This is a genomic window from Bradyrhizobium sp. CSA207, assembly GCF_029051685.1.
Taxonomy (GTDB): Bacteria; Pseudomonadota; Alphaproteobacteria; order Rhizobiales; family Xanthobacteraceae; genus Bradyrhizobium.
Genome location: NZ_JAACFT010000025.1, coordinates 1 through 115,343, shown reverse-complemented (window position 1 = coordinate 115,343; position 115,343 = coordinate 1). Strand labels below are relative to the sequence as shown.

Annotated in this window: 97 protein-coding genes, 3 tRNA genes and 1 pseudogene (1 of these 101 running past the window's edge); 61 read left to right on the top strand and 40 right to left on the bottom strand. The window is 64.4% G+C overall.

Annotated elements, in window-relative coordinates:
• From GWG65_RS26815 to GWG65_RS26790, 6 genes are all read left to right on the top strand, one after another.
• Positions 1–2,702: the 3' portion of an alpha-2-macroglobulin gene (locus GWG65_RS26815; protein WP_275198563.1), read on the top strand. It extends 2,503 nt beyond the left edge of the window; the window shows 2,702 of its 5,205 coding nt (coding positions 2,504–5,205); the start codon falls outside the window, past its left edge; its stop codon occupies positions 2,700–2,702.
• A gap of 111 nt (positions 2,703–2,813) precedes the next feature.
• Positions 2,814–4,922, top strand: coding sequence for a penicillin-binding protein 1C (pbpC, locus tag GWG65_RS26810; RefSeq protein ID WP_275198562.1), 2,109 nt, complete (start codon positions 2,814–2,816; stop codon positions 4,920–4,922).
• Positions 4,923–4,972: 50 nt separating this feature from the next.
• On the top strand, positions 4,973–6,715 hold the full coding sequence (locus GWG65_RS26805; protein WP_275198561.1) for a glycosyltransferase family 39 protein: 1,743 nt from the start codon (positions 4,973–4,975) through the stop codon (positions 6,713–6,715).
• Between the two features lies 1 nt (position 6,716).
• Positions 6,717–7,562: a phosphatase PAP2 family protein gene (locus tag GWG65_RS26800; protein WP_275198560.1), complete on the top strand. Its 846-nt coding sequence runs from the start codon at positions 6,717–6,719 to the stop codon at positions 7,560–7,562.
• Between the two features lie 64 nt (positions 7,563–7,626).
• Positions 7,627–8,364: a glycosyltransferase family 2 protein gene (locus GWG65_RS26795; RefSeq protein ID WP_275198559.1), complete on the top strand. Its 738-nt coding sequence runs from the start codon at positions 7,627–7,629 to the stop codon at positions 8,362–8,364.
• Complete coding sequence (locus tag GWG65_RS26790; protein WP_148738423.1) at positions 8,361–8,699, top strand: lipid-A-disaccharide synthase N-terminal domain-containing protein; 339 nt, start codon at positions 8,361–8,363, stop codon at positions 8,697–8,699. The genes GWG65_RS26795 and GWG65_RS26790 overlap by 4 nt, the downstream gene beginning before the upstream one ends.
• Positions 8,700–8,710: 11 nt before the next feature.
• Here GWG65_RS26790 and GWG65_RS26785 read toward each other — a convergent pair whose 3' ends face one another.
• Entirely contained in the window at positions 8,711–10,402 is a 1,692-nt protein-coding gene (locus tag GWG65_RS26785) for a Na/Pi cotransporter family protein (RefSeq protein ID WP_275198558.1), read from the bottom strand.
• Between the two features lie 156 nt (positions 10,403–10,558).
• Positions 10,559–11,743: a cystathionine beta-lyase gene (gene metC / locus GWG65_RS26780; protein WP_275198557.1), complete on the bottom strand. Its 1,185-nt coding sequence runs from the start codon at positions 11,741–11,743 to the stop codon at positions 10,559–10,561.
• 395 nt (positions 11,744–12,138) lie between these two features.
• Here metC and GWG65_RS26775 point away from each other — a divergent pair, with 395 nt between their 5' ends.
• The 5 genes from GWG65_RS26775 to GWG65_RS26755 all read left to right on the top strand — a co-directional run bounded on the left by GWG65_RS26775 (position 12,139) and on the right by GWG65_RS26755 (position 17,438).
• Positions 12,139–13,155 carry an amino acid ABC transporter substrate-binding protein gene (locus GWG65_RS26775; protein WP_275198556.1) on the top strand — a complete coding sequence of 339 codons (1,017 nt, stop codon included), beginning with the start codon at positions 12,139–12,141 and terminating at the stop codon, positions 13,153–13,155.
• A gap of 22 nt (positions 13,156–13,177) precedes the next feature.
• Entirely contained in the window at positions 13,178–14,383 is a 1,206-nt protein-coding gene (locus GWG65_RS26770) for an ABC transporter permease subunit (RefSeq protein ID WP_275198555.1), read from the top strand.
• Complete coding sequence (locus GWG65_RS26765; RefSeq protein WP_275198554.1) at positions 14,380–15,900, top strand: amino acid ABC transporter permease; 1,521 nt, start codon at positions 14,380–14,382, stop codon at positions 15,898–15,900. Before GWG65_RS26770 ends, GWG65_RS26765 begins: the two co-directional genes overlap by 4 nt.
• A gap of 11 nt (positions 15,901–15,911) precedes the next feature.
• On the top strand, positions 15,912–16,652 hold the full coding sequence (locus GWG65_RS26760; protein WP_275198553.1) for an amino acid ABC transporter ATP-binding protein: 741 nt from the start codon (positions 15,912–15,914) through the stop codon (positions 16,650–16,652).
• 240 nt (positions 16,653–16,892) lie between these two features.
• Entirely contained in the window at positions 16,893–17,438 is a 546-nt protein-coding gene (locus GWG65_RS26755; RefSeq protein WP_275198552.1) for a hypothetical protein, read from the top strand.
• 12 nt (positions 17,439–17,450) lie between these two features.
• Here GWG65_RS26755 and GWG65_RS26750 read toward each other — a convergent pair whose 3' ends face one another.
• Positions 17,451–18,485 (bottom strand): cysteine synthase A, encoded by a 1,035-nt coding sequence (locus tag GWG65_RS26750; RefSeq protein WP_275198551.1) that lies wholly within the window; start codon positions 18,483–18,485, stop codon positions 17,451–17,453.
• Between the two features lie 84 nt (positions 18,486–18,569).
• Positions 18,570–19,799 carry a cyclopropane-fatty-acyl-phospholipid synthase family protein gene (locus GWG65_RS26745; protein ID WP_275198550.1) on the bottom strand — a complete coding sequence of 410 codons (1,230 nt, stop codon included), beginning with the start codon at positions 19,797–19,799 and terminating at the stop codon, positions 18,570–18,572.
• Between the two features lie 654 nt (positions 19,800–20,453).
• Here GWG65_RS26745 and GWG65_RS26740 point away from each other — a divergent pair.
• From GWG65_RS26740 to GWG65_RS26705, 8 genes are all read left to right on the top strand, one after another.
• Positions 20,454–21,905 carry an efflux transporter outer membrane subunit gene (locus GWG65_RS26740; RefSeq protein WP_275198549.1) on the top strand — a complete coding sequence of 484 codons (1,452 nt, stop codon included), beginning with the start codon at positions 20,454–20,456 and terminating at the stop codon, positions 21,903–21,905.
• On the top strand, positions 21,895–23,322 hold the full coding sequence (locus tag GWG65_RS26735) for an efflux RND transporter periplasmic adaptor subunit (protein WP_275198548.1): 1,428 nt from the start codon (positions 21,895–21,897) through the stop codon (positions 23,320–23,322). The genes GWG65_RS26740 and GWG65_RS26735 overlap by 11 nt, the downstream gene beginning before the upstream one ends.
• 36 nt (positions 23,323–23,358) lie before the next feature.
• Positions 23,359–26,508, top strand: coding sequence for an efflux RND transporter permease subunit (locus GWG65_RS26730; RefSeq protein WP_275198547.1), 3,150 nt, complete (start codon positions 23,359–23,361; stop codon positions 26,506–26,508).
• Entirely contained in the window at positions 26,508–29,612 is a 3,105-nt protein-coding gene (locus GWG65_RS26725; RefSeq protein WP_275198546.1) for an efflux RND transporter permease subunit, read from the top strand. Before GWG65_RS26730 ends, GWG65_RS26725 begins: the two co-directional genes overlap by 1 nt.
• 41 nt (positions 29,613–29,653) lie before the next feature.
• Positions 29,654–30,394 (top strand): tRNA-uridine aminocarboxypropyltransferase, encoded by a 741-nt coding sequence (locus tag GWG65_RS26720; protein ID WP_275198545.1) that lies wholly within the window; start codon positions 29,654–29,656, stop codon positions 30,392–30,394.
• A 31-nt stretch (positions 30,395–30,425) separates the two neighbouring features.
• Positions 30,426–30,635: a hypothetical protein gene (locus tag GWG65_RS26715; protein WP_275198544.1), complete on the top strand. Its 210-nt coding sequence runs from the start codon at positions 30,426–30,428 to the stop codon at positions 30,633–30,635.
• 53 nt (positions 30,636–30,688) lie between these two features.
• A tRNA-Cys gene (locus tag GWG65_RS26710) sits at positions 30,689–30,762 on the top strand.
• 190 nt (positions 30,763–30,952) lie between these two features.
• Positions 30,953–31,099 (top strand): hypothetical protein, encoded by a 147-nt coding sequence (locus tag GWG65_RS26705; RefSeq protein ID WP_187435715.1) that lies wholly within the window; start codon positions 30,953–30,955, stop codon positions 31,097–31,099.
• Positions 31,100–31,171: 72 nt separating this feature from the next.
• Here the strand turns inward: GWG65_RS26705 and GWG65_RS26700 are convergent, their stop codons facing one another.
• The gene (locus GWG65_RS26700) at positions 31,172–31,366 is read right to left on the bottom strand and encodes a hypothetical protein (protein ID WP_275198543.1); all 195 of its coding nucleotides are present in this window, start codon (positions 31,364–31,366) and stop codon (positions 31,172–31,174) included.
• A gap of 253 nt (positions 31,367–31,619) precedes the next feature.
• Between GWG65_RS26700 and GWG65_RS26695 the strand changes: the two genes are divergently transcribed.
• The 13 genes from GWG65_RS26695 to GWG65_RS26635 all read left to right on the top strand — a co-directional run bounded on the left by GWG65_RS26695 (position 31,620) and on the right by GWG65_RS26635 (position 47,116).
• Positions 31,620–31,880: a hypothetical protein gene (locus GWG65_RS26695; protein ID WP_275198542.1), complete on the top strand. Its 261-nt coding sequence runs from the start codon at positions 31,620–31,622 to the stop codon at positions 31,878–31,880.
• Positions 31,881–32,292: 412 nt separating this feature from the next.
• The gene (locus GWG65_RS26690; protein WP_275198541.1) at positions 32,293–33,210 is read left to right on the top strand and encodes an ABC transporter substrate-binding protein; all 918 of its coding nucleotides are present in this window, start codon (positions 32,293–32,295) and stop codon (positions 33,208–33,210) included.
• Positions 33,210–34,832, top strand: coding sequence for an amino acid ABC transporter permease/ATP-binding protein (locus GWG65_RS26685; RefSeq protein ID WP_275198540.1), 1,623 nt, complete (start codon positions 33,210–33,212; stop codon positions 34,830–34,832). The genes GWG65_RS26690 and GWG65_RS26685 overlap by 1 nt, the downstream gene beginning before the upstream one ends.
• Positions 34,833–34,902: 70 nt before the next feature.
• Complete coding sequence (locus tag GWG65_RS26680; RefSeq protein WP_275198539.1) at positions 34,903–36,144, top strand: acetamidase/formamidase family protein; 1,242 nt, start codon at positions 34,903–34,905, stop codon at positions 36,142–36,144.
• Positions 36,145–36,450: 306 nt separating this feature from the next.
• A complete protein-coding gene (locus GWG65_RS26675; protein WP_275198581.1) occupies positions 36,451–38,784 on the top strand; it encodes an acetamidase/formamidase family protein in 2,334 nt (777 codons plus the stop codon).
• A 32-nt stretch (positions 38,785–38,816) separates the two neighbouring features.
• Positions 38,817–39,200, top strand: coding sequence for a RidA family protein (locus tag GWG65_RS26670; RefSeq protein ID WP_275198538.1), 384 nt, complete (start codon positions 38,817–38,819; stop codon positions 39,198–39,200).
• 553 nt (positions 39,201–39,753) lie between these two features.
• Positions 39,754–40,122 carry a hypothetical protein gene (locus GWG65_RS26665; RefSeq protein ID WP_275198537.1) on the top strand — a complete coding sequence of 123 codons (369 nt, stop codon included), beginning with the start codon at positions 39,754–39,756 and terminating at the stop codon, positions 40,120–40,122.
• Positions 40,123–40,255: 133 nt separating this feature from the next.
• Positions 40,256–40,330 (top strand) — tRNA-Asn (locus tag GWG65_RS26660).
• A 216-nt stretch (positions 40,331–40,546) separates the two neighbouring features.
• A complete protein-coding gene (locus tag GWG65_RS26655) occupies positions 40,547–40,726 on the top strand; it encodes a hypothetical protein (RefSeq protein WP_275198536.1) in 180 nt (59 codons plus the stop codon).
• Between the two features lie 138 nt (positions 40,727–40,864).
• The gene (locus GWG65_RS26650; RefSeq protein ID WP_275198535.1) at positions 40,865–41,527 is read left to right on the top strand and encodes a protein-L-isoaspartate O-methyltransferase; all 663 of its coding nucleotides are present in this window, start codon (positions 40,865–40,867) and stop codon (positions 41,525–41,527) included.
• A gap of 204 nt (positions 41,528–41,731) precedes the next feature.
• Positions 41,732–43,117, top strand: a complete 1,386-nt coding sequence (locus GWG65_RS26645) for a TolC family outer membrane protein (RefSeq protein WP_275198534.1) — start codon at positions 41,732–41,734, stop codon at positions 43,115–43,117.
• A 299-nt stretch (positions 43,118–43,416) separates the two neighbouring features.
• The gene (locus GWG65_RS26640; RefSeq protein ID WP_275198533.1) at positions 43,417–44,193 is read left to right on the top strand and encodes a DUF2497 domain-containing protein; all 777 of its coding nucleotides are present in this window, start codon (positions 43,417–43,419) and stop codon (positions 44,191–44,193) included.
• A gap of 46 nt (positions 44,194–44,239) precedes the next feature.
• Positions 44,240–47,116 carry a valine--tRNA ligase gene (locus tag GWG65_RS26635; protein ID WP_275198532.1) on the top strand — a complete coding sequence of 959 codons (2,877 nt, stop codon included), beginning with the start codon at positions 44,240–44,242 and terminating at the stop codon, positions 47,114–47,116.
• A 6-nt stretch (positions 47,117–47,122) separates the two neighbouring features.
• Here GWG65_RS26635 and GWG65_RS26630 read toward each other — a convergent pair whose 3' ends face one another.
• Positions 47,123–47,737, bottom strand: a complete 615-nt coding sequence (locus GWG65_RS26630; RefSeq protein ID WP_275198531.1) for a DNA-3-methyladenine glycosylase — start codon at positions 47,735–47,737, stop codon at positions 47,123–47,125.
• A 129-nt stretch (positions 47,738–47,866) separates the two neighbouring features.
• Between GWG65_RS26630 and lipA the strand changes: the two genes are divergently transcribed.
• Positions 47,867–48,823: a lipoyl synthase gene (lipA, locus tag GWG65_RS26625; RefSeq protein WP_275198530.1), complete on the top strand. Its 957-nt coding sequence runs from the start codon at positions 47,867–47,869 to the stop codon at positions 48,821–48,823.
• A gap of 6 nt (positions 48,824–48,829) precedes the next feature.
• Positions 48,830–49,300, top strand: a complete 471-nt coding sequence (locus tag GWG65_RS26620) for an SRPBCC family protein (protein WP_275198529.1) — start codon at positions 48,830–48,832, stop codon at positions 49,298–49,300.
• Positions 49,301–49,314: 14 nt separating this feature from the next.
• Here GWG65_RS26620 and GWG65_RS26615 read toward each other — a convergent pair whose 3' ends face one another.
• Positions 49,315–49,923 carry a CinA family protein gene (locus GWG65_RS26615; protein ID WP_275198528.1) on the bottom strand — a complete coding sequence of 203 codons (609 nt, stop codon included), beginning with the start codon at positions 49,921–49,923 and terminating at the stop codon, positions 49,315–49,317.
• A 4-nt stretch (positions 49,924–49,927) separates the two neighbouring features.
• Positions 49,928–51,106: a bifunctional 2-C-methyl-D-erythritol 4-phosphate cytidylyltransferase/2-C-methyl-D-erythritol 2,4-cyclodiphosphate synthase gene (locus tag GWG65_RS26610; protein WP_275198527.1), complete on the bottom strand. Its 1,179-nt coding sequence runs from the start codon at positions 51,104–51,106 to the stop codon at positions 49,928–49,930.
• Between the two features lie 278 nt (positions 51,107–51,384).
• On the opposite strand from GWG65_RS26610, the gene dusB reads away from it, so the two are divergent.
• The 7 genes from dusB to hflX all read left to right on the top strand — a co-directional run bounded on the left by dusB (position 51,385) and on the right by hflX (position 61,173).
• Positions 51,385–52,386: a tRNA dihydrouridine synthase DusB gene (dusB, locus tag GWG65_RS26605; RefSeq protein ID WP_275198526.1), complete on the top strand. Its 1,002-nt coding sequence runs from the start codon at positions 51,385–51,387 to the stop codon at positions 52,384–52,386.
• Positions 52,383–53,558, top strand: a complete 1,176-nt coding sequence (locus GWG65_RS26600; RefSeq protein WP_247382265.1) for a nitrogen regulation protein NR(II) — start codon at positions 52,383–52,385, stop codon at positions 53,556–53,558. The genes dusB and GWG65_RS26600 overlap by 4 nt, the downstream gene beginning before the upstream one ends.
• Positions 53,559–53,567: 9 nt before the next feature.
• A complete protein-coding gene (gene ntrC, locus GWG65_RS26595) occupies positions 53,568–55,010 on the top strand; it encodes a nitrogen regulation protein NR(I) (protein WP_148738455.1) in 1,443 nt (480 codons plus the stop codon).
• A 477-nt stretch (positions 55,011–55,487) separates the two neighbouring features.
• Positions 55,488–57,896, top strand: coding sequence for a PAS domain-containing sensor histidine kinase (locus GWG65_RS26590; protein WP_275198525.1), 2,409 nt, complete (start codon positions 55,488–55,490; stop codon positions 57,894–57,896).
• A 17-nt stretch (positions 57,897–57,913) separates the two neighbouring features.
• Entirely contained in the window at positions 57,914–59,284 is a 1,371-nt protein-coding gene (locus tag GWG65_RS26585) for a sigma-54 dependent transcriptional regulator (protein ID WP_275198524.1), read from the top strand.
• A gap of 249 nt (positions 59,285–59,533) precedes the next feature.
• Complete coding sequence (gene hfq / locus GWG65_RS26580) at positions 59,534–59,782, top strand: RNA chaperone Hfq (protein WP_007591126.1); 249 nt, start codon at positions 59,534–59,536, stop codon at positions 59,780–59,782.
• Positions 59,783–59,793: 11 nt separating this feature from the next.
• A complete protein-coding gene (hflX, locus tag GWG65_RS26575) occupies positions 59,794–61,173 on the top strand; it encodes a GTPase HflX (RefSeq protein WP_275198523.1) in 1,380 nt (459 codons plus the stop codon).
• 153 nt (positions 61,174–61,326) lie between these two features.
• On the opposite strand, the gene mazG is transcribed toward hflX, so the two are convergent.
• Entirely contained in the window at positions 61,327–62,178 is an 852-nt protein-coding gene (gene mazG / locus GWG65_RS26570) for a nucleoside triphosphate pyrophosphohydrolase (RefSeq protein ID WP_275198522.1), read from the bottom strand.
• 142 nt (positions 62,179–62,320) lie between these two features.
• Between mazG and queC the strand changes: the two genes are divergently transcribed.
• The gene (queC, locus tag GWG65_RS26565; RefSeq protein ID WP_275198521.1) at positions 62,321–63,034 is read left to right on the top strand and encodes a 7-cyano-7-deazaguanine synthase QueC; all 714 of its coding nucleotides are present in this window, start codon (positions 62,321–62,323) and stop codon (positions 63,032–63,034) included.
• 177 nt (positions 63,035–63,211) lie between these two features.
• On the opposite strand, the gene GWG65_RS26560 is transcribed toward queC, so the two are convergent.
• Genes GWG65_RS26560 through nthA form a run of 3 tightly spaced genes read right to left on the bottom strand, consistent with a single transcriptional unit; the run spans position 63,212 to position 64,871 of the window.
• The gene (locus GWG65_RS26560) at positions 63,212–63,592 is read right to left on the bottom strand and encodes a nitrile hydratase accessory protein (RefSeq protein ID WP_275198520.1); all 381 of its coding nucleotides are present in this window, start codon (positions 63,590–63,592) and stop codon (positions 63,212–63,214) included.
• Entirely contained in the window at positions 63,592–64,251 is a 660-nt protein-coding gene (gene nthB, locus GWG65_RS26555) for a nitrile hydratase subunit beta (RefSeq protein ID WP_275198519.1), read from the bottom strand. Before nthB ends, GWG65_RS26560 begins: the two co-directional genes overlap by 1 nt.
• Positions 64,248–64,871: a nitrile hydratase subunit alpha gene (gene nthA, locus GWG65_RS26550; RefSeq protein ID WP_275198518.1), complete on the bottom strand. Its 624-nt coding sequence runs from the start codon at positions 64,869–64,871 to the stop codon at positions 64,248–64,250. The genes nthB and nthA overlap by 4 nt, the downstream gene beginning before the upstream one ends.
• 62 nt (positions 64,872–64,933) lie before the next feature.
• On the opposite strand from nthA, the gene GWG65_RS26545 reads away from it, so the two are divergent.
• The 6 genes and pseudogenes from GWG65_RS26545 to GWG65_RS26520 all read left to right on the top strand — a co-directional run bounded on the left by GWG65_RS26545 (position 64,934) and on the right by GWG65_RS26520 (position 72,542).
• A complete protein-coding gene (locus tag GWG65_RS26545; protein ID WP_342760669.1) occupies positions 64,934–65,695 on the top strand; it encodes a hypothetical protein in 762 nt (253 codons plus the stop codon).
• Positions 65,696–65,861: 166 nt separating this feature from the next.
• On the top strand, positions 65,862–67,337 hold the full coding sequence (locus GWG65_RS26540) for a DASS family sodium-coupled anion symporter (RefSeq protein ID WP_275198516.1): 1,476 nt from the start codon (positions 65,862–65,864) through the stop codon (positions 67,335–67,337).
• A 14-nt stretch (positions 67,338–67,351) separates the two neighbouring features.
• Positions 67,352–67,537 (top strand): annotated as a pseudogene (locus GWG65_RS26535) (DL-methionine transporter permease subunit); the annotation flags it as partial.
• 592 nt (positions 67,538–68,129) lie between these two features.
• The gene (locus GWG65_RS26530; RefSeq protein WP_275198580.1) at positions 68,130–70,118 is read left to right on the top strand and encodes a TonB-dependent siderophore receptor; all 1,989 of its coding nucleotides are present in this window, start codon (positions 68,130–68,132) and stop codon (positions 70,116–70,118) included.
• Between the two features lie 216 nt (positions 70,119–70,334).
• Positions 70,335–71,624, top strand: a complete 1,290-nt coding sequence (fsrB, locus tag GWG65_RS26525; RefSeq protein ID WP_275198515.1) for a siderophore utilization protein FsrB — start codon at positions 70,335–70,337, stop codon at positions 71,622–71,624.
• A gap of 90 nt (positions 71,625–71,714) precedes the next feature.
• Positions 71,715–72,542, top strand: coding sequence for a hypothetical protein (locus GWG65_RS26520; protein WP_275198514.1), 828 nt, complete (start codon positions 71,715–71,717; stop codon positions 72,540–72,542).
• On the opposite strand, the gene GWG65_RS26515 is transcribed toward GWG65_RS26520, so the two are convergent.
• The gene (locus tag GWG65_RS26515) at positions 72,539–73,735 is read right to left on the bottom strand and encodes a Xaa-Pro peptidase family protein (RefSeq protein WP_275198513.1); all 1,197 of its coding nucleotides are present in this window, start codon (positions 73,733–73,735) and stop codon (positions 72,539–72,541) included. The genes GWG65_RS26520 and GWG65_RS26515 overlap by 4 nt on opposite strands.
• A gap of 314 nt (positions 73,736–74,049) precedes the next feature.
• Between GWG65_RS26515 and GWG65_RS26510 the strand changes: the two genes are divergently transcribed.
• The 5 genes from GWG65_RS26510 to GWG65_RS26490 all read left to right on the top strand — a co-directional run bounded on the left by GWG65_RS26510 (position 74,050) and on the right by GWG65_RS26490 (position 82,651).
• On the top strand, positions 74,050–75,522 hold the full coding sequence (locus tag GWG65_RS26510; protein WP_275198579.1) for a glucan biosynthesis protein G: 1,473 nt from the start codon (positions 74,050–74,052) through the stop codon (positions 75,520–75,522).
• Positions 75,510–77,630: a glucans biosynthesis glucosyltransferase MdoH gene (mdoH, locus tag GWG65_RS26505; RefSeq protein ID WP_275198512.1), complete on the top strand. Its 2,121-nt coding sequence runs from the start codon at positions 75,510–75,512 to the stop codon at positions 77,628–77,630. Before GWG65_RS26510 ends, mdoH begins: the two co-directional genes overlap by 13 nt.
• 424 nt (positions 77,631–78,054) lie before the next feature.
• A complete protein-coding gene (locus GWG65_RS26500) occupies positions 78,055–79,074 on the top strand; it encodes a TRAP transporter substrate-binding protein (RefSeq protein ID WP_275198511.1) in 1,020 nt (339 codons plus the stop codon).
• A 16-nt stretch (positions 79,075–79,090) separates the two neighbouring features.
• Positions 79,091–80,980, top strand: coding sequence for a TRAP transporter large permease subunit (locus tag GWG65_RS26495; RefSeq protein WP_275198510.1), 1,890 nt, complete (start codon positions 79,091–79,093; stop codon positions 80,978–80,980).
• Positions 80,981–81,001: 21 nt separating this feature from the next.
• Complete coding sequence (locus GWG65_RS26490) at positions 81,002–82,651, top strand: acyl-CoA synthetase (RefSeq protein ID WP_275198509.1); 1,650 nt, start codon at positions 81,002–81,004, stop codon at positions 82,649–82,651.
• A 72-nt stretch (positions 82,652–82,723) separates the two neighbouring features.
• On the opposite strand, the gene GWG65_RS26485 is transcribed toward GWG65_RS26490, so the two are convergent.
• From GWG65_RS26485 to GWG65_RS26445, 9 genes are all read right to left on the bottom strand, one after another.
• Positions 82,724–83,701 (bottom strand): TRAP transporter substrate-binding protein, encoded by a 978-nt coding sequence (locus GWG65_RS26485; RefSeq protein WP_275198508.1) that lies wholly within the window; start codon positions 83,699–83,701, stop codon positions 82,724–82,726.
• Between the two features lie 39 nt (positions 83,702–83,740).
• Positions 83,741–85,054: a TRAP transporter large permease subunit gene (locus GWG65_RS26480; RefSeq protein ID WP_275198507.1), complete on the bottom strand. Its 1,314-nt coding sequence runs from the start codon at positions 85,052–85,054 to the stop codon at positions 83,741–83,743.
• 2 nt (positions 85,055–85,056) lie between these two features.
• Positions 85,057–85,656: a TRAP transporter small permease gene (locus GWG65_RS26475; RefSeq protein WP_275198506.1), complete on the bottom strand. Its 600-nt coding sequence runs from the start codon at positions 85,654–85,656 to the stop codon at positions 85,057–85,059.
• Between the two features lie 153 nt (positions 85,657–85,809).
• Positions 85,810–86,607 carry an MBL fold metallo-hydrolase gene (locus GWG65_RS26470; protein WP_275198505.1) on the bottom strand — a complete coding sequence of 266 codons (798 nt, stop codon included), beginning with the start codon at positions 86,605–86,607 and terminating at the stop codon, positions 85,810–85,812.
• Between the two features lie 16 nt (positions 86,608–86,623).
• Positions 86,624–87,397, bottom strand: a complete 774-nt coding sequence (locus GWG65_RS26465) for a TatD family hydrolase (protein ID WP_275198503.1) — start codon at positions 87,395–87,397, stop codon at positions 86,624–86,626.
• Positions 87,398–87,407: 10 nt separating this feature from the next.
• The gene (gene metG, locus GWG65_RS26460) at positions 87,408–89,354 is read right to left on the bottom strand and encodes a methionine--tRNA ligase (protein WP_275198502.1); all 1,947 of its coding nucleotides are present in this window, start codon (positions 89,352–89,354) and stop codon (positions 87,408–87,410) included.
• A 47-nt stretch (positions 89,355–89,401) separates the two neighbouring features.
• Positions 89,402–90,448, bottom strand: a complete 1,047-nt coding sequence (locus GWG65_RS26455) for a DNA polymerase III subunit delta' (RefSeq protein WP_275198501.1) — start codon at positions 90,446–90,448, stop codon at positions 89,402–89,404.
• Positions 90,445–91,131: a dTMP kinase gene (tmk, locus tag GWG65_RS26450; protein WP_275198500.1), complete on the bottom strand. Its 687-nt coding sequence runs from the start codon at positions 91,129–91,131 to the stop codon at positions 90,445–90,447. Before tmk ends, GWG65_RS26455 begins: the two co-directional genes overlap by 4 nt.
• A 2-nt stretch (positions 91,132–91,133) precedes the next feature.
• Positions 91,134–92,396 carry a D-alanyl-D-alanine carboxypeptidase family protein gene (locus GWG65_RS26445; protein ID WP_275198499.1) on the bottom strand — a complete coding sequence of 421 codons (1,263 nt, stop codon included), beginning with the start codon at positions 92,394–92,396 and terminating at the stop codon, positions 91,134–91,136.
• Positions 92,397–92,549: 153 nt separating this feature from the next.
• Between GWG65_RS26445 and GWG65_RS26440 the strand changes: the two genes are divergently transcribed.
• Positions 92,550–93,506, top strand: coding sequence for an alpha/beta hydrolase (locus tag GWG65_RS26440; RefSeq protein WP_275198497.1), 957 nt, complete (start codon positions 92,550–92,552; stop codon positions 93,504–93,506).
• Here the strand turns inward: GWG65_RS26440 and GWG65_RS26435 are convergent.
• Positions 93,503–94,441, bottom strand: a complete 939-nt coding sequence (locus GWG65_RS26435; protein ID WP_275198496.1) for a septal ring lytic transglycosylase RlpA family protein — start codon at positions 94,439–94,441, stop codon at positions 93,503–93,505. The two genes, GWG65_RS26440 and GWG65_RS26435, sit on opposite strands and share 4 nt — an antisense overlap.
• Positions 94,442–95,255: 814 nt before the next feature.
• Between GWG65_RS26435 and GWG65_RS26430 the strand changes: the two genes are divergently transcribed.
• Complete coding sequence (locus tag GWG65_RS26430) at positions 95,256–95,384, top strand: hypothetical protein (protein ID WP_275198494.1); 129 nt, start codon at positions 95,256–95,258, stop codon at positions 95,382–95,384.
• A 40-nt stretch (positions 95,385–95,424) separates the two neighbouring features.
• Here GWG65_RS26430 and GWG65_RS26425 read toward each other — a convergent pair whose 3' ends face one another.
• Complete coding sequence (locus GWG65_RS26425) at positions 95,425–95,661, bottom strand: hypothetical protein (protein ID WP_275198578.1); 237 nt, start codon at positions 95,659–95,661, stop codon at positions 95,425–95,427.
• Positions 95,662–95,914: 253 nt separating this feature from the next.
• The gene (locus GWG65_RS26420; RefSeq protein WP_275198493.1) at positions 95,915–96,232 is read right to left on the bottom strand and encodes a DUF1476 domain-containing protein; all 318 of its coding nucleotides are present in this window, start codon (positions 96,230–96,232) and stop codon (positions 95,915–95,917) included.
• Positions 96,233–96,505: 273 nt separating this feature from the next.
• On the opposite strand from GWG65_RS26420, the gene GWG65_RS40485 reads away from it, so the two are divergent.
• Positions 96,506–96,733, top strand: a complete 228-nt coding sequence (locus GWG65_RS40485) for a hypothetical protein (protein WP_342760668.1) — start codon at positions 96,506–96,508, stop codon at positions 96,731–96,733.
• A gap of 9 nt (positions 96,734–96,742) precedes the next feature.
• On the opposite strand, the gene GWG65_RS26415 is transcribed toward GWG65_RS40485, so the two are convergent.
• Entirely contained in the window at positions 96,743–96,931 is a 189-nt protein-coding gene (locus tag GWG65_RS26415; protein ID WP_275198577.1) for a hypothetical protein, read from the bottom strand.
• Between the two features lie 394 nt (positions 96,932–97,325).
• Entirely contained in the window at positions 97,326–98,345 is a 1,020-nt protein-coding gene (locus GWG65_RS26410; RefSeq protein WP_275198492.1) for a formylglycine-generating enzyme family protein, read from the bottom strand.
• Positions 98,346–98,835: 490 nt separating this feature from the next.
• On the opposite strand from GWG65_RS26410, the gene GWG65_RS26405 reads away from it, so the two are divergent.
• The 3 genes from GWG65_RS26405 to GWG65_RS26395 all read left to right on the top strand — a co-directional run bounded on the left by GWG65_RS26405 (position 98,836) and on the right by GWG65_RS26395 (position 100,412).
• Positions 98,836–99,816, top strand: a complete 981-nt coding sequence (locus tag GWG65_RS26405; RefSeq protein ID WP_275198490.1) for a helix-turn-helix domain-containing protein — start codon at positions 98,836–98,838, stop codon at positions 99,814–99,816.
• Between the two features lie 237 nt (positions 99,817–100,053).
• Positions 100,054–100,200 carry a hypothetical protein gene (locus GWG65_RS26400; RefSeq protein ID WP_275198489.1) on the top strand — a complete coding sequence of 49 codons (147 nt, stop codon included), beginning with the start codon at positions 100,054–100,056 and terminating at the stop codon, positions 100,198–100,200.
• Between the two features lie 14 nt (positions 100,201–100,214).
• Positions 100,215–100,412 carry a hypothetical protein gene (locus tag GWG65_RS26395; RefSeq protein WP_275198487.1) on the top strand — a complete coding sequence of 66 codons (198 nt, stop codon included), beginning with the start codon at positions 100,215–100,217 and terminating at the stop codon, positions 100,410–100,412.
• Positions 100,413–100,800: 388 nt separating this feature from the next.
• Here GWG65_RS26395 and GWG65_RS26390 read toward each other — a convergent pair whose 3' ends face one another.
• On the bottom strand, positions 100,801–101,148 hold the full coding sequence (locus GWG65_RS26390) for a hypothetical protein (protein WP_275198486.1): 348 nt from the start codon (positions 101,146–101,148) through the stop codon (positions 100,801–100,803).
• Positions 101,149–101,576: 428 nt separating this feature from the next.
• Here GWG65_RS26390 and GWG65_RS26385 point away from each other — a divergent pair, with 428 nt between their 5' ends.
• The gene (locus tag GWG65_RS26385; RefSeq protein WP_275198485.1) at positions 101,577–102,263 is read left to right on the top strand and encodes a DUF2939 domain-containing protein; all 687 of its coding nucleotides are present in this window, start codon (positions 101,577–101,579) and stop codon (positions 102,261–102,263) included.
• 103 nt (positions 102,264–102,366) lie between these two features.
• Here the strand turns inward: GWG65_RS26385 and GWG65_RS26380 are convergent, their stop codons facing one another.
• The 4 genes from GWG65_RS26380 to GWG65_RS26365 form a co-directional block, all read right to left on the bottom strand.
• Positions 102,367–102,870 (bottom strand): hypothetical protein, encoded by a 504-nt coding sequence (locus GWG65_RS26380; protein ID WP_275198484.1) that lies wholly within the window; start codon positions 102,868–102,870, stop codon positions 102,367–102,369.
• 120 nt (positions 102,871–102,990) lie between these two features.
• The gene (locus GWG65_RS26375) at positions 102,991–103,116 is read right to left on the bottom strand and encodes a hypothetical protein (protein WP_275198483.1); all 126 of its coding nucleotides are present in this window, start codon (positions 103,114–103,116) and stop codon (positions 102,991–102,993) included.
• A gap of 164 nt (positions 103,117–103,280) precedes the next feature.
• A tRNA-Ser gene (locus GWG65_RS26370) sits at positions 103,281–103,370 on the bottom strand.
• Positions 103,371–103,703: 333 nt separating this feature from the next.
• Positions 103,704–105,086 (bottom strand): hypothetical protein, encoded by a 1,383-nt coding sequence (locus GWG65_RS26365; RefSeq protein ID WP_275198482.1) that lies wholly within the window; start codon positions 105,084–105,086, stop codon positions 103,704–103,706.
• Between the two features lie 708 nt (positions 105,087–105,794).
• On the opposite strand from GWG65_RS26365, the gene GWG65_RS26360 reads away from it, so the two are divergent.
• Complete coding sequence (locus GWG65_RS26360; RefSeq protein ID WP_275198481.1) at positions 105,795–105,926, top strand: hypothetical protein; 132 nt, start codon at positions 105,795–105,797, stop codon at positions 105,924–105,926.
• 124 nt (positions 105,927–106,050) lie between these two features.
• Here GWG65_RS26360 and GWG65_RS26355 read toward each other — a convergent pair whose 3' ends face one another.
• The 8 genes from GWG65_RS26355 to GWG65_RS26320 all read right to left on the bottom strand — a co-directional run bounded on the left by GWG65_RS26355 (position 106,051) and on the right by GWG65_RS26320 (position 115,047).
• On the bottom strand, positions 106,051–106,374 hold the full coding sequence (locus tag GWG65_RS26355; RefSeq protein WP_275198576.1) for a hypothetical protein: 324 nt from the start codon (positions 106,372–106,374) through the stop codon (positions 106,051–106,053).
• A gap of 351 nt (positions 106,375–106,725) precedes the next feature.
• Positions 106,726–108,576: a dihydroxy-acid dehydratase gene (gene ilvD / locus GWG65_RS26350; protein ID WP_275198480.1), complete on the bottom strand. Its 1,851-nt coding sequence runs from the start codon at positions 108,574–108,576 to the stop codon at positions 106,726–106,728.
• Between the two features lie 213 nt (positions 108,577–108,789).
• Complete coding sequence (locus tag GWG65_RS26345) at positions 108,790–109,650, bottom strand: ABC transporter permease (protein WP_275198479.1); 861 nt, start codon at positions 109,648–109,650, stop codon at positions 108,790–108,792.
• Complete coding sequence (locus tag GWG65_RS26340) at positions 109,647–110,576, bottom strand: ABC transporter permease (RefSeq protein WP_275198478.1); 930 nt, start codon at positions 110,574–110,576, stop codon at positions 109,647–109,649. Before GWG65_RS26340 ends, GWG65_RS26345 begins: the two co-directional genes overlap by 4 nt.
• The gene (locus tag GWG65_RS26335) at positions 110,576–111,580 is read right to left on the bottom strand and encodes an ABC transporter ATP-binding protein (protein WP_275198477.1); all 1,005 of its coding nucleotides are present in this window, start codon (positions 111,578–111,580) and stop codon (positions 110,576–110,578) included. Before GWG65_RS26335 ends, GWG65_RS26340 begins: the two co-directional genes overlap by 1 nt.
• Positions 111,577–112,560, bottom strand: coding sequence for an ABC transporter ATP-binding protein (locus GWG65_RS26330; RefSeq protein WP_275198476.1), 984 nt, complete (start codon positions 112,558–112,560; stop codon positions 111,577–111,579). The genes GWG65_RS26335 and GWG65_RS26330 overlap by 4 nt, the downstream gene beginning before the upstream one ends.
• 3 nt (positions 112,561–112,563) lie before the next feature.
• A complete protein-coding gene (locus GWG65_RS26325; protein ID WP_275198475.1) occupies positions 112,564–114,201 on the bottom strand; it encodes an ABC transporter substrate-binding protein in 1,638 nt (545 codons plus the stop codon).
• Between the two features lie 30 nt (positions 114,202–114,231).
• Complete coding sequence (locus GWG65_RS26320) at positions 114,232–115,047, bottom strand: sugar phosphate isomerase/epimerase family protein (RefSeq protein WP_275198474.1); 816 nt, start codon at positions 115,045–115,047, stop codon at positions 114,232–114,234.
• Between the last annotated feature and the right edge of the window lie 296 nt (positions 115,048–115,343).

The following is a 115,343-nucleotide window of genomic DNA, read 5'->3' as shown; positions in this document are numbered from 1 at the left end:
GGCTCGACGTCAAGTCGAACGATGCGGACGGCCCGGTGACTTCGGTGCAGTTCGACGTCGGCTGGTATTCCGACGGCAGCGCCGACACGCCGGATCTCCTGGAGACCTCGATCGACAGGCCGCAATACGCCTCCGGCGACACCATGACGGTGTCGGTCAATGTCCGTAGCCCCGGCAAGCTCACCATCAACGTGCTCGGCGATCGTCTGCTGACGACGCAGACCATCGACGTCAAGGAAGGCACCGCGCAGGTCAAGATCCCCGTCGGCAAGGACTGGGGCACCGGCGCCTATGTAGTGGCAACACTGCGCCGGCCGCTCGATGCCGCCGCCCAGCGCATGCCGGGCCGCGCCATCGGCCTCAAATGGTTCGGTATCGACAAGCAGACCCGCACGCTGGCCGTGAAGCTGACGCCGCCGGCACTGATCCGGCCGAACGCGATGCTGAAGATCCCGGTCAAGGTCGACGGGCTCAATCCGGGCGAAGACGCCAAGATCGTCATCGCCGCAGTCGATGTCGGCATTCTCAATCTCACCAACTACAAGCCGCCGGCGCCGGATGATTACTATGTCGGCCAGCGCCGGCTGAGCGCCGAGATCCGCGATCTCTATGGGCAACTCATCGACGGCATGTCCGGCACGCGCGGCCAGATCAAATCCGGCGGCGATGCGGGTGCTGGCGAATTGCAGGGCTCGCCGCCCGCGCAAAAGCCGCTCGCGCTCTATTCGGGCATCGTCACGGTCGGCGCTGACGGCGCCGCAGAGGTGAGCTTCGATATTCCGGAGTTTGCCGGCACCGCGCGCGTGATGGCGGTGGCGTGGACCGCGACCAAGCTCGGCCGCGCCAACACCGATGTCGTGATCCGCGATCCCGTGGTGCTGACCACGACCTTGCCGCGCTTCCTGCTCAACGGCGACCGCGGCACGGTCAATCTCGAGATCGACAATGTCGAGGGCCAGGCCGGCGACTACGTCATCAACGTGAGCACGGGCGGCCCGGTGAAGATGACTGGCAATCCCGCGACCACCGTCAAGCTCGCCGCCAAGCAGCGCAACTCGTTCTCGCTCGCAATCGATGCGACCGCGGCGGGGCAGGCGACGCTCGATGTCGACATCAAAGGACCGAACGGCCTTACGCTCGCCCGCCACTATGCGTTCGACGTCAAGGCGGCGACGCAGGTGCTGGCCCGGCGCTCGATCCGGACGCTGGCGAAGGGCGAGAGCCTGACGCTGACCTCGGACATGTTCTCTGACCTCGTGCCGGGAACCGGCAGCGTCTCGGTCTCGGCGAGTCTGTCGACCGCGCTCGATGCCGCGACGATCCTGAAAGCGCTCGACCGCTATCCCTATGGCTGCTCGGAACAGATCACCAGCCGCGCCATGCCGCTGCTCTATGTCAACGAGCTTGCGGCCGGCGCGCATCTGGCGATGGACACCGAGGTCGATAGCCGCATCCGCGATGCGATCGAGCGGCTTCTGGCGCGCCAGGGCTCGAACGGCTCGTTCGGCCTGTGGTCGGCCGGCGGCGATGATGCCTGGCTGGATGCCTACGTCACGGACTTCCTGACCCGCGCCCGTGAAAAGGGCTTTGTGGTGCCGGACGTGCTGTTCAAGAACGCGCTCGACCGCATCCGCAACTCGGTCGTTAACGGCAACGAGCCGGAAAAGGACGGCGGCCGCGATCTCGCCTACGGCCTCTACGTGCTCGCCCGCAATGGCGCAGCGCCGATCGGCGACCTCCGCTATCTCGCGGACACCAAGCTGAGCAACTTGGCAACACCGATCGCGAAATCGCAGCTCGCGGCGGCGCTCGCACTGGTCGGCGACCGCAACCGCGCCGAACGCGTCTATGGCGCAGCCCTCGACTCGCTCGCGCCAAAACCGGTGTTGGAGTTCGGCCGCACCGATTACGGCTCGCAGCTCCGCGACGCCGCAGCACTGGTTTCGCTCGCCAGCGAAGGCAACGCGCCGAGGGCGACACTGACGCAGGCCGTGTCGCGGGTGGAAACCGCGCGCGGGCTGACGCCCTACACCTCCACGCAGGAGAATGCGTGGCTGGTGCTGGCCGCACGCGCGCTCGCGAAGGAGAACCTGTCCATGGAGATCGATGGGCAGCCGGTCAAGACTGCACTGTACCGCAGCTACAAGGCCGCGACGCTGGACGGCAAGCCGCTGAAGATCACCAACACCGGTGACGCGCCGGTGCAGGCGGTGGTCTCGGTCTCGGGCTCGCCGGTGACGCCGGAGCCGGCGGCTTCGAATGGCTTCAAGATCGAGCGCAGCTACTTCACGCTCGGCGGCAAGCCAGCCGACATCAGCAAGGTCAAGCAGAATGATCGTTTTGCGGTGGTGCTGAAGATCACCGAGGCCAAGCCGGAGTACGGGCACATCATGGTGTCCGATTATCTGCCGGCCGGCCTCGAGATCGACAATCCAAAGCTGGTCTCGTCCGGGGACAGCGGCACGCTGGACTGGATCGAGGATGGCGAGGAGCCGGAGGATACCGAGTTCCGTGACGACCGCTTCACCGCGGCGGTCGATCGTGCCTCGGACTCCAAATCGGTGTTCACCGTCGCCTATGTCGTGCGTGCGGTCTCGCCCGGCAAATATGTGCTGCCGCAGGCCTATGTCGAGGACATGTACAACCCTTCGCGCTACGGGCGCACTGGGACGGGCACCGTCGAGGTGCGGGCGACGAAGTGAGCTGGGCGCAAATTTGAGCTGAGTGGTATGAACGAAGCGGAGCCACACACACAGTCGTCATGCCCGGGCTTGTCCCGGGCATCCACGGACGCGCACTCAACTGGCAAAGACGTGGATGGCCGGGTCAAGCCCGGCCATGACGGAGCAAGGGGCGGGGGGCGTCCTGTCCTCTCTGCCGCCGCGCTCACATTCATTCTCGCTATCGTCGCCTTCGTCGCCTGGGTTTACTCGCTCGGCCCGCTGCCGCTCGACGAAGCCCGCGCCGTTTCCACCACCATCATCGACCGCAACGGAAAACTGCTGCGCGCCTATGCCATGGCGGACGGCCGCTGGCGGTTGCAGGTCGATGCCAAGGCGAATGTCGATCCGAGCTATCTGAAGCTGCTGCTCGCCTATGAAGACCAGCGCTTCTACGCCCATGATGGTATCGACCCGCTGGCGCTCGGGCGGGCCGCGTTGCAACTCACAACAAGCGGCCATATCGTCTCTGGCGGCTCGACCATCACCATGCAGCTCGCGCGGCTGATGGAGCCGCGGCGGCAGCGCTCGCTCTATGCAAAGCTGCGGCAGATCGTGCGTGCGATCGAAATCGAGCGCAGCTTGAGCAAGGAGCAGATTCTCGATCTCTATCTCGCGCTGGCGCCTTACGGCGGCAATCTCGAAGGCATCCGCGCCGCCTCGATCGCCTATCTCGGCAAGGAGCCGAAACGGCTGTCGCTCGCCGAAGCCGCACTGCTGGTCGCGCTGCCGCAATCGCCGGAGACGCGCAGGCTCGATCGTTATCCCGACGCCGCGCGCAAGGCGCGTGACCGCGTGCTCGACCGCATGGTCGAGGAGCATCAGGTCAGTCTTGAAGACGCGAGGCAGGCCAAGGCCGTTCCGGTGCCGAAGTTGCGCAAGCCGATGCCGATCCTGGCGCCGCATGCTTCCGACAGCGCACTTTCGACCGTCAAGGATACGCCGGTCATCAAGCTGACGCTTGACGCCAATCTCCAGAAGGTGCTCGAGCCGCTGGCGCGCGACCGCGCCATTGCGCTGGGTCCGAACATCTCGGTCGGCATCATCGTCGTCGACAATGAGAGCGGCGACGTGCTCGCCCGCGTCGGCTCGGCCGATTATTTCGACGAGCGCCGGGCAGGACAGGTCGACATGACCCGCGCCATCCGCTCGCCGGGTTCGACCCTGAAGCCCTTTATCTACGGGCTGGCCTTCGAGGACGGCTTTGTCCACCCCGAAAGCCTGATCGACGACCGTCCGGTCCGCTTCGGCTCCTACGCGCCGGAAAATTTCGACATGACATTCCAGGGCACGGTGCCGGTGAAGAAGGCGCTGCAGATGTCGCTGAACGTGCCTGCCATTGTGCTGCTCGACCGCGTCGGCGCGAGCCGGCTGGCGTCGCGGTTGCGGCAGGCGGGCGGCAATCTGGTCTTGCCGAAGGACGAGGCGCCGGGGCTTGCCATGGGCCTCGGCGGCGTCGGCGTGAGCCTCCAGGACCTGGTTCAGCTCTATACCGGTTTCGCCCGGCTCGGCAGCACGAGGCCGCTGCGCGAGGTCATGGCGGACAAAGACGCGCGCGACCCGCTGCGGCTGCTCGACCAGGTTCCGGCCTGGCAGGTCGGCAACGTGCTGCTCGGCACACCGCCGCCGGAAAACGCTGCGCATAACCGCATCGCCTTCAAGACCGGTACCTCCTACGGCTACCGCGACGCCTGGTCGGTCGGGTTCGACGGCCGCATAACCGTCGGCGTCTGGGTTGGCCGGCCCGACGGTGCGCCGGTTCCGGGCTTGATCGGCCGCGTGGCCGCCGCACCCATTCTGTTCGATGCCTTTGCCCGGACCGGCAAAACGCTCGTGCCGCTGCCGAAGCCGCCGAAGGGCACTCTGGTCGCCAGCAATGCGAAGCTGCCGTTGCCGCTGAAGCGGTTCCGTCCGGTGGGCGAACTGGTCAGGACCGGGGGCGAGCAGGCCCTGCACATCCAGTTCCCGCTCAACGGTTCCCGGATAGACGTCGATCGCTCGAGCGGATTCGAGGCGGCCGCCATGCCCGTCAAGGTCGCCGGCGGGGTTTTGCCGATGACCATTTTGGTTAACGGCACGTCGCTCGGCGAGATCGACGGACGCCGCCAGCGCTTGATCGATCCGCCCGGTCCCGGCTTTGCCCGCCTGACCGTGATCGACGCCACGGGCGCCGCGGACACAGTTGTCATTCGAATTCAATGACCCTGCCTCAAGCGGTTGTCGCGATGGCGGTTTCAGCGTAAGCGGAACCGATGGCCGAGACCTACCCACGCCCCCGTTTTGGCGCACCGCGAGAGCCGAAATCGCCCGTGAATCCGGGCAGTCGGCTCGTGCTCATGCTCGACTTCGTCACGGCCAGCCATGCCCGCGCCGTCGGCTTTCTGATGCTCTGCGCGCTGCTGCTGTTCCTGCCGGGCTTCTTCACCATCCCGCCGATCGACCGCGACGAGGCGCGCTTTGCGCAGGCCACCAAGCAGATGGTCGAGAGCGGCGATTATGTCGACATCCGCTTCCAGGAGGACGTCCGCTACAAGAAGCCGGTCGGCATCTACTGGCTGCAATCGGCTGCCGTCGAAACCGCTTCGGCGCTGGGGCTGCCTCGGGCCGAATTGCGGATCTGGGTCTATCGGCTGCCGTCGCTGATTGGTGCGACCGGCGCCGTGCTCATGACCTATTGGGCCGCGCTCGGCTTCGTCACGCGCCGCGCCGCGGTGCTGGCGGCGCTGATGATGTCCGCCTCGGTGCTGCTCGGCGTCGAGGCACGGCTCGCCAAGACCGATGCGATGCTGCTGTTCTGCGTGGTCGCGGCGATGGGGGCGATGGCGCGGGCCTATCTGTCCTGGCAGCGTGCCGAGGACGAGACACATCCGCCCTGGAGCTGGCCCGCGATCTTCTGGACCGCGCTGGCCGTCGGCATCCTGATCAAGGGGCCGCTGATCCTGATGTTCGCAGGCCTGACCATCGTCGCGCTCGCAATCCAGGACCGCGATGCGTCCTGGCTGTGGAAGCTGCGCCCGGTCTGGGGCCTGATGTGGATGCTGGTGCTGGTGCTGCCCTGGTTCGTCGCGATCTTCTGGCGCGCGGGCGATGCCTTCTTCGCCGATTCCGTCGGCGGCGACATGCTGAGCAAGATCGGCGCCCAGGAATCCCACGGCGCGCCGCCCGGACTTTACCTGGCGCTGTTCTGGATCACGTTCTGGCCGGGCGCGCCGCTCGCGGCGATGGCGGCGCCGGCGGTGTGGCGCGCGCGGCGCGAGCCCGGTGCGCAATTCCTGCTGGCGTGGCTGGTCCCGTCCTGGATCGTGTTCGAAGCGGTGCTGACCAAGTTGCCGCATTACGTGCTGCCGCTCTATCCGGCGATCGCGATCCTCACCGCCGGCGCGCTGGAGCGGCGCGTGCTGTCGTGGTCCTGGCTGATGCGCGGCTCGGCCTGGTGGTTCGCGATCCCGGCAGGCGGTTCGATCATCGCGGTGGTGGGCGCGGTCATGCTGACGCGGCAGCCTGCCTTCGTGGCCTGGCCGTTCATCGCGGCGTCGCTGATCTTCGGACTGTTCGCCTGGTGGCTGCACGACAACAACCGCGCCGAGCGCTCGCTGCTCAACGCGCTGGTCGCTGCCCTGATGCTGGCGGTGGCGATCTACGGAATCGTGCTGCCCTCGTTGATCCCGCTGTTTCCGAGCATCGAGATCGCGCGCGCCCTGCGCAGCGTCACCTGCGTCGGGCCGAAGGCGGCATCGGCCGGTTATCACGAGCCGAGCCTGGTGTTCCTGACCGGCACCTCGACGCTGCTCACCGATGGGTCGGGCGCAGCGGACTTCCTGCGGCAAGGAAGCTGCCGCTTCGCGCTGATCGAGCAGCGCTCGGAGCGCAGCTTCGTGCAGCGCGCCGAGGCGACCGGGCTGCGCTACAAGGTCGGCGCGCGCATCGATGGCTATAATTTCTCGCAAGGGCGCGCGATCTCGATCTCGATCTTCCGCTCGGAAGGTACCGAGTAGGATGTCGGCATCCAGCGACATCTCGCCGCGCGCGAGCTATCCCGCGCAATTGCTCGCGGTATCCCGGAGTGCGCTCGCGCAGCTGGTGCGCACGCCATCGCATTCGCGCCGTGCCGAGGCCGCGCGGAAGCTGGCGCGGCATTCGCTGTGGCTCAGCATGGCGGGCGCGGCGCTGGTCATCGCGCTCATGGTCGCGTTCGACCGCACCGAGATCCAGTTGATGCCGGCGCGTGGCACGCCTGGGCTGTGGCCGATCCGCATCCTCACCGATTTCGGCAGGGACGAGTACGTGCTCTCGGTGCTGGGCCTGATGCTCGTGGCCGTGGCCCTTGTTGCGGCCAGCTTGCACGGCATCCACCGTACGCTCCTGCTCGGCCTCGGCACCCGGCTGCAATTCATGTTTCTGTCCGTTGCCGTCCCCGTGTTCGTCGCCGAGATCCTGAAATATCTCGTCGGCCGCGGGCGTCCGTTCGTCGGCGGGCAGGCCAATCCGTTCAACTTCATACCGTTCGAGGGAACGGGAGCTTATGCCAGTCTGCCATCCGGGCACGCGGTGACGGCCTTCGCACTGGCGGTTGCGGTGTCCGCACTGTGGCCGCGGCTGCGCGTGTTCATGTTCACCTACGCAATCGTGATCCTGCTGACGCGGCTGGTGCTGCTTGCGCACCATCCGAGCGACGTGGTGGCCGGCGCCCTGGTCGGCATGGTCGGCGCCATGGCGGTCCGGTACTGGTTTGCGGCCCGAAGGCTCGGCTTTACCATCCGCGCCGACGGCACCATCGTGGCGCTTCCGGGGCCGCTCGCGGGCCGCCTCAAAAGGGTTGCCCACGGGGCATCGGCCCCATAAAAGCGGCTGCCTGCCGGGGCCCCGGTTCCCCGGGGCAGGCCAATTCCAACCACGAGATTTCGATTTGTCGTCGTCCCAGCCTTCGGTTTCCATCGTCGTTCCCGTGCGCAACGAAGCCGATAACATCGCGCCTCTGATCGCGGAGATCGGTGCGGCGCTCGACGGCCGCTGGGCCTACGAGATCATCTACGTCAACGACGGCTCGACCGATGCGACCGGCGAACGTCTCGCCGGGATCATGCAGCAGCGGGACAATCTGCGTCAGCTTCGCCACGCCAGATCGACCGGCCAGTCCGCCGCGGTCCGCAGTGGCGTGCGCGCAGCGCGCGGCGCGATCGTGGCCACGCTCGACGGCGACGGCCAGAACAATCCGGCCTTCCTGCCGGACCTGATCGCCGCGGTCGAGCAGGGAGCGGGGCGCGTCGGTCTCGCCGCCGGGCAACGCGTCGGGCGCAAGGATACCGGCTTCAAGAAATTCCAGTCGCGGGTGGCGAATGGCGTCCGCAACGCGATCCTGAAGGACGGCACGCGCGACACCGGCTGCGGGCTGAAGGCGTTCCCGCGCGAGGTCTTCCTGACAATGCCCTATTTCGACGGGTTACATCGCTTCCTTCCGGCACTGGTTCGCCGTGAAGGTTACGAGATCGCTTATGTCGACGTGATCGACCGGCCGCGCCATTCCGGCGTCTCAAATTACGGCTTCTTCGACCGGCTGTGGATCGGGATCATGGATCTCGCCGGCGTGTGGTGGCTGATCCGCCGCAAGAAGCCGACACCGGATGTGACTGAGGTGAGGCCATGATCATCCAATACGGCCAGGCGCTGAGCAACTATTTTTATGACGTTTTCATCGCCAAGTTCGACTTCTGGCTCGCGTTCGGCCTGATCGCGCAGCTGTTCTTCACCGCGCGGTTCCTGGTGCAATGGATCGCGAGCGAGCGCGCCGGAAACAGCGTGGTGCCGATGGCGTTCTGGTTCTGCTCCATGGGCGGCGGTCTAATGACGCTGATCTACGGCATCGTGAAGCGTGAGCCCGTCATCATCCTCGGACAGGTCTTCGCCACCATCATCTATGTTCGCAACATCATGCTGATCTGGAAGAACCACGGCACGGCTTCGAAGACGCTGGATCGCTAATGCGGCCGGGACTAGCGCGGCAACGCCGACGCCGCGCCTGACGCGGGCAGGGCGGCCGCATCCGCCTCGCTCTTGCGGTAAGGCTCGCCCGCTGTGTCCAGCACGGGATAGGCCACCGAGCAGATATGCGAATGGATGCGGCGCAAATCGCGCAGCACGTCGAGATGCAGCGACGTGGTCTCGATGGTCTCGGGGCGGCCTTCGCGCAGACGCTCGAGATGGCGCTCGACCGCTGCAATCTCGGTGTTGCGCAACGCCGTCTTCTCGACCAGCAGCTTGCGGGCCTCGTTGGCGTCGCCCGCCATGAACACGCCGAAGGCAATCCGCAGCGAATCCATCGTGCGCTTGTGGAAGGCGGCGAGCTCCTCAGCGCCTTCGGCCGAGAATTGGAAGCGCCGCTTGATCTTCTTGGTCGCGAGTTCGCTGAGACTCTTGTCGATGATGTCGCCGATATGTTCGAGGTTGATGGCGAAGGAGATGATCTCCATCGCGCGCCGGCCCTCGCTCTCGTCGAGGCTGCCCCGCATCAGCTTCGTCACATAGAGCTTGATGGCTTCGTCAAGGCCGTCGACGAAATTGTCCATTTTCGAGACCTGGTCGACCAGCGCGCGGTCGCCCGTCATCATGGCGGCCATCACCTTGCGCAGCATGATTTCGACGAGGTCGCCCATGCGCAGGGTCTCGCGGGCGGCATCGGCGAGTGCCAGTGACGGGGTCTCCAGCGCGGTCTCGTCGAGATAGCGCGGCCGGGCCGGATCGGCCTCCTGGACGCGATCGGGCAGGATCCGGGTCAACAGGCGCGACATGGCGTCGAGCAGGCCGATGAAGATGACGGCGGTGCCGACGTTGAACGCGATGTGGAACGCCGCCGTCATCCTGGCAAGATCGGGCTGCCAGGCGTGCATGTGCTCGGCGATCGCGCCCAGGAACGGCAGAACGAGGACAATCCCGATCACGCGGTTGATGAGATTGCCCACCGGGAGGCGATAGCTCGCAGGATCGTCACGCTTGGCGCCTTCGAACGCGGGATTGATGGCGCTGCCGAGATTGGCCCCGAGCACCAGCGCAAGCGCGGCATAAGGCGAGATGAACTGCGAATAGGCCAGCGACATGATCAGCAGCACGCTGGCGACGCTCGAATGCACCGCCCAGGTGACGAGCGCGGCAATGACGATGCACAGCACGGGATCGCCGGTGATCGCCGACATCGCGACACGGACGCCCGGCGCATTTTCGGCCGGCGCCAGCGTGTCAAGCAGGATGTGCAGCGACAGCAGCATCAGGCCAAGGCCGATCAGGACGCGGCCGATGTCCTTGATGCGCGAGCGCGGGCCCGAGCGGAAGGCGACGAGCCCGAGCACAAACAGGACCGGCGCGACGGCTGCGATGTTGAACGACAGCACCTGCACGATCAGCGTCGTGCCGACATTGGCCCCTAACATGATGGCGAGCGCGGCGACGAGGTTGAGCAGGCCCTCGGCGGCGAAGGAGCTCGTGAGCAGCGCGGTCGCGGTGCTGCTCTGAAGCAGCGCCGTCAGCCCGAGGCCGGCGGCAAAGGCGCTGAAGCGGTTGCTCAGCGCCTTGCCGAGCAGCCGCCGCAGGTCGGGACCGAAAGCGCGCAGAATCCCGCTGTGGACCATGTGCAGGCCCCACAGCAACAGTGCCACGCCGCCCATCAGATCGAGCAGAACCAATGTTCCCATGCTCCGTGTCCGGATTGGAGTCGAGTGGTGAGGCTAATGCCAAACCACAACGGATCAAATATCATTTGTTGGCGCGTCGGCGTTAACGTCTGCGGCAGTCGCGCGTTCCCAAGAGCGCGGTGCCGCGTCCTCAGGCGCGATGCCTTGTGAGCAGGCTTACATTGCCGCCTTGAGGGCAGCGAAGCCGCGGTCGAGATCGGCCTTGAGATTGTCGACGCTCTCGAGCCCGATATGCAGACGCAGCGTCGGGCCGCCCGGCGCCCACTTGGTCGCGGTGCGATAGCTGTCGCAATCGAAGGGAATCACGAGGCTCTCGAAGCCGCCCCAGGAGAAGCCCATGCCGAACAGCTTGAGCGTGTCGAGCATGACGTCGACGGCTTTCTGCGGCGCCGGCTTCAGCACGATGCTGAACAGGCCCGACGCGCCGGTGAAGTCGCGCTTCCAGATCGCGTGGCCCGGATCGGTTTCGAGCGCCGGATGCAGCACGCGCGCGACCTCGGGCCGTGTCGCGAGCCAGCGCGCCATATCGAGGCCGGAACGATGATGTTGCGCGAGCCGAACCGACAATGTGCGCAGGCCGCGCAGCGCGAGGAAGACGTCGTCGGGGCCGGCGCAGACGCCGAGCAGGCGGACGCCTTCGGCAATCTGCGGCCAGGCCTTGGCATTGGCGGAGATGGTGCCGAACATGATGTCGGAATGGCCGCCGATATATTTGGTGGCCGCCTGCATGCTGATGTCGACGCCCTGTTCGAGCGAGCGGTGATAGAGCGGGGTCGCCCAGGTGTTGTCGTCGATGACGAGCGCGCCGCGCGCATGCGCGACATCGGCAATGGCGCGGATGTCGGGCATCTCGAAGGATTGCGAGCCTGGTGCCTCGACCAGTACCGCGCTTGTGTTGGGCTTGAACAGCTTTTCGATGCCCGCGCCGATCAGCGGGTCGAAATAGCTGGTCTCGATGCCGTAACGGGCGAGCAGGCCGTTGCAGAAATTGCGCGTAGGGCGGTAGACGTTGTCGCAGACCAGCAGATGGTCGCCGGCTTTCAGCACGGAAAGCAGGGTGGTGGAGATCGCCGCCAGCCCGGACGGCGCAATGCCGACACCGGCGCATTGGGGTCCCTCCAGCGCCATCAGCGTCTCCTGGAACGCCCTGGTGGTTGGGGTGCCATGGCGGCCATACTGGAACTCGCCGCGATGGGCGTGCAGGTCCTCGGCGGTCGGATAGAGCACGGTCGAGCCGTGAAAGACCGGCGGATTGACGAACCCCTTCTGCGCCTTGGTGTCGCGGCCGGAGGTGACCAGCCGGGTCTCGGCGTGCTGCTGGAGGGGGTCTGAGGAATCCATGCGTCTGCTTTCAAAATCGCGTTTCCGCCGGGCACGCGTCGCACCCACGGGCCGGCCGGAGGCCGCTGTCGTTAATAACAGAACACAGAAGAGTCCCGTCAACCCCTTGACCCGGCTCGCCAGTCGCTCTCAGATGCGCAGGTGCTATTCAGTCGCCGCATGTTGAGGGGCCTGCCGCGACCTTCGATCCATCGTCTGACTGGACCATGCGCCCATAATCATCGTGGCGGGCGCGTGCGGCAGGGATGAAGGTATGGCCTCCCGGGATGGGCGAGTGTTCGGCGAGTTTTTCAGCATGACTCTTGCAAGGCCAGTCTTGATACGGCTGGCCCGGGCGGAGACGATCCTGAGACAACGTTCCAGATATTGAGACGACTTTGAAAGGCCATAAGCCCATGAAACGCGTAACCCTGGCTCTCACCCTTGCTTTCGCCGCCGGCCTGACCGCCCAGGCCGCAGATGCGCAAACCCTCAAGACCGTCAAGGACAAGGGCATGCTGTCCTGCGGCGTCAGCCAGGGCCTGCCGGGCTTCTCCTCGCCCGACGACAAGGGCAACTGGACCGGGCTTGACGTCGACGTCTGCCGCGCGATCGCTGGGGCGATCTTCAACGATCCGACCAAGGTCAAGTTCGTGCCGCTGTCCGCCAAGGATCGCTTCACGGCGCTGCAATCCGGCGAAATCGACGTGCTCTCGCGCAATACCACCTGGACCATCTCGCGCGACACCTCGCTCGGCGCCAACTTCACCGGCGTGACCTATTATGACGGGCAGGGCTTCATGGTGAAGAAGTCGCTCAAGGTGAATTCGGCGCTCGAACTCAACAGCGCCTCGGTCTGCGTGCAGACCGGCACCACCACCGAGCAGAATCTCGCCGACTACTTCAAGGCCAACAACATGAAGTACGAGGTGATCGCGTTCGGCACCAACGACGAAACCGTGAAAGCCTATGAAGCCGGCCGTTGCGACGTCTTCACCACCGACCAGTCGGGACTGTACGCCAATCGCCTGAAGCTTGCCAATCCCGGTGAGCACATGGTGCTTCCGGAAATCATCTCGAAGGAGCCCCTCGGGCCGATGGTGCGCCACGGCGATGACCAGTGGTTCGACCTCGTCAAATGGACGCTGTTTGCCATGATCACCGCCGAAGAGCTCGGTGTGACCTCGAAGAATGTCGACGAGAAAGCCAAACTCGAGAATCCGGAGCTGAAACGTGTCCTCGGTAGCGACGGTAATTTCGGTGAACAGCTCGGCGTGACCAAGGACTGGGTGGTACGGATCGTGAAGACCGTCGGCAATTACGGCGAGGTGTTCGATCGTAACGTCGGTGCGGGCTCGCCGCTCGCCATCAATCGCGGTCTGAACAATCTCTGGAACAAGGGCGGTCTCCAGTACGCGCCGCCGATCCGCTGATCCGCGCGCTCCGCCCGCGGCGATGAGCACCGAGGCCCGCAAACCGCCAGCCCAGATCGCGCTGAAGATCAGGCGCGTGCTGGGCGGCAAGACCGGTTGGAACGGCATCGCCGTTCAGTTTGCGTTCGCGGCGATCCTGGGCTGGATTGCCTATGAAATCGTCTCCAACGCCCGCGCCAACCTCGAGAACCAGCACATCGCCGCTGGCTTCGGCTTCCTCAGGAACAATGCAGGCTTCGACGTCAATCAGACCCTGATCTCGTACACGGGGTCCGACACGTTCTTGCGCGTGTTCGTGGTCGGGCTCCTGAACACGCTCATCGTCTCGGTGGTGGGCATCGTCTTCGCCACGGCGATCGGCTTCATCGTCGCGCTATGCAGGTTGTCGCCCAATTGGCTCTTGTCGCGCATCGGCGAGCTCTATGTCGAGATCATTCGCAACCTGCCGCTTCTGTTTCAGATCCTATTCTGGTACCTGGCGGTGCTCGCGGCATTGCCCAATCCGCGGCAGAGCATATCTCTTTTGGGCATCTCCTTCGTCAGCAACCGCGGACTGGTCGTTCCTCGTCCGATCGGCGAATCCGGGTTCGAGGCATTTCTGGCGGTATTCGTCTTCGGCATCGTCGCCTCGCTGGCGCTGCGCTTTTATGCGCGGCGTGCGCTGTTTGAGCGGGGCCAGATGATCCGCATCTGGCCCTATGTATTGGGGCTCCTGTTCGGGCTTCCGCTGCTCACGATGCTGGTGTTCGGTCCGCCCTTCAGCTTCGAGCTGCCGCAGCTCAAGGGTTTCAATTTCGCCGGCGGATCGCGGATCATCCCCGAGTTCGTAGCGCTGGCGCTGGCCTTGTCGACATACACGGCCGCCTTCATCGCTGAGATCGTGCGCGCCGGCATTCTCTCCGTGCACAGCGGACAGATGGAGGCGGGAGCGTCACTGGGGCTGAGCCGCGGCACCACGCTCCGGCTCATCGTCGTGCCGCAGGCCATGCGCGTCATCGTGCCGCCGCTGACTAACCAGTATCTTAACCTCACCAAGAATTCTTCGCTGGCGGTCGCGATCGGCTATCCCGACTTGGTGTCGGTATTCGCCGGCACGTCGCTGAGCCAGACCGGTCAGGCGATCGAGATCATCGCCATGACAATGGGCGTCTACCTCCTGATCTCGCTCATCACCAGCGCCGTCATGAGCATCTACGGTTGGCGCATCAGCCGGAGCCTCGGCGCATGAGCGATATCACCTCGTCCGCCTTCATCCGTGAAGACCTGGTCGCCGAACGTCCGGCGCCGGTGAAGACCACGGGCTTCATCGGCCTGGTGCGCACGCGCCTGTTCAATTCGCCGACCAATATCCTGCTCACGATCGTCGGCGCCTTGCTGCTCTGGTTCACGATCATTCCCTCCGTCAGATTCCTGGTGGTCGATGCGGTCTGGTCCGGCAAGGATCGGACGGCCTGCCTTGCGGAGAATACGGGCTCTGCGGTCGGCGCCTGCTGGCCCTACATCCAGGCCAAGCTACCGCAACTGATCTACGGCTTTTATCCCGAGGCCGAACGCTGGCGGGTCGACCTGACGCTCGTCCTGGCGGTGGTTCTGCTGTTGCCGCTGCTGATTCCGCGCCTGCCGGCGAAGGGGTTCAACGCCGGCCTGTTCTTCTTCGCTTTTCCGGTGGTCGCGTTCTTCCTGCTGCACGGTGGCGGTCTCGGCGGCTTCGGCCTGAGCTGGACGGCCGGCCTGCTGCAATTGTTCGACGACAGCATCATCGGCGCCGGACAGGCCGTGCTCAGCCTCAGCAAGAGCTCGCCAATCGGACCGCTACTGTGGGTCGTCGGCAACCTCATCCTGCTGGTGGGCACCGCGATCTACTGGCTGATCTATCCGCTGACCTGGCTGCGCGACCAGCTCCAGGGGACGGGCCAGTCGGTGTGGACTGATTTCGCCATCACGGCTGTCGTCGTCACCCTGATAGCCTTCTTCCTCGGCGGTGGCGTACGCGCCGGCTGGCGCGCTCTCGCATCGAGCATCGCCGCCTTCGTCGCCGTTGCGATCATCATCAAACTGATGGGGCTCGATCATGGCGGGCTGCCCATCGTACAGACGAATCTGTGGGGCGGGTTGCTGGTGACGCTGGTGGTCTCCGTGACCGGCATCGTCACCTCGCTGCCGATCGGCATTGCGCTGGCGCTCGGCCGCCGCTCCACCATTCCCCTGATCCGCATCTTCTCGATCGCATTCATCGAGTTCTGGCGCGGCGTGCCGCTGATCACTGTGCTGTTCTTCGCCACCTACATGCTACCCTTGTTCCTGCCCGGCAATTTTACGGTCGACGGTCTCGTGCGCGCGCTGATTGGAATTTCGCTGTTTACGGGCGCTTATCAGGCCGAGAACGTCCGCGGCGGGTTGGCTGCGATCCCGCGCGGGCAGGGCGAGGCGGCGGCCGCCCTGGGGCTGTCCTGGTGGAAAATGACCTCGCTGATCGTGCTGCCACAGGCGCTGCGCCACGTCATCCCCAACCTCGTCAACAGCTTCATCTCGCTGTTCAAGGACACCTCGCTGGTCTCGATCGTGGCGCTGTTCGACCTCCTTGGCTCGCTCAGGGCGTCATTCTCGGACCCGAAATGGTCGACGCCATCGACCGCGTTCACCGGCTTTGCCTTCGCCGGCATCATCTACTTCATGTTCTGCTTTGGAATGTCGCGCTATTCGTTGTTCGTCGAGCACCGCCTCAACGCCCACCGCCGCAACTGATCGAGCTCACCATGTCCGATAGCCCCATCGTCAAGATTTCCAGCCTCAACAAATGGTACGGCGAATTCCACGTGCTGCGCGACATCGATCTTTCGGTCGAGAAGGGCGAACGCATCGTGATCTGCGGCCCGTCCGGCTCGGGCAAGTCGACGCTGATCCGCTGCATCAATGCGCTCGAGGAGTTCCAGGAGGGTGAGATCGTCGTCGACGGCATCGAGCTCGGACCGAACCTCAAGCACGTCGATGCCGTGCGCCGCGAGGTCGGCATGGTGTTCCAGAGCTTCAACCTGTTCCCGCATCTGACCGTGCTGGAGAACTGCACGCTGGCGCCGATCTGGGTGCGCAACATCCCGAAGAAGGACGCCGAAATCAACGCGATGAAATTCCTGGAGCGGGTCAAGATCCCGCATCAGGCCAACAAGTTTCCGGGGCAGATGTCCGGCGGCCAGCAGCAGCGCGTCGCGATCGCCCGTGCGCTGACCATGAACCCGAAGGTGATGCTGTTCGACGAGCCGACCTCGGCGCTCGATCCCGAAATGGTCAAGGAGGTGCTCGACACCATGGTCGACCTCGCCCGGGAAGGCATGACTATGCTGGTGGTCACCCACGAGATGGGCTTTGCCAGGGAAGTCGCCAACCGCGTCGTGTTCATGGATGCCGGCCAGATCATCGAGGCCAACACGCCCAACGAATTCTTCGCCAACCCGCAGCATGCGCGCTCGAAGCTGTTCTTGAGCCAGATCCTGCGGTGATCCCTGCGACGACCCAGTAGGGTGGGAAGGCGCTCTTCCACCGTGCCCACCATCGGTCCGCGACTGCGGGAAAGATGGTGAGCACGCGCTACGCCCTACGGAAGCATCATCGAAGAGCGGTTGAAGCTAAAATTTAAGATATCTGCGCCGCCAACTCGAAACCATAGCCGCAGTTGCATCCGGTCGGCTTCAAGCGTCCGAAAGCTCTTTCTGCGCACAAGCCGCAAGAAGGGGACGCCAATGCTGGGTTTCGTGTTCGGCCTCAATGCCCGCCTGGGCCGCTTGCATTTCTTTCTGGCCTCGGTCGCGCTTGCGATCGTGATGACCGCGATTTGCTTTGCCATTGCGATGGCCGTGCTGCGCGATACCTCGCCCGGCATGATCCGGACGGAGGACCTCACGAAGAGCTGGGCGACCATAGCCGCCATCGCCTTCTTTGGACTTGCGACCTTCACGCTGCAATCGATGCGCATCCGCGACATCGGCTGGGATCCGGTCTGCGTGATCCCGGCATGGCTCGCGCTCACGATCGTCGATCTCCTGGTCGCGAGCCGGTTTCCGGCATGGGCCATCGGCCAAGAGCATCAGGGCACCATTGTCGGAGCGCTGGTCAACCTTGCGCTGGTGCTCGCGCTCACGTTCTGGCCGAGCGGCGGCAACCAAGGCTCCTACGGCCAAGGCTCCTGCGGCACTCCGGAGCCTCCGCGCTCCAGCGCCAGGTCCTCCCTCTCGAACGATCGTCTGGCACGCATCTCCCAGGGGACGCCGCGTCCGAACTGGAGCTAGGCGCACCAGGCGCTAGACGAATGGCGGCTTGATGTTGCTGCGCTTCTCCAGCCACTCCGGCACGGGGAGATTCTTGGCGCGCATGAAGTCCGCATTGAACAGCTTCGACTGGTAGCGGCTGCCGGAATCGCACAGCACGGTCACGATCGTCTTGCCCGGCCCGAGCTGTTTTGCGAGGCGCACGGCACCGGCGATGTTGATGCCGGTCGAGCCGCCGAGGCAGAGGCCTTCGTGCTGGAGCAGCTCGTAGATCACGCTGACGGCGTCAGTGTCGGGAATGAGATAGGCGTCGTCGACCTTTGCGGTCTCGACGATCGCGGTCGCCCGGTTGAGGCCGATGCCCTCGGTGATCGAGCCGCCGGGCGTGGCCTTGGGGTCGCCGGTTCTGAAATACTCGTACATGCCCGCGCCATGCGGGTCGGCGCAGGCGATCCTGATGTTGTTGTTCTTCTCTTTCAGGAAGCGGCTGACGCCGGCGAGCGTGCCGCCGCTGCCGACCGAGCAGACGAAGCCGTCGACCTTGCCGCCGGTCTGCTCCCAGATCTCGGGGCCGGTGGATTCGTAATGCGCCTTCGCGTTGTCCAGATTATTCCATTGGTCGGCGAACAGCACGCCATTCGGCTCGGTCTTGCGCAACTCATCGGCGAGGCGGCGGCCGACATGCTGGTAGTTATTGGGATTGGCATAGGGCAGCGCCGGCACCTCGATCAGCTCGGCGCCGCACAGCTTGAGAAATTCCTTCTTCTCCTGGCTCTGCGTTTCCGGGATCACGATCAGCGTGCGGTAGCCGCGCGCGCTTGCCACGACCGCAAGGCCAATGCCGGTATTGCCGGCGGTCGCCTCCACCACGAGCCCGCCAAGCCTGAGCTCACCGCGCTTCTCGGCCTCCAGGATCATCCATTTGCCGGCGCGATCCTTCACGGACTGGCCGGGATTCATGAACTCGGCCTTGCCGAGAATGGTGCAGCCGGTCAATTCCGAGGCGCGCTTCAGCTTGATGAGCGGAGTGTTGCCGATGGCTTCGACAACGTCATTTTTGATGGTCATGTCAGGCAATTACCGGCTGGTTTATGACGTGGGCGCTGACCCTAAAGTAGGGCCACCGGCCATACAAGCCGGCGCTGCAAACTCTTATTGCTGCTTTGCGAAGATGACGTGCCGGACATCGATATTCCCGGACAGGAATCCGGCCTCGCAATAGGACAGATAATACTCCCACAGCCGCCGGAAGCGGTCATCAAAGCCCAGCGGGATGAGGCCAGGCCAGGCGGCACGGAAGTTATTTCGCCAACTGGCAAGCGTCTTGGCATAATCTTGTCCGAAGATGCGCTCCCGGATAACGGGAATGCCGAACCGGTCCCCGAGCGACTTGAGCACAGCCGGCGAGGGCAGCATGCCGCCGGGAAAGACGTAGTGCTGGATGAAGTCGACCTCGCGCCGGTAGCTCTGGAATAGTCTGTCCTGGATGGTGATGGCCTGGATGCCGGCAAGCCCGCCGGGCAGCAGCCGGTCACGCAACTGTGCGAAATATTTCGGCCAAAACTGCTCGCCGACCGCCTCGATCATCTCGATCGAGGCGATCCGGTCGTAGCGGTCGCGTTCGTCGCGATAATCCTGGAGGCGGATCTCGACCTTCTCGGCAAGGCCCGCCTCGTGGATGCGCTTTTGCGCGAAATCGCGCTGCTCGGTCGATATCGTCAGGCCGACTACGCTTGTGCCGTACGTCTTCGCGGCAAATTCGGCAAAGCCGCCCCAGCCGCAGCCGATCTCCAGCAGCTTCTGGCCGGGCTTCAAGTCGAGCGCCTCGGCCAGCCTGCGGTATTTGTTGGCCTGCGCTGCCGTGAGGTCCGATGTGCTCTCCTCGAACAGGGCCGAGGAGTAGGTCATGGTGGGGTCGAGCCAAGCCGAATAGAACGCATTGCCGATGTCGTAATGGGCGTGGATGTTGCGCCGCGCCTGGCGGCGGGTGTTGCGCCTGAACCAGTGCCGCACCAGCTGGACAAACCGCATCAGCGGCTTGTCGCGCAGCATGGCCTCGATCAGGTCATGGTTGACGCAGAACAGATAGAGGAACTGCGTGAGGTCCGGCGTATCCCAGTCGCCGGCGAGATAGGCTTCCGCAATCCCGATATCGCCGCCGTTGATCAGGCGCGAGGCAAAGCCGTAATTGTGCAGCCGCATCGCCGCATTCGGGCCCGGCTCCTGGCCGCCAAGGCGGATCACCCGACCGTCGGGCAGGGCGATGTCCAGCGTCCCGCGCCGCAGCCTCGAGCCGAAGTAGAGCGCCATGCGAACGATGCGTGGCAAGTCCGCGAGTACTGTTTCCACATTTTCGGGCGTCACCGGGACGACATTCGGCATTGGCGGATCCATCACCTGAACGGGTACGATCCGACCGGGAGCCAGGCGCGCCCAACTCTTCATTTCGCCAGACCTAAGCGCGCCCGCATCCGGTCAACACCACGAATATAGGCGCGCATTTTGTCAGCTGCCATGATTTTGCCATCTGCCATCGATCGCCGACGGCGACCGGCGCACGCCCCGAAGCTCAAGATTGGCCGTCTGGCGGTCGCGTTTCGATGATGACGATGTGCATGCGCAGGCGTCCCTGATTTGCAAGCAAGGGCATGCCTCGGCCGGGACTTGGCGGTGCCCGGCCGACTTCGTTGACCCGCGGTGCGGGTGTGGCGCCAATATCACATGAAATCTTGGTAAGCTTGAATGCGCTTCGAAATGCGGCATGAGTGTGAGAAGTCATTGCGAGACAGGGCTATTTAGCATTTCTGCGCACCGGATATCGACGCGTTCACGTGATCGTTTCGCAAGTGCGGGACTGTCCCGTAGTTCCGCACCCGGCTAGTATGGATTTCAGGTTCCGCAGAAAGCATCACCTGTGAGCGAGTTGCCCAAAGGCCCCCACCTGTTGCGCCGCGAATCGGTTAACCCGTTTGCGCGGTGGCGGCTGGACCTGCCCGGCAGGGGGTGGATGTGACACGGCAAGTTCCGGCGGTCGCCATGCGGCGATCTCTTGGGTCTGCTTTCCGGACGCTGCGTGCGGCGCGCTGGTTGACCGTGGTTTGCCTCGCCGCAAGTTCGGGAGCCTGCGTCCTGACCCAGGATCTCCCGGATCCCGCACTCGACGTTCCCACGCAGTACAAATATGCAGGCAAGCCGGACGCCCCGCCGACGCTGGATTGGTGGCGCGGATTCCGCTCCGCGGAGCTGACGCAACTGATGGAAGAGGCGCAGACCGTCAACCTCGACATTGCCGCCGCGGTCTCGCGCATCGTCGAGGCCGACGCCCAGGCGCGGCAGGCGGGCGCAGCGTTGCTGCCGAGCCTGTCGGGCGGCGGGTCGGAAACCTATTCGCGCACCTCAGGCGCAAGCGCGTCCGGTCTTTCCATTGGTGGCCGGGAGGTGGTCAACTACTCGGCCTCGCTGAGCGCGAGTTACCAACTCGATTTCTGGGGCCAGAACCGCGATGCGCTGCAAACGGCGGAAGAGACCGCCAATGCCAATCGTTTCGACCGCGATGTCGTCGCATTGACGACCCTTGCAGGCGTTGCCAATGCCTATTTCCAGGTTCTGGCCTCACAGGATCGCCTGAAGACAGCACAGCGCAACATCGCCAGCGCGCAGCGCATTCTCGACGCCATCCGCGAGCGCCGCAAGGCCGGCACCGGTACCGATCTCGATGTCGCGCAGCAGGAGAGCGTGCTGGCCAACCAGAAGGCGCTGGTGCCGCCGCTGCGCCAGACGCTCGACCAGAACGCCAACGCGCTCGCCGTGCTGGTATCGCGCCCACCCGAGAGCGTGCGCGTGCTCGGCGGCTCGCTGGACCGGATCGCGATCCCGCGCGTGACGCCGGGCCTGCCGTCGGAGCTTTTGACACAGCGGCCAGATATCCGCAGGCAGGAGGCGCAGCTCGCGTCCGCCACAGCGAACATCGGCAATGCCCGTGCGCAGTTCTTTCCGAGCATCCAGTTGACCGGCAATGGCGGCTATCAGAGCTCGGCGCTGGTCTCGCTGTTTCAGCCGCACGCGGCGTTCTTCCAGCTCGTCGGCAGCGCAACCCAGCCGATCTTCGACGGCGGCAAGATCCTCGGCAATTTCGAATACGCCAAGGCGCGGCAGGACGAACTGCTCCAAACCTACCGCAAGACCATCGTCCAGTCCTTTGCCGATGTCGACAATGCGCTGTTCTCGATCAAGCAGACCACGATCAAGCTGCAATTGCAGCGCGATGTCCTCACCGCCTCGCGGCGCGCCTTCGAGCTCGCCGAACAGCAATTGCGTGCCGGCACGGCCGACATCGTCTCGGTGCTCAACACGCAGCTGACCCTGTTCCAGGCCGAAGACGCGCTATCCCAAGCACAACTCGCACGGCTTCTGGCCATCGTCAGCCTGTATCAGGCGCTCGGCGGCGGCTGGGAGCCGCGAATGGAGAAACCGGTCAATGCTCTTTAAGCCGGACGCCAAGGACGATGCGAAGCAGGCAGGCGCGAAAAGATCGCGCGGCCGCGGCTTCGTCATGACGCTGATCACGCTCGCGATCCTCGGCGGTCTCGGCTATCTCGGCTGGACCGCCATGCATCAACAGCCGGCAAACAACCACAACCAGCGCCCGGACCTGCCGGTGCCGGTGCTGGCGGCGACCCCACGTGTCCAGGACGTGCCGGTCTATCTCGACGGCGTCGGCGCGATCCGCGCGCTCAACACCGTGACCGTGCGCTCGCAGGTCGACGGCAAGCTGATCGCGGTCAATTTCACCGAAGGCCAGGACGTCAAGAAGGGCGACGTGGTCGGCGAAATCGATCCTGCGATCTACCAGGCGGCGTATGATCAGGCTGTTGCCAAGAAGGCGCAGGATCAGGCGCAGCTCGCTAATCAGCGCATCGACTTGACCCGCTACGAGCAGCTCGCCGCGTCGAACGCCGGCTCCAAGCAGCAGGCCGATACGCAGCGCGCGCTGGTCGCGCAGACCGAGGCGCTGGTCAAGGCAGATCAGGCCGCGATCGACAATGCGGCGGCGACGTTGAGCTACACCAAGATCGTTGCGCCGATCTCGGGGCGCGCCGGCCTGCGCCAGGTCGACCAGGGCAACATCATCCACGCCTCCGACACCACCGGCCTCGTGGTGATCACGCAGTTGCAGCCGATCGCGGTGTGGTTCAGCCTGCCGCAACAGCAGATCATGCGAGTCAATGCGGCCGCCGCCAAGGGCGCGCTCGCCGTCGACGTGTTCGGCAATGACGGCGTCACCGTGATCGACACCGGCAAGCTGACCGGCATCGACAACCAGGTCGACCAGACCACCGGCACGCTCAGGCTCAAGGCGGAATTCCCCAACGCCAATTACCAGCTCTGGCCCGGCCAGTTCGTCAATGTCCGCCTCAAGGTCGAGACGCTGACGCAGGCGCTGGTGGTGCCGACCTCGGCGGTGCAACGCGGCCCGATCGGGACATTCAGCTACGTCATCGGCGAGGGCGACATCGTCTCGGCCAAACCCGTGACGGTGACGCAGCAGAACGAGCATGACGCCGTCATTGCCAGCGGCCTGTCGGCGAACGACAGGGTGGTGACGACGGGCTTTGCCAATCTGTCCGACGGTTCCAAGGTGATCGTGGGTCGCAGCGATCAAATGCCATCGGCCGATCTGGCGCCACGCAAGCGCTCGCGTGGGCCCGACGCTCAGAAGAAGGATGGCCCCAAGGAGGGCGTCAAAGAAGGCCAGGGCGAGGGGCAAAAGGACGGACAAGGCAAGGGCGGCGAACTCCGCGCCAAGCGAAACAGCAGCGAAGGCGACCAGAAGGGACAGACCGGTCCGGCGCCGGGACCTCCGCCAAGTCCGGGGGCAGCGAGCAGCGGAGCAAAGCAGCCATGATTCCGACCACAGCCGCCTGAGCGCAAGGCGCAGCTCATGGGCGTCTCCGAACCCTTCATCCGCCGGCCAATCGCGACTTCGCTGCTCGGCATCGCTTTGCTGATCGGGGGACTGCTGGGCTATTTCGCGTTGCCGGTCTCGGCGCTGCCGCAGGTCGACTTCCCGACCGTGCAGGTGACGACGCAACTGCCCGGTGCAAGCCCCGACGTGATTGCCTCGCTGATCACCGCGCCGCTGGAGCGGCAGCTCGGGCAGATTCCGTCGCTGACGGCGATGAACTCGACCAGCTCGTTCGGCGTCAGTCAGATCTCGCTTCAGTTCGACCTCAACCGCGACATCGACGGCGCGACCCAGGACGTGCAGGCCGCCATCAATGCCGCCGCCGGCGTCCTGCCCAAGACGCTGCCTTATCCGCCGACCTACGCCAAGGTGAACCCGGCCGATGCGCCCGTGATGACGCTGGCGCTGCGCTCGGAGACCATCTCGCTGCGGGCGATGAGCGACATCGCCGACACGATTCTGGCGCAGCGGCTGAGCCAGATTTCCGGGGTGGGGCGCGTCTCCGTGCTCGGCGGGTTGAAGCCGGCAGTGCGCATCCAGGCGGATCTGGCGCGGCTCGCGGCCTACGGTATCGCCATGGAGGATCTGCGAAACGCGATCGCCAGCGCCAACGTCTCCGGACCGAAGGGCTCGCTCGACGGCGCGCAGCAATCCTACATCATCGCGGCCAACGACCAGATCGCCGCCGCCGAGGCCTACAAGCCGATCATCATCGCCTACCGCAACGGCTCGCCGGTCACGATCGCCGACGTCGCGCAGATTGTGGACGGCCTGGAAAACGACCGCACCGGCGGCTGGTATCAGGGCACGCCGGCGGTCATCATCGACATCCAGCGCCAGCCCGGCGCCAATGTGATCGACGTCGTCAGCCAGATCCGCGCCGAAATCCCGAAAGTTCAACGCGCGATTCCAGCTGGCGTGAACCTCACCATCGTCTCTGATCGAACCGTCACCATTCGCGCCTCCGTCCACGACGTTCAGTTCACGCTGATCCTGAGCGTCGTGCTGGTGACGCTGGTGGTACTGCTATTCCTGCGCTCGCTGCGCGCCACGCTGATCGCGGGCGTGGCGCTGCCGCTGTCGCTGATCACCAGCTTCGGCATCATGTATTTCGCCGGCTTCAGCCTCGACAATCTGTCGCTGATGGCGCTCACGATCGGCACCGGCTTCGTCGTCGACGACGCCATCGTCATGATCGAGAACATCGTCCGCCACATGGAGAACGGCGAGAGCGCGATGGAGGCCTCGCTGAAGGGCGCCAGCGAAATCGGCTTCACCGTGATCTCGCTGACGGTGTCGCTGATCGCCGTGTTCATCCCGCTGCTGTTCATGTCCGGCCTGGTCGGACGGATGTTCCGCGAATTCGCGCTGACGCTGACGATCGCGGTCGTGACCTCGGCGGTGGTCTCGCTGACATTGACGCCGATGATGTGCTCGCGCCTGCTCAGGCACGCCCACGAGGAGCTGGCGGTGCCGGGGCTCGCGGCCGTCAGCCGTTTCATCGACCGCACCGTCGAGTTCTATCACCGGACACTGCTCTGGGTGCTGGAGCGTCAGCGCGCCACGCTGGTCGTGACCTTCGCCACGCTGGCTGCGACCCTCGTCCTCTACGTCGTCGCGCCAAAAGGCTTCCTGCCGCTCCAGGACACGGCCTCGATCACGGCGGTGACGGAGGCGGGGGCGGACGTGTCATTCGTGGAAATGCAAAAGCGGCAGGCCGAGGCCGCCGACGCCATCAAGGCCGATCCCGACGTGACCGGCGTGGTCTCGGTGATCGGCGCGGGCTCGGTCAACCCGACCACCAATGTCGGTCGCCTCGTCATGACGCTCAAACCGCGCGGCGAGCGGCGCGACGATGTCAGCGTGGTCATCGCCCGGCTGAAGCAGAGGGTGGCCGGCATTCCCGGCATGACCGTCTATTTCCAGCCGGTGCAGGACGTGCAGATCTCGACCCAGTCCAGCCGCTCGCAATACCAGTACACGCTGACCGGCACCGACGCGACACTGGTGTCGGAATGGGCCCACAAGCTGGTTGATGAGATGCGGCGCGATCCGCTGTTCCGCGACGTCTCCTCGGAGGCGCAGGAGGGTGGCCTGCGGGCGCAGCTCGACGTCGACCGCACCCGCGCCGGCCAGCTCGGCGTCAGCCTCCAGGGCATCACCGATACGCTCAACGACGCGTTTGCGCAGCGCCAGATCTCGACCATCTACGGCCAGGCCAACCAGTACCGCGTGGTGCTGGAGGCGTTGCCGATGTATCAGCGCGATCCCTCGATCCTGTCCAAGCTCTATCTGCCGGGCGGCGCGAGCACGACCGTCGGCGCGCCGAACGCGCAGGTGCCGCTGTCGGCGGTCGCGACGCTGAAGCGCACGACGGCCCCGCTCGCGATCTCGCATCAGGCACAATTCCCCGCGATCTCGCTCAGCTTCAATCTCGCGCCCGGCGCGGCGCTCGGTGAAGCGGTCGAGGCGGTGAAGACGATCGAGAGCCGCATCGGCATGCCCAACAGCATCGTCGGTGTCTATGCCGGCGACGCCGCTGAATTCGCCAAGGCGCTCGCGGGCCAGCCCTGGCTGCTGCTCGCCGCGGTGATCACGATCTACATCGTGCTCGGCGTGCTCTATGAGAGCTACATCCACCCGATCACGATCCTGTCGACGCTGCCCTCGGCCGGCGTCGGCGCGATCCTGGCGCTGATGCTGTGCGGGCAGGACCTCTCGGTGATCGGATTGATCGGCATCATCCTCTTGATGGGCATCGTCAAGAAGAACGCGATCATGATGATCGACTTCGCGCTTGAGGCCGAGCGCGGGCAAGGCATGCCGGCGACCGAAGCGATCGTGCAGGCCTGCCTGTTGCGCTTCCGCCCGATCATGATGACGACGCTGGCCGCGCTGTTCGGCGCGCTGCCGCTCGCGATCGAAAGCGGCACCGGCGCCGAGCTGCGCTTTCCGCTCGGAATCTCCATCATCGGCGGCCTGCTGCTGAGCCAGCTGCTGACGCTCTACACCACGCCGGTGATCTACCTGGCGCTCGACCGCATCAACCGCCGCCTCGAGCGCGCGCTGCCGCCGGTCGAGCCGGGTGGACCGCCGGTGGCGGGGGCTACCGAGGGGATGCAGTGATGCCATCGATCTCGGAGCCCTTCATCCGCCGGCCGGTCGCGACCACGCTGCTGTCGATCGGGCTGTTCCTGCTGGGTGTCGTGGCCTACGAGTTCCTGCCCGTCGCCTCGGTGCCGAACGTCGACTTCCCCGCCATCTTCGTCTCGGCGAGCCGGCCCGGCGCCGACCCCTCCGTAATGGCGGCGACGGTGGCTTCGCCGCTGGAGCGGCGGCTCGGGGAAATCGCCGGCATCAACCAGATCACCTCGACCAGTTCGCTGGGCACGACCAGCATTCAGCTGCAGTTCGACATCGGCCGCAACATCGATAAGGCCGCCCGCGACGTCCAGGCGGCCATCAACGCGTCGCTGGTCGACCTGCCGAGCGACCTGCCGACGCTGCCGCGCTTCCGCAAGGCCAATACAGCTGGCGCTCCCGTCTTCGTGCTGGCGCTGACCTCCAAGACGCTTGCCGCGAGCGCAATTTACGACGTCGCCGATACAGTCCTGGCGCAACGCATCTCGCAGGTCCCGGGCGTGGGCAATGTGACGATCAGCGGCGCGGACCAGCCGGCGGTGCGCGTCCAGCTCAATCCGGTTGCGCTGTCGAATGCTGGCATCGCGACCGACGACGTCCGTACTGCGATCGTCAACGCGAACCCGCTCGGTCCCGCCGGCATCTTCAACGGCGAGCGCCAGAGCGAGACCCTTTCGCTCAACCGGCAGATGCGTACGGCCAAAGAGTTCCGCGACATCGTTATCAAGAGCACGAAGGGCAATTTCGTGCGGCTGTCCGACGTCGCGGACATCGATGATTCCGTCCGCAACTCTCGCTCGATTGCCTGGTTCAACAAGCAGCCGGCGGTGCTGATTCAGATCACCAAGCAGGGCGATGCCAACGTCATCGACACCGTCGACAGGGTCAAGGCGCTGCTCCCGGAGCTGAAGCAGTGGATTCCGGCCGGGGTCGAGATCTCCACGTTGGTCGACCGCACCAGCACGATCCGCGCCAGCGTGCTCGACATGCAATGGACGCTGCTGGCGACCGCGATCCTGGTCATGGTCGTGGTGTTCGTGTTCCTGCGGCGGCTGACGCCGACCATCGCGGCCGGCATCTCGGTGCCGCTGGCGCTGGCCGGGACCTGCGCCGGCATGTGGGTCGCGGGCTTTTCCATCGACAATCTGTCGCTGATGGCGCTGGCGATCTCGGTCGGCTTCGTGGTCGACGACGCCATCGTCATGATCGAGAACATGTTCCGCAATCTCGAATATGGCATGCGCCCGTTCCAGGCGGCGCTGGAGGGCGCCCGACAGATCGGCTTCACGGTGGTCTCGATCAGCCTGTCGCTGATCGCGGCGTTCACGCCGCTGATCTTCATGGACGGCATCCGCGGCCGCCTGCTGCGCGAATTCTCGCTGACGCTCACCTTCGCGATCGTGGTTTCGACCTTGGTCTCGCTCACGGTGACGCCGATGATCTGCGCCCAGTACATCAGGCAGACGACGTCCGGCACCGCCACGCTGTTCGACCGCATCGTCGAAGGCTCGCTGTCGCGCATCGTTGCCTTCTACGCCCGCACCTTGAGCGCGGCGCTGGAGTTTCCGCTGCTGACGCTGCTGGTCTTCTTTGCCACCATCGGTCTCACCGTGACACTCTACATCAAGGTTCCCAAATCCGATTTCCCGGTCGACGATTCCGGCTTCGTCATCGGGGCGACGCGGGCTTCGGCCGATACTTCGTTCCAGTCGATGCTGGGCCTGCAGCAACGGCTTGCCGACATCGTGATGCAGGATCCGGCCGTGGCTGGGATCGGCTCGACCGTCGGCAGCGGCGGGGGTCCGGGGCCGGCGACCTCCAATCGCGGCACCATGTTTATCAGCCTGAAGCCGCCGCAGGAGCGCGACCACGTCTCGACTCAAGTGGTGATCGACCGTCTCAGGCGCGCGTTGTACCCGGTGCCGGGCATCCGCCTGTTCATGTTCGCCGCCCAGGACGTGCGCGCCGGAGGGCGCCAGAGCGATTCCGACTACCAGTACACGCTCTCCAGCACCGATCTCGGCCTGTTGCAGCAATGGGCGCCGATCGTGGCCAAGCGCATGGAGAGCGTCGAGGGCATCACCGACATCTCCAGCGACCGCGACCCCGGCGGGCTGCAGCTGACGCTGAGCATCGACCGACAAAAGGCGTCGGCGCTTGGCGTCCGCGTCCAGGACATCAACAACGCGCTGAACAACGCCTTCTCGCAGCGGCAGATCTCGATCATCTACACCCAGCGCAACCAGTACATGATCGTGCTGGAGATCGACCCGAAATTCCAGGTCGATCCCTCCAACCTCGAGCGCATCTATGTCGCCGGCGCGGGCGACGCACAGGTGCCTCTGTCAGCCGTGGTGCATGCGACGCGCGGGCTCGCCGCGCTCGCGGTCTATCATTCGCAGTCGTTTCCCTCGACCACGGTGTCGTTCAACCTGTTGCCGGACGTGCCGCTTCAGACCGCGACGCAAAGCATTCAGCGTGCGGTCGAGGAATTGCACATGCCGGAAGGCATCCGCGGCAGCTTTGACGGCAACGCCGGCGATTTCGCCAGAACCAGCGGCCGCCAGCCACTGCTGATCCTCGGCGCGCTGGTGGCGATGTATATCGTGCTCGGGGTGCTCTATGAGAGCCTCGCCCATCCCCTGACCATCATCTCGACGCTGCCTTCGGCGGGGCTCGGCGCGCTGCTCGCGCTCCAGCTCACCAACACGCCGCTGACGGTGATCGCCTTCGTCGGCATCATCCTGTTGATCGGCATCGTCAAGAAGAACGGCATCATGATGGTCGACTTCGCGCTCGACGCCGAGCGCCAGCGCGGCCTGTCCTCGGCGGAGGCGATCTTCGAGGCCTGCCAGGTGCGCTTCCGTCCCATCCTGATGACGACGATGGCGGCGCTGTTCGCCGGGATTCCGCTGGTCATTGCCACCGGCCCCGGCACGGAGCTGCGGCGCCCGCTCGGGATCACCATCATCGGCGGCCTGTTCGTCTCACAGATCCTGACGCTCTACACCACGCCGGTAATCTACCTCCTGATCGACCGCCTGCGGCGGCGCTCCGAGCCGCGCGTCGTCGGCGCGCCGGCGGAATAGGCGGGTTGTTGAAGCGCCGCGCGGAGCGTATAGCGGCGGTCATGTCGAACCCAGCAGAAACGGCGGCCGCAGCCGTTGAGCCGATTCCCGAGTGCCCGCACTGCCAGAAGCCGATGCCGCTGTGCATCTGCGACAGCGTCACGCCGATTGAGAATCGTCTGGGACTCCTGATCCTCCAGCATCCGCAGGAGCAGGACAGGGCGCTCGGCACCGCGCGGCTGACGGCAAAACACTTCCCCAAGGCGATAGTTCGGGTCGGCCTGTCCTGGCCGAGCCTGTCCAAGGCGCTGGGACGGCCGGTCGAGAATGCCGCGCGCTGGGCCGTGCTCTATCTGGGCTCGGCGCGCGCGGCCGATCTCGAGGCCGAAGGCGAAATCCTGGCACTCACCCGCAAGGGCGAGGTCGCGGAGAACCAGCGCGCCATCCTGGGCAAGCTCGAAGGCGTGGTGCTGCTCGACGGAACCTGGAGCCAGGCCAAGGCGCTGTGGTGGCGCAATCCCTGGATGCTGAAATGCCAGCGTGTGATCCTCAACCCGGCGCACCCATCGCGCTACGGCCGCCTGCGCCGCGAGCCGCGCAAAGACGGGCTCTCGACCATCGAAGCCGCCGCGACGGTTCTGGCCGGCCTGGAGCGGCGCCCTGATATCGCCGACACGCTGCACGCCAGTTTTGAACGGCTGTTGACACGCTACCGCGAGGTCCAGGCCGAGATGCCGGAACTGGCGCCAAAACCTGCAGCCAAGGACCGCCGTCGCGGTGTCCGGCGCGGCAAACGGGCCTGACTCCAGGGCCACTCATCCCGCGGATTGATCGTTGGGGCGCACTCGCTCTGATGGATATTTCGCTGCGCTACCGGCGCACCGTGATCGGCCCGCTCTGGTGCTGGCCTCGCACGATATCGACCTCATCAAGAGCACCTGCCACCGCGCGATCCTGCTGGAAGAGGGCCGGATCGCCGCCGCCGGCACGGCCGAGGAGATTCTAGGCCGGTACCTCGCCGGTACGGCAGAGGTAAAGCGCTAGCCGCTCGGGGTTGCCTAAACCATTGATCCCCTATATTGCTCCGCCCTCGTTGGGGCCACGTGGCGGAGTGGTTACGCGCCGGTCTGCAAAACCGTTTACTCGGGTTCGAGTCCCGACGTGGCCTCCATCACAAGCTCATGATCTTCCAGCATAGATTCGATTTTCGTGCGGTCTGCGCCGAACCCGCAGGCGGCCACCGGCGTGGCGCGCTCACCGGGTTCGCCCGGGGGCGGCCGGAATCCTCGATTCAGCTGCTTGGCATAGAGTTCGCATCGGCTGGGTGATGCATTCCCGACCAATCGAGAGCAGGAGAGCACGTGAGCGACGTCGTCCGATTTGTTCCGAAATCTGAGCTGGAGCGGGCTCGTCTCATTCGCGAGGCCCGTGCGATCTACGACAGCATCTTTCCCCCGGCCGATGCCAACCGGGCGCCGCAGGGCGGCGAGGAGAGCGCCAAGACTTGAGAGTATCAAGATCTGATCAGGCCGCGCGCCCGGTCTCGGTGTGTGGCTAGCGGTTAGAGGTTCGCGGCGGGCTCAGCAGGCCGCGTACCAGCCTTCGGGAAAGGGCAGGAGGGGCCAGGCGCCTTCGTTGTCGTTGGCGGCCTTGGGCGTTGCGAAAAAGCTCCACGAGCGCGGCACGAATTCCTCCTCCCGCGCAGACGCCAATTCGTCATGGACCATGGCGTCTCGGACGGTATCCAGCAGCAAGTTGAATTCGGCTTCGCTCATCGCACCCTCCGGAACGCGGATGGCACAATGTCGCAAAGCCGGCTTGTTTCGCGATTGATCCGATCGTTCGCATTTTAACGATCCGGCGATCGGGCCTCGTTTGGTTAACGATCTCTGAAAAGTCCCGGGGAGCCCTAGGTTCCCGCCAGCCTCCGCAAGCGTGAAAGAGATCACATTCTCCGCGGCTTATTTCTCCTACCTCTGGCAGGCGCCGGCCAACGCGGGCCGAAGGCGGCAGCAAGGAGACTTGGTCATGAAGGCAAGGTTCTTGCGGTGTGCGGGTGTCAGGAGCCGGGCGCGGCGCGCCTCGACGGTGGGGCTGTTTCTGACGCTGTTTGCGTCCGCCGCCCACGCACAGGGAACGCAGGAGCAGCGCCGGGCCTGTACGCCGGACGTCTACCGGCTCTGCGCCGGCGAAATTCCCAATGTCCGCGCCATCACGGCGTGCCTGCGGCGTAATCGGGCCAGCTTGAGCGAGGCGTGCCGCTCCGTGTTCGATCAGGCCGGCGGATAGTCCCTGTGGATTCGTGCGCAGCAAGTAGCTCCTGCGGCCTTGAGAATTCGCCGCAGCCGGTCTGTGGATATGCTGCGGACAGGCTGTGGATGACCGGGGCCGGCCCGGAGGCGGTCGTCAGGATCCGTCTTCCAGACGTCATATATCTGTCAAATCGGCAGATCGAATGATTCTCGAATCGGCCATATCATAGCGCATATCGAAACCAACTGATTTCGCCCAATTCGGAATCCTGGATCGCAGTGCTCCCCGCTTGCGAACGGTTTTTGTGCAGCGGCCTGCCCAATCCGCAGGCCGAACCCATCCAATTTTTTGTACGCCCGCGGACAAGCTTTCTCGTCCGCCTTGCTCCTAGGCTGGCTCCCGAGTTTTGGAACATGGCAATCGCCATGACAATTCGAAGGAGCTGGACATGGAGAGACGGGTTTTGCCCCAGGCGCGGGGGACGGCGCGCGCATCGTTGCCATGGCGCAAGCTCGCGCTCGGCGCGGCCATCGCTCTCGGCGTCGTCGCCGCAGCACCGCTGAGCGCGCAAGCCGCGGCGCCCGCGGCCTGCGCCGCGCTCCAGGACAAATATCCGGACTGGAAGGGCAAGACACTGGTCAACGCCATCAATCCGCATACCCCGGGCTATGAGACGATCGACCCGAAAGATCCCAGCAAATATATCGGCTTCGACATCGACCTCGGCGAGGCCATCGGCGACTGCCTCGGCTTCAAGCTGACCTACAAGCCGGTGACGTTCGCGGCACTCCTGACCACGCTCGCCGCGGGACAAGCCGACATCGTCATCTCCGACATCTACGCCACCAAGGAACGCGCCAAGGCCGCCGACTTCATCACCTATTCGAAGGTGTTCGACGGCGTGCTGGTCGCCAAGGGCAATCCGAAGGGCATCAACGGCATCAACATGTCAATGTGCGGCGCGGCTGCCGCCGAAAACACCGGCTATGTCGAGGTGCCCCTGATCCAGGCCCTGATGCCGGAGTGCAAGAAGGCCGGCAAGCCCGAGCCGACCGTGCAGCTCTACGACAACAACGCCAACTGCATCCAGGCGATCCTCGCCGGCCGCGCCGACACCTATGTCAACGACGTCAACACCGTCGACAGCGCGGTGAAGGCGTATCCGGACAAGCTGGAGAAGGCGATCGCGGTGACGATCCCGTATTCGGTCGGCATCGCCGTCCCCAAGGACAAGCCGAAATTCCGTGACGCCGTGCTCGCCGCGCTGATCGAGGTGCAGAAGGCCGGCACGCACATGGAGCTTCTGAAGAAGTGGGGACTCGACGTGAACAACTTCAAGGAGCCGGATGTCCTGACGGCTGATTGATGTCCCTGTTCCTGCACTATCTCAGTCTGCCGTACCTGCTCGAGGGTATCGAGCTCACCCTTGAGGTGACCGCCCTCGGGCTCGGCGGCGGACTGATCCTCGGGTTGATCCTCGCCGGCATGCAGCTGTCCCGCTTCTGGCTGCTGGCGGCGATCGCCCGGGCCTACACGGTAATCTTCCGCGGCACGCCGCTGATCCTGCAAATGGTGTTCGCATACGACGCGCTGCCGCATATCGGCATCAAGCTGCCGGCAGTGCTGGCCGCGGGTCTCGCGCTCGCCTGCAACGAGGCGCCGTTCATCGCCGAGATGCTGCGCGCCGGCGTGCTCGGGGTCGATCGCGGGCAGGTGACGGCGGGGCAGGCGCTCGGCATGACGCCGCGGGTCCTGATGTGGCGGGTAATCGCGCCGCAGGCGATCCGCACCATGATCCCGGCCTTCGGCAACGAGGCGGTCAGCGCGCTGAAGAACTCCTCGCTCGCCTCCGTCGTCGCGGTCCAGGAATTGACGTTACGTTCGACCCAGCTTGCGTCCTCGACCTTCGACTTCTTCTCGATCTTCTTCGCCTCGGGCCTGCTGTACCTCGTGCTGACCTTTGCCATCAGCGTCATCCAGCTGTTCGTCGAATGGCTGCTTGATCTCGACCGCACCAAGGGCCGCGAGCGCAAGCTTGCCGATTATCTGCCATGGCGCCGCGTCGATCTCGCCACCAAGCTTGAGCTCGCCGAAGCCATGGCGCGCGATCCCACCCCTGTGCAGGCGGAGCCTGCTGATGTGCCGCCGCTAGCGTTGACGCGCGAGGAACGTACCCGTCGCGCCGTGACGATCGCGCGCAACAACATCGCCGTCGAGGCCAAGGACCTCACCAAGAGCTACGGCGCGCAAAAGGTGCTCGGCGGCCTCGATCTGACAGTTCGTTTCGGCGAAGTCGTCGCGCTGCTCGGTCCCAGCGGCTCCGGCAAGAGTACGCTGCTCCGCTGCATCAATCATCTCGAAAGCTGGGACTCCGGCACCGTGCGCGTCGGCGGCCGCCGCCTCGGTTTCGATGATGATGGCAAGCTGCTGTCGCCGCGGGCGATCGCCAACGAACGGGCGACCGTCGGCGTCGGCATGGTGTTCCAGCAGTTCAACCTGTTCGCCCATCTCTCGGCCAGGGAGAACGTCGCCGGCCCCCTGCGCTGGGTCCACGGCATGACCCGGATCGATGCCGAGCGCCGCGCCACCGAGCTGCTCGACCGCGTCGGGCTGGCGCACCGCGCGGACGCGCTGCCGCGGCATCTCTCCGGCGGCCAGCAGCAGCGCGTTGCCATCGCGCGGGCGCTTGCGCCGAACCCGAGCGTGCTGCTGCTGGACGAGCCGACCTCGGCGCTCGATCCCGAGCTCGTCAACGAGGTGCTGGAGGTGATCCGCCGCCTCGCCATCGACGACGGTCTCACCATGATCATCTCGACGCACCAGATCCGCTTTGCCGATGAAGTCGCCGACCGCGTCGCGTTCCTGAGCGGCGGCGCGATCATCGAGGAGGGGCCGGCGCACGAGGTGCTCACCAACCCCCGGAATCCGCTAACAGCCCGTTTCCTCAGTGTGATGGAAGCCGACAAGATTCCGGAGGCGGTGCGATGAGCCTGCCGTCCGGCCTCGCAAGACTGACGAGCGCATTCCCCGAAGAGGCCAATTCAAAAGAGACCATGTCATGAAGCATGTCACGTTGCCGGTGTCGCCGAAAACCGTCCACTGGGGCTATTTCTCGAAGAAGGTCACCCCGGCGCTGACGCTGCGCTCCGGCGATCGCGCCACCATCGAGACGCTGACTCATCACGCCAATGACGATTACGAGCGCATGATCGCCGGCGATGCCGGCGCCGAGAGCGTTTTCCAGTGGACGCGCGAGCACAAGGCGGTGGCACGCCGCGGCTCGGGCCCGGCCGAAGGGCCCTTCGTCCGCGGCGCAGGCGAGGGGATCGGCGTGCATCTTCTGACCGGACCGGTCGCGATCGAAGGCGCCGAGCCCGGCGACATCCTGGAAGTCCGCATCCTCGACGTCCGGCCGCGGCCGAGCTGCAGCGCCTGCCATGCCGGCCGCTGCTTCGGCTCCAACGTCGCGGCGAATTGGGGCTTTCACTATCGCGATCTGATCGAGGAGCCGAAGCCGCGCGAAGTCGTCACCATCTTCGAGCTCGACAGTTCCGGCGAGCCCTACGCGAAGGCGGTCTACAACTACGTCTGGACGCCGCAGACCGATCCCGACGGCATCGTGCACCCGACCATCGATTATCCCGGCGTTCGCGTCGATCACGCCAGCATCAAGAAGCGCGAGAACATCCTCGCCAGCGTGAAAGTGCCGGCGCGGCTGCATTTCGGCACCATGGGGTTGGCGCCATCGGAAGCCGACTTCGTCAGCTCGATCCCGCCGAGCTACACCGGGGGCAACATCGACGACTGGCGCATAGGCAAGGGCGCGCGGATGTTCTATCCGGTCGCAGTCGCCGGCGCCTATTTCTCGGTTGGCGATCCCCATGCCGCACAAGGCGACAGCGAGCTTGGAGGTACCGCGATCGAGACCTCGCTTACCGGTGACTTCGAATTCATCCTGCACAAGAAAGCCGACCTTGCCGGCACCAGCCTCGAGGGCCTCGACCATCCGATGCTGGAGACGGATCAGGCCTGGTCGTTCTACGGCTTCACCTATCCGAACTATCTCGCCGCGCTCGGCGCCGACGCACAAACCGAGATTGCCAACCACTCCAGCCTCGACCGTGCGATGCGCGATGCGTTCCGCAAGCTCCGGCGTTTTCTGATGACGGTGCATCGCCTGAGCGAGGACGAAGCGATCTCGCTGCTGTCGGTCGGCGCCGATTTCGGCGTGACCCAGGTGGTCGATGCCAATTGGGGCGTCCATGGCACGATTCGCAAGAACATCTTCCGGTGCGATTGATGAAGCTTGAAATGAGGGAGTTTCGTTGCGGTTCATCCTTCGAGACGCCCGCTTTTGGCGTGCTCCTCAGGATGAGGTCTCGTTTCGCGGTGAGATATTAGACCCTCATGGTGAGGAGCGCCGCCTTACGGCGCGTCTCGAACCATGAAGGCCGAGCACTTTCACAGCATAATGCGTTGAAGCGCAGACTGTTTTCGAGATGAGCACGTGAGCAGCGATCGTCATTTGCGGCCCGTCGCAGCGACGGACGACCGCGTGCGTCTGGCACAGAGGTTGCTTCGATCGACTGCAATCTGGGTCGATCCAATGAGCTTCCGGCCGTTCACGAGCGAGTCCTACGCGCAAGACGACCGCCCCGAAGCCTGGCGGGACGTGCTGGCCGCCGTCGGCCTGCAACCCGCGACCGGCCATTCCTTCTTTGACGGGCACGCCACGGCGTCGCATCGCCAAGCCGCGGGCGTCGCGCTGACGCGAATGGCTGCGGGCGCGCAGAGTATCGGTCCACTGGCGCAATCGCACGAAGACCTTCCGATCGCCCTGATGCCGGTCGAGGACGGCATGGTGCTGAAAAGCGCCGGCGGTCATCGCATCGTCCCTGTCGGCCATCTCGTGCTGCTGCCGCGGAGCGGGGACTGGAGCATCGTGTTCCAGCGCGACATGCGCGCGATCGTGCTGTCGGTCACGTCGGAGGCGCTGCACGGGCGGCTCTCGGGCAAGCCGCGGCTGGGCGAGCCGCGGGTGGTTCCGCCCAGTGGTTTCGCCGATGTGTTCGCGCGCCTGCTCGATGCCACCGCGCGCACGCTTGACACCCTGAGCGATGCCGAATGGAATGCGGTCGCGCAAAGCCTGGTCGATCTGCTTTTGACGCTGGCGCATCAACTGGCGGCCTCGACGTCCGATGCTGGATCGAGCGCGACACAGGCCGCGCTGCTGCACCGGATCTGCCAGACCATCGAACGCAGGCTCGACGATCCCGAACTGGTACCGGCGCGCGTCGCCCAAGCCGAGGGGATCTCCGAGCGCTATTTGCAAAAACTGTTCGAGACGGTCGGCGACAATTTCACCCACTATGTCCGCGAACGCCGGCTGCAGCGCGCCTGGGCCGATTTGTCCAATCCGTCCGAGGCGCATCGCTCGATCTCGGAGATCGCCTACGCTTATGGCTTTGGTGATTCCGCGCATTTTAGCCGCGCCTTCCGCCACCGCTTCGGCCTGCCGCCGCGGGAGTTCCGCCAGCAGGAGGCGGAGCGGGCGACCCTGCAGCACGGGATCACCGGTCAGCGCGGCTGGCCGCAGGAGGCGCTGGCGCAGCTCCGCGCGCATCAGGCGGGTGCGGAGGCACGCAGCAACGTCTGCCGCGCTCACTCCGATCAGCCGAGAACGGCTGGACGCCAGCACCATCATCTTCCGATCGAGGCCAGCCGTATTCATTGGGGCTATTTCAGCCGCTCGCTGTCGCCGCAGCTCGAGATCGCCTCGGGCGACACCATCACCATCGAGACGCTGACCCAGCATGCCTCCGACGATCCCGAACTGATGATTGCGGGCGATGCCGCGGCGGAAAGCGTGTTCGGCTGGACAGCCGACAGGAAAAACGTGGATCGCCGCGGCGCCGGTCCGATGGATGCCAGCGTGTTCGGTCGCGGCGCTGGCGAGGGGTTCGGCGTGCACATCTGCACCGGACCGGTGGCAGTGAAGGACGCCCAGCCCGGCGACGTGCTGGAGGTGCGCATCCTTGATATCGTCCCGCGCGCAAGCCGCCACCCGAAACATTCAGGCCGCGTGTTCGGCTCCTCGGTCGCCGCCTGGTGGGGCTATCACTACGACGAGTTCCTTTCAGGGCCGAGGCCGCGCGAGGCGGTGACGATCTACGAGATCTTCGACGATGCCGACGCGCCGCATGCCCGCGCGCTCTATTCCTACCTCTGGGAGCCGCAGACCGATCCCTTCGGCGTCGTGCACGCCACTTACGACTATCCCGGCGTTCCCGTCGTATCAGGCACGGTGAAGCGCCGCCATGACGTGCTCGACGGCATCCGCATTCCGCTGCGTCCGCATTTCGGCGTGATCGCGGTGGCGCCGCGCGAGGTCGATTTCATCGACTCGGTGCCGCCGTCCTATTTCGGTGGCAATCTCGACAATTGGCGGCTGGGAAAGGGGGCAGCCGTCTACCTTCCGGTCTCCGTGCCCGGCGCGTTGCTGTCGGTCGGCGATCCCCATGCCGCGCAGGGCGACGGCGAGCTCAGCGGCACCGCGATCGAATGCTCGATGACCGGCACCTTCGAGGTGATCCTGCACAAGAAGGCCGACCTCGCCGGCCGGCCCTTCGCCGATCTCTCCTATCCCCTGATCGAGACCGCGACCGACTGGGTGCTGACCGGATTCAGCCATCCGAACTATCTCGCCGAGTTCGGTGCGCAAGGCCAAAGCGAGGTCTACGCCAAATCTTCGCTGGATCTCGCCATGAAGGACGCGTTCCGGAAAATGCGACGCTTCCTGATGAACGTGAAAGGGCTGAGCGAGGATGAAGCGATTGCGTTGATGTCGGCGGCGGTCGATTTCGGCGTAACCCAGGTGGTGGACGGCAATTGGGGCGTGCACGCGATCATCAGCAAGCGCATCTTCCAAAACTCCCCTTGAAGAGCGCGCCTTAGAACCAAGGAATAACCAACGTGAAATTCCACATGATCAGCGGCGGACCGAAGCCGGTCGCGCCCTTCAGCCACGCCGTCGAGACCGACGGCTTTGTCTTCGTCACCGGCCAGATGCCGGATACGCCGCAAACGCCGGGCGTGCTGCCCGACGGCATCGTCGCCCAGACCCGTGCGGTGATGGAGAATTTGAAGGTGGTGCTCGCCGGCCTCGATCTCGGCCTCGAGCACGTCGTGATGTCGCGCATCTATCTGACGCGCTTCAAGGAGGACTACGCCGCGATGAACGAGACCTACCGCACGTTCTTCGCGCCCGGCCGGCTCCCGGCCCGCACCTGCGTCGGCGTCACCGGGCTTGCCTATGACGCACTGATCGAGATCGACCTGGTGTGCCGACGGCCGTAGGCGATGCGCGGTTTCGTAGGGTGGGGTTAGCTCTGCGGCTGCGCGAAGCGCAGTCCGCTGGCGTAAGCCACCAACTTCGCTCCGCATTCGCTGAAGTATGGTGGGTTGCGCTTCGCTAACCCACCATACGGCCTACGAGCCTTGGTGCTGCCGGCAAGCAAAACACACAAACAACGGGTCAATCAGCTCACGCAGAAAGATTCCGCTTTACCGCCTGCGCCAGAGCGGCTTTGCGCCGGGCGAGGATCCGGTGAAGGCGCTGGTTGGCGCTGTGACGGGCAAGAGCAACGGCGCCGCGGTGCCGGCGCCCGCACCGGAAAAACCAAACGCCGCCGATCTATGAATGCCCGTTCATTGCTGCGGAGAATTCGAATCGATAAGAAATGTCCGTGCGCGTCTCGCGTCGCGCACGACTCCGGAGTGCAAGTCGGTCGCGTGTCGAACCCTTCGACTCGCGCTCCGGACGAATCTCTGAGGCAACGGCATTAGTTGTCGCGGTAGCCGCGCGGATCGGCGTCAGCGCCGAAAGCTTTTTCGATCGGAGGATTTTCACATGAAGTATTTTCTGTCTGGACTGATCGCCATCGGGCTTTCGATTGCCGCCGCGCCTTCCTTCGCTGCCGATGCCCGCAATGTCTCCGTCATCAACGAGACCGGCTATGCCATCAAATTCCTCGGCTTCAACGCGCCGGACGATGGCATGGACGAATGGGACAACGAGCTCGACAAGGTGCTCCAGAACCAGGCGACCACCTATGTCGAGTTCGACGAGGACGACGAGGGCTGCGTCTGGAACGTCCGCGTCGACTGGCAGAACTACGACGAGTCGGTGCTGTGGAAGAACGTCAACCTCTGCAAGTTCAACGTGCTGAGGCTGCGTTACGACTCCGGCACCAAGACCACGTCTTTCATCGCCGAATAGTTGCCCTCGATGGCCGGGAGGAGGGGCCGCACAGGCGCTTCCTCGACGCGTTGCGGGAGATGACGAATTCGTCCTTTGCAAGCGCAAGCGGCTTTGTTATACGCAGCCGCGCGCGAACGTCGGTTCGCCCTTTTCCTCGGTAGCTCAGCGGTAGAGCATCCGACTGTTAATCGGATGGTCGCTGGTTCGAATCCAGCCCGGGGAGCCAAATTCTACCGTTATTTCAATGGATTGCCGCCGCATTCTGATGCGATGCGCGATGCTGCTGCAGCACTGTCTGAATGGTGCATCGTACCGAATTGGCTATGGAATCGCGCATCAAACAGATGTGTGTGGTGGCGCCGTCGCGCCATGAGGCCGGCGCCAAATCGACTCAATTCAGATCGAACGTTGCGGTGTCGGACCCAAACGGAGCTGATTCCGCATGCGAGACATCCAGGTCGACCGCTTCCAGTTGGCCCCCTCGATCCTGCCTTCAGGCGTTCCCGAGCTCAGCGACGATGAATGCGTCGCGCGCCTTGCGCGTGCCGTCGAGGCACCCGATTCAGCGCGGCTGGACGAGGTCGCCGCCCTGATCGGCCGCCTCGCGGTCGCGATCGAATAAGCGTTCCGCCCCTTCATGCCGTAAGCCGCGCAGACCTCGTCCTCCGGGGCAAACGGACGTGTTGCGTTTTCGTGGAGCCTGTTCCAAAGATGCCGCAAAATTTCGTCCGCGGCATCGTCCGCATTGCAGGGTCCGCAAATGTCCGGTTTCTCGACCGCGCGCCTAAAAATGGTCGATGGCCAGGTGCGCACCAGTGACGTCACTGATCGCCGCATTCTTGATGCCATGATCGCAGTTCCCCGCGAGGCCTTCGTGCCGGCCGGCCGACAAGCCCTGGCCTATCTCGATCTCGACCTCGACGTGAGCGAAGGCGCCGCCAAGCGGTTCCTGATCAAGCCGGCGCTGACCGGCAAACTGCTCCAGGCCGCCGAGATCGGCGAGGGCGACAACGTGCTGGTCGTCGGCTGCGCCACTGGCTACCTCGCCGCGCTGACCGCCAAGCTCGCGCGCCAAGTCACTGCCACCGAATGCGATTCGGCCCTTGCCGCGAAGGCCAAGGATGCCTTTGCCGCCCTCGGGCTTGCCAACGTGACCTGCAAGGCTGCGGCCTGCGCCGACGGGGATGCGGCTGCCGCTCCCTATGACGTGATCGTCCTCAATGGCGCCACCGAAGTGACGCCGGAAGGGCTGTTCGGTCAGCTCAGGGAGGGAGGGCGTCTGGTGGGGGTCTCTGCCGAATCCAAGCCGCCACGGGCCGTAATTGTCACCCGTTCCCACGGCGAATTCGGCTATCGGGCGCTGTTCGATGCCGCAGCCCCGGTCCTTCCCGGGCTGGATCGGGCTGCTTCCTTCGTCTTCTGACAGCCAAAGCCTGCTAAAATCCCGTTCTGAATCAGAAGTGTGGCCGGGATGCTGCACGTGAAGAGTTTCCGCTGAGAACCACCCTCAGGTAGTTCCGTCGCGCTTGACCGCGTCCTATGTTGCTGCGGGGCAACGACTCCACTCGGATACGGTAACCAGGCTCGTGGGCACGAGCTTGGCGTTAGAATGAACGGAATTTTACGGATGCATGGGGTGAAGCTCTTCACCGGAGCTGCGGTTTCGGTCCTGCTGATGGCGTTGGCCGCGTCGACGCCTGCCTTGGCGGACACGATCGAGGGCGCGTTGGTGCGCGCCTATCAGAACAATCCGCAGCTCAACGCACAGCGCGCCCAGGTGCGCTCGACCGACGAAAACGTGCCGCAGGCCTTGTCGGGCTACCGGCCCAAAGTTTCGCTGACGGCGAGTGGCGGCTATCAATACCAGGATCAGCAGAGCTCGGTGGGGAGTGCCCCGTTCCACGGGCCCACGGCGCCCCGCAGCGTCGGCGTGACCGCCTCGCAGACGCTCTATAATGGCAACATCACCGGCAACCGGACGCGCGCCGCGGAGAGCCAGGTTTCCGGTGCCCGCGAAGCGCTGCGCAGCCTCGATCAGAGCGTGCTGCTCCAGGCTGCCACGACCTACATGGACTATCTTCGCGATGCTGCGACGCTCGAAGTCCAGCGCAGCAACGTGCGCGTGCTCGAGCAGACGCTGAAGCAGACGCGCGATCGCTTCAACGTCGGCGAAGTGACGCGGACCGACGTCGCGCAATCGGAAGCGCAGCTGGCTGCCGGCAGGACGCAGGCACTCACCGCCGAAGCGAATCTCAACACGACGCGCGCGAACTTCCGCCGCGTCATCGGCAACGAGCCGGTGAACCTCGCGCCGGGCTCGCCGGTCGACCGGTACCTGCCTCCGACGCTCGCCGCGGCCGTCGAGCTCGGCCTGATCGAGAATCCCAACGTCACGGCCGCAATGTTTGGCATCGACGTCAATTATTTGCAGGTCAAGGTCGCCGAAGGTGCGCTGCTGCCGACGGTTACGCTGCAGCTTAACGCCACGCGTGCGGACGAGCAGTCCCTGATTCAATTCAGGTCAAACAGCGCATCCGCTATCGCGCAGGCCAATTGGCAGCTCTATGACGGCGGCAATCAATATTCGCTGATCCGCCAGTCCAAGGAAAACCTGGCGCAGCAGCGTCTCAATCTCGAAACGACTCGCGATCAGGCTCGTGCGACCGTCGTGCAGTGGTGGGGCTCGTTGCAGGCCGGCAAGGCGCAGGTGCAATCCGCGCAGGCGCAGGTGACGGCGTCCGAGATCGCGCTGAACGGCGTGCGCGAAGAAGCCAAGGCCGGTCAGCGCACCACCCTCGACGTGCTCAACGCGCAGCAGGCGCTGGTCAATGCGCGAGTCGCATTGGTTACCGCGCAGCATGACCGGGTCGTTGCATCTTATAACGTTCTGTCCGCCGTCGGCCGTCTGTCGCCGCAGGTGCTCGGCCTTGGGACCTCGGTTTACGATCCCAGCGTGCACTACCACCAGGTCCGCGACAGCTGGGCCGGCGTGCGTACGCCCGACGGACGCTGATTGCCGCAATCAGGTCGGCCTCGCGAATAGCCGAGGCCGACCGGCGGTTTGCTTGCAATCGTCAAATTCCCTGACATAGCCTTGCCAAGAAGTTGCGGGTCGATTCGCCCGTACCCGACGTCGTTTGCGCAAAGGTCGGGTGCCGGGGATAGGGCGCACGGCCGTACGTTGCGCCGTGATCTGGGGACAAGTCTGGCTGTCACGATGAAAATGTCGGGCCGCCGGTCCGGAACCGGCCAATCCTGGCGCGCTTGGTGTAAAATAACGCATGCGAGGGCGTTGAGGATGTGGAGTCGGAGATGACGCAGCCTGCAAAGGTCACAGAACCCTCGATGGAGGAGATTCTGGCCTCGATCCGGCGCATCATTGCCGACGACGAGGCCAAGCCGCCGCCGGCCGAGGCCGCGAAGCCCGCGCCTGCGCCCGCAGCGCCTGCGCCAAAGCCCCAGGCGATGAACGACATTCCGCCATCGAAGGTCGCGCCGCCTGCGAAGCCGGCTGCCGAGAAACCTGCGCCGCCGCCCGCCGCCAAGCCGGCGCCGCCTCCACCGCCTGCGGCGGCCGAATCCAACAACCAGGACGATATCGACGCGCTGCTGGCCGGGCTCGATAGTGCGACCGCCGCACCCGAGATGCGCGCGCCCGAACCGGAGCCTGAGCCCGAATCTGACGTTCTCGAACTGACCGACGAGATGGCGGTCGAGGTTCCCGAGCCGACACCGGCTCCGCCGCCGCCGAGCTTTCGCAGGGTCGAGCCGCGCGATGATCTCGAATTCGCCGAATCGGCGCCGCCACCCCGTCCTGCGCCGCCGCCGTCATATGCGCCGGTGGACTTCGATGCCCCGCCGCTGCCGCCGCAGCAGCCGATCCTGGCGCAAACGACGGTCTCGGCGGTCGAATCCGCTTTCAACTCCCTGGCCCACACGGTGCTCAGCAGCAACGCGCGGACGCTGGAGGACCTGGTCAAGGAGATGCTGCGCCCGATGCTGAAGTCCTGGCTCGACGATAACCTGCCGGGGCTCGTTGAACGCATTGTGAAGGCCGAAATCGAGCGAGTCTCGCGCGGCGGCCGTTGACCTTTTCGTTTGACTTGGCCCCCGCGCGCGGCTTTCTAGCAGCCCCATGATCGAGAAAAATTACCAGCCCGCCGATATCGAATCACGCATGTCCGTCGTCTGGGAGGACAGCCTTGCGTTCAAGGCCGGTCGCCCCGACCGCCGCGACGCGGTGCCTTTCACCATCGTGATCCCGCCGCCGAACGTGACGGGCTCGTTGCATATGGGCCACGCGCTCAACAACACGCTCCAGGACATCCTGTGCCGCTTCGAGCGGATGCGCGGCCGCGACGTGCTGTGGCAGCCCGGCACCGACCACGCCGGCATCGCCACCCAGATGGTGGTCGAGCGGCAGCTGATGGAGCGCCAGCAGCCCGGCCGCCGCGAGATGGGCCGCGAGAAGTTTCTCGAGCGGGTCTGGCAGTGGAAGGCCGAGAGCGGCGACACCATCATCAACCAGCTCAAGCGGCTCGGCGCCTCCTGCGACTGGTCGCGCGAGCGCTTCACCATGGACGAGGGCCTGTCGAAGGCCGTCGTCAAGGTGTTCGTCGAACTTCATCGCGACGGCCTGATCTACAAGGACAAGCGGCTGGTGAACTGGGACACCAAGCTGCTCACCGCGATCTCCGATCTCGAAGTGCAGCAGACCGAGGTCAAGGGCCACCTCTGGTATCTGCGCTATCCGATCGAGGGCAAGACGTTCAGCCCGGACGATCCGGCGAGCTTCATCGTCGTCGCCACCACGCGGCCCGAGACCATGCTCGGCGATACCGGCGTCGCCGTGCATCCCGATGACGAGCGCTATCAGAAGCTCGTCGGCAAGCACATCATCCTGCCGCTGGTCGGCCGCAAGGTGCAGATTGTCGCCGACGACTATTCCGATCCGGAAAAGGGGTCGGGCGCGGTCAAGGTGACACCGGCGCACGACTTCAACGATTTCGAGGTCGGCAAGCGCCACGGCCTGCGCCAGATCAGCGTGCTCGACAAGGAAGGCTGCCTCGATCTCCTCGACAACGAGGATTACCTGCGCGACCTGCCAGAGGGCGCCGCGCAATTTGCCGAGGAGTTTCATAAGGTCGACCGCTTCGCAGCGCGCAAGCGCATCGTCGAGCGGCTGGAAGCATTCGGCTTCGTCGAGCGCATCGAGCCGCACACCCATACGGTGCCGCACGGCGATCGCTCCGGTACCGTGATCGAGCCGTATCTCACCGATCAGTGGTATGTCGACGCCAAGACGCTGGCAAAGCCGGCGACGGCGGCGGTGCGTTCGGGCGAAACCAGCTTCGTACCGAAGAACTGGGAAAAGACCTATTTCGAGTGGATGGAGAACATCCAGCCCTGGTGCATTTCGCGCCAGCTCTGGTGGGGCCACCAGATCCCGGCCTGGTACGGTCCGGACGGCAAGGTCTTCGTCGCCGAGACCGAGGAAGAGGCCGTCAGCCACGCGCTCGGCTATTACGTCGAACAGGAGGTCATCACGGCCGAGCAGGGGCGCGAGATGGCGCTCGACCGCAACAAGCGCGAAGGCTTCATCACCCGCGACGAGGACGTGCTCGACACCTGGTTCTCCTCGGCGCTGTGGCCGTTCTCGACGCTGGGCTGGCCCGACGCTACGCCGGAGGTGCAGCGTTACTATCCGACCAATGTGCTCGTCACCGGTTTCGACATCATCTTCTTCTGGGTCGCCCGCATGATGATGATGGGACTGCACTTCATGAAGGAGGTGCCGTTCTCGACCATCTACATCCACGCCCTCGTCCGTGACGAGAAGGGCGCCAAGATGTCGAAGTCGAAGGGCAACGTGATCGATCCGCTGCACCTGATCGATGAATACGGCGCCGACGCGCTGCGCTTCACGCTGGCCGCGATGGCGGCACAGGGGCGCGATATCAAGCTCGCGACCAGCCGCGTCGAGGGCTATCGCAATTTCGCAACCAAGCTCTGGAACGCCTGCCGGTTCGCGGAGATGAACCACTGCGCGGTGCCCGATGGTTTCGAGCCGGCGAAGGCGAAGCAGACGCTGAACCGCTGGATCGCGCATGAGAGCGCGCACACCACGCGCGAGGTGACTGAGGCGATCGAAGCCTACCGCTTCAACGATGCCGCCGGTGCGATCTACCGCTTCGTCTGGAACGTCTATTGCGACTGGTATGTCGAGCTCGCAAAGCCCGTGTTGCTCGGCCCTGACGGTCCGGCCAAGGCCGAGACCCGCGCCATGGTCGCCTGGGCCCGCGACGAGATCTTGAAGCTCCTGCACCCCTTCATGCCCTTCATCACCGAAGAGCTGTGGGAGGTGACGGCCAAGCGTGAAGAGCTGCTCGCGCTGGCACAGTGGCCGCTGAAGCCGTCCGGGCCGACGCCGGAGCAGCTTGCGATGCTCGCAGCGGCGACGGGGCCGACCGAGTCTCTCGTCTCGCCAATGTTGGTCATGCCGATCTTCGACCACGCCGACTTCACGGATCCGAAGGCGGAAGCCGAGATCGGCTGGGTGATCGACCTGATCACGCAAATCCGTTCGGTGCGCGCCGAGATGAACATTGCGCCGGCAACGCTGACGGCGCTGGTGCTGGTCGGCGCTTCCGCCGAAACCAAGGAGCGCGCGCCGCGCTGGATTGACGTCATCAAGCGCATGGCGCGGCTGTCCGACATCTCCTTCGGCGATCGCGCGCCTGACGGCGCGGTTCAGCTGCTGGTGCGCGGCGAGGTCGCCGCGCTACCGCTGAAGGGCGTGATCGACGTCGCCGCCGAGAGCGCGCGCCTCGACAAGGAGGTCGCCAAGGCCGACGCCGACATCAAGCGCGCCGAATCCAAGCTGGCGAACGAGAAGTTCGTGGCCAACGCAGCCGAAGAGGTCGTCGAGGAAGAGCGCGAAAAGCGCGAGGCGGCGCTGGCGCGCAAGGCGAAGTTGCTGGAGGCGCTGGAGCGGCTGAAGCAGGCGTCTTAATGACGCTCACTTCGGAAACGGCTTGCTGAGGAATTTCGAGCCCTTGACGCCGTAGCGCCAGGGCAGTTCGGCCGCCTTGGTGATGCCGATCCGGATGCCGATAGCCGCCTCGACCTCCACCGTCCGCGCATGCAGCGCGATCGGCGGCCGGTCCAAGGGCAGGCCATTGTGGGCGATGGTGATACCGAGCGCTTCGGTCAGTTTGCCCGGGCCCGAGCACAGCGCGTGCACATTGTCCGCATGGCGGCGACGACGCATCGCGGCGATACCATGGGTCGGCTCCAGTGCGCGGATCAGCACCGCACTGGCCGAGCCTGCCTCCTCGCAGACGAAATTCACGCACCAATGGATGCCATAGGATCGGTAGACATAGGCAAAGCCGGGCGGGCCGAACATCACCTGGTTCCGCGGCGTCGGGCCGCGATAAGAGTGCGCCGCCGGGTCGGTATGATGATAGGCCTCGACCTCGACGATAATCCCACCGACGCCGTCGATCAGCAGGGTCGCGCCGATCAGGTCGGGCGCGACCTCGTGGACGCTGCGCGCGAAAAAGGCACGCTTCAGCGGCTTGCCGAGCCGTGATGTGGAAGCGTTCGAGCTTGATGGTTTTCTTGGAGCCATTCGAGGTAAGAATCGCCAGAGAACAGAGCAGGATATTGCCCATATCTGCCATGTTCCCTGAAGCTGGGCGAGCGGGTTGCGATGGCGTGCGAGACCGACTAGGTAGGACCTGAACAGACCGGACACCCCATGGTCGTTATTGTCGACACCATCTCGAACCCGTTGCGCCCGCGCCACCCTGAAAAGGTGAACCGGCCCGATTCCGCTTCGCCGCCGAAACCGGACTGGATCCGCGTGCGCGCGCCGAACACCCGCGGCTATGCCGACACCCGCAACATCGTGCGGGCCAACGGCCTGCATACGGTGTGCGAGGAGGCGGGCTGCCCGAACATCGGCGAGTGCTGGGACAAGAAGCACGCGACCTTCATGATCATGGGTGACACCTGCACCCGCGCCTGCGCCTTCTGCAACGTCAAGACCGGCATGCCTAATGCCCTCGATGCCGCCGAGCCGCACAATGTTGCCGAGGCCGTGGCCAAGCTGGGGCTCGCCCACGTCGTCATCACCTCGGTCGACCGCGACGATCTCGCTGATGGTGGCGCCGAGCATTTCGCCCAGACCATCCGCGCGATCCGCGCCGCGTGCCCCTCGACCACGATCGAGATTTTGACGCCCGACTTCCTGCGCAAGGAGGGCGCGCTCGAAATCGTCGTCACGGCGAGGCCGGACGTCTTCAACCACAATCTCGAGACCGTACCGTCGCGCTATCTCACGGTGCGGCCCGGCGCGCGCTATTTCCATTCGATCCGGCTGCTGCAGCGGGTCAAGGAGCTCGACCCCACGACCTTCACCAAGTCCGGCATCATGGTTGGCCTCGGCGAGGAGCGCCACGAAGTGCAGCAGGTGATGGACGATCTGCGTTCGGCCGACGTCGACTTCCTGACCATCGGCCAGTATCTCCAGCCGACCCGCAAGCATCACGCCGTGATGCGCTACGTGCCACCGGACGAGTTTTCGTCCTACGAAAAGGTCGCCTACACCAAGGGCTTCCTGATGGTGTCGGCGAGCCCGCTCACCCGCTCGTCGCATCATGCCGGCGAGGACTTTGCGAGACTAAAGGCAGCGCGGGCCGCGGTCGCGCGCTGAACTCACATGCACCGAGTTTCGAGCAAGCACCGCGTCAACCACAGCGCGTCCGAGATGTTCGATCTGGTCGCCGACGTCGAGCGCTACCCGGAATTCGTGCCGCTGTGCAGCGCGCTGAAAGTCCGCCAGCGGATGGCGAAGCCCGACGGCACCGAAGTGCTGATCGCCGACATGACGGTGTCGTTCAAGCTGGTCAAGGAATCCTTCACCAGCCGGGTGACGCTCGACCGCGCCAATCTCAAGATCCTGGTCGAATATCTGCAAGGCCCGTTTAGCAATCTCGAAAACCGCTGGACGTTCGAGCCGAAAGGCGATGACGTCTGCGACGTCGGCTTTTTCCTGGCCTACGAGTTCCGGAGCCGCATGCTGGCGCTGCTGATGGGCTCGATGTTCGACGCCGCGTTCGCGCGCTTTTCCGCGGCCTTCGAGAAGCGGGCAGATGCGATCTACGGGCGACGGAAGCTGGCATCGTCGTAGCGGGCGACGGGACTTCAGCCCCGCGGCAGCCGCGGCGGCCTCCGCTTTACGGCATGCCGGCGCGGCGAGCGCGTCACGCGCGGCCGCAAACGGCTGGCGGCTTCGCGGCGCGGCTTGACCGAGGCTTGCGGGCCGCGGGCGAGGTCCATCAGCATGCGCAGCGCCTCGGCCACGGAACGGGCGCGCACGGCGCTGCGGCCGATCGCGCCGAAACGATGTTCGCGGTGAACAATGCGGCCGTCGCGGGCGGCAACGGCGAAATGAACGAGGCCGACCGGCTTGCCGGGCGTGGCGCCGCCGGGACCGGCAATGCCGGTGATGGCAACCGCAAGGTCGACGCCGGCGCGCTCGAGCGCACCGACCGCCATCGCGATCGCGGTCTCCTTGCTGACCGCGCCGAAATTCGTCAGCGTGCTCGCCTCGACCCCTAACATCGCGCGCTTGGCATCATTGGAATAGGTGACGAAGCCGCGGTCGATCACGTCGGAAGAGCCGGGGATGTCGGTCAGCGCGCCGGCAACGAGGCCGCCGGTGCAGGACTCGGCCGTCGCGATCGTCAGCTTACGCATCCGGCACAGGTCGAGCAGCGAGCGGGAGAGGGCGCGTGCGTCGCTGCCGCCCATAGCTTTACACCTCCCAGGGCAGGCGAATGGTGGCGCTCGCGGTGGCCGCGATGCCTTCCTCGCGGCCGGTGAAGCCGAGCCGTTCGCTGGTGGTTGCCTTCACCGCGACGCGGGAGATGTCGACGCCGGAGATCTCGGCGATGCGCGCGCGCATGGTGTCGCGGAGCGGGCCGATCTTCGGCCGCTCGCAGATCAGTGTCACCTCGAGATTGGCGACGCGGCCGCCGCGCTGCGCGACACGATCGATGGCGTATTTCAGGAACTGGTCGGAGGAGGCGCCCTTCCACTTCACGTCGCTCGGCGGGAAGTGCGAGCCGATATCGCCGTCGGCGAGCGCGCCGAGAATCGCGTCGACCAACGCATGCAGGCCGACATCGCCGTCGGAATGGGCCAGAAAACTCTTGGTGTGCGGCACGCGCACGCCGCAGATCATGACGTGGTCGCCTTCGCCCAAGGCGTGCACATCGTAGCCGGTGCCGGTTCTGATATCGCCGAGCAGGCTGGCCAGACGCGCTTCCTCGCGCACGAAATCCTCGGGGGTGGTGAGTTTCATATTGGCAACATCGCCTTCAAAGGTTGCAACCGTCAATCCCGCCCATTCGGCGATCGCCGCGTCATCGGTGAAATCGCTGCGTCTGTCCTTCGCCGCGCGACGATGCGCCTCGAGGATGACGTTGAAACGAAAGGATTGCGGCGTCTGCGCGATTCGCAGCCGCGCCCGGTCCGGTGTGTCCTCCACATTGCCGCCCTCGCCCGTGAGCTTGATGGTGTCGGTGACGGCAATGGTGGGGATCGCGGCGCCGGTGCGGCTGGCCGCCTCGATCGCGCGCGAAATCAAGCCTTCCGAGACGAAGGGCCGCGCGGCGTCGTGGATCAGGACGATGTCGGGCTTGTGGCTGGCCAGCGCTTCGAGACCGGCGAGTACTGACGCCTGACGGGTCGCGCCGCCACTGGTCGGCGGTTCGTGCTTCAATCCTGCGACCGCTACCGTGAACATGGCACTATCGTCGGGGTTCACCACCGGCTGCACCACTGACACGTCGGGATGGCGGCTGAAGGCTTCCATGGCGCGATAGATCACAGGCCGGCCGCCGATCGAGCGATATTGCTTCGGTCCGGCACCTGCGCGCAGGCCGCGTCCGGCTGCGACGAGAACAACTGCGGTGCGTTGTGATTTCGCCATAGGACTCAAATACTCAGTTCGTGATGAAGAGTCGGGAGTGGGTGATTGCCGGCAAGCCTCTAGCACGGCACGCCCGCAATAAAAGGGGTTTCCCCGGATTGTGGGAAACAGCATTTTGTTGCACTGCACTTGAAAGATTTTACAGAATTGTCTAAACTGTAGGCATGGCGCTTGACTGCACAAGAATTGTGCGCAAGATAGGTCATGGCAGACGCGATGAGGCCCTGCCCATTAACGAGATCATTGTGACCGGCTCGGCAAGATCAGGCTCTAAGCCGTTGAAAATAGGCGATATTGATGTCGCCACCCCGGTCTTCCTGGCGCCGATGTCGGGGGTGACTGACTCGCCCGTCCGGCGGCTGAACGCCGAGCTGGGGGCCGGTCTGGTCGTCTCCGAAATGACCGCCAGTGACGAACTCGTCAATGGCCATGCGATGTCGCGTTTGCGCTGCGAAGCGACCGGCGTCGGTCCGCATGTGGTTCAGCTGGCCGGCTGTGAGGCGCACTGGATGGCAGAGGGCGCCCGGATCGCGGAAGCCGAAGGCGCCGACATCATCGACATCAACATGGGTTGTCCGGCCCGTCATGTCACCGGCGGCCAGTCTGGCTCGGCGCTGATGCGCGATCTCGACCATGCCGTCAGCCTGATCGACGCGACCATCGCAGCGGTGAAAGTGCCGGTGACGCTGAAGATGCGGCTCGGCTGGGACGACCGCAGCCGCAATGCGCCGGAACTGGCGCGACGCGCGGAAGCCGCCGGCGTCAAGCTCGTCACCGTGCACGGCCGCACCCGCTGCCAGTTCTACAAGGGTGAGGCCGATTGGGATGCGATCCGCGCGGTGCGCGAGGCGATCTCCGTGCCGCTCGTCGTCAACGGCGACATCACCTCATACGAGAAGGCGCTCGCGGCACTCGATGCCTCCGGCGCCGACGCCGTGATGATCGGCCGCGGCGCGCAAGGCCAGCCGTGGTTGCCCGGCCAGATCGGCCGGCGCCTGAACGGCGGGGCGGCCGAAGCCGCGCCGTCGCTCGAGGCGCAGCTTGGCTATGTCCGCACGCTCTATGAGGGCGTTTGCGCGCTTTACGGCCTGCGCATCGGGCTGCGGCATGCGCGAAAGCATCTCGGCTGGGCGCTCGACGTTGCGGCCGACGCGAGCCGTGCCCCGGCGGAGAAGCTGAAAGCCTGGCGCCAGAAGATTCTCACCTCGGAGGATCCGCGCCTCGTTCACCGGTCACTGCAAGATGCCTTCGACGACTTCGCATGGAGCGCTGCTGCATGAGCTCGGCTGCTGAACATCGTCGGCCGCTTCCGTCCGACAGCGAGGCGATTTTGGACGCTCTTCCCAATCCCGTGCTCCTGATCGGGCCGGACGGCAAGATCGTCGCCGCCAACATCGCGACCGAAGCCTTTTTCGAGATATCGACGCAATTCCTGAAGCGGCAGTCGCTGAAGGAATTGGTGCCATTCGGCAGTCCCTTGTTGGCGCTGATCGATCAGGTGCGTTCGTCGAATTCTCCGGTCAACGAATACAAGGTCGATCTCGGCACACCGCGCATGGGCGGCGACCGCCAGGTCGATCTGCATGTGGCGCCGCTGACGGAGCGGCCTGGCCACATCGTGGTGATGCTCCAGGAGCGCACCATCGCCGACAAGATGGACCGCCAGCTCACCCATCGCAGCGCCGCGCGCTCGGTGATCGCGCTCGCCGCGATGCTGGCGCATGAGATCAAGAATCCGCTGTCCGGTATCCGCGGCGCGGCCCAGCTGCTTGAACAGCAGGCTTCGTCCGAAGACCGCATGCTGACCCGGCTGATCTGCGACGAAGCCGACCGCATCGTGACGCTGGTCGACCGCATGGAGGTGTTCGGCGACGAACGTCCCGTGGTGCGCGGTCCCGTCAACATCCATTCGGTGCTCGATCACGTCAAGCGGCTGGCGCAATCCGGCTTTGCCCGCAATATCCGTTTCGTCGAGGACTACGATCCCTCGCTGCCGCCGGTGCTGGCGAACCAGGACCAACTGATCCAGGTGTTCCTCAATCTCGTCAAGAACGCCGCCGAAGCCCTGATCGACGTTCCCGACGGCGAGATCCAGCTCACCACTGCGTTTCGCCCTGGCGTGCGCCTGTCAGTCCCCGGTCAAAAATCCCGGGTATCCCTGCCGCTTGAATTCTGCGTCAAGGACAACGGACCAGGCGTGCCCGACGATCTTCTGTCCAACCTGTTCGATCCCTTCGTAACCACCAAGCAGACCGGCAGCGGTCTAGGCCTGGCGCTGGTCGCAAAAATCGTCGGCGATCACGGGGGCATCATCGAATGCGAATCTCAGCCGCGCAAGACCACCTTTCGCGTGCTGATGCCGATGTACTCGACATCGGTCAAACATGCCGATCACAGCAGTCGCGACGGCTCTGCCGGGAAGTCGTCGTCTGCATCACAGGGGGCAAAATGAGGATTAACAATGCCCGCAGGTAGCATTCTCGTTGCAGATGACGATACCGCCATCCGCACGGTTCTCAATCAGGCGCTTTCCCGCGCCGGCTATGAAGTCAGGCTCACCGGCAATGCCGCAACACTTTGGCGCTGGGTCAGCCAGGGGGAGGGCGATCTGGTCATCACCGACGTGGTGATGCCGGATGAAAACGCCTTCGATCTGCTGCCGCGGATCAAGAAGATGCGGCCGAACTTGCCGGTCATCGTCATGAGCGCGCAAAACACCTTCATGACGGCGATCCGTGCTTCGGAGCGCGGCGCGTACGAATACCTGCCAAAGCCCTTCGACCTGAAGGAGCTGATCGCCATCGTCGGTCGCGCGCTCGCCGAGCCGAAGGAGCGGACCTCGACGCCGGACGAAGACGCCGAGATGGAGGCGATCCCGCTGGTCGGCCGTTCGCCGGCGATGCAGGAAATCTACCGCGTGCTGGCGCGTCTGATGCAGACCGACCTCACCGTGATGATCACGGGCGAGTCCGGCACTGGCAAGGAACTGGTGGCGCGCGCGCTGCACGATTACGGCAAGCGCCGTAACGGTCCGTTCGTCGCGGTCAACATGGCGGCGATCCCGCGCGACCTGATCGAGTCCGAGCTGTTCGGCCATGAGCGCGGCGCGTTCACCGGCGCCAACACCCGCGCCTCCGGTCGGTTCGAGCAGGCCGAGGGCGGCACGTTGTTCCTCGACGAAATCGGCGACATGCCGATGGAGGCGCAAACCCGCCTGCTGCGCGTGCTCCAGCAGGGCGAATACACCACCGTTGGCGGCCGCACACCGATCAAGACCGACGTGCGCATCGTCGCGGCTTCCAACAAGGATCTGCGCGTTCTGATCCAGCAGGGTCTGTTCCGCGAGGATTTGTTCTTCCGCCTCAACGTCGTGCCGCTGCGGCTGCCGCCGCTGCGCGAACGCATCGAGGACCTGCCGGATCTCATCCGTCACTTCTTCGCACTGGCCGAGAAGGACGGTCTGCCGCCGAAGAAGCTCGACTCGCTGGCGCTGGAGCGACTGAAGCAGCATCGCTGGCCGGGCAATGTGCGCGAGCTCGAAAACCTGGCGCGGCGCCTCGCGGCACTCTACCCGCAGGACGTGATCACCGCCTCGGTGATCGACGGCGAACTGGCACCGCCCTCGGTCAGCCCGGGGGCTGCGGTCCAGCAGGGCGTCGACAATCTCGGCGGCGCTGTGGAGGCGTACCTGTCCTCGCACTTCCAGGGCTTTCCGAACGGTGTGCCGCCGCCCGGGCTCTATCACCGCATCCTCAAGGAGATCGAGGTGCCGCTGCTCACGGCAGCTCTCGCGGCCACCCGCGGCAACCAGATCCGCGCCGCCGACCTGCTCGGCCTCAACCGCAACACGCTTCGGAAGAAGATCCGGGATCTCGATATCCAGGTGTACCGGAGCGGGGGCTAGCTGTCCCGGAACGGTGGCTCAGCTCCCCCTACCAAAGCGGAGCTGAGCCTGTCCGGATGCGCTGGCCGTTGTGGCTGACGCGGTGAACCCAAGTCTGGACAGCGCTGAAATGTTCCGTACGAATGGCTTGATCGGCCGCCGATCGGCCTCGAACTCATCTGCTAGGCCGGCCCGACGGTGGCAGGACGTAGGCCACGTCCATCGACGGTTGGTGTAGAGCGGGCCCGTTGACCAAGAGGTCCGCAGCCACGATCAGCAGCAGAACGGCGGAAACCATCACCGCAAGGAAGAACCTCTGCATAGGGGACAAGCCGCAACGGTGGAAAACCGTTCCAGCTGGCCGCTGAAACGCCTGTGGACGCGGCGGCCCGCCGCGACGGAGGCGCCGCGGAATTGTCGCAATTCGGCAACATTGTGGTAGGAATACATCAGTACCCGCCGCTTGCGGATCCCCGTTTTCAGCACCTCATTGCCGGAATGACCAGCGCAGATCCCTCGGCCGCATCCTTTGACACGGCCCCAGCCGAAGAGCACCGGCGCTGGTCGCTGCGGCGCTGGCTGGCGCCTTTTGCCGTGGCGCTGGCGCTGCTGTCGGCCTTCCTGACCTTCTTGGTCCTGACCGGGCTGACGAATATCGACCCCACGCCGGAGGTTGTCCGGACCCTCTATCTGATCAATGCGGCCACGATCCTGCTTCTGGTCGGGATCATCGTTCGCGAACTCTGGCAGCTGATCCTGGCGCGACGGCGGGGCCGGGCGGCGGCACGCCTGCATGTCCAGATCGTCAGCCTTTTCTCGATCGTGGCTGTGTTGCCGGCGGTGATGGTCGCGGTCGTTGCCAACGTCACCCTCGAGCGCGGCCTCGACCGGCTGTTCTCCGGGCCGACCAAGGAGGTGATCCAGAATTCGCTGACGATCGCGCGGGCCTACATGCAGGATCATGCGCAGCTGATCCGCGGCGACATTCTCGGCATGGCCAACGACATCGCCCACGCCCGGCCGCTCTACGACCAGGATCGCCAGTCGTTTCGCGAACTGCTGGCGGCCAGCGCCAGCTCCCGCAACCTGCCGGGGGCGATGATCATCGACAAGAACACCAACATCCTGGAATCCGCCGACACCGGCATGCGGCTCGCCTATTCGCCGCCTGCACCGGACTTCCTCAGCAACGTCAACGAGTCCGAGCCCGAGATCGCCGTGCTGCCGGACGCCAGCTTCGTCGCCGCGGTGATCCGGCTGCGGGCGTTCAGCGACACTTTCCTCTATGTGGCGCGGCCGCTTGATCCGAACGTCGTCAATCAGCTCAAGCAGACCGAGGTCAGCGTCGCCGAATATGCCCAGATCGAGTCGCGCCGGCTCGGCATCCAGGTCGCCTTCGCGCTGATGTTCGCGGTGATCGCGCTGACCATCCTGATGGCATCCGTGCTGATCGGCCTGAACTTCGCCAACTCGCTGGTGGCGCCGATCCGGCGGCTGATGAACGCGGCCCACACGGTCTCGACCGGCGACCTCAACGTCAAGGTGCCGGTGCACCAGTCGGAAGGCGATCTTGCGCAATTGGGTGAGACCTTCAACAAGATGACGCAGGAGTTGCGCAGCCAGCGCGACGAGCTCGTCAATGCCAGCGATCTCATCGACAGCCGACGCCGATTCATCGAGGCCGTGCTGTCCTCGGCGAGCGCCGGCATCATCGGTGTCGACACGTCGGGCAGCGTCGGCATCCTCAACCGATCCGCCGAGAAGCTGATCGGGCACTCCGAAGCAGAGACGCTCGGCCATCCGCTCTCCGACGTCCTGCCCGAGCTCGACGAGATGATGAAGGCGGCGCGGGAAGGGACCCAGCGCCTGGTGCAGGGCCAGATCACGATCACGCGCGACGGGCAGGAGCGCAATCTGTCGGTCCGCGTCAGTGCCGAGAAGACCAGTCAGCCGCACGATAGCTACATCATCACGCTCGACGACATCACCGACCTCGTCTCGGCACAGCGGACCTCGGCCTGGGGCGACGTGGCGCGCCGCATCGCGCACGAGATCAAGAACCCGCTGACCCCGATCCAGCTCTCGGCCGAGCGCATCCGCCGCAAGTTCGGCAAGTCCATCACCGAGGAGAAGGACAAGCAGATCTTCGAGCAGTGCACCGACACCATCGTGCGCCAGGTCGACGACATCCGCCGCATGGTCGACGAGTTCTCGCGCTTCGCGCGCATGCCGAAGCCGGTGATGGAGGGCGAGGACGTCGCCGACACCGTGCGGCAGGCGGTATTCCTGATGAAGGTCGCCCATCCCGAGATCGATATCGAGGCTGAATTCAAGGAGGATCCGCTGCGCGCCCAGTTCGACCGGCGGCTGATCTCGCAGGCGGTCACCAACATCGTCAAGAATGCCGCCGAGGCGATCGAGCAGGTCCCGCCGGAGGAGCTCGGCAGGGACAACGGCAAGGGTCGCATCGACGTCGTGGTGTCGCGCCAAGGCGAGGACGTGCTGATCGACGTCATCGACAATGGTATCGGCCTGCCCAAGGTCGCGCGCTCGCGTCTGCTCGAGCCGTATGTCACGACGCGCGCCAAGGGCACTGGCCTCGGGCTTGCAATCGTCGGCCGCGTGCTGGAAGACCATGGCGGCCGCATCGAGCTGAAGGACGCCTCCGACTTCCGCGAAGGCCAGCGCGGCGCCTGGATGCGGATGCGCTTTGCGATCTCCGGCCATCCCGCCAAGGCCGAGGCGGCCGAGCAGGCGCCGGCCGCCGGAGAAATGACCAAGGAAACGACGGAAGCGGTCACGGAGATCGCCAAGGACCCGGAAACAAAACAGGCGGCTGCCGGAACCAAAGAGCCGGAAGAAAAGACCAATGATTCAACGAAGATCGAAGCCTCAACAGGCCTCTGACAAGACAGGCGCGACCCATGGCTAGTGAAATTCTGATTGTCGACGATGAGGCCGATATTCGGGATCTCGTTGCGGGCATTCTCGAAGACGAGGGGTTCGTCACCCGGACCGCGCGCGACAGCGACACGGCGCTGGCCGAGATCGCGAACCGCAGGCCGCATCTGGTGTTCCTCGACATCTGGCTCCAGGGCTCCAAGCTCGACGGCTTGCAACTGCTGGAGCAGGTCAAGAAGGACAATGCCGATCTGCCGGTGGTGATGATCTCCGGTCACGGCAACATCGAGACCGCGGTCGCAGCAATCAAGCGCGGCGCCTACGATTTCATCGAGAAGCCGTTCAAGGCCGACCGGCTGATCCTGGTCGCGACCAGGGCGCTGGAGAACTCGCGGCTCAAGCGCGAGGTCAAGGAACTGAAGCAGCTCGCACCGAGCGCAAGCTCGCTCGTCGGCCGCTCGCCCAGCATGAACCAGCTGCGCCAGACCATCGAGCGCGCGGCCAAGGCCAACAGCCGCATCCTGATCGTCGGCCCTGCCGGCGCCGGCAAGGAATTGACCGCGCGTACGCTGCATATGGCCTCGGGCCGCGCCGATGGCCCGTTCGTCGTGATCAACGCCGCCGCGATCACGCCCGAGCGCATGGAGCACGAGTTGTTCGGCGTCGAGCAGTCCAACGGCGAGCAGCCGCGAAAGCCGGGCGCGCTCGAGGAAGCCCATGGCGGCACGTTGTTCATCGACGAGATCGCGGACATGCCGCGTGAGACCCAGAACAAGATCCTGCGCGTGCTGGTCGAGCAGTCGTTCCAACGTGTCGGCGGCGCCGGCAAGGTGCAAGTCGACGTGCGCATCATCTCGTCCACCGCGCGCAACCTGGAGGAGGAGATCGCGGCGGGTCATTTCCGCGAGGACCTCTACCATCGCCTTTCGGTCGTGCCGATCCGCGTGCCGGCGCTGTCGGAGCGGCGCGAGGACATTCCGGAACTGATCGACTATTTCATGGAGCAGATTTCGGCCGGCAGCGGCCTGCCCAGGCGCCAGATCGGGCAGGATGCGATGGCAGTGCTGCAATCCCATGTCTGGCCGGGCAATGTGCGCCAGCTCCGCAACAACGTTGAAAGAGTCATGATTCTCGCCGCCGGCGGGCCGGAGGTGATCATCACCGCGGACATGCTGCCGCAGGACGTCGGCTCGATGGTGCCGGCGATGCCGACCAGCAACAATGGCGAGCACATCATGGGCCTGCCGCTGCGCGAGGCGCGCGAAGTGTTCGAGCGCGACTATTTGATTGCCCAGATCAGCCGTTTTTCAGGAAATATTTCTCGCACGGCGGAGTTCGTTGGCATGGAACGCTCGGCGTTGCACCGAAAGCTGAAGGCGCTCGGCGTCGGTTGACGACGCCACGCTGCAGCCACACCTGAGCATTGGGCGAGAAAAACCATCGATTTCCGTAGTTTTTCGGGGCAATACGGCGCGGGCTGGCGCGTGAAGCGGCTTGCCTAATAACCCGACCTGTCCTCTAATCGTGACGCTGTCCTTCCGAGGGGGATCTCATGAGGGACGGCAACCGGACGAGGCCCCACAATTTTCAAGAGAGGGCCGCAACCGGCGCAATAAAAAGAAACTCAAAGCGAGAAAAAAACAATGGCGGCAGACCGCGCACAAAACCTGCAGGACACCTTCCTTAATCACGTTCGCAAAACCAAGACGCCACTGACGATCTTTCTGGTCAACGGAGTGAAGCTCCAGGGCATCGTGACCTGGTTCGACAATTTCTGTTTGCTGCTTCGGCGCGACGGTCACTCGCAGCTCGTCTACAAGCATGCGATCTCGACCATTATGCCGGGCGCTCCGATCCAGTTGTTTGAAGGCGGCGAGGATCAGCCGGCTTGAGAGTGATCTGATTGGAACCCCGGAATTTTGACGGGGAGGCCGACCGTCCGCGGTCGGCCGGGGCTAAGCAGACGGGGCGGGTGCTTGTCATCGGCCCCTACTTGCGAGTGCGCGCAGGCGGTGCCGACACGCAATCGGAGAGTCATGTCCTGCGCGACGCCGAGGCCCGGCTCGATGAAGCCGCCGGCCTCGCGCGCGCGATCGATCTCGTCATCGCGGATGCCATTATCGCGCCGATCAGCCAGATCCGCCCCGCCACTTATGTCGGCAAGGGCAAGGTCGAGGAGATCGCCGCGCTGGCCAAGAGCCTCGATGTCGAGCTCGTGGTGATGGATTGCGCGCTTGCGCCGATCCAGCAGCGCAATCTCGAGAAGGAGTTGCAAGCCAAGGTGCTCGACCGCACCGGCCTGATCCTCGAAATCTTCGGCCGCCGCGCCAAGACCAAGGAAGGCTCGCTCCAAGTCGAGCTCGCGCACCTCAACTACCAGCGCTCGCGCCTCGTACGCTCCTGGACCCATCTCGAACGCCAGCGTGGCGGCTTCGGATTCATGGGCGGTCCCGGCGAGACCCAGATCGAAGCGGACCGCCGCCTGATCCAGGAGCGCATCTCCAAACTCGAAGGCGAACTGAAGAAGGTTCAGGCCACACGGCGCCTGCACCGCGCCGGTCGTCAGCGGGTGCCTTATCGCGTCGTCGCGCTGGTTGGCTACACCAATGCCGGCAAGTCGACGCTGTTCAACCGCCTGACACGCGCCGACGTGCAGGCTGCCGACATGCTGTTCGCCACCCTCGATCCGACCTTGCGCGCGCTCAGCCTGCCGCATGGCGGCAAGGCGATGCTGTCAGACACCGTCGGGTTCATCTCCAATCTGCCGACACAGCTCGTCGCCGCCTTCCGCGCCACGCTGGAGGAGGTGCTGGAAGCTGACGTCATCCTGCATGTTCGCGACATCTCGCATGAGGACGCCGAGGCGCAGCAGAGCGACGTCGATGCGGTGCTGCGCCAGCTCGGCATCAACCCCGACGATTCCGGCCGCATCATCGAGGTCTGGAACAAGATCGATCGCTATGGCGCAGAGCAGCGCGAGGAACTCCTGAACATCGCCGCGCGCAGGCCGGAGGATCATCCGGCGATGCTGGTCTCCGCCGTGTCAGGCGAGGGGATCGATGCGCTGCTTGCCGCGATCGAGGAGCGCTTAGCTGCCAAACGCACCACGCTCGATCTCTCGATCGATGCCGCCGACGGAGCCGGCATCAGCTGGCTGCATCGCAATGCCGAGGTGCTGGCGAAAGAGCTGCACGACGGCCGCTTCGACATGACCGTGCGGGTGGATGAGACCAAGCGGGATATCGTGGTCAACCGGTTCGACGCCGTGCCGCGGGTGGCGTGATCTCTCTCCACGTCGTCCCGGACAAGCGTAAGCGCAGATCCGGGATCCATTACCACAAGCGGTGAGAAATTGGCACGCCGGTGGCTCCGACATGCGTCAACAAACTGCAGTCGCGGTAATGGGTCCTGGCTTTCCGCCAGGATGACAGCTGACTTAGCGGCGAGCTTCGTTGCGCCCCTCTGACGCCGGCTTCTCGTCCCCCTTCGCGGCATTCCACAGCGCGTCCATCTCTGCCAGCGTCGTCTGCTCCAGCGTCCGTCCCTGCGCCTCCAGCGCGCGCTCGATATAGGCAAAGCGGCGCTCGAATTTTACATTCGTCATGCGCAGCGCGGCTTCCGGATCGGCATCGATGTGGCGGGCGAGGTTGACGAGCGCAAACATCAGGTCGCCGGTCTCTTCTGCGAGCTCCTGCTTGTCGTTGCGGTCGAGTGCAGCTTCGATCTCGTCTGCTTCTTCGCGGATCTTTTGCAACACGGCGCGCGGGTCGTTCCAGTCGAAGCCGACGCTCGAGGCCTTGCGCTGGAGCTCCATGGCGCGCGTCAACGCCGGCTGGCCGGCCTTCACGCCCGAGAGCAGCGATTTGTGCGAGATCTCCTCCTGCGGCCGGCGCGCGGCGCGCTCGACCTTCTCCTCGGTCTTGATGCGGTCCCAGACTTCCTTGACGTGGGAGGAGGCGAGGTTGCCATCCTTGTCGGCGAAGACGTGGGGATGGCGGCGGATCATCTTGCGGGTGATGGCCTCGACGACGTCGCCGAAGGCAAACGCATTCTGCTCCTCCGCCATCTGGGCATGGAACACGACCTGCAACAGCAGATCCCCAAGCTCCTCGCGCAAATCGTCGAGATCGCCGCGGTCGATCGCGTCGACCACCTCGTAGGCCTCCTCGATGGTGTAAGGCGCGATCGTCGCAAAGTTCTGCTCAAGGTCCCAGGGGCAGCCGGTCGCTGGCGTGCGCAGCGCCGCCATGATCTCGATCAGGCGGGAAATGTCGCGGGAAGGGGTCATTGCGGGGGGGCGTCTCCTGGGTCTCAAGCCTTATGCCAAAAGCGGCCCGCCGTTCCCAGCGCAAGCCGGCGGAACGGACCGATTTCCACCGATTGACGGGCCAGATTGGCGAGTAGCGTCCGCAGTGCTAAAGCGCGGGGCCATGAGTGACGCATTTTCATCCGGAACCGCGCTGGTGCTGTTTTCCGGCGGCCAGGACTCCACCACCTGCCTCGCCTGGGCCTTGAGCCGCTTCGCGCGCGTGGAAACGGTGGGGTTCGACTATGGCCAGCGCCATGCGATCGAGCTTGCTTGCCGTGACAGCCTGTTCGCTGGCGTCAAGACGCTGCGTCCGGACTGGGCGGACAAGCTTAGCGAGAGCCACACGCTGTCGATCCCGACACTGGCCGCGATCTCGGATACGGCACTAACGCGCGATGTCGCGATCAAGATGGGCGCCGACGGGCTGCCCAACACATTCGTGCCCGGCCGCAATCTGATATTCCTGACCTTCGCCGCAGCGCTGGCCTACCGGCGCGGCATCACCCACATTGTCGGCGGCATGTGCGAGACCGACTATTCCGGCTATCCCGATTGCCGCGACGAGACTATCCGCGCCATGCAGGCCGCGCTCTCGCTGGGGATGGCGAGACAATTCGAGCTGCACACGCCGTTGATGTGGATCGACAAGGCCGCGACCTGGAAGCTCGCGCATGACCTCGGCGGCGACGGACTGGTCGATCTCATCCGCGAGCAGTCGCACACCTGCTATCTCGGCGAACGCGGCGCGCAGCACGAGTGGGGATATGGATGCGGCGAGTGCCCGGCGTGCAGCCTGCGGGCGAAGGGGTGGCGGGAGTATGTGGCGCGGGCGTAGTGCGTTTGCCTCCGCTGTTCCTGCCATCTCCGCCGTCATCACCCGCGAAGCCGGGTGATCCAGTATTCCAGAGACGGTGCGAGGATACGGAAAGGCCGCGGCGTACTGGATTCCCCGCCTTCGCGGGGAATGACAGTGTCGGTTGAGGCGAACAGCGCCCACACGGTGAGCAGGCGACTAACCCGCAAAATCCTCCGGCCGCAGTTCGATCGGCTTGCCGTGAGGGGTGCGGTCGGCAGCGTGGTCCCAGGCGTCGCGGTAGCGGTGCAGCGTTTCCGACGAGGCGACGCCCTTGCGCGCGACGAGTCCCTCCAGCGTGGCGAGCCAGTGCAGATAATAGGTCTCGCCCGTATCAGGATCGCCGGCGGTCTGCGCGCGCTCGATCTCGTCGGCGAGAGCCGCGGCCCATTCCGGCCAGGTGAACACGCCGCGCTCGTGCAGCGTCAGCGCCATCGCGAACGCGTGAGCCTCCCAGGGTGCGCGGAACACCGGGCCGTCGTCGTCGCGCGGAATGCTCGGTATGGCCGCCGTCGCAGCGGCAGCAAGTGTGCCGCTCATCACGCCGGATCCAGGTACGGCTCGAACGCGTCGATCGATATTTTCGAGGTCGGATCGCCGTCCGCGCCCCAGAGATCGCGGCCTTCGAACACGACCGTGTAAAGCCATTGCGGATTTTCGCCGAGCTCCATCGCCGCCGAATCCGGAAAGACATGACAGCCGTGGTTCAGCTCGACCACGCCGACATGGCCGCGCACATAGCGTGGCAGCCGGGTGTGCGTCGCTGGGTGGATGTTCCTGGCGCGCACGCGGTCGCCGATCTTGAATTTGGCGGGCGCCAGGGCAGGCCGCGCGAATTTTCCGCGCACCATTGTTCGCTCGACGTCGCCCACACCTAACTTGCCGTGCTTGAGCGGCTTCGCCGGCTGCACTGCGTGGCCAGCAGCGACGTCCTCCTTGGCGATGTAGCCCTTGGCGAGCAGCATCTCCTCAAGCCCAAGGAACCATTTCTGGTAATAGGAGCTGGACAGGTAGACATGCGGCGGCAGCGTCTCGCGATAGAACCGCGAGGTGTCGATGTTGAATGCCCCGGCGGCGCCCATCGCACGCACCATCGCCAGCACGCGTGCTTCCCAGCCGGCGTGGAAGGTCGGCTCGTTGGGCTCGGGCTCGACCTTGCCGAACCCGTCCATGCCGCCCATGTCATGCACGCCGTTCACGACGGCGCTCCTGGCTTTTTGGGAAAACCAGTGCCGATCATGGAATCGCGGGTGACGAGCTCGGCGAGCTGCTCCTCACTCCAGCCTTCGGTGCCTTCGGGCCGCATCGGCAGCACCAAAAAGCGCGTTTCCGCCGTCGAATCCCACACCCGGATTTCCGTGTCCGTGGGCACCGTGACGCCGAAATCGGCGAGCACGCCGCGCGGGTCCTTGACCGCGCGCGAGCGGTAGGGCGCGGCCTTGTACCAGACCGGAGGCAGCCCGAGCATTTCCCAGGGGTAGCAGGAGCAGAGCGTGCATACGACCATGTTGTGCCGCTGCGGCGTGTTCTCGATCACGACGAGGTGGTCGCCGACGCGGCTGACATGGCCGAGCGTGCCGATCGCCTTGGAGCCGTCCTCCAGCAGCGCTGTCTTGAAGGCCGGATCGGTCCAGGCCTTGGCGACGACGCGCGCGCCGTTGTGCGGGCCGATCTTGGTCTCGTAGGCCTGGATAATGGCGTCTAATGCCGCCGGCTCGACATAGCCTTTTTCGGTCAGGATCGTCTCGAGCACGCGCACGCGCAGCTCGGTCTCGGACAGTTCCGAATGATCGTGGTCGTGATGATGAAGGTCGCTCATGGGGCGAAGATAGTCCCAGAATCCGGGCGTTGTCGAGGCGAAGACTCTGCTAGCATGGTCACATGGGCTTCAAGGCTGGACGAACCGGATTGGCTGCGGCTTGCGCGGCAATGACGTGGCTTGCCGCACAAGCGGCGCATGCTGCGAATGGCGCCTATGCGGTGGATGCGGCCGACATTTCCGAGGTCGGCTCGTGCAAGGTCGAAAGCTGGATGTCGGCGGCCACCAACACCGACTTCTCGGCGGTTGCCAACCCGTCCTGCGTTGTCGATCCCTTCACGCCGATCGAGCTCAGCCTCAACACCAACCGCGGCCGCAGCGACGGTGACTGGAGCACGACGGTTGCTCCCAAGGCCAAGACGAATTTCGTTCCAACAGGGATCGGGAGGTGGGGATTGTCCGCCTATGCCGGCGGCTCCTTCGATGCGGCGACCGGCGAAAACCTCTCGGCCTTTGCCGTCATTCCCGCGACCTTTCGCCTGTCCGAAACCATGCGCGTCAATCTCAATGGCGGCTGGCTCTGGGATCGCACGATTGATCGTCACTACCTGACCTATGGCATCGGCTTCGACTGGAAGTTCACCGACACGTTGCAGTGGACGTTCGAGGCGTACGGCCAGGCCGGAGCGTCGGAGATCGCAAGCGTGGCGCAGCCGCGGTTTCAGACCGGCGTGCGCTATCGGCCCAACGAGATCTTCTCCGTCGATCTGATCTATGGCCGGAACATCACCGGCGAGAATTCCAACTGGATCACGCTCGGCACCACGATCCGCTTTCCCGCGCCCGGGACGCAACCTGAGCATCGGCGCACGGGTCATCTGTAGCGACAAGACCGACAAGAACTGGGAGGTTGCCTTGGCCGGCTATGACGGCATCAATGCCAAGCCAGCCATTGATCGCACCTCGGACAGTCCGTATACGCGGCGTTGGGACAAAAGCGGCCCGGTCAACGAGCCGGTCAAACACCATTGAAATTGAGGGGGAAGGCCCATGACGGCGAGTTCAACCGCGCCTGCGGCAAAAGGGTTCCGCTGGAAGCTGATTGCGCCGCTGGCGGTGTGGCTGGCGATCTTTCTGTGGCCCGTGCCCGCCGGGCTCAATGCCAACCAGTGGCACTATTTTGCCATCTTTGCCGCGGTCATCACCGGGCTCATTCTGGAATCGATGCCGGTCGGTGCGGTCGGTCTGATCGGGCTCACGGTCGCCGGCATCAGTGGCTATATCGATCCCGATCCGACCAAGTCGCTGCGCTGGATGCTGGCGGGCTTTGCCGAAAGCACGGTTTGGCTGATCGTCGGCGCCTTCGTGTTCTCGATCGGCTATCGCAAGAGCCAACTTGGCCGGCGCATCGCGCTGGTGCTGGTGCAAAAGCTCGGCGGCAACACGCTCGGCCTCGGCTATGCGGTGGCGATGTCGGACTTCCTGCTGGCACCGGCAACACCCTCGAACACCGCGCGCAGCGGCGGCATCGTCTATCCCATCATCAGCAACATTCCGCGCATCTACGGCTCCGAGCCCGGACCAACCGCAGGCAGGATCGGCACCTATGTGATGTGGACCGCGTTCGCGTCCACCGCCGTCACCAGCTCGCTGTTCTTCACCGCGCTCGCGCCCAACGCAGCCGCGCTTGCGATCGCCAAGAAGACGGTCGGGGTCGAGGTGAGCTGGGGCCAGTGGTTCATGGGCTTTGCGCCATTCGGCTTGCTTCTGATGGTGCTGGTGCCGCTGCTGAGCTACGCGGTGTGCCGGCCGGAGGTGAAGCGCAGCCCCGAAATCTCCGAATGGGCGGGCAAGGAGCTCGGGGTAATGGGGCCGATGTCGCGCAACGAGTGGATCATGCTGGGCCTGATCGCGCTGGCGATGTTCCTGTGGATTGCGGGCTCCAGCCCGGACATCCGTGTGCCCGTACTCGGCTCGAACTTCGTCAATGCCACTACCGTCGTGTTCATCGTGATCTCGCTGATGCTGGTGACCGGCGTGATCGAGTTCGCCGACATCGTCAGCGAGAAGAGCGCCTGGGAGGTGTTCTTCTACTTCACCTCGCTGCTGACGCTGGCCTCGGGCCTGAACGAGATCGGCTTCATCAAGTGGTTTGCCACCGAATACGCAAAGCCGCTCGCCGGGCTCGCTCCGTCGACCGCGATGATCCTCCTGGTCGCGCTGTTCTTCTGGATCCATTATTTCTTCTCGAGCATCACCTCGCATGCCGCAGCCGTGCTGCCGGTGGTGCTTGCGGTCGGGTCGGGCATCCCCGATCTGCCGGTCACGACGCTTGCCATGCTCTGCATGTATTCGCTCGGTCTGATGGGCGTGATCTCGCCGTATGCGACCGGACCGGCGCCGATGTATTTTGGCAGCGGCTATATCGGGAAGGGGCAGTTCTGGGGCTTTGGCCTGATCTTCGGGCTGCTCTATTTCGGCGGGCTGCTTCTGATCGTGCTGCCGTGGTTGCAGATGGTCCGCTAGGCCGGACCGCAGGCTCCGCCATGGTCGGCGCGGTCGGGGGCGGGGGCCTCGGTGATCTCGGCATCCGCTATGGCTACCAGCGCTTCATGCCGGAGATGATGCTGGCCGTCGTCGTTGTGCTGATCGCCCTCGTGCAGCTCGTCCAGAGCGCCGGCGACTATCTGGCGCGCCGGGTCAACCGCCGGCTGCGGCATCGCTGACAGCACGACCAACACATGGACATGCACCCAATGTTTCCAAGCGCTGCGAACCTGCGACGGCTCTTGTCCGTCTAGAGCTATTCCAATTCAAAGACACGTTAAGCTCCCATAGAGCGCTCGGCGGTGTGCGATGCGCGTTGCTCGCCGATGGGCGCATTGGTCGCACGTGCTGCGCACATGTCTGGAGAAATTCTAACGCCGTTCCTATCGCGCTCCGAAAACGCCTGCGTTAGGGCGAGGCATCAAAAACGATACCGGCAAAGCCGGCAGAGTGCGGGGCCTCGCAGACGTGACAGACTTGCAATTTCCTTCGCGTTCCGACACGCGGCTTCGGCAGCTTCAGGTGACTTTTTTCGGAGCGGTCAGCGCACTTACTCTCGTCGTCCCCGTCAGTTCCGCAACTGCGCAGACGCAGCTTCCCTCCGTCACCGTCGATGCGCCGAGCCAGCGCGCCCGTCCGGCGGCGGTTGCCTCGTCGCGACGGAGCGCGACGACACGCGCCTCGCGCGCCAGCCGCCGTTCTCCGGCGCAACAAGTCGCGCCCAGCGCGACGACAGCCAATTCCGGCACCGGCGAACGCGCCAATGGTCCGGTGCGCGGTTTCGTCGCGACGCGCAGCGGCACCGCCACCAAGACCGATACGCCGCTGATCGAAACCCCGCAGTCAGTGTCCGTCATCACCACGGATCAGGTGAAGAATCAGGGCGCGGTCTCGATCGGCGAGGCTTTGCGCTACACCGCCGGCGTCAGCGGCGACGTCAATGGCGGTTCGGATACGCGCTTCGGCGCGCTTCAAATCCGCGGCTTCGACACGACCATGTCGGGCCTCTACGTCGACGGCTTGCGGATTCCATCCAGCAACTATGTGCACTTCAACGGCCTCGATCCCTATGGTGCTGAGCGCCTCGAGGTTCTCAAGGGGCCGTCGTCCGCGATGTACGGCGGCAGCGGCACCGGCGGCATCCTCAACTACGTCACCAAGCTGCCGACCGCGCAGCAGTTCGGCGAAGCCTCGATCTCCGGCGGCAGCTTCAACCGTTATCAGGGCCAGTTCGACATGGGCGGCCCCGCCAACAAGGAAGGCACCGTGCTGTGGCGTCTGACTGGCGTGGTGCGCGACGGCGAGACTCAGGTCGATTTCACCAAGGACAACCGCGTCTTCATCGCGCCCGCCATCACCATCAAGCCGAACGAGGATACGACCATCACGTTCCTGGCCAATTACCAGCGGGACCGGGCAGGGTGGGGCCTGCAGTTCCTGCCGGCATCGGGCACGGTGTGGCCGAACAACGGCCGCACCATCCCGGTCTCGTTCTTCGCCGGCGTGCCGAGCTTCGACGCCTTCAACACCGAGATCGCGACCGTCGGCTACCAGCTCGCGCATGACTTCACCGACAACATCACGTTCCGGCAGAACCTGCGCTACGCCTACCAGCATAACGAGGAGAAGGTGTTCTACGGCGCCGGCTACACCGACGAGGCCGCGGGCCAACTCGCGCGCTTCGGCAGCTATAGCAACTCGTCCATCAACTCCTTCGCGGTGGACAATCAGCTCCAGGGCAAGTTCACCACCGGCATCTTCAGCCACACCACGCTGGTCGGGGTCGACTATCGCAACACCAGGTTCCGCGACGCCGCCTTTAGCGTCACGACCTCGGCCTCCGAAATCAACGTGTTCGCTCCGCTCTACAGCTACGATTGGACGGTCGGCGCCATGACGGACAACACCGGTGTCAAGCAATCCCAAGTCGGGCTTTACGCGCAGGACCAGATCAAGCTCGGCCGGCTGTCGTTCCAGCTCGGCGGCCGCCAGGATTTCGTGACGACGCAGGTCGACAGTGGTGTCTCCAATACGTCCGTCTCGAAGGATGCCTCGGCCTTCACCGGCCGCGCCGCCGTGATGTACAATTTCGACAATGGCATCGCGCCGTATTTCAGCTATTCCGAGTCGTTCCTGCCGGTCCTTGCGACCGGCCAGGGCGGCGAGTTGCTCAATCCCGAGACCGGCGTCCAGTACGAGGTCGGCGTCAAGTACCAGCCGCTCGGCTGGAATGCACTGTTCACGTTGGCCGCCTTCGACCTGACCCGAGATAACGTCGTCACCTTTGCGCCGCCGAGCTATCTCGCTGAACAGACCGGACAGGTGAAATCGCGCGGCATCGAGCTCGAAGGCACCATGTCGCTCGCCGACGGTTGGAACCTGCGTGGCGCCTATGCCTATGTCGATGCCATGCTTACGCAGGATCCGGTCAATGTCGGCAAGGCGCCGGTCACCGTGCCGCTCAACCGCGCCTCGCTGTGGAGCGACTACACGCTGCAGAGCGGGCCGCTTGCGGGCCTCCAGTTCGGCGGCGGTGTCCGCTATGTCGGCGCGACCTGGGGCGATGACGCCAACACGTTCAAGGTGGGATCCTCGGCTGTGCTGGATGCGCTGCTGGCCTACACCAGGGACAATTGGCGCTTGTCGCTGAACGTCACCAATCTCGCCGACACGCGCTACGTCGCCGCCTGCTACAGCCTGTCGGGCTGCTACTACGCCGAGGGCCGCAAGGCGATCGGCAAGCTGACCTACCGCTGGTGAGTTCGATGTGAGGATGGTCCGTCAATGGGCAGAGCATTCGCATATGGAAGACGATTCGGCAGACGGTTTTCGCGTGGCACATCCTTCGAGACGCCCGCTGTCGGCGGGCTCCTTCAGGATGAGGTCGTTTTTCGCGGCCAGGTCGCGGGCCCTCATGGTGAGGAGCCCGCCCAAAGCGGGCGTCTCGAACCATGAGACTTAGTCGGGACTCGAACCATGAGAGCGATATTCGGTCGGTTGCATCGCTGGGCAGGACTGCTCACGGCAGGGTTCCTGTTCTTCTCCGGCATCACCGGAGCGATCATCTCCTGGGATCATGAGATCGACGACGTCCTGAACCGGCACCTGTTCGACGTCACGAGCAAAGGCCCGGCCATTCCCTCCATTGAGCTCGCCAGGCTCATCGAGCAGCGCGATCCTCGGGCGCGTGTGGTCTATCTCTTCATGACGCCAGAGCAGGGCCAGTCGCTGTGGTTCTTCGTGATGCCGCGGATCGATCCGGCGACCGGCAAGCGCTTCGCGCTCGACTATAATCAGGTATTCCTCGATCCGAACACCGGCGTGGAGCTCGGCCGGCGCTATTGGGGCGCGGTGTGGCCGGTGACGCGGGAAAACTTCGTCTCGTTCCTCTATAAGCTGCACTACACGATGCATATTCCGGAGTTCTGGGGCAGCGACCGCTGGGGCATGCGCGTGCTCGGCGTGATCGCCATCATCTGGACCATCGATTGCTTCGTCGGATTCTATCTCACGCTGCCGTCCCGGCGCAGGACCAGGGCGGCGCGGGCGCCGCAGGTCACGCGTCAGCTCGATCGCGGCTTTTGGACGCGCTGGGCGCCGGCCTGGACCGTCAAGACCAGCGGCAGCGCCTACCGGATCAATTTCGACATCCACCGCGCCTTCAGCCTCTGGACCTGGGGGCTGCTGCTCGTCATCGCCTTCACGGCGTTCTCGCTGAACCTCTATTTCGAGGTGTTTTCGCCGCTCATGAAAATGGTGTCGAATTACACGCCGACGCCGTATGAGCAGCGGCCGAACCGCGATCTCGACAACCCCATCGAGCCAAAAGTCACCTTTGCCGACATCGCAGCGCGCGCCGCGGCGGACGGCAAGACGCGCGGGTGGACCACCCCGGTCGGCTCGATCAATTACGGCCCCGCCCATGGCGTCTATGCGGCGGCCTTCTTCCATCCCGGCGACGACCACGGCGCTGGCGGCGTCGGCCCGGCGCAGCTCTATTACGACAGCGAGGACGGGCGCCCGATCGGCGAGAGGTTGCCCTGGGTCGGCACCGCCGCTGATATCTTCGTGCAGGCGCAATTCCCGCTGCATTCGGGGCGCATCGTCGGGCTGTTCGGCCGCATCCTGATCTCGATCATGGGCCTCGTGGTGGCGGCGCTCTCGGTCACCGGCGTCGTGATCTGGTGGCGCAAGCGCCGCGCTCGTGTCCGCGTGCGTGAGGGCGCTGCGATGAGCCTGAACCGCCAGCTCACGCCGGCGGAGTAGGGGCCTGCGCCCGCCCGACCTGCGCGGATGAACCTTCACGCGGGACAAAGGCACAAAGACCGGAGACGGCTCTTGCCTCGTGGGATCGTAATGAAGTGGCTTGCTTTGCTCTGCCTGCTCGTATTCGCCACCGACGCAAATGCAGCCGCGCCCGAGCAGCACTATCTCGATCTACGCGATCGCTACATCGCAAAATTCTCGAAGGCTGCGGAGAATGACGAAACCTACAAGCAGCACGATGCGGCGCTGAAGGAGCTCGCAGGCGTGTTGCGCGGCCTGGTGGGCCCGGTCACCATCAAAGGGCTTCCGGCCGAAGCAACGTCCAACGCGGACACGCTGTACAAGGGTGACTCCGGCTTCGGCCATCTCGACGGGCTCGGTTTCGCATCCGAAGCCGACAAGACCCACGCCGTGGTAACCACGACCGCGTTGCTCAAGCACTGGCTGCGCGAGCACCGCGAGGACGGCATGCCGCAGGAGATCGGCGCCGCCTTCAGGTCGGACCGCTTCTACTACAATGCGATCCAGGACGCGGCTTTCGCCAAATATGCCGAGCTGCCGATCACCAAGCCCGCGGGGGCAAGCGTCGCGGTCGCCGTGCTGGGCGTGCGCGGCAACGGCGATTTGAAGGGACCGCCGGATGAAATCGACGTCGTCGCGATCCAGGACGAAAAGGTCTTCTTCATCGCCGCACGGGACGCCGTGAAGACGGCGCCGATCCCGGCTTGCGAGAAGGTCTGGAAGCAGATGATGGCCAAACCGATCGACAAGAACGACCCGCGCGGCGACATGACCCGCGAAGACAACGCGATGACCGCCTTCACCCAGTGCTTCGCCAAGGCAGCGCCGGGCCAGGGCTGGTTCGCGGCGGCCGTCAGGAAAGCCCAGAGCCAGCTTGACCTGCTGCCGCTGCGCTAAATCGCGCTGCCGCCAACATTCCACCCGCGGCCACCGTGCCCAAAAATCTCGTACCCCATCGGCGTCACCGCGACCGTATCCTCGAGCTTGATGAAGCCGCGCTTCGGATGCTTCATCGTGGTTTCGATCGACACCACCATGCCGGCTTCCAGCGGCTGCCGCGCATCGACGTCGTCATAGGGAACCGGACCCTTGGCGGTCAGGCGAGGGGCCTCGTGGCTGACCAGGCCCATGCCGTGGGCGAGGAAATCGGTGCAGTCGCGCTGGCTGATCCGGGCGAGCTGCCGCTCGGCCTCGACGTAGATGTCGCCGCCCGGAGCGCCCGGCCGGACCGCTGCGAAGGCGCCGCGCTGGACGGCTTCGATCTCCGCCAGCATATCCTTCAGCTCGGCATCCGGCTCGCCGAGTACGGCCATCCGTGCGAGGTCGCCGATATAGCCGTGATAGTTGCCGCCGGAATCCAGCGACAGCACCTCGCCTCGCTCCCAGCGCTGCGACGAGGGCGCCCGGTTGTGGCTGCTGCCGCAGGCCAGCAGGCAATATTCGAAGGTGAGCCCGCGGTTGACCTCGGCGACGCGCAAAGCGTCGGACAGTTGCTGCTTGGTGGTGCCGGGGCCGTGCCCGGCGATCACCGCCAGCATCGAGGCGATCACCAGCTCGGATGCGGTCTTCAGATTGGCCAGTTCGTCCTCGGACTTGACCGCGCGCAACCGCTCCAGCACTAGGAGGGCGTCTTTGAGCTCGGCGCCGGGCAGGGCGTCGGCAAGCGCCCGGCCCGCATCCATCGGCAGGAACGCCATCTCGACGCCGACGCGCTTGATCGGCACGCCTGCGTCCTTCAAGGCGCTCACGGCCCGCGTGACGGCGTCGACGGAGCCATTGGACTCGGTCCGGACCTGCGGCACCCAGGGCGGCGCCACGGCGCGCTGATGGGTCTCAAGGCGGTGGCCGACATAGACAGCTTTGCCGGGCGCGCCCTTGGGATAGACCAGCACCGGCAGATAGCGGCTGACGCCCAGTGCGTCCATGTAGTCGAAGAAGATCGCGCGCTCGGCCCCTAACAGGTACTGCACATTGTGCTTGGAAGTCGCGACCAGGACGTCGAGGCCGGCGGCCTCCATCAGGCGGTCGAGCTTGGCGGCGTCGAACGGAATGGCGCGGGACTCGGCTGCGCGCGTGGCGTGCTCCTGCATGACGTACCTCCGTTTCTCGATGGCGGCCGGTTTGAACGGCCTGTTTTCCTGTGAGACGCTGATTGTAGGTCGACGGCAAGGGTTTGGGCATCGTGAATTCAGCCGGCCTGGCGATATCCCAACGCATTCCGGCCTTGGCCGGTGAACGTGCACCCACACGATTTTTGATCTTGATTTGATCGTGATCGCCGCCGCGCGCGCCGATTCGACGGCGTCGATGGAACTCGGACGTGTCGAGACAGTTGCCTTGCCGGTCCGAAACTGAACGGGAAGAACAATTGAACCGCCGCCATTTCTTGGAAGCCTCGGCATTGATGCCATTGGCGACATCTCTACCTGGTGCATTCTCTGCGGCATGGGCGGTGGAGGTCCCGTTCGGGGCCTCCTATGTGCGCGAGCTAGCCCGCAATATGGCGAGTAAGCCGTTTGAGGCACCGGAGGAAAAGCTCCCGGACGCGATCGAGGATCTCAACTACGATCAGTATCGGTCAATTCGCTTCCTGCCGGAGCGGGCGCTTTGGCGCAGCGAGAAACTGCCTTTCGAGGTCCAGTTTTTCCACCGCGGCTTTTTCTACAAGAACAGGGTCGACTTTTACGAGGTCTCGGGTGGACGAGCTGCGCCGATCCGGTACCGGCGAGACGATTTTGCGTTCGGCGACAAGATCGGCCCGGTGCCGGATGTCGATCTTGGATTTGCCGGCTTTCGCATTCACGCCCCGATGAACCGGGCCGACTACTATGATGAGGTTTGCGTTTTTCTCGGCGCCAGCTACTTCCGCGCCGTTGCTAAAGGCGAGACCTATGGGCTGTCCGCGCGCGGTCTTGCGATCGACACCGGCGAGGCCAAGGGAGAGGAGTTTCCCTTCTTCAAGGCCTTCTGGCTGGAGAAGCCAGCATCCGGTGCCACATCCATCGTGGTTCACGCGCTGCTCGATAGCAAGAGCGCAACGGCAAGCTACCGATTCACGATCAGGCCTGGCGCAACCACGGTCTTCGACGTCGAGATGGCGCTCTATCCGCGGGTCGACCTGCAACATGCCGGACTTGCGCCGATGACGAGCATGTTCTTTTTCGGTCCGAACGATCGGCAGAATGTCGACGACTTCCGCCCCGCGGTGCACGACTCCGATGGCCTTGCGATTTTCAACGGCAAGGGCGAGCAGCTCTGGCGTCCAGTCAACAATCCACGCGACCTGCAGGCCAGCACGTTCAATGATCTCAACCCTCGGGGCTTCGGCCTTATGCAGCGGGAGAAGAACTTCTTTGCCTACGAGGACATCGAATCGCGCTTTGAGCGTCGGCCAAGCCTCTGGGTCGAACCGATAGGAGATTGGGGCGAGGGCAGCATGGTCCTTTTCGAGATCCCGACTAAGGAGGAAATTCACGACAACATCGCGGCATTCTGGCGTCCGAAAGCGGCCATTCCGGCCAGAAGCGAGAACAATTACACCTATCGACTACACTGGGGTCCCGATGTGCCGAAACCCAATTCGCTGGCCCGGTTCACCCGCACAGGCGTCGGCACGCGAGGCGATGACAGCAAGCTGTTCGTGCTCGAACTTGCCGGCGACAGGCTGAAGGAGCTCGATCCTGACAAGGTGAAGGGCGCCGTCAGCGCGGGCAAATCCGAGATCAGCAATGTGGTCACACAGCCAAATCCCGAAACCGGCGGCTGGCGCCTGAGCTTTCAATGCGCAGTCAAGGATGCACCGATCGAGTTGAGGGCGGTCTTGATGCAGGGCGATCAACCCCTATCCGAAGTTTGGGTTTACCGATGGGCGACCTGACGACTTCGCCTGCGCTCGGGTCTGACCATAGCGTTCGGTATCTCCCGGATGAAACGCCTCTCCCGATGCCGCCATGTCGATTGGACAGGAGCACCGATGCAAGGCCGGCGCGACAGCGGGCCAGCGGAGCGGTTGCGGGGCGGCGCCTGTTCATTTTTGGCGGAACGGTCGCGATTACCGCTGGGGGCGCCTTTGAGATGTACGATGTTCTCAAAGTTGGCGGCGTCACGGTGCTCGAAGGGATTGTGCTTGCGCTATTCCTCGTGCTGCTCGCCTGGATCGCGTTTTCATTCATGTCTTCACTGGCCGGCTTCTTTGTGCTGCTGCGACGCCGACAGGATGTGCTGCCAATCGACAGCCACGGTCCGCTGCCAGCGATCACCGGCCGAACGGCCATGCTGTTGCCGACCTATAACGAGGATCCCCATCATCTCACGGCCCGGCTCCGCGCCATGCACGAGTCGATCGGCGAGACCGGACATGCCGCGTTGTTCGATTGGTTTCTTCTCAGTGACACGACGGACCCGAACATCTGGATCAGTGAGGAGCTTGCATTCCTGGAATTGCAGCGGAACTGTGGTTCCGGCCGTCTCTACTATCGGCACCGATCCGACAACACCGCTCGGAAGTCCGGCAACATCGCCGAATGGGTGAGGCGCTTCGGCGGCGCTTACGACTGCATGATCATTCTCGACGCGGACAGTCTGATGAGCGGAGATACCCTCGTTCGGCTGGTGCACACGATGGAGGCAAACCCGCAAGCCGCGCTGATTCAGACGCTTCCCATCGTCGTTAATGCGCGCACCCTGTTTAGCCGGCTTCAGCAGTTCTCTAGTCGTCTGTACGGCCCGTTGATCGCTGCTGGGAACGCCTGGTGGCACGTCTCCGAGGGCAACTATTGGGGACACAATGCCATCATCCGGATGAAGGCTTTCGCGCAGGAGGCGGGCTTACCCGAACTGCGCGGGAGGAAGCCGTTCGGTGGGCACATCCTCAGTCACGATTTTGTCGAAGCGGCACTGATGCGACGGGCCGGGTGGGGGATCTTCATGGCCCCCGCTCTGGGCGGCAGCTTCGAGGAGGTGCCGCCGTCATTGCTGGATTTTGCCGCGAGAGACCGTCGCTGGTGTCAGGGCAATCTCCAACATCTCGCCGTTCTGCCGGCCCGTGGTTTGCACTGGGTATCCAGGCTTCACCTGTTGACCGGGATCGGGTCTTACTTGACCGCCCCGCTGTGGCTGCTGTTTCTATTGCTCGGAATTCTCATCTCTCTGCAGGCCTATTTCGTCAAGCCAGAATACTTTCCCAAAGGTTTTGCATTGTTTCCGACGTGGCCCGCACAGGATCCCGTGCTTGCCGCCTGGGTCTTTGCCGCGACCATGGGGCTCCTCATTCTGCCGAAGCTATTGGCATATCTTGTTCTGCTCACGAAGCGTGCGGAACGGCAGGCCTTTGGTGGCGGATTTCGCGTCCTGGCGGCGGTCATCGCCGAGAGCCTGCTTGCAGCGCTGATTGCTCCGTCCATGATGATTTTTCAATCGACCGCGGTGGCGGAAATCCTGCTTGGGCGTGATGCCGGCTGGCAGGTCCAACGGCGAAGCGACGGCGGGATCAGACGCGAGGAGGTCTATCGCAAATTCGCCGTCCCGAGTTTGTGCGGGATGGCGATGGCGGCAAGTGCCTACGCCGTTTCGCTGCCGCTGCTGCTCTGGATGTCGCCGGTGATCATTGGTCTCGCTCTTGCCATTCCGATCGGCCTCGTCACGTCGGCGCCAACGAGAATGGCGCGCCTGTTTGCGACCCCGGAGGATAATCTCTCGCCGGCAGTGTTGAAACGGGCGAGAGAGCTTGCCTGCTTGTCCCGGATCGAGGTTCCCGGAGCTCTGTTGGCGCTCTGGCAAACCCCCGGGCTGCTGAGAGCGCACATGGAGTCACTGGAGCCGCCGCCGCGCAAATCGCGATGGATCGACGTGGACCTCGCGATTGCCCGTGCGAAGATTGAGCAGAGCGACAGTTTCCAGGAGGTCGTGGCCAGCCTCAGCGCACGCGAGACATTTGCCGTGCTGAAGCACCGGGTCGCCCTTGAGCAGGTCGTGAAACTGCAGTGAGCTGCTACTCCCGCACGCCATTTTGCTGTTCAAGTCAGCCGGTGCCTGAAGGCACGAGGGGAGCGTTTTGCGGGGGCGGGCGCAAACTCGCGTCCACCTGGCACTTGGACCTAGTCTGCGCATCCTAGATTCGCATAAGGTATATTATGGAATATTTTTATATATAATTGGATCAGTTATTTAGGCTGAATTCCTTCCACCGCGCATTCGGTCCGGCTTCGCTCTCTGCCCTTGACGGCTACTGTGCATGGGGTTGTTTTCGCACTTTTGGGAGCGAGCCCGGTCGCTCCGAAAGCCGATATTGCCGTGACGTTGTCCGGCTGCAATAAGCGAAGCCTCGCGAGATCGCAGATGACCTTCAGGCCGCCCGTCCGTATAGGTTTGCGTCTCACAACAAAAACAAACCTTCCGAGGAAGCAGACCCATGAGCTTTTCCCGACGCACGCTTCTCAAGGCCTCCGCCGCGACCGCGGTCCTGGGCGGCCTCAGTGCGCCCCATGTCGCGCGCGCCCAAAGCGCCGAGTTCACCTACAAATATGCCAACAACCTGCCGGACACCCATCCTTTGAACGTGCGCGCCAAGGAGATGGCGGCGGCGATCAAGAGCGAGACAGGCGGCAAGTTCGACCTCCAGATCTTCCCGAACAACCAGCTCGGCTCGGACACCGACATGCTGAGCCAGATCCGCTCCGGCGGGGTCGAATTCTTCACGTTGTCCGGACTGATCCTGGCGACCCTGGTGCCGGCAGCCTCGATCAACGGCATCGGCTTCGCATTCCCGGACTACGACACGGTCTGGAAGGCCATGGACGGCGACCTCGGCGCTTACGTCCGCGGCGAGATCAAGAAGGCCGGCCTTGAGGTCATGGATAAGATCTGGGACAACGGCTTCCGCCAGACCACGTCGTCGAGCAAGCCGATCACCGGTCCGGACGACCTCAAGGGCTTCAAGATCCGCGTGCCGGTGTCGCCGCTGTGGACCTCGATGTTCAAGGCGTTCGATGCTGCGCCCGCCTCGATCAATTTCAGCGAGGTTTATTCCGCGCTCCAGACCAAAATCGTCGAGGGCCAAGAGAACCCGCTGGCGATCATCTCGACCGCAAAACTCTACGAGGTGCAGAAATACTGCTCGCTGACCAACCACATGTGGGACGGCTTCTGGTTCCTGGCCAACCGCCGCGCCTGGGAAAAGCTGCCGGAGGATATCCGCAAGGTCGTCGCCAAGAATATCAATGCCGCGGCCATCAACGAGCGCGCTGATACCGCCAAGCTGAACGCCAATCTGCAGCAGGAACTCGCGGCTAAGGGCCTGATCTTCAACCAGCCCATGGTGGCGCCGTTCCGCGACAAGCTGCGCACGGCCGGCTTCTATGCCGAGTGGAAAGGCAAATATGGCGAGCAGGCCTGGGACCTTCTGGAGAAGGCCGTCGGCAAGCTGTCGTAACGCGTCGGGGCCGTCCATGGCTCATATCGAGGTTGAGGTGACCGCAGTGGCGGGCGAGGCGGCTGTTCAGTCCCCTCGCCGACCTTCGCTGCTGGCTTCGCTGGAACGCGCGCTCGGCCTCATCGTCGAAATCCCGGCGGCGATTTTGGTGGTCGCCGAGATCGTGATCCTGTTTGCCGGCGTGGTGGCGCGCTACGGCCTGCACCGGCCGCTGATCTGGTCCGACGAGCTCGCCTCGATCCTGTTCCTGTGGCTGGCCATGCTGGGCGCGGCCGTGGCGTTCCGCCGCTCCGAGCACATGCGCATGACCGCGATCGTCGCCAGTGCAAGGCCGGCGATGCGGGCCTGGCTCGATCTGGTCGCGACCTGCGCTGCGCTGGCCTTCCTGGCGCTGGTCGTCTGGCCGTCCTGGGATTACGCCTACGAAGAAAGCTACATCACCACGCCGGCGCTCCAGATCTCGAATATGTGGCGCGCCGCCGCGCTGCCCGCCGGCATCTGCCTGATGGCGGCGTTTGCGCTGCTGCGGCTGGTGCGCGCGGCCGACTACAGGACGGTTGCGGCCGCCGTGGTGTCGGTTGCTGTCGTGATCGGCCTGTTCTGGCTGGCTGAGCCGTTGTTGCGGCCGCTTGGCAATCTCAACCTCGTCATCTTTTTCGTCGGCGTCGCCGGATTCTGCGTCTTTGCCGGCGTTCCCATTGCGTTCGGCTTTGGCCTGGCCATCTTCGGCTATCTGGCGCTGACCACGCGGACGCCGGTCATGGTGCTGGTGGGGCGGATGGACGAGGGCATGAGCCACCTCATCCTGCTCTCGGTGCCGCTGTTCGTGTTTTTGGGCCTGCTGATCGAGATGACTGGCATGGCCCGCGCCATGGTGGCGTTTTTGGCCAGCTTGCTCGGCCATGTCCGTGGCGGCCTGCATTATGTCCTGGTCGGGGCGATGTACCTGGTCTCCGGCATCTCCGGCGCCAAGGCTGCCGACATGGCGGCGGTCGCCCCGGTGCTGTTCCCCGAAATGAAGCAGCGCGGCGCCCGCCCCGGCGATCTCGTCGCACTTCTCGCCGCGACGGGCGCCCAGACCGAGACAATTCCGCCGAGCCTCGTCCTGATCACCATCGGCTCGGTGACGGGCGTCTCGATCGCCGCGCTGTTCACCGGCGGCCTGTTGCCCGGCGTGGTGCTCGCGGTCACGCTCTGCATGCTGGTCCGGTGGCGCTACCGCCACGAGGACATGAGCCACGTCCGCCGCGCCAGGGCCTCCGAGATCGGCAAAACCTTCGTCATCGCCCTGCCCGCACTCGCGCTGCCCTTCGTGATCCGCTACGCCGTGGTCGAGGGCATTGCGACGGCGACCGAAGTTTCCACCATCGGCATCGTCTACGGCACCCTCGTCGGCCTCCTGGTCTACCGCCGCTTCGACTGGCAGCGGCTGTTTCCGATGCTGGTCGAGACCGCAGCGCTGTCCGGCGCCATCCTCCTGATCATCGGCACGGCGACCGGCATGGCCTGGGGCCTGACCCAATCCGGCTTCTCGCGCTCGCTGGCCGCGGCCATGACCGGGTTGCCGGGCGGATCGGCGACCTTCATCGCCGTCTCGATCCTGGCCTTCACCATCCTCGGCAGCGTGCTGGAGGGCATCCCGGCAATCGTGCTGTTCGGGCCGCTGTTGTTTCCGATCGCGCGCGCCGTCGGCGTGCATGAGGTGCACTACGCCATGGTGATCATTCTGGCGATGGGTATCGGGCTATTCGCCCCGCCCTTCGGCGTCGGCTATTATGCCGCCTGCGCCATCGGACGCGTCGATCCGGCCGAGGGCATCAGGCCGATCTGGGGCTATCTGCTGGCGCTGCTGGTGGGATTGATCATCGTCGCGATCTTCCCCTGGATCTCGATCGGATTCCTTTGACCGGCGTGAAGGAGGGTGTCAATGAGTAAGCGGAAGAACCAGTACAATGTCGGCCTGGACAAGACGCCCGCCAACTACGTCCCGCTGAGCCCGCTGAGCTTCCTTGCGCGCAGCGCCGCCGTCTATCCCGATCACGTCAGCACCGTCTATGAGGGCCGCAGCTTCGCCTGGGCGCAGACCTACGCGCGCTGCCGGCGCTTTGCGTCTTATCTCGCCGGCAAGGGCATCGGCGTCGGCGACACCGTCGCGGCGATGCTGCCGAACATCCCGGCGATGAACGAAGCCCATTTCGCGGTGCCGATGACCGGCGCCGTACTCAACGCGCTCAACATCCGTCTCGACGCGCCCTCGATCGCATTTCAGCTCGATCACGGCGGCGCCAAGGTCATCCTCGTCGATCCCGAATTTTCCGGCGTTATCACCGATGCGCTGTCGCAGATGAGCGGACCAAAACCGTTCGTGATCGACGTCGACGACGCCGCTTTCAAGGGCGGCGGGCGCATCGGTGAGATCGAATATGAGGTGGCCGTCGCGCAGGGCGATCCGGCCTTCAATGCGATCCCACCGAACGACGAATGGGATGCGATCGCGCTGAGCTACACCTCGGGCACAACCGGAAATCCCAAGGGTGTCGTCACCCATCATCGCGGCGCCTATTTGAACGCCGTCAGCAACATCCTCGCAGGTCAACTCGGACAGCATCCGGTCTATCTCTGGACGCTGCCGATGTTCCACTGCAACGGCTGGTGCTTCCCCTGGACCATTGCAGCGGCCGCCGGCATCAATGTGTGTCTGCGCAAGGTCGAGCCCACGAAGATCTTCGAGCTGATCAAGACACACGGCGTCACCCACATGTGCGGGGCACCGATCGTCTACAACACGCTGATCAACGCGCCTGACGCGCCGAAGGGCGGCTCGGCCCGTCGCGTCGTCGGCCTGATCGCCGGTGCTGCACCGCCGGTCGCCGTGCTCGAAGGCGCGGAAAACATCGGCATCAAGCTCACGCATGTATATGGGCTGACCGAAGTCTACGGCCCCGCCTCCGTCTGCGCCGAACAGCCGGGCTGGGACGACCTCCCTGCCGCCGAGCGCGCGCGAATGAAGCGCCGGCAGGGCGTGCCCTACCCGCTCGAGGAAGCCGTCACCGTCATCAATCCGCAGACCATGCAGGAGGTGCCGCGCGACGGTGAGACCATTGGCGAAGTCATGTTCCGCGGCAACATCGTGATGAAGGGTTACCTGAAGAACGAGAAGGCGACCAAGGAAGCTTTCGAAGGCGGCTGGTTTCACACCGGCGATCTCGGCGTGCTCGACGAGCACGGCTATGTCATCATCAAGGACCGCTCCAAGGACATCATCATTTCAGGCGGCGAGAACATCTCTTCGGTCGAGGTGGAGGACATCCTCTACAAGCACCCCGCCGTGCTGTTTGCCGCCGTGGTCGCAAAGCCCGATCCGAAATGGGGCGAGGTGCCCTGCGCCTTCGTCGAGTTGAAGGACGGCGCCAGCGCAACGGAGGCCGACATCATCGCCTTCTGCCGCAGCCAGATGTCGGGCTTCAAGACACCGAAGGCGGTCGTGTTCGGTCCGATCCCGAAGACGTCCACGGGCAAGATCCAGAAATTCCTGCTGCGCAACGAGGTGGGCTCGGCCAAGGCAATTTCGGCCTGAGCCGAGCGTCAGTCGCGAGCGCCTTCACCTAGAAGCGCGGATAGACGCCGCGCTTCTAGGCATTGGCCCGATTCACATCTTCTTGTAAGCGTCGATCAATGCCTGGCCGTCGGCGCCGGCCTTCTTGAGCCAGTCGGCGGTGAGCTGCTCGCCAAGCTTCTGAAAGCCCGCCTTCAGCGCTGGACTCGGCGGCTCGACCGTCATGCCCTTGGCCTTGAGCTGATCGATGTACCAATTGGCCTTCTCTTCCCAGGCCTTCCAGCCGCGCGTTTCCGCGGTTGCGGCGGCCCTGAGGATGGCCTCCTGCGTCGGCTTGTCGAGCGCCTCAAACGCTGCCTTGTTGACGAAGGTGTAGTCCTTCGGAATCCAGGCCTGTACGTCGTAGAAATATTTCAAGGACTCCCAAGCCTTCGAATCATAACCCGTGCCGCCCGACGACATGAAGGAATTGACCACGCCGGTGGCGAGCGCCTGCGGCAACTCGGCGGCTTGGATCGTTACCGACTGGGCGCCGACCAGTTCGCCGATCCGCGCGGTCCCCACATTGTAGGCACGCCATTTCAGGCCCTTCATGTCTTCGATCGTGGCGAGCGGCTTGTTGACGTAGACGCCCTGCGGCGCCCACGGCACGGCGAACAGGAGTTTCACGCCCTGCGCGTCGAGCTTCTTTGCAATCGCGGGCTTGGAGACCTGATACAGCTTCATCGCCTCCGGGAAGCTCGTCGCAAGAAACGGCACGACGTCTATCCCGAAGACCGGATCCTCGTTCTCATGGATCGACAGCAGCACTTCACCTATCTGGGTCTGCCCGGTCATCACCGCGCGCTTGATGTCGGGGGCCTTGAACAGCGAGGCGCCGGGATGAACGGTGATCACGAGCTTGCCCGAGGTGGCGGCTTCGACGTCCTTGGCGAAGGCGACCAGATTTTCCGAGTGCGGATTGTCGGCCGGGTATGCCGCCGGCAGATTCCATTTGGTCTGGGCCAAGGCCGGTGTCGCGGCCAGCATGGCGCTGGCAATCAAGCCTGCACGGACGAAACGAGACTTCATCGGACTTCTCCTTACGGTCAAATTGAAAGTCTGGCGCGATCAGTCGGGAAACGCGAGCTTGGGCAGGAATAGCACGATCTGCGGATACTCCGTGATGATGAACACGGCGGCGAGCAGCAGGACAAAGAACGGGAACGCCGCCCGCGCGACGGTGAAGGTATCACGACCGCTCATGTTCTGTAGCACAAACAGATTGAAGCCAACCGGCGGCGTGATCTGCGCCATCTCGACGTGAATGATGAGGTAGACTCCAAACCAGACCAGGTCGAGGCCAGCCTGCCTGACCATCGGCAGCACGATGACGGCGGTCAGCACGATCATCGAGATGCCGTCGATCAGGCATCCGAGAATGATGTACATGATGCTCAGATACAGCGCGAGCATGCCGGGTGTCAGCTCCTGCCCCTGGACCCAGGTGGCGAGCGCCGCCGGGATACCGGTATAGGCCATTGCCGCCGTGGTATAGGCGGCACCTGCCAGGATCAGCATGATCATGCAGGTCAGGCGCGTCGCGCTCATGATGCTTTCGAGGAAGTTCTTGCGCGTGAGCGTGCCGCTCCACCACGCCAGCAGCAGCGCGCCCGTAACGCCCCAGGCGGCGCACTCGGTCGCCGTCGCAAAGCCGAGCACGAGCGATAGGAAGACGGCGAGGATCAGCAGCAGGCAGGGCGCGAGCCGTGCCGACTCGCGCAGCTTCTGCCGGAACGGTATCGGAGGATCGCGCGGCGGAATCTTGTTGGGATTGAGCAGCGACCAGATGATGATGTAGCCGGAATAGAGCGCCATCACGAGCACCCCCGGCAGGAAGCCGCCCAAAAACACCTGCAGCACGGAAACGTTCGCCGTGACCGCGTAGACTACCATCGGGATCGACGGCGGAATCAACAGGCCGAGGGTGCCAGAGCCCGCCAGTGAACCGAGGCTGAGGCCCTTGTCGTAGCCCCGCTTGTCGAGCTCCGGCAACGCAATCTTGCCAATCGTCGCGCAAGTTGCAGCCGAAGAACCCGACACCGCCGCAAAGATACCGCAGCCGATCACGTTCACATGCGTCAGCCGTCCTGGCAGCCATTGAACCCAGGGCGACAGACCGCGGAACATCTCCTCCGATAATTTGGTGCGGAACAGAATTTCTCCCATCCAGATGAACAGCGGCAAGGCGGCCAAAGTCCAGGACGCGCTCGCGCTCCAGGTGGTTGTCGCAAGCACCGTGCCGAGCGGCAGGCTCGTGGTCAGCGCCATCGCGACGAAGCCGATGAGCCCGAGCGATACCGCGATCCAGACACCGCTCGCCAGGAACAGGATCATGACGCCGAGCAGAATGAACGACAGTTCGATCATGCCGAGATTGGCCATCGTCAACCTCCGCCGCCCTGCGAGATGCGCTCGATGAATTCGTCCGGCGTTTCGTCCGGAGAGCCCTTCTCATAGCTCGGCCGATGCCCGCGGATGACGCCGACCAATTCGTCGATGAGCGCGATGGACAGGATGACGAGGCCGCCGGCAAAGCCGAGCTGCGGGATCCAGAGCGGGAGCGCGACCACGCCCTGCGCCACGTCGTTGAAGCGCCAGGAGTCGTAGGTCATCTGCACGGCGTGCCGGGTGAAGTAGAGAATGAAGGCCGTCGCAATACCGAGCGCCACGATCTCCGCAACCTGCTTGGTTCGCCCGTGCAACTTCTCCAACAGCAGACCGACGCGAATCATCTCGCCGCGCTTGAAGGTGTGGGCGAGGCCGAGGAAAGCCATCGCAGCCATGCACCACGATGCAAAATCGTCACCGGCGGGAATGTTGAGGGCAAATTGCCGCCCGATCGACATGATCATCATGATCGCGAAGATCGCGACGAGGAAGACGCCGGCTGCGTAGCCCGCACCAAGATAGAGAAAATCCAGGGCGCGTCGGACCAATCCAACAGCCGCTACATCGTTGCCGTGTCCTGCCAACGCGGTCCTCATCCTCTGCGGCTCAACCAAACCCGGCGGATATTGCTGGTTTTGCTTGATTATCGCCACCATCCAACGTCTGTCTTTGAGACGTTAGACCAACACGATGGGGCTCGCGAAAGCAAGGAGCATGCCGACCTGCGGCACAATTTCGGCCGGATACGCTCAGTGCGTCTCCAGCCGCAGGCCGTCATAGGCCGGCACCACGCCTGCTGGTAGCGACTGCCTGATCACCTCATAGTCGACGTCGGCCGTCATATTGGTGATGATGGCGCGCTTCGGCCTGAAGCGCTCGATCCAGGACAATGCATCGTTGATGCTGAAATGGCTGGAATGGCCAGTGTAGCGCAGGCCGTCGACGATCCAGAGATCGAGATGTTCCAGCGCGCCCCAGCTCTCGCGCGGGATGTCGTTGAGGTCAGGCGTATAGGCGGCATTGCCGATGCGATAGCCGAGCGCGGGGATCTGGCCGTGCTGGACCAGGAAGGCCGTCAGCGTCACCGCGCCGCCCTTCCCTAGGATGGTCTGGCTCTCGCCCGCCTCGATCGAATGGCGGGTCAGGATCGGCGGATAGTCGCTACCCTCGGGCGAGATGAAGCAATAGGAGAACCGCGCCATGATATCCTTGGCGGTCGACTGGTTGAAATAGGTCGGAATGCGCCGGCGCATGTGCAGCACGACCGAGCGCAGATCGTCCATGCCATGGGTCTGGTCCGCATGCTCGTGGGTCAGGAACACCGCGTCAATATGATCGACATTGGCATCGATGAGCTGCTCGCGCAAATCGGGCGAGGTGTCGATGACGATCCGCGTGGTGCCGTGCTCGGCGGCCTGCTCAACCAGCAGCGAGCAGCGGCGGCGGCGGTTCTTGGGATTGGCGGGATCGCAGGCGCCCCATCCGAGTGCGGGGCGCGGCACGCCGGCGGACGAGCCGCAGCCGAGGATCGTCAGCGTCAGTGTCATGCGGCTCCTGGACTTGCTATTTCACCTTGGAGAACAGGCGGAAGAAGTTTTCGGTGGTCTGGCGCGAGATCTCCTCGAGCGACACGCCGCGCGTTTCGGCGAGCATCTTGGCGACCTCGACCACATAGGCCGGCTCGTTGCGTTTGCCCCGGAACTTGCCGGGCGCAAGGTAGGGAGAGTCTGTCTCAACCAGAATACGATCGGACGGCAGTTCAGCTGCGAGCGCGCGCAGGACCTCCGACTTCTTGAAAGTCAGGATGCCCGTGAAGCCGATGTACAGCCCGAGCGATACCGCCTTCAGCGCAAGTTCGCGGCCGCCCGTGTAACAATGCAGCACCGCGCGAAACGATCCCCTTGCTGCCGCCTCTTCCAGGATGCGGGCGCAATCCTCGTCTGCCTCGCGGGTGTGGATCACGAGCGGCAGGTCGGTCGCGCGGGCGGCCGCGATGTGGCTGCGAAAGCCCCTCGCCTGCGCCTCTGGCGCGCCATTGTCGTAGAAATAGTCAAGCCCGGCTTCCCCGAGCGCGACGACCTTGGGATGCTGCGTCAGCGCGATCAGCTCGTCCGGCGAAATACCGTCCTCCTCATCCGCGTTGTGCGGATGAGTGCCCACCGAGCAATAAACGTCGTCGTAGCGCTCAGCGACGGCAAGCAGCTCCTTCAGCCTGCGCACCCGCGTCGAGATCGTGACCATGCGGCCGACGCCGGCTGCACGCGCACGTGACACGATTCCGTCGAGATCATCAGCAAAATCCGGAAAATCCAGATGGCAGTGGCTGTCGACCAGCATCGCGCGAACCTCAGGCCGCCGGCTCAACGTAGCGCGGGAAAGCCGGCCTCGGCGCCGGCAACGTCGTGCCGGGCGCAATCCGCTTCGTGCCGCCGAGCGCGGCAAAGTTGCGCTCTCCTTCCGGGATGCCGAGGCTGTCGAGCAGCAAGCCCGAAGCGGTCGGCATCGCCGGCTGGGCCAGGATCGCGATCTGGCGCACGACTTCCGCGGTGACGTAGAGCACGGTCTTCTGCCTGACAGGATCGGTCTTGGCGAGCGCCCACGGCGCTTCGCCCGCAAAGTAGCGGTTGGCTTCCGCCACTACGGCCCACACGGCGCTGAGCCAGTGGTGGATCTGCTGCGTCGCCATCGCCTCGCGGGACACCGCCAGCATGCCGTCGGCCTGTGACAGGATCGCCTTGTCATTGTCGCTGAACGCACCCGGCTCCGGCAGCAGGCCGCCGAATTGTTTGGCAATCATCGACAGCGAACGCTGCGCGAGATTGCCGAGATCGTTGGCGAGATCGGCATTGATGCGCGCCACGATGGCCTCGTGGTTGTAGTTGCCATCTTGGCCGAACGGCACCTCGCGCAGGAAGAAATAGCGCATCTGGTCGACGCCATACTGGTCGGCGAGGTTGAAGGGATCGACGACATTGCCGACCGACTTCGACATCTTCTCGCCCCTGCTGAATAGGAAACCGTGGGCATAGACCCGCTTCGGCACGGGAATGCCGGCCGACATCAGGAACGCCGGCCAGTACACCGCATGGAAGCGGATAATGTCCTTGCCGATGATATGCACGTCAGCCGGCCAATAGCGCCAGTTCTTGTCGCTCTCGTCGGGGAAGCCGATGCCGGTGATGTAGTTGGTGAGCGCGTCGACCCAGACATACATCACGTGCTCTTCGTCGCCAGGCACCTTGACGCCCCAGTCGAAGGTGGTGCGCGAGATCGAGAGATCGCGTAGGCCGCCTCGTACGAAGCTCACCACCTCGTTCCTGCGCGAGTCCGGACCGATGAATTCGGGGTGGTCTTCGTAGTGCTTCAGGAGCTTGTCCTGATAGGCCGACAGGCGGAAGAAGTAGCTCTTCTCCTCGACCCACTCGACCGGCGTGCCCTGCGGCCCAAGCCGCACGCCGTCGTCGTTTACGCGCGTCTCATCCTCGGCGTAATACGCCTCGTCCCGCACCGAGTACCAGCCGGCATAGGTATCGGCATAGATATCGCCGTTCGCAGCCATGCGCCGCCAGATCTCCTGGCTGGAGCGATGGTGCTGCTCTTCGGTGGTGCGGATAAAGCGATCGAACGACACGTTCAGACGCTCGTCCATCGCCTTGAAACGTCCGGCGTTGCGAGCGGCGAGCGCGGCCGGGGCAAGCCCCTCGTTCTGCGCGGTCTGGATCATCTTCAGGCCATGCTCGTCGGTACCGGTGAGAAAGAACACGTCCTTGCCGTCGAGCCGCGCGAAGCGCGCCAACACATCGGTCGCGATCGCCTCATAGGCGTGGCCGATGTGCGGGGTGCCATTGGGATAGGCGATCGCAGTCGTGATGTAGAAGACGTTGTCGCGTGCAGGTGTCGCAACAGGCGGCCCGGCTTTCGGCGCGACAACTGCCTTCGGCGCGCGCGGCGCTGTCGGCTTGGCGGCCCGGGGCGCGGCGACGAGAGCCGGCGCTGCGGCAGCGGTCGCCCCCGCCTTCCTGGCCGCCGTCTTTGCCGTTGCCTTCGCCGGCTTCTTGGCAACCTTTTTGGCAACCTTCTTCGTCACGGCCTTCTTGGCGGCGACCTGCTTCTTCGCAGCCTTCTTTGCAGGTTTCGCTGCGGTCTTCTTCGCGCGCTTTTTGGCGGCCGCCGTGGTCTTGTTGGTCTTCTTCACCGCTTTGCGGGCGCGCGCCTTCGCGAGCTTCTTCGCGGCTTTCTTAACAGCCTTCTTGCCGCTCTTGCGTTTGACGGTTTTCTTAGCTCGCGTGGCCACCACGAATTCCTTTACCGGCTTCTCGAAATTTGGAAACGAACCTGCGCCTAGCGCGTTGCGTCCGCCAGCCAGCCGAACACCGAGAAAACCAGGGGCTTGCGCTCCAGATTATAGGTTTCGGTGTCGCGCGCGGCGCGGACGATCTTTTCCCATACCTCCGCAAGGCGCGCAAGGCGCGGCAGGTTCTGGTTTGCATTGGCCTCGTCAGCATGCAGGCGCTCGGCGATCCAGCGGTCGATGCCGTCGATGAAGGCCGCAAGCGCGACACGGTCGCTGGTACCGAGCGAATCGCCGAGCGTGTGCAATTCACGCGGATCGACCTGCGGCAGGCGCGCGAGCAGCGCAGCCGTGCGCTGCTGAAGTTTCAGGGCGTCGCCGCCGAGCAGCGTCAGCGCTCGTGCGACGCTGCCCTCGGAGGCCTCCGCCGCCTCACGCAGCGCCGGGTCGTTCAGATCGAGATCCGCTGTTGCGGCGGCTGCACTGATCACCTCATCGGTCGCGAGCGGACGCAGGCGCAGCTTGCGGCAGCGCGACTGGATCGTTGCGAGCACGCGCGCAGGCGCGTGACTTACCAGCAGGAACAGCGATTGCTGCGGCGGCTCCTCCAAAATCTTGAGAAGCGCGTTGGCCGCATTCGGATTGAGCTCGTCGACGGTGTCGACGATGCAGACGCGCCAGCCTTCGGCCGCCGCGGTCGAGCCGAAGAACGAGATGGTCTCGCGCGTCTCGTCGACGGTGATCACCGTGCGCATCACGCCGCGATCGTTCGCGGTGCGCTCCAACGTCAACAACCCGCCATGGGATTCGGCGGCCACCTGTCGCGCCACGGCGTCGTTCGGATCGATCGCGAGGTTCTCGGCGCGCTGCACGGTCGGCGCCAGCGGTTGGCCGTGAGCGAGCACGAAGCGCGCCATGCGATAGGCGAGCGTCGCCTTACCGATGCCCTGCGGCCCGCCAATCAGCCAGGCATGCGGGATCCGCCCGCTGCGATAGGCGGCCAGTAGCGCTGTCTCCGCCTCGCGATGGCCGAACAGCCGGCTGGTCTCGCGCGGGTGCGGTATGACCGTCTCGCGCTCGGTCTGACGCCGGCTCATGCTGAAACCACCGATGCCGGCGTGGGGAGGAGGCGATCGCGCAGTGCCGCCCAAACGCGCCCGGCGACCGTGTCGGGGTCGGAATTGGCATCAATCAGCACGCATCGTGCGGGTTCCTCCGCAGCGATCTTGCGATAGGCATCGCGCAGTCCCTCGTGGAACTTGAGGTTCTCACCCTCGAACCTATCAGGCGTGCCGCTGCCGCGCCGTGCAGCGGCGCGCTGCAAGCCGATCTCGACCGGTAGGTCGAGGATGATGGTGAGATCCGGCTTGAGATCGCCGATCGTGACCCGCTGCATCGCGTTGATCAGCCCGGCCGGCACGCTGCCGAGGCTACCTTGATAGGCGCGTGTCGAGTCGGCGAAACGATCGCACAGGACCCAAGTGCCCTGTTTGAGCGCGGGTTCGATCACTGTGCGGACATGGTCATCGCGCGCGGCAGCAAACAGCAGCGTCTCGGCCTCGGGCCCGAGCAGCTTGCCCATACCCGACAAAACCAGATAGCGCATGATCTCGGCGCCGGGCGAGCCGCCTGGCTCGCGCGTGACCAAGATGCGCAGCTTCGCCGCACTGAGCCGGCCGGCGAGCTTCTTGATCTGGGTCGACTTGCCCGTCCCCTCGCCGCCTTCAAAGGTGATGAAGCGTCCGCGTCCGGACGGCCGCTGTAGAGCGATTTCACTCATGATCAGAGCTTCTCGGCGCCCGCGCGGAACATGCCGATCACGAGCTCGCTGGCGCCGTCGATCGCACGGCGCATGGTCGAACCGGTGCCGATCGCCTCGGCCGCATAGACCGGCGTCTCCACCGCGATGTTGCCGCTGCGCCAGACCCGCACCACGCCGACCTTCTGACCGGCCTCGACCGGCGCGCGCACCGGGCCGCTATAGACGACGCGCGCGATCAGCTTGTCGCTGCCGTTCTTGTGCACCATCACCTTCACGGGCGTCTTGGCGACGAGTTTCACCGAACGGCTCTCCCCGCCAAAGACCTTTGCGTAGCCGACGGGCTGGTCGGCCGCGATCAGCGTGCGGGTCTCGAAATTGCGAAAGCCCCATTCCAGCATCTTCTTGGCTTCGGTGGCGCGATCCTCCGGGTCTTCCAGCCCGTTGACGACGACGATCAGCCGCGTGCCGTTCTGCACGGCCGAGCCGACCATGCCGTAGCCGCCCTCCTTGGTGTAGCCGGTCTTGAGGCCGTCGGCGCCTTCCATCGAATTGAGCAGCGGATTGCGGTTGGGCTGGCGGATCTTGTTCCACGTGTACTCCTTCTCGCCGAACAGTTTGTAGAACTCCGGAAAGTCCAGGATGATGTGGCGGGCGAGGATGGCGAGCTCGCGCACCGTCATCTTGTTGCCGGGATCGGGCAAACCGTTGGAGTTGCCGAAGGTCGACTTGGTCATGCCGAGCTCGCGGGCGCGCTTGGTCATGAAGTCGGCGGCAAAGATCCGCTCGTTGCCGGCGATGCCTTCGGCGAGCGCAATGCAGGCGTCGTTGCCGCTCTGGATGATCGCGCCATGCAGGAGATCGTCGACGGAGACCTTGCTGTTGATGGCGGCAAACATGGTCGAGCCGCCCGAGGGCGCCCCGCCCTTGCGCCAGGCGTTCTCGCTGATCCGGTACTCGTCGGTGGGCTTGATGTCGCCTTTCTTGATGGCGTTGAAGACGACCTCCGCCGTCATCAGCTTCATCATGCTGGATGGCGCGCGCAGCTCGTCGGCGTTCTTCTCGAACAGCACGCTGCCGCTGGAAGCCTCGATCAGGATCGCGGTGGGGGCATCTCCGTCAAAGCCGGACTCGTCCGCTTTCTTGGCGCCCTGGACGCTCTGGTTGGCGGCCTGGAGCACCCCGCCCCAGCCGATGCTCGCCATCAGAACCGCCGCGAGCAGCCCGCGCGCCAGCGCTCCAGCCGTGAGCCGGGGGCGACGAAGCGAAGAAACACGACATGCCATGGCCAAGCCCTGAGAGCGGCGTTCTAACAGTTGGAACCCGTGCGAACAACACGAGGTTGGCCGCTTGTCCGTGAGATTGCACGATTCTCGTCGCGCCCCTATCGTGCCACCTCATGTTTCGCGACCAAACCCCTGAAACAAGGCGGAAAAGCGATGTCCTCCACCCGCGTGATCAAGGCCAACGGGATCGACCTGTTCATCCGCGAAGCCGGACAGGGACCGCTGGTGGTGCTCTGCCATGGCTGGCCGGAACTCTCCTATTCCTGGCGGCATCAGATCCCGGCGCTCGCAGCTGCCGGCTTTCACGTCGTCGCTCCCGACATGCGCGGCTATGGCCAGAGCGCGGCGCCGCCTGATGTCGCCGCCTACTCGATCTTCGACACCGTCGGGGACGTGGTCGGCTTGGTGCAGGCGCTCGGCGAGAGCAAGGCCATGGTGGTCGGCCACGACTGGGGTGCGCCGGTCGCGTGGCATGCGGCACTGTTCCGGCCCGACATCTTCACGGCGGTCGCGGGCCTGAGCGTGCCGCCGCCGTTCCGCGGCCGCGGCAAGCCGCTCGACCTGCTGCGCCAGGGTGGTGTCACCAACTTCTACTGGCAGTATTTCCAGACACCCGGGGTCGCCGAAGCCGAGCTCGAGCGTGACGTCGCCCGCACCATGCGCATCGTGCTCGGCGGACGCGGACTTGCCGATCCCAGCGCCGCGATGTTCGTGCAGGAAGGCAAAGGCTTCCTCAGCCATGGGACCTCCGAGGAGCCGCTGCCGGGCTGGCTGAGCGAGACCGATCTGGCCTATTTCACCGAGAGCTTCCGCAAATCGGGCTTTCGCGGCGGGCTGAACTGGTATCGCAACATCGACCGCAACTGGGAGCTGACGGCGCCCTGGCAGGATGCGCAGCTCCACCAGCCCTCCCTCTTCATCGCCGGCTCCAAGGACGCCGTCATCACCGGCCTGATCGGCGCCAAGCGCCTCAACGAGCTGGAGCGCGTGCTACCCAACCTCACACGGAAGCTGATCATCGAGGGCGCCGGCCATTGGGTGCAGCAGGAGCGGCCCGACGAGGTGAACGACGCGCTGCTCACGTTCCTGCGCGAGGCATCGTCGCGCTAGTACAGGCCGCGGCCGCTCAGGATGCCGCGAGCCTCGGCGGCGCCTCCGTCGGAGACATAGGCGGAGGACGGAGCGCCCTCGGTCGCGTAGCGGCCATCCTCGTAATAGGACACCGCGCGGGCGTTCTGGAGCGCCCGGCCCCGGCCGCGGCTCGAGGCCGACATCTCCGAGGTTGCACCGATCGAGGCGACATCGGCAGAACTGTTGCCGAGGTTGTAGGGCCGCCCCTCCGGCATCGGAACTTCGCCGCGGATTGCTCCCCGTCCCGGGGACGCAAGCTCCGGCACGAACGGTCTTGCCGCGGCGACGCGAACCATGGAGGGGCTCGGCGCCGGAACGCCGGTGCGCAAGGTCGCCATGAGCTGGCGGTCGTCGGAGCCTTCCAGGGGCGCCCGGCCGACATATTCGACACGGACCCTGGCGACGCCATTGCCTTTGAATTCAAGCAGTTCAGCGGCCTTGTTCGAAACGTCGATGAGCCGGTTGCCGTGATAGGGGCCACGGTCATTGACGCGGACGATCAGCGACTTGCCGTTCGAAACATTGGTCACCCGCGCGTAGCATGGCATCGGCAGGGTCGGATGCGCCGCCGTCAGCGAGGTCATGTCGAACACTTCGCCATTGGCGGTCAGGCGGCCGTGGAAATCATCGCCGTACCAGGACGCCATGCCCTCGGCACGGTAGTTGGCGTCCTCCTCGGGCACGTAGGTCCGGCCCGCCACCACATAGGGTCTGCCGATGCGATAGGTGCCGCCGCCTTTCGGGACGGGATCACCCAGGGCCACGACCCGCGGGCTCGAGGAGACGCCGTATTTCGGATCGACGCGGCTGGCGAACTTGCCCGACGAGGCGCAATTGGCGAGCGCGAGGCAGGTCGCGGCCGCCGCAACGCCGCGCGCGGCCCGCAAAACCGAATCTGACCGTCGGATCCCCATTCGCCCCAAATACCATCTCGCCGGAGACTTACCCAACCCGCGTTGGCTGCGGGAAGCGCCTTCCGGTCCCGTTTCCGAGGCGGCCCACCACCGCGCCGGAAGTCGCCACGATATCGCAACCCGAACACGGCGGAAATGGGGAGCGCGCGAGGTTCGCGCCGGGATGGTAAACGGGACGTTGGCCCTTCCCCGTTTATCTACGGATCGCGGGCGCCTTCGCGGCGGCATTCTCCGTGCCACTCCTGAACCGGCTGTTGCACCGAATCCTCACTCCAGCCCCATTGTCGCGGCCTTCACTGGAATTCTTTTGACTGTGCAAGGCCGCACGCGTTCTCTCGCGTGCAGGGGCGGAATGGAATTTCACGATGATCGAGACGGTTTCGGCACTGATGGGTCTGGTAAGCGCGGGGATCTTCCTGGCCCATGCGTTTGAAGGTTACCGCACGAGGGCCTGAGGCGCTCGCGCGGGAGACATTGCATCACCTCTTTCAAGGCGGCGCGTTCGGACATTTTTTATTCGATCCGATCGAGCATCGAAAACGAGAGCGGCAGGTGTTCCATGCGCAACCATGATTTCGTATCCGATGGCTTTCTGGCATTGACCGCCGGCGGCTTGGTCCTGCTCTGCTCGAGCCTCGTGGCACTCGCCTTCGGCTGAGCACCAACGACACTCCCCTGCTTTCAGACGACAGCCACACCGCAACGCAACCGGCGCGTTTGCCCCAGACGACCCTGTTCCCGTTTAGTTGATTGAATTTCCGCCCCCGTCGCCTCGACTCATTTCAAGAGGCCATCACCAACGAGGGTGACGCAAATGCTTGCCGAGAAATTTTTCCTGGTCCTGGAATCGCTGATCCGCAGCGACCGCACCTATCCGGACGGAAGTCCCCGGGTCATCAGCACCGCCGCGCACATACCGGTGAAGTTGCCGGGCCAGAAATAGCCGGGACTTTCCTCGGGGCTCAGGCCACGCGTCGCGTCGTTCAGCGCAAGCCCAGCAGCGAGCGGCGATAGAGGCTGTCGCGGGCTTCGTTCAGGCAGACGAAGCTGCCATCAAAACCCTGGCCGTAGCGCTTCTGCCCCTTGGCGTAGTAGAGGCCCTTCCTGAAATCCAGCCACACCACCTTGTCGCCCGCGCAATAGCGCTGCGCCTGCGCCTCGTCGCGAAACGGCGTCAGAGGCAGCGCCGACACCTCCGCGAGGCCTGCGCCAAAGACCATCACGGCGCCGAGCGCGACCTTGCCAAGTCCTCTGTCAAGACCTCTGCCAAAGCTGCCGCAGGACACTGCCTACCCTCCGATCCGCACCGTTGCGCGGCGCTGGTTGGCCACGATAGCACGGGGCTCGAGAATCCACATGTGACGACAGGCATCGTCGCGGCTTCCGCCAGCCATCTTGTCGAGTTACATGAGTGCGAGACCATCTCGATGCGAGGATGCATGCGCAAGCAGGCTGAATAAGTCGGACCGCCCCTTACCTGTTTGCCTCGAGCTGCTGCTCAGCCTGGTGCAGGCACTCCTGGAGCTTGTGGGCGACCTGCTCGCGCGATACGCCCTTGCCGGCAAGATCGCGTGCCACCCTGCCCAGGATATCGTTGACCGTCTGCCCCTCCAGATTGTCCGTCACCAGCGCCGTGGCATAGCCTGCCGCGGCATCGCCGTTGAGCCCGAGCTGCGCCGCGGCCCAGAGCCCGAGCAGCTTGTTGGACCGCGCCGTGGCCTTGAACAGGAGCTCCTCGTCGTGGGCGAATTTGGCCTCAAAGCCCTGCTCGCGCTTGTCGAACGTGGTCATGGTCAGCTCCAATGCGTTTGCGCTGATGGGGATCGGACTTGCTGGAAGCGAACGTCTCCGGGGTTCTCGTCAATTGAAGATCATTCGAAGCTTCCGGCGGAAGGCAAACGCCGTCAAGCCTTCGCGCCGATGCCGCCCGCTTAGAGCTGGCGCGGTGGCGGCGCCGATCGCAGGCGTCAGGTCCGGACCAGCCTGATCGGCTATGCTGGCTTGTTTACCGTTTGTTAACGAGACTCACGGCCGCATGGCGCTTGGGGATATCGAGGCCGACGCATGAACAGAGACTTGCGGGAATTTCGACGGCTTGAGCGGCTCTGCCTGGAGCAGGCGGCGCTCTCAACCATGGACCTTGCGCGGACCGGCCTCTTGAAGGTGGCCGACGATTGCCGCGCCGCGGCTGAAGCGATCGAAGCGCGATCGCCGCCGCGCGGCGCATTCGCGAGCGCCGTTCAGGCGCTCAAGCGAGCGCCACTCGCATGGCGGGTTGGCGCCCGGTCGTAGGAGCGCCGATCAGCCCTTGCCGCGCGCTTCGCGCGCCAGCCGCTCGGCTCTCAAACGCTCGCGATTGGCGTAAAACGCCTTCTGCGCCTCCTCATGATCGCGCATGGCCTTTTCCGCCTCGATCCGGCGTGTCGCATCACGCGCCTGGCGCTGCTCGGGGGTCAGGGGTTTGCGTCGGAAGGAGAGGTCCTCAGTCATGCAGAGCCAACGCGGGCGCACCGGATAAGTTCCGCGCCATGCACCCAAAGGTGCATTTGGGTCCCGCAGAAAGAGCTGAGCGATCAGCATCTTATTGGGCGCGAATTCGGACCTAAGGTCTTCCCATGAGCGCCAAACCCAAAAGTCGAAAACAACCCCATGCACAGTAGCCGACACCAGCGGAATCAACGACTTATGTCGTGTGACGATGCCGTCTTTGACTCGTCGGGCAAAACAGGGGTAGTTTGGCAACTTCGGAAAATCCGGCAAAATGTCACCTGCGCGCCGCTTGCGGGACGGACGATCCTGAGATCGACATCAGGCGGACGTCATCGACAAGGGATTCGCTGCGCGTGACCGCGACGGGTTGTTGTCATCTCCACTCGCTCCTCAACTAATACTCCGACGTTGGCGCGTCCTTCCCGTTCGCCACGAGTGGCAACGGTTCGCGCATGACGCAGCGGAATCCGACATGGCTCGTCGACGTATCGACCGGTTCGGCGTGGCGCGCGGCGGGACGGTAGCGGCGGCAATAGTTCGGGGCGCAGAGATGCGAGCCGCCCTTCAGGACCTTGCGCGGGATCCTGATGTCGGGCTGGCAGGGGTCGTAGCTCGCCTCCTCGCGGCCACCGCGCGGATTTTTCGGGATGCAGCAGGGCTTTGCGGCCTCGGCAGCATGCTTGGCTGACCACCAGTCCGAGGTCCACTCCCAGACATTGCCGATCATGTCGTACAGGCCGTAGCCGTTCGGCGGGAAAGCCATGACCGGCGAGGTACGCTCGAACCCATCCTCGCCGAGGTTCTGGACAGGGAAATTGCCCTGCCAGAGGTTGGCCATGTGCCTGCCGCTCGGCATCAGCGCATCGCCCCACGCGAACTCCTCGCCGTCGAGGCCGCCGCGCGCGGCAAATTCCCACTCTGCTTCGGTCGGCAGGTCCTTGCCGGCCCAGCGCGCATAGGCCTTCGCGTCGCTATTGGAGACGTGGACTACGGGGTGATCGTCGAGGCCTTTGATATTGCTGCCGGGACCATCGGGATGGCGCCAGTCGGCGCCGCGCATGAAGGTCCACCACTGGCTCCCGTCGGACAGATCGGTGATGCGCGGCAGCGGCGAGAACACCAACGAGGCGGCGTAGAGCATTTCCCTGAACGCGCCGGGATAATCCCTGGGGTCCGGAACGATCTGCGCCTCAGTGACGTGACCGGTCGCGTCGGCGAATTCCTTGAACTGCCGATTGGTCACCGGCGTCCGATCGATCCAGAAGCCGTCGACGGACACACGATGGCTCGGGGCTTCTTCCGGATAGTGATGGTCGGACCCCATCCGGAAGATGCCGCCGGGAACGAACATCATCTCGCCGGACTTCGCATCGTCCGGCAACCACTCGCAGTGATCCACATCGGCCCGCAGCATGGTGGAAACTCCGATACGCATTCCACCCGGTGCTAGGACGCGGGGGTCTTCAAATGTCGATGACGGTAGCTCGCCTCATGTGCTGGACACATCGCCCGGTCCCCCTTTTTTTGGCGCTGAATAGGAGAGACGTAGACGATGTCATGCGTCAACATCGCTTCCTCTTCGCGCGCACGCCTTCGAGCACGCAACAGGACTCTGTTGCGCGCGCTCCGCGATCCGCGGAGCGCATTGCCAAATATCGCTTGTATTGCAAAATCGTATCCGAAGTTTGGATGGCTGTGATGTGCAGTTTGTGCCAGCACGATGCAACGCGCGGTGACCTGATGACGCACGTTGCAAATTCGCACTGCATGCAGCCGATAGTTCGCGCCAAAATCGATGATGGTTTGCCTCAGAACGCGAAAGCGGCTCGCTCCCTATTTCGCGTTGTCGTGGCATTCGTGCTGCCTGCCGCAGAATTGTCGCGCTTCAGTAACAGAGTACGATTATGGGGCAGCTTCTTGTTGATTCGCAGAAGCTTGACGGTTTCGAGGGCCTTCACCAAGCGGTTCATGGCTCTCACGTCGATGTCATGCAACTCGGCCGCGGGCGGCTGCGCGGCACCTTATCCCATATCGGCATCGGCGATTTTTCGCTCAGCATCGGCACCTTCAATGTCGGCATGCGAACGCAGCGAATATCCAGCGATGACAAGCTGATCGTTGGGATGCTGCTGGCGGCCGAGCAGCGTGTCGCCCATTGGTCGTTCGACATGCAGCTCAACGACGTGCTGGTGATTCCGCCGCTGCTCGAGCACGACGGAGTCTTTCACGGCGCATCCGCTTACGCGGCCATGCGCTTCGATCTCGATGAAGTGGCGTCGCTGTTCGGTGGGGAAGCAAGGCTGAGCGATCCCGACACCTGGCGCAGCCGCAGCCGTTTCAGAGCTGATATCGCAACTGGCGGGGTTGCTTCGCGCCGCCTAATGCAAATCACGTCTCATCTGAGCATGCACAAAGACGGCCTGACACCGTCGACTGCCGATTTCTGGAAACGCTCGATCGTCGAATGCATGGCCGCCAATGTGATGTCGTCCCTGCCGCCCGACGACACCGGCTGGCTTCCCTCGGCAAGGCGGCTGATCCGCAGGGTCGAGGATTATCTCGACGAGGCCGGTACGCGCCCGGTGCACATTTCCGAGATCTGTGCCGCGCTCGGAGTATCGCGTCGCACCTTGCATCGCGCCTTTCATGAAGTGTTCGGTCTTGGCCCGGTTTCCTTCCTGCGGCACAAGCGCCTGTGCACCACCCATTCCATTCTGCACGACAGCGCGCCAGGCACGATCACGGTGGCATCAGTGGCCATGCAGCAAGGCTTCTACGAACTCGGCCGCTTCTCACAGTACTATTTCGCGATGTTCGGAGAGCACCCGTCGCGAACATTGGGAGCCCCGCTGCGGGATCCCGGAGGCGGAGTGGCAACGGCGTAGCGTCTATCCGGGCGCACTTGGCCAAGCGTAGGCCGGCTCTTCCAGCAAGTTTGCTTCGCCTTCACTTTGCCCGCACATCGCAAGTCCGGAGCCTGCGAATCTAGTGGCCGAAGGTGGCGGCCCGACGATGTTCGCCCGGATCGGCGTCATGCGGGCGGTGAACCGACACTACGTCCCGGAGTTTAACCCCAAGGGAAAAGAGCCGCATTGGGGGCGGCGCAAGCTGAAGAGGGATCAATGACCGTCTTCGTTTACGTCAACATCGCCAAGCAGGTCGGCGATAAGGACCACGTCAAGGTCTTCGCCACGGTTGATGCCGCGGAAAAGTGGTTCGAGGAGAACGATCCGGAAGGTGTCGCCTTCGAGTACGAGGTTCTGGAATAGGTGGAGGCCCCGCCGTGAGGACGATTGGTATCGCGGTGTTCGTGATTTTTTGCCTCGCGATTGTCTACGTGACGGTTGATTTGCACGGCGACCACAGCCAGATCAAACAAATTCGGGAAGAATGCCGGCGGACACACAGTGAAGCGGCCAAAGTGACGGAATGCGTGGTCGACTCGACGCTTCGGCACGCAAGGCAACCGCAACTGCCGTAAGCGCGCCCTGTTCGAGTACCCTGCAAGACGATGATGTGAAAAGGCCCGCCAGCGTGGACCGGCGGGCCTTGTCGTCAGCGTCTCAGCCGGCAGCCCCTCTATTGAGGCGCCGACGGAGCTTCCTGATGATCTCCCGCCCGACGGTCGCGGAGAACCGAACGCGGCCGTTGACATACATCAAGACGTCAGGGCCTTCATCTCTGTGGCACGGGTGTTGCTCATATCTAGGTGGCTGGGATTGCAGGACCCAGTTTGAAACAGGGCGCCGCCGGGACGCTGTATTTCGAGCCCGGCGGCGTATCTTTTAGGGACTAGGGGCACAACGGCCGGCGGGCATGTGCCGCCAGCCGCTGCCCGTTGCGCTTCCTGTGCGGTCGGCGCCGGCGCTTCATCGCGGCAAGGCCGTGCTGTGCTGTTGAGCTAACCGCTCGAGCTGATCGGCGAGCTGACGAGCAGCCAAAGCGCCCTTGCGGAGCTCGCCAACAGCGCCGACGGGATAGCCTAGCGGTTCGTTTCGCTCCAGTCTGCCCGCGACCGTCACTGCAAGCGAGCCCCTGTTACATGGATGGCGTAGTGGATTGCGTTGGCGTCCAGCGCGTTGGCGACCCGTCTCGCGCGGCTCATACCGTTCGGCAGGTTGGCGACCGGTGACGAGGAAATCGACAGGGCTTACGTTTTCAGGTGGCAGGGCGCGGCCTGCTCGCCGCGCGGACAGTTCGATGATGTTGCTGCTCATCGCTGCACCGCCCTCTCGGATCCTGCGGTGGCTTCGATGATCGTCTTGAGCCACCTGTCGATCCAGCCGAACACTATAGTGCCATCCCCGCCCTCGTAGCCCTCTTCGAATTGAAACTCGATGTCGGAAGGTCCGGCTCGCCGAGGCCGCCAGAGTGCTGCACTAGCCTAAAGCCAGCGGCTGTACGGCGGGCCTTTTACTTGCCCGCCGCCACCCGTAAATTTCCCAATATCGCCCGCGTCGAGCTCGTTCGATCATTTCGAAATGAGATCGTCGAAGCCAAAGGAATGGACAGAAGCTGAGCGAAAGCGACTTGCGTGGTTGGCGCGTCGTCGTGTCGTGTCGGAGATAGCGGTGGCGCTCGGGCGGCACGCCGGATCCGTAAGGCGAATGGCGCGCGCAATGGGACTTATCCTGAAAAAGTAATCTTGCCTGCCTTCCAGCCCGATCCTCTTGCCGCGGCCCTCCGCTCGCGGATCCGCTGCCGGGCGTTTTTGTCGCTTGGAACAAAGCGCGACGGCTTCGATTGGCGTTCCATGAAATGGGTCGTCGGCATCCTGGTGGCCGTCCTGATCTGCCTGGTGGTCTATATCGGGTCGGCTTTCGTTTCCCTGCTAGGTCTCGTTTCAGCCGTTCGCAACGGTGACGTTGCCCAAGTCATGGCTCGGATAGACCTTCCGCGGGTCCGTCATTCCCTCGTCGATCAGGTTGTCGCCGCCTATCTCGATCGGCTTGGGCAGAAACGGCCGGTGCGGCCACTTGAGCGAATGGCAATCAACACGATCGGCGCGACGATAGCGGATGATCTCGCGATCAAACTCCTCACGCCGGAGAATTTGTCTGTGCTCCTGAGAAGCGGGACCGTTCGCAATGCGGCGGAGAATATCAGTTTTGGAACGATGTCAGCGCTCGCGGACCTAGACGTTTCGAACATCTTCGTCGTCCTCGGACGGATTACTCCAGTCAAGCCCGTTGAATTTGCGCTGGGGCTAGGATCGGCCGAAAAGGCGGGAAGCATCAGCATGCATTTTTACGGAGCAGGCTGGAAGCTGTCAGGGATCAACCTACCTGCCTCGGTCGTATCCAACATGGTCGACCGGCTGCCGACGCGTTAACCCCCTTAGACACCTTTCCTTTGCGGCGTCATATCGGCACCGCGTCTGCGCTCAAAAAACTGCCGGGGTATTTGCTTGGATAATTGCCACTTCCCTTGGTTTACTAAACCGCGTGTACCTGTGAGCCAGGGCTATGAACGGTCGCTCGATCAGGAAGTAGGTCACCAATGATGCGCCAAGCGTGATCGCGACGAAAGTTGGGAATATGGTTTGGAAGATGCTGCTTGGTCTTCCAAATGTAGTCAATCACGATCGGATGCAGGAGATACGCCGAGTACGAAATGGCTCCGATCCCCTGCACGATCGGCAGGGACACGCGCGGCGGGCCGCGGACGCGGTTGGCGGTTTCGCGCTTCTCCACCCAGATTGGCTTGAGCAGGTCATGGATGTGGCTCGGCTTGATCTCGGGAATACTGAGCTTGCCGATTGTCGGATAGGCATAGCGTTTCAGTGACGACGGCCATTGATCACGGTGCTTCTCGCTCCAAGTCGACCAGTTCGCCCGGATATGGGTCTCGGCGCATTCCTCGAAGGTCGGCAGATCGGCGACGATCTCGGCCGCTTTCGCCTCCACCCGCGCCGCCCGCCTCTCCTGGACGATGTCCACCCCCGGCGTGCTGCGATCGCCCTTGACCCGGAGTCGCGCTGCGTCGTGTGCCAGGCGCGCGTCCTTCAGTGAGACGTCCTTAAACGAGCCCAGGCCATGCCAGCGCTCTTTGCCGTCTAGTCAGTATCGGTAGGCCCAATTTTTCGACGTCAGGCCGGCAACAATCAAGTAGAGCCCGTCGCCGTCGGCGTATTTGCCGGACTTAGTCTCGCGTTCTACGTCGAGTGATTTGAGTTTGCCTGCCACGTGTTCCCCTCCGAGCAAGCCGTCCTCCGAACCCACGGGGCAAATCTACGGTTATTGCTCGAATTGCAGAGAACATCTGCGAACACGCTAGTACAGCGTTTAGGAGCAATCGCTTGATTTTGCTGTGGATTCCGAACAGCCACGAACAGTGGAGAACAACATACTGGCGGAAGGGGTGGGATTCGAACCCACGGTACCCTTGCGGGCACGCCGGTTTTCAAGACCGGTGCCTTAAACCACTCGGCCACCCTTCCGGATCAGCAGCATCAAGCACTTACAGGCGCCGAGATCAAGAACAGCCGCGAACAGATTGCAGTTGGGGACAAGTTCGGACACTTTCAGGACCACAGCAAACCGGCGGACAACGAGCTGATCGCCGCCGACAGGTTGCCGATAGGTTATTGCCTGCCTGCATCGACCGTTCCCGCTCAGGTAGTTGCGGAGAGCAGCCCGCGCTGGAGTTCGAACACCTCTTTCGCCACTGCGAGCGCGGTGCGACGGGATCCTTGCCTCCATCCCTGATCGGTCAACGATTGCTCCCGCCACCGGACAAGCTCGCCGTTCAGCGATACGCCTTTACGTATCGGTTAGGTTCGCCTTCGCCACCACCTCGAAAACGACGTGTCTTGCTCGGGTCCGGTCGGCTGCGTCTTGGGATGCACTGAAATATGCTTGGCGCTCAGCAGAGCAGGAATGTCGGCGGGGGCGAGCTTCCCTGTTGCCACCATCTCGTCCGTCCTGAACTCATCAACGACGAATGACTTGCCCGCTTGCCTGCAAACAAGCTTGATCGTGCAGGCGACGTCACCGGGGATTGCCGCAACGATCTTGGCTTCGTTCAAAACGTTATGTTCGCTCGCATACAGCGACTCCCGGAACTCGGGGCTTAGGAGAAGAAGGGCCGTTTCCTGCCGATCGGTCAGGATCAGCCTCAGCAGAAGCGCAAGGACCATCGCATCCCGGCAACGATCGGGCCCAATCATTCTCGCAACGTAACTCGACTCCATGCGATTGAAGGTGACGCCGAGGCCGATTGCCACAGCGAAGATCAGATCGAACTCGGCATTCCCGAAAATGCCATGGCCCAACCATTGCACGATGCAAGCGAGAAGCCCGATGCTGATGTGCAACGCGGTAAACCTCGCGGGCGTGGAGCGGTGATCGAAGATCGCCCATGCAGCCCAGATCAGCAGCGCGAGCGCAGACCATTGCAGATGCCCCGCATTCGTCAAAACATTCGACCAACTGTATTGCCGCGGGGCCAGAAGATCGGGGACAAAATTAGGCCCGAACACGGCGACGCAGGCGAGAAGTCCGGCCACGGTTACCAAGCCGCTCACGAATGTCGCTCTGACGGCCTCGCGGTTCGATGAGATGAAGAGCCAGCAGAGCGCCGTCAGCGGGACCCCAATGATGTTGTGCTTCCAAAAGCCCGCGACGACCATCAGCAGCAGCGCGGGCACGGGAGACCGCTTCTGCTGGCAAAGCCGAAGGAAATACACGAGCGCCGCGCCCATGATGGCGAGGCCAGCAAGTTGCGGATCGTTCGCGCCGATGTAGATGGTCGAGTTGCGCGCCATCATCGCGACATACCAAAGCGCCGCAACGGTCGCGCCGAGGCGGCCCAACGCCAAAATCCGGACCGAAAGAAACACCTCCAGGGCCAGCGCCGCCAGGGCCAGCAGCGAGAGCGCGCGCCCCACAAACAGGTTGTCCATACCCAGCAGCTTGCCGAGCGCCCCGATCGCATAGAACGAGAGCGGCGGGTAGTTATTGCCGGCAAGGCTATCTGGCCCCGGATAGATCGGCCGCCACGCAGCCGCCGTGTCCTGCCAATAGGCGTTCCACGACTCCGTAGGCCAGATTTCAATCAAGAACTGTGCGCGCCAAATCGGCCAAGCGAGGAAATAGGCGCCAGCGAGCGACAGGAGCGCGATGTAAACAATCGCGCGCCTGTCCACGCGCGACAAGGGTCGCGTTTCCGCGACCGCAATCGAGATAGCCAAAGGGAGCCCCCGCCCCAACTAACAAACACAACGGACGGGACCATAGGATGCCAGATGGCGGCGACGCAATCGGGTAAATCCCGGTACTGGAAACTTGTAAAACGCTGCCAGCGGAAGCCTGCCGTCCGACGCTGCCCATCTCGCCTTGCGCAGAGGCCAATTAACCTATTGGCGGGACACAGCTTGCGATTGCCTGATCTAGTCACTACTATGCAACGATTGTATCTGCTGAGATGTTGCTTTTCATTTTTTTGTCGGGAAAAAGCATGTTTGACGCCGCCAAATGCCAAGAACTCGCGATTGCATACAGGGCACTTGCTCAATCATCCGATCATTCTGTGGAACGAGCAATTTTGCTGAAGAACATCGCAAGGACCTTCACCGGATTAGCTAATCAATTGGACAGGCTTGCCGCTCTGACGAGAGAGGAAGCCCAGCGGCTCAGGGGCGGTCTACCCGAAACAAGAAGCGCGTCTAACTGAGCGCCTAGGCGCGGACTCGCGAATATGCGATGCTGACGGCATTGGAAGCGTCTCGGAGGATATTCGATGCGCATCGCATTGCCGTATCTGGGAATTGTTCTCTGCGCGTGCCTGACGGTCTGGCTGTCTTCCACGCTGATCTACTGACGACCGAGCAGGTCCTCGCCAGGCGTCAGCAGCCGTCCAGACGATGGCCGCCTCGATCCTGGTGAAGTTGATGGTCATGCGGCATGCCGGCGACGGCAAGCGCGATATTGCCGGGCTGCGCGAGCTGTTGCAGCAGTACGTCAACGACGTCATGGCGCTGGCGAACCAGCGATGAGGACGCCGCGAACACCCATCTCGCGCAGCTCGCCGAAGGTGATCTTGTAGGGCAGCACGGCGACATCATAGAAAACGCGGCGCCCCTTGCGAGCGCCGCGCGAACATCCGTCGTTTTCGTTGGCTCAGTACCCGCAGGATGCGCAGCCGGTCGCCACCGGCGCGTAGTACGAATACCCCGGCGAGACCATCTCGACGCGCTGGCGCGTGGCGTATTGCGGCGGGATGCGCTCGTACTGGACGCCGGGGGGCGCGACCATCACGGTTTGCGGGACCATCACGGTGCGGTACTGCGCCGGGGTGCGATGCGCGACCGTGGCGCCGGGCGAAACCATCACGGTCTCGTCGACGGTGCGGTATTGCGGCTGCACGTATTGCTGCTGATAGCAGGTCGTGCACGGCGGCGGCGCATAGCAATTGTAGCAGCCGGCGGAAGCCGCGCCCGTCATCGACATCGCGGCGACGGCCGTTGAGAAAACGACAGCAAGAGTACGAGACATTGTGATGGTGCCCCAGTTGCCCGAAATGGATTTGGATCGAAGGTCGCAGCAATATACGCCGCGAAATCCAAAGCCGCCGAACTTCGTCGGGGCATCCTTAACGCGATCGCGGAGCGCGGGCGATCGATAGGGATTCATTGACCATGCATGCTGACGCCACGCGGCCGGACTCGTAGCCCGGATGGAGCGAAAGCGTAATCCGGGACGGTGTCCCGTCCGGTCTCGCACTTGCCCCGGATTGCGCTCTCGGACGGCGCTTCGCGCGGACCCGTTCGCTCCATCCGGGCTACAAGGACGCGCTCATCGCGGGCGACGCTTGACCTCTCGCACCGCGCCGCGCGCGGCGCTGGTGGTGAGTGCGGCATAGGCCTGAAGCGCGGTGGAGACGTTGCGCGTGCGGTTCGTCGCCTGCCAGGCGGCATCGCCCTTCGCCTCTTCCGCCGCGCGGCGCCTGGCGAGCTCTTCGTCGGAGACCTCGAGGCTGATGCTGCGGTTCGGAATATCGATCGCGATCAGGTCGCCGGTCCGCACGAGGCCGATGTTGCCGCCTTCGGCAGCTTCCGGTGACAGGTGCCCGATCGACAGGCCGGACGAGCCGCCGGAAAAGCGGCCATCGGTGACGAGCGCGCAGGCTTTGCCAAGGCCCATCGATTTCAGATAGCTCGTCGGATACAGCATCTCCTGCATGCCGGGGCCACCGCGCGGGCCCTCGTAAATGATGACCACGACCTCGCCGGCGACGACCTTGCCGCCCAAAATGCCCTCCACCGCAGCGTCCTGGCTTTCGAACACGCGCGCGGGGCCGGAGAATTTCAGGATCGAGGCATCGACGCCGGCGGTCTTCACGATGCAGCCGTCCTGCGCGAGGTTGCCGTAGAGCACGGCGAGGCCGCCGTCCTTGCTGAAGGCGTGCTCGAGGTTGCGGACCACGCCCTTCTCGCGATCGGTGTCGAGCTCGTCGTAACGGCGCTCCTGGCTGAAGGCGACCTGCGTCGGGATGCCGCCGGGCGAGGCACGGAAGAAGGTGCGCACCGCTTCGCTCTTCGAGCGCTTGACGTCCCAGCGCTCCAGCGCGTCGCTCATGGTCGGTGCATGCACGGTCGAGACCGAGGTGTCGATCAGGCCGGCGCGATCGAGCTCGCCCAGAATGCCCATGATGCCGCCGGCGCGATGCACGTCCTCGACATGCACGTCGGCGACCGAGGGCGCGACCTTGCACAGCACAGGCACGCGGCGCGACAGGCGATCGATGTCGCGCATGGTGAATTCGACCTGCCCTTCGTGCGCCGCCGCAAGCAGATGCAGCACGGTGTTGGTCGAGCCGCCCATCGCGATGTCCAGCGTCATCGCGTTCTCGAAGGCCTTGAAGTTGGCGACGTTGCGCGGCAGCACCGAGGCGTCGTCCTGCTCGTAGTAGCGGCGGACGAGGTCGACGATGGTGTGGGCGGCCTCGACGAACAGCCGCTTGCGGTCGGCATGGGTTGCGACCACCGTGCCGTTGCCGGGCAGCGCAAGGCCCAGCGCCTCGGTCAGGCAGTTCATCGAATTCGCCGTGAACATGCCCGAGCAGGAGCCGCAGGTCGGGCACGCCGAGCGTTCGATCACCTTGACGTCCTCGTCGCTGACCTTGGAGTCGGCCGCCGCGACCATGGCGTCGATGAGGTCGACGGCCTTGGTCTTGCCCTGGAGCTTGACCTTGCCGGCTTCCATCGGCCCGCCCGAGATGAACACGGCGGGGATGTTGAGCCGCAGCGCCGCCATCAGCATGCCGGGCGTGATCTTGTCGCAATTGGAGATGCAGACGAGGCCATCGGCGCAATGGGCGTTGGCCATGTATTCGACGCTGTCGGCGATCAGCTCGCGCGACGGCAGGCTGTAGAGCATGCCGTCATGGCCCATGGCGATGCCGTCGTCGACCGCGATGGTGTTGAACTCTTTCGCCACACCGCCGGCCTGCTCGATCTCGCGGGCGACGAGCTGGCCGAGGTCCTTGAGGTGGACGTGGCCGGGCACGAACTGGGTGAAGGAGTTGACGACCGCGATGATCGGCTTGCCGAAATCCGCATCCTTCATACCCGTCGCGCGCCAGAGGCCGCGGGCGCCCGCCATGTTGCGGCCGTGGGTGGTGGTGCGGGAGCGATAGGCTGGCATGGCGGTTTCCGTCCTCGGTTGGGTCAGCCGGGCGGGGCAAATTTTCGAAGCCGCCTCAGGCCTTTCCGGCCGGATAGCGCACGGGGTGGGCGCGCGCAACGGGAACTTGGGCCGGACAGGGCTCCCCTGCTCCGGACGCGGCCTTTTCGTAGCCTGGATGGAGCGTGCGCTCCATCCAGGCTACGATAGCGGCGCTTGGGCTTCGCCTTGCCCCTACTGCAGGGTCGGATCGAGCCGGTCGCGCAGCCAGTCGCCGATCACGGAGACCGCCAGCGTCGTCACCACGATCGTAGCCGCCGGCGCCAGCATGATCCAGGGCGCCCTGGTCAGATATTCGCGGCCGTAGCCGACCATGTTGCCGAGGCTGGTCATCGGCGGCTGCACGCCGAGGCCGAGGAAGGACAGGCCTGATTCCATCAGGATCACCTCGGGGAAGACCAGCGTGGTCGAGACGATCAGGGTCGAGGCGATGTTGGGCAGGATATGGCGCAGATAGATCCGCGACGGCCGCGCGCCGAGCTGGCGGACCGCGGCCGCGTAGCCTTGCGCGTTGGCGGAGATGGCGAGCCCTCGGGCGATGCGGGCGTAGCGCTCCCAGCCGAAAAATCCCATCAGGCCGATCAGCAGCGGCAGCGAATTGCCGAAGAAAGCGAGCACGGCGAGCGCCATGATCAGGAACGGCATGCTGGCCTGGAAGTCGGACAGCATCAGCACGAACTGCTCGACGACCCCTCGGAAATGCGCGGCGAGGAAGCCGAGCGTGGTGCCGACGATGGCCGAAATGGCCGTCGCGCCGAACGCGATCAGGAGCGAGATGCGGATCGAGACGAGCAGCCGCGACAGCACATCGCGGCCGAGTTCGTCCGTGCCGAGCCAATGCGCGATATTGCCGGGTGCGGCCAGGCGATTGCGCAGGTCGAGCTGGGTGTAGCCATAGGGCGCGATCTTCTCGGCGAAGGCCGCAATCACCAGCATGGCGATGATCCAGGTGATCGCGATGGCGACCGAAACCGGAATGGCTGGGAGGCTAATGCGGCGGCGGACGGCGGTGTCCTTGACTGCTGCGTCCGTCATGCATGGGCTCCCTTCATGCGCAGCCGTGGATCGAGGAAGCCGTAGAGGAAGTCGACGATCAGATTGGACGTGACCATGGTCAGCGCGACCAGCAAGAGGATGCATTGCACGACGGCGAGGTCGCGGTTGGCGACGGCAACGACGAGCAGGCGCCCTACTCCCGGCCACGAGAACACGCTCTCGACCACGACCGCGCCCGCGATCAGCGTGCCGACCATGAAGCCCAAAATAGTGACGGTCGGGATCGCGGCGTTCGGCAGCGCATGCGATGTCACCACCTTGCGCCACGGCACGCCCTTGGCCGAGGCGGTGCGGATATAGGGCTGCCCCAGCACTTCCAGCATCGCGCTGCGGGTGAAGCGCGCCAGCACCGCAGCGCCGCCGAGGCTCAGCGTCGCGATTGGCAGGATCGCATGACGCCAGCTGTCCTGCCCGCCCGACGGCAGCCATCCCAGCTGCACGGCGAAGACGAGAACAAGCAGCAGCGCGAGGACAAAACTCGGCACGGTGAAGCCCGCGACCGCGGCCATCATCACGGCGCGGTCGATCGCCGAGCCCCGATGCAGCGCGGCGTAGATGCCGGCGGGAATGCCGAGCGCCACCTTGAACGCGAAGGCCGGCAGTGTCAGGGCCAGCGTCGCCGGAATCCGCTCCAGCACGAGTTCGATCGCGGGCCTGCCGTCGCGCATGGAGCGACCGAGTTCACCCTTGGCGATGGCGCCGAAGTAATCGAGATACTGGAACCAGATGGGATCATCGAGGCCCCAGGCTTTGCGGAAAGCCGCGAGGACCTCCGGCGGCGCTTCCGGTCCCAAAATCATCAGCGAGGGATCGCCGGAGAGGCGCAACACCACGAAGGCGAAGGTGACGACGAGAACGATGGTCAGGGCCGCGCGTCCGATACGAATGGCGAAATAGCGTCCCATCACGCCGCATCCCGCGTCGCGGCCTTGGTCGCGGGTTTTGAGCCCGTCACGAGATGGCACGCGACCTGGCGGTCTCCGCCGACCGCAGACAGAATTGGCGTCTCGGTCGCGCAACGCGCGATAGCGCACGGGCAGCGCGGATGGAACGCGCAGCCCTTAGGGCGCGCAGCCGGGTTCGGCGGATCGCCTGACAGCACGATGCGGCCTGCGCTGCGGCGGCCCGGCGCCGGCGAGGCCGAGACCAGCGCCTGCGTGTAAGGATGTTCGGGGCGCGCAAAGAGATCATCGGCGCTGCCAAGTTCAACGATGCGGCCGAGATACATCACAGCGACCACACTGCTGATCTGCCTGACGACGCGCAGATCGTGGCTGATGAACAGCAAGGTCAGCGAGAGCTGCGCCTGGAGATCGGCGAGCAGATTCACCACCTGCGCCTGGATCGAAACATCGAGCGCGCTGACCGGCTCGTCGCAGACCAGGAAATCGGGCTTCGTTGCCAGCGCCCGCGCCAGGACGATGCGCTGACGCTGACCGCCGGAGAGCGCGCCGGGATAGCGCGCGCCATGCGCCGGCGTCAGCTCGACCGCGCGCAGCAATTCGCGAACGCGCTCCTCGCGCTCGGCGGGCGTGCCGACACCGTGAATGTCCAGGGGCTCGCGAATTTGCGCAGCAACCGGCAACCGCCGGTCCAGCGCGCCCAGCGGGTCCTGAAAGATCATCTGCATGCGCGCCCGCTGTGCGCGCCACGCCGCCGTCCCGGGCGCGGCCATCGGTTTTTCGTCAAACCGCACCGCGCCGCGATCCGGCGGCTCCAGTCCGAGCACGATGCGCCCCGTAGTGGATTTGCCAGAGCCGGACTCGCCGACGAGACCCAGCGTTTCGCCCTTCGGGATCGTGAGCGACACGCCATCGACTGCATGAACCGCGGTGCTTCGGCCGAACATTCCGGAGCGCATGGCGTAGCTGCGCGAGATCGCGGCCACCTCGACGAGCGGCACGCTCATTCGGCAGCCATCCCCAGCAGCGCCCGGCGCGAGGCCTCGGCGCGGATGCAGGCGACGGTCCGGCTGTCGGCAATCGGCGCCAGACTCGGCGCAGCATGGCCGCACGGCTCGGCCGCGAGGGCGCAGCGCGGCGCGAAGGCGCAGCCGCCGGGCATGCTGGCGGGATCGGGCACGGTCCCGGCAATGGCGGTGAGGCGGCGGCGCGGCCCGTCAAGCGGGGGTAGCGCGCCGATCAGGCCTTGCGCGTAGGGATGCACGGGGTCGGCAAAGAGCTGGTTGCTAGGTGCCTCCTCGACGATACGGCCGGCATACATCACCGCGACACGGTCGCAGTTCTCTGCAACGACGCCGAGATCGTGGCTGATCAGGACCATCGCCATGCCCATCTCGCGACGGATCGACCAGAGCAGCTCCAGGATCTGCGCCTGAATGGTGGCGTCGAGCGCCGTGGTCGGCTCATCCGCGATCAGCAGGTCGGGATTTCCGGCCAGCGCCATCGCGATCATGATGCGCTGGACCTGGCCGCCGGAGAATTCGTGCGGATAGGCCGACAGCCGCCGCGCTGCATCGGGAATGCCGACGAGGTCGAGCAGCCGCAGCGCTTCCGCCTTCACCGCGGCGCCCGAAAGATCGCGATGCAGCGCCAGGGTTTCGCAGAGCTGCTTGCGGATGGTCAGCACCGGATTGAGCGCGCTCGCCGGGTCCTGGAAGATCATGGCGACCCGCCCGCCACGCACCTGGTCGAGCTCGGCTTCGCCCGCGCCGAGGATTTCACCTCCGTCGAGCCGCACCGAACCCGACACCCGCGCATGCCGCGGCAGCAGACCCAGGGCAGCAAGCCAGGTGACCGACTTGCCGGATCCGGACTCGCCGACGAGGCCAAGGGCCTCGCCCTTCTGCAATTTGAGATCGACGCCGCGCAGGACCGGGACGCCGTTGAAGGCGACGCTCAGGCCTTCGATGCTGACGAGTGGCGGCATGGTCTACGCCTCGAAATTGCCGGCGCGGAAATCCATCGCAAAGGCCGGCGCCGCCTTCCACTTGATCGACTTCGGCTTGGCCGTGAAGGTCGCGTTCTGATGCAGCACCGTGTATGCAGGGTCCTCGCGCTCGGCGATCTCCAGCATGCGGCGGAACGCCTTCTTGCGCGCGGCACGGTCGATCGAGGTTTCCAGGAATTCGGAGAGCGTGTTCAGCTCGGCATTGGTCCATTCGCCGATCTGCTGCTGCTGGCCGTTTGGTCCGTGCTGGGCAACCAGCGAGGAGACGGGATCGTTGAAGGCCGCCGAGTTCGACCAGTCGCGCACCGCCCGGGTCGGCGCGCGTTCCATGATCTGGGACCAGTTCTCCTTGGTCTCGATCTGCACGTTGAGGCCGACCGACTTCCACATCTCGACCAGAACCTGCGCGGTCGCGACCTGGTTGGTGTAGTAATTGTTGAGCAGGCGATAGGGGATCGGATCGCCCTTGTAGTTGGCTTGCTTCAACAGATCCTGCGCGAGTTTTGGATCATAGGCCGGCACGCTCCAGTCGGCGTTGAACATGTCGCCGTAAAATTCCCACTGCAGGCCCTTCGGCACGCGGGTGCGGCCGGCCCACAGGCTGTCGACGATCGCCTGCCGGTCGATCGCGTGGGTGAAGGCGCGCCGCACCAGCGGATTGGCGAGCTGGGCGTGATTCTTGTCGAACACTGTCAGGCGGTGGTTGAGGATGGTGCCGCCCTGCACTTCGAACGCGGCGTTCTTCTCGATGCCGGCGATCTGGTCCGGCGGGATGTCGCAGGCGAACTGATACTCGCCCGACAGCAGGCCGTTGATGCGGCTTGCGACCTCGGGCACCTCGAGGAAGCGGATGCGCTTGAGCGGGGGACGGCCGCCCCAATACTCGTCGTGCGCTTCCAGCGTCAGCGAGACGTCGGGCTTGAGTTCGACGACCTTGTAGGGGCCGGTCGTGATCGGCTTGCGGGCCCAGTCGAGATAGCTGGCGGATTCGGCCCAGGCCCGGCGGTTCGCAATGTCGGAGCCGTAACGCGACAGCCGGCCCTCGATCGTGACGTCGGGCGTCGCATTGTAGAAGCGCACCGTATACTTGTCGACGGCGTCGACACGGACGAGGTCCGGCCAGATCCGGCGTGCCACGGCGGGAACGTCCGGCGGCAGCTCCTTGCCCGGCCGAGGCGTCGGGATCTTTTCAAACGCCTGGATGGTGGAGCGGCTCTTGGCCTCGGTCTCGCCGAACATGCGCTCGCGGCTGAAGGTGAAGACGACGTCCTCCGCCGTCAGTTCGTCGCCATTGTGGAATTTCACGCCCTGGCGCAGCTTCACCTCGACGGTCTGGTCGTCGATGCGGCGCCATTCGGTGGCGAGCCCCGGCACGGCCTCGAGGCTGCCGCGCCAGTTCTTGGAGATCAGGCCTTCCCAGATCGAGGAGAAGAACACGCGCTCGCCGACATTGGACTGCTCGCGCAGCACGTCGAGCACGTTCGAATTCGTGACCTTCTGCACCGCGATCGTCACCGATGGACGATTGTCGCCTTGCGCGATCGCAAAGCGCGGCAGGAACAGCGCGCCTGTAGCTGCAGTGCCGGACTTGAGGATGGTGCGACGGGTAAGCTTGCTCATGACGATAACCCCTGCCCTCTGTGATGCCGGTTATTCAGCGAGACCGAGCGCGGCGAGATGCGCGGCGCCGGCGCGGACGTCGTCGTGGTTGCGCAGTTCGAGGATCAGCCGCGGGTTGGAGGTCAACCGGCCGAGCGCGCGGAAGACGGCGGTCCAGTGGATGTTGCCCTCGCCCGGCGCCCAGTGCCGGTCGGCAAAGCCGTCGGAGTCCTGGAGATGGACATGCGTCAGCATGTTGCCGGCGGCATCGACGTAATAGTCGACGGGCGGCGCGCCGGTGGACACATGTGCGTAGTTGGCATGCCCGGTATCGAGCGAGACGCGCACCCTGGCGCTCTCGAGCGCCTTGGCCAGATGCACGCGGTCGCGCGGATCCTTGTCCTCGATATTCTCGAGGACGATTTCGCAGCCGATCGTCTCGGCGCGTACGATCACCTCGGCGAGCGTCGCGCGCACGCGCTCGACCAGACTGCCGCGATTTTCGGGGTAGAGATCGAGATTGTTGCGATCCCAGGTGGTGAACGGCGAATGGATCACCATCTGCGTCGCGCCGAGAAATTCGGCGGCGTCTAACCCCTGGAGCAGGCGTTTCGTCACCGCCTGGCGGATCATCGCGTCGTGGCTGTCGATCTTGAAACCCCAGAATGGCCCGTGAATGCCGAGCCGGCCGGTGTGGCCTGCGAGCATCTGCTTGATCTCGCCGGCTGCGCTGCGCCAGTCGCCTTCAAGCAGGTCCGCTCGAAAGAAGTCCTGGATTTCGAGATCGCGCTGCCGTTCCAGAAGCCAGTCACGGTGCGCGGGGATCGATCTGATGGACAATGCGGCGCCCAGTACCGGCTTCGACATGGCTTGTTCTCCTTGGCCGTCAGCGATGACGAGAGCAGCGCTAGACCAGTTCAATGACAGGCCGGTGAAATGCAGGTTCTGCAACGCTGAAGGATGTGGACATCCTCGTCTGCATCGATTTCAGGCAGAGACGATCACGTCTTGATCGCAACGCGCATATTCGCGGTGCGCGCGTGTCCGTAGTGATCCGGAATGGAATCCTATTCCGATGTCGCGTACATCGCGGGACATCGATCGGCGGCCACTTCCAAGGGCATCACCCTCTGATCGCGCGACATGGGGTTGGGGGACCACAT

Bases quoted from the DNA above. Each gene is read 5' to 3' on its own strand.
- GWG65_RS26805 (WP_275198561.1), top strand. From the start codon at position 4,973: ATGGCCGAGACCTACCCACGCCCCCGTTTTGGCGCACCGCGAGAGCCG.
- GWG65_RS26800 (WP_275198560.1), top strand. From the start codon at position 6,717: ATGTCGGCATCCAGCGACATCTCGCCGCGCGCGAGCTATCCCGCGCAA.
- GWG65_RS26790 (WP_148738423.1), top strand. From the start codon at position 8,361: ATGATCATCCAATACGGCCAGGCGCTGAGCAACTATTTTTATGACGTT.
- GWG65_RS26785 (WP_275198558.1), bottom strand. From the start codon at position 10,402: ATGGGAACATTGGTTCTGCTCGATCTGATGGGCGGCGTGGCACTGTTG.
- metC (WP_275198557.1), bottom strand. From the start codon at position 11,743: ATGGATTCCTCAGACCCCCTCCAGCAGCACGCCGAGACCCGGCTGGTC.
- GWG65_RS26775 (WP_275198556.1), top strand. From the start codon at position 12,139: ATGAAACGCGTAACCCTGGCTCTCACCCTTGCTTTCGCCGCCGGCCTG.
- GWG65_RS26770 (WP_275198555.1), top strand. From the start codon at position 13,178: ATGAGCACCGAGGCCCGCAAACCGCCAGCCCAGATCGCGCTGAAGATC.
- GWG65_RS26765 (WP_275198554.1), top strand. From the start codon at position 14,380: ATGAGCGATATCACCTCGTCCGCCTTCATCCGTGAAGACCTGGTCGCC.
- GWG65_RS26760 (WP_275198553.1), top strand. From the start codon at position 15,912: ATGTCCGATAGCCCCATCGTCAAGATTTCCAGCCTCAACAAATGGTAC.
- GWG65_RS26755 (WP_275198552.1), top strand. From the start codon at position 16,893: ATGCTGGGTTTCGTGTTCGGCCTCAATGCCCGCCTGGGCCGCTTGCAT.
- GWG65_RS26750 (WP_275198551.1), bottom strand. From the start codon at position 18,485: ATGACCATCAAAAATGACGTTGTCGAAGCCATCGGCAACACTCCGCTC.
- GWG65_RS26745 (WP_275198550.1), bottom strand. From the start codon at position 19,799: ATGCCGAATGTCGTCCCGGTGACGCCCGAAAATGTGGAAACAGTACTC.
- GWG65_RS26740 (WP_275198549.1), top strand. From the start codon at position 20,454: ATGCGGCGATCTCTTGGGTCTGCTTTCCGGACGCTGCGTGCGGCGCGC.
- GWG65_RS26735 (WP_275198548.1), top strand. From the start codon at position 21,895: ATGCTCTTTAAGCCGGACGCCAAGGACGATGCGAAGCAGGCAGGCGCG.
- GWG65_RS26730 (WP_275198547.1), top strand. From the start codon at position 23,359: ATGGGCGTCTCCGAACCCTTCATCCGCCGGCCAATCGCGACTTCGCTG.
- GWG65_RS26725 (WP_275198546.1), top strand. From the start codon at position 26,508: ATGCCATCGATCTCGGAGCCCTTCATCCGCCGGCCGGTCGCGACCACG.
- GWG65_RS26720 (WP_275198545.1), top strand. From the start codon at position 29,654: ATGTCGAACCCAGCAGAAACGGCGGCCGCAGCCGTTGAGCCGATTCCC.
- GWG65_RS26700 (WP_275198543.1), bottom strand. From the start codon at position 31,366: ATGAGCGAAGCCGAATTCAACTTGCTGCTGGATACCGTCCGAGACGCC.
- GWG65_RS26695 (WP_275198542.1), top strand. From the start codon at position 31,620: ATGAAGGCAAGGTTCTTGCGGTGTGCGGGTGTCAGGAGCCGGGCGCGG.
- GWG65_RS26690 (WP_275198541.1), top strand. From the start codon at position 32,293: ATGGAGAGACGGGTTTTGCCCCAGGCGCGGGGGACGGCGCGCGCATCG.
- GWG65_RS26685 (WP_275198540.1), top strand. From the start codon at position 33,210: ATGTCCCTGTTCCTGCACTATCTCAGTCTGCCGTACCTGCTCGAGGGT.
- GWG65_RS26680 (WP_275198539.1), top strand. From the start codon at position 34,903: ATGAAGCATGTCACGTTGCCGGTGTCGCCGAAAACCGTCCACTGGGGC.
- GWG65_RS26675 (WP_275198581.1), top strand. From the start codon at position 36,451: ATGAGCTTCCGGCCGTTCACGAGCGAGTCCTACGCGCAAGACGACCGC.
- GWG65_RS26665 (WP_275198537.1), top strand. From the start codon at position 39,754: ATGAAGTATTTTCTGTCTGGACTGATCGCCATCGGGCTTTCGATTGCC.
- GWG65_RS26655 (WP_275198536.1), top strand. From the start codon at position 40,547: ATGCGAGACATCCAGGTCGACCGCTTCCAGTTGGCCCCCTCGATCCTG.
- GWG65_RS26650 (WP_275198535.1), top strand. From the start codon at position 40,865: ATGTCCGGTTTCTCGACCGCGCGCCTAAAAATGGTCGATGGCCAGGTG.
- GWG65_RS26645 (WP_275198534.1), top strand. From the start codon at position 41,732: ATGCATGGGGTGAAGCTCTTCACCGGAGCTGCGGTTTCGGTCCTGCTG.
- GWG65_RS26640 (WP_275198533.1), top strand. From the start codon at position 43,417: ATGACGCAGCCTGCAAAGGTCACAGAACCCTCGATGGAGGAGATTCTG.
- GWG65_RS26635 (WP_275198532.1), top strand. From the start codon at position 44,240: ATGATCGAGAAAAATTACCAGCCCGCCGATATCGAATCACGCATGTCC.
- GWG65_RS26630 (WP_275198531.1), bottom strand. From the start codon at position 47,737: ATGGCTCCAAGAAAACCATCAAGCTCGAACGCTTCCACATCACGGCTC.
- lipA (WP_275198530.1), top strand. From the start codon at position 47,867: ATGGTCGTTATTGTCGACACCATCTCGAACCCGTTGCGCCCGCGCCAC.
- GWG65_RS26620 (WP_275198529.1), top strand. From the start codon at position 48,830: ATGCACCGAGTTTCGAGCAAGCACCGCGTCAACCACAGCGCGTCCGAG.
- GWG65_RS26615 (WP_275198528.1), bottom strand. From the start codon at position 49,923: ATGGGCGGCAGCGACGCACGCGCCCTCTCCCGCTCGCTGCTCGACCTG.
- GWG65_RS26610 (WP_275198527.1), bottom strand. From the start codon at position 51,106: ATGGCGAAATCACAACGCACCGCAGTTGTTCTCGTCGCAGCCGGACGC.
- GWG65_RS26600 (WP_247382265.1), top strand. From the start codon at position 52,383: ATGAGCTCGGCTGCTGAACATCGTCGGCCGCTTCCGTCCGACAGCGAG.
- ntrC (WP_148738455.1), top strand. From the start codon at position 53,568: ATGCCCGCAGGTAGCATTCTCGTTGCAGATGACGATACCGCCATCCGC.
- GWG65_RS26590 (WP_275198525.1), top strand. From the start codon at position 55,488: ATGACCAGCGCAGATCCCTCGGCCGCATCCTTTGACACGGCCCCAGCC.
- GWG65_RS26585 (WP_275198524.1), top strand. From the start codon at position 57,914: ATGGCTAGTGAAATTCTGATTGTCGACGATGAGGCCGATATTCGGGAT.
- hfq (WP_007591126.1), top strand. From the start codon at position 59,534: ATGGCGGCAGACCGCGCACAAAACCTGCAGGACACCTTCCTTAATCAC.
- mazG (WP_275198522.1), bottom strand. From the start codon at position 62,178: ATGACCCCTTCCCGCGACATTTCCCGCCTGATCGAGATCATGGCGGCG.
- queC (WP_275198521.1), top strand. From the start codon at position 62,321: ATGAGTGACGCATTTTCATCCGGAACCGCGCTGGTGCTGTTTTCCGGC.
- GWG65_RS26560 (WP_275198520.1), bottom strand. From the start codon at position 63,592: ATGAGCGGCACACTTGCTGCCGCTGCGACGGCGGCCATACCGAGCATT.
- nthA (WP_275198518.1), bottom strand. From the start codon at position 64,871: ATGAGCGACCTTCATCATCACGACCACGATCATTCGGAACTGTCCGAG.
- GWG65_RS26545 (WP_342760669.1), top strand. From the start codon at position 64,934: ATGGGCTTCAAGGCTGGACGAACCGGATTGGCTGCGGCTTGCGCGGCA.
- GWG65_RS26540 (WP_275198516.1), top strand. From the start codon at position 65,862: ATGACGGCGAGTTCAACCGCGCCTGCGGCAAAAGGGTTCCGCTGGAAG.
- fsrB (WP_275198515.1), top strand. From the start codon at position 70,335: ATGAGAGCGATATTCGGTCGGTTGCATCGCTGGGCAGGACTGCTCACG.
- GWG65_RS26520 (WP_275198514.1), top strand. From the start codon at position 71,715: ATGAAGTGGCTTGCTTTGCTCTGCCTGCTCGTATTCGCCACCGACGCA.
- GWG65_RS26515 (WP_275198513.1), bottom strand. From the start codon at position 73,735: ATGCAGGAGCACGCCACGCGCGCAGCCGAGTCCCGCGCCATTCCGTTC.
- GWG65_RS26510 (WP_275198579.1), top strand. From the start codon at position 74,050: ATGCCATTGGCGACATCTCTACCTGGTGCATTCTCTGCGGCATGGGCG.
- mdoH (WP_275198512.1), top strand. From the start codon at position 75,510: ATGGGCGACCTGACGACTTCGCCTGCGCTCGGGTCTGACCATAGCGTT.
- GWG65_RS26500 (WP_275198511.1), top strand. From the start codon at position 78,055: ATGAGCTTTTCCCGACGCACGCTTCTCAAGGCCTCCGCCGCGACCGCG.
- GWG65_RS26495 (WP_275198510.1), top strand. From the start codon at position 79,091: ATGGCTCATATCGAGGTTGAGGTGACCGCAGTGGCGGGCGAGGCGGCT.
- GWG65_RS26490 (WP_275198509.1), top strand. From the start codon at position 81,002: ATGAGTAAGCGGAAGAACCAGTACAATGTCGGCCTGGACAAGACGCCC.
- GWG65_RS26485 (WP_275198508.1), bottom strand. From the start codon at position 83,701: ATGAAGTCTCGTTTCGTCCGTGCAGGCTTGATTGCCAGCGCCATGCTG.
- GWG65_RS26480 (WP_275198507.1), bottom strand. From the start codon at position 85,054: ATGGCCAATCTCGGCATGATCGAACTGTCGTTCATTCTGCTCGGCGTC.
- GWG65_RS26475 (WP_275198506.1), bottom strand. From the start codon at position 85,656: ATGAGGACCGCGTTGGCAGGACACGGCAACGATGTAGCGGCTGTTGGA.
- GWG65_RS26470 (WP_275198505.1), bottom strand. From the start codon at position 86,607: ATGACACTGACGCTGACGATCCTCGGCTGCGGCTCGTCCGCCGGCGTG.
- GWG65_RS26465 (WP_275198503.1), bottom strand. From the start codon at position 87,397: ATGCTGGTCGACAGCCACTGCCATCTGGATTTTCCGGATTTTGCTGAT.
- GWG65_RS26455 (WP_275198501.1), bottom strand. From the start codon at position 90,448: ATGAGCCGGCGTCAGACCGAGCGCGAGACGGTCATACCGCACCCGCGC.
- tmk (WP_275198500.1), bottom strand. From the start codon at position 91,131: ATGAGTGAAATCGCTCTACAGCGGCCGTCCGGACGCGGACGCTTCATC.
- GWG65_RS26445 (WP_275198499.1), bottom strand. From the start codon at position 92,396: ATGGCATGTCGTGTTTCTTCGCTTCGTCGCCCCCGGCTCACGGCTGGA.
- GWG65_RS26440 (WP_275198497.1), top strand. From the start codon at position 92,550: ATGTCCTCCACCCGCGTGATCAAGGCCAACGGGATCGACCTGTTCATC.
- GWG65_RS26435 (WP_275198496.1), bottom strand. From the start codon at position 94,441: ATGGGGATCCGACGGTCAGATTCGGTTTTGCGGGCCGCGCGCGGCGTT.
- GWG65_RS26430 (WP_275198494.1), top strand. From the start codon at position 95,256: ATGCTTGCCGAGAAATTTTTCCTGGTCCTGGAATCGCTGATCCGCAGC.
- GWG65_RS26425 (WP_275198578.1), bottom strand. From the start codon at position 95,661: ATGGTCTTTGGCGCAGGCCTCGCGGAGGTGTCGGCGCTGCCTCTGACG.
- GWG65_RS26420 (WP_275198493.1), bottom strand. From the start codon at position 96,232: ATGACCACGTTCGACAAGCGCGAGCAGGGCTTTGAGGCCAAATTCGCC.
- GWG65_RS40485 (WP_342760668.1), top strand. From the start codon at position 96,506: ATGAACAGAGACTTGCGGGAATTTCGACGGCTTGAGCGGCTCTGCCTG.
- GWG65_RS26415 (WP_275198577.1), bottom strand. From the start codon at position 96,931: ATGACTGAGGACCTCTCCTTCCGACGCAAACCCCTGACCCCCGAGCAG.
- GWG65_RS26410 (WP_275198492.1), bottom strand. From the start codon at position 98,345: ATGCTGCGGGCCGATGTGGATCACTGCGAGTGGTTGCCGGACGATGCG.
- GWG65_RS26405 (WP_275198490.1), top strand. From the start codon at position 98,836: ATGGGGCAGCTTCTTGTTGATTCGCAGAAGCTTGACGGTTTCGAGGGC.
- GWG65_RS26400 (WP_275198489.1), top strand. From the start codon at position 100,054: ATGACCGTCTTCGTTTACGTCAACATCGCCAAGCAGGTCGGCGATAAG.
- GWG65_RS26390 (WP_275198486.1), bottom strand. From the start codon at position 101,148: ATGAGCAGCAACATCATCGAACTGTCCGCGCGGCGAGCAGGCCGCGCC.
- GWG65_RS26360 (WP_275198481.1), top strand. From the start codon at position 105,795: ATGGCCGCCTCGATCCTGGTGAAGTTGATGGTCATGCGGCATGCCGGC.
- GWG65_RS26355 (WP_275198576.1), bottom strand. From the start codon at position 106,374: ATGACGGGCGCGGCTTCCGCCGGCTGCTACAATTGCTATGCGCCGCCG.
- ilvD (WP_275198480.1), bottom strand. From the start codon at position 108,576: ATGCCAGCCTATCGCTCCCGCACCACCACCCACGGCCGCAACATGGCG.
- GWG65_RS26345 (WP_275198479.1), bottom strand. From the start codon at position 109,650: ATGACGGACGCAGCAGTCAAGGACACCGCCGTCCGCCGCCGCATTAGC.
- GWG65_RS26340 (WP_275198478.1), bottom strand. From the start codon at position 110,576: ATGGGACGCTATTTCGCCATTCGTATCGGACGCGCGGCCCTGACCATC.
- GWG65_RS26335 (WP_275198477.1), bottom strand. From the start codon at position 111,580: ATGAGCGTGCCGCTCGTCGAGGTGGCCGCGATCTCGCGCAGCTACGCC.
- GWG65_RS26330 (WP_275198476.1), bottom strand. From the start codon at position 112,560: ATGCCGCCACTCGTCAGCATCGAAGGCCTGAGCGTCGCCTTCAACGGC.
- GWG65_RS26325 (WP_275198475.1), bottom strand. From the start codon at position 114,201: ATGAGCAAGCTTACCCGTCGCACCATCCTCAAGTCCGGCACTGCAGCT.
- GWG65_RS26320 (WP_275198474.1), bottom strand. From the start codon at position 115,047: ATGTCGAAGCCGGTACTGGGCGCCGCATTGTCCATCAGATCGATCCCC.